General features: G+C 72.3%; 94 protein-coding genes, 2 pseudogenes and 2 riboswitches (2 of these 98 only partly in view). Of the genes and pseudogenes, 60 read left to right on the top strand and 36 right to left on the bottom strand.

What is annotated here, in order from left to right; all coding sequences use genetic code 11:
• Positions 1-1,054, bottom strand: partial view of a M20/M25/M40 family metallo-hydrolase gene (locus ACZ5TL_RS27900; protein ID WP_468593182.1) — the start only. It extends 1,370 nt beyond the left edge of the window; 1,054 of the gene's 2,424 nt are visible here — the first part of the coding sequence; it begins with the start codon at positions 1,052-1,054; its stop codon lies beyond the left edge, outside the window.
• 266 nt (positions 1,055-1,320) lie between these two features.
• Between ACZ5TL_RS27900 and ACZ5TL_RS27895 the strand changes: the two genes are divergently transcribed.
• From ACZ5TL_RS27895 to ACZ5TL_RS27845, 11 genes are all read left to right on the top strand, one after another.
• Positions 1,321-1,539: an MbtH family protein gene (locus ACZ5TL_RS27895; protein ID WP_468593181.1), complete on the top strand. Its 219-nt coding sequence runs from the start codon at positions 1,321-1,323 to the stop codon at positions 1,537-1,539.
• Between the two features lie 49 nt (positions 1,540-1,588).
• Positions 1,589-3,925, top strand: a complete 2,337-nt coding sequence (locus tag ACZ5TL_RS27890) for an AAA family ATPase (RefSeq protein ID WP_468593179.1) — start codon at positions 1,589-1,591, stop codon at positions 3,923-3,925.
• A gap of 91 nt (positions 3,926-4,016) precedes the next feature.
• On the top strand, positions 4,017-5,267 hold the full coding sequence (locus ACZ5TL_RS27885) for an MFS transporter (protein ID WP_468593178.1): 1,251 nt from the start codon (positions 4,017-4,019) through the stop codon (positions 5,265-5,267).
• Entirely contained in the window at positions 5,264-6,028 is a 765-nt protein-coding gene (locus ACZ5TL_RS27880; RefSeq protein WP_468593177.1) for a sulfotransferase-like domain-containing protein, read from the top strand. Before ACZ5TL_RS27885 ends, ACZ5TL_RS27880 begins: the two co-directional genes overlap by 4 nt.
• Positions 6,025-6,435, top strand: coding sequence for a VOC family protein (locus tag ACZ5TL_RS27875; protein ID WP_468593176.1), 411 nt, complete (start codon positions 6,025-6,027; stop codon positions 6,433-6,435). The genes ACZ5TL_RS27880 and ACZ5TL_RS27875 overlap by 4 nt, the downstream gene beginning before the upstream one ends.
• Positions 6,436-6,450: 15 nt before the next feature.
• Positions 6,451-7,287 carry a thioesterase II family protein gene (locus ACZ5TL_RS27870; protein ID WP_468593175.1) on the top strand — a complete coding sequence of 279 codons (837 nt, stop codon included), beginning with the start codon at positions 6,451-6,453 and terminating at the stop codon, positions 7,285-7,287.
• A 15-nt stretch (positions 7,288-7,302) separates the two neighbouring features.
• Positions 7,303-10,686, top strand: a complete 3,384-nt coding sequence (locus ACZ5TL_RS27865) for an amino acid adenylation domain-containing protein (protein WP_468593174.1) — start codon at positions 7,303-7,305, stop codon at positions 10,684-10,686.
• A gap of 38 nt (positions 10,687-10,724) precedes the next feature.
• Complete coding sequence (locus tag ACZ5TL_RS27860) at positions 10,725-15,311, top strand: non-ribosomal peptide synthetase (protein WP_468593173.1); 4,587 nt, start codon at positions 10,725-10,727, stop codon at positions 15,309-15,311.
• A gap of 43 nt (positions 15,312-15,354) precedes the next feature.
• Entirely contained in the window at positions 15,355-15,978 is a 624-nt protein-coding gene (gene cysC / locus ACZ5TL_RS27855; RefSeq protein WP_468593172.1) for an adenylyl-sulfate kinase, read from the top strand.
• Positions 15,978-16,931: a sulfate adenylyltransferase subunit CysD gene (gene cysD / locus ACZ5TL_RS27850; RefSeq protein ID WP_468593171.1), complete on the top strand. Its 954-nt coding sequence runs from the start codon at positions 15,978-15,980 to the stop codon at positions 16,929-16,931. Before cysC ends, cysD begins: the two co-directional genes overlap by 1 nt.
• Positions 16,931-18,319, top strand: a complete 1,389-nt coding sequence (locus ACZ5TL_RS27845; protein ID WP_468593170.1) for a sulfate adenylyltransferase subunit 1 — start codon at positions 16,931-16,933, stop codon at positions 18,317-18,319. Before cysD ends, ACZ5TL_RS27845 begins: the two co-directional genes overlap by 1 nt.
• Before the next feature lie 867 nt (positions 18,320-19,186).
• On the opposite strand, the gene ACZ5TL_RS27840 is transcribed toward ACZ5TL_RS27845, so the two are convergent.
• Positions 19,187-19,468, bottom strand: a complete 282-nt coding sequence (locus ACZ5TL_RS27840; protein WP_468593169.1) for a chorismate mutase — start codon at positions 19,466-19,468, stop codon at positions 19,187-19,189.
• 345 nt (positions 19,469-19,813) lie between these two features.
• On the opposite strand from ACZ5TL_RS27840, the gene guaA reads away from it, so the two are divergent.
• Complete coding sequence (gene guaA / locus ACZ5TL_RS27835) at positions 19,814-21,394, top strand: glutamine-hydrolyzing GMP synthase (protein WP_468593167.1); 1,581 nt, start codon at positions 19,814-19,816, stop codon at positions 21,392-21,394.
• Between the two features lie 3 nt (positions 21,395-21,397).
• Here the strand turns inward: guaA and ACZ5TL_RS27830 are convergent, their stop codons facing one another.
• Positions 21,398-21,871, bottom strand: coding sequence for a pyridoxamine 5'-phosphate oxidase family protein (locus ACZ5TL_RS27830; protein WP_468593165.1), 474 nt, complete (start codon positions 21,869-21,871; stop codon positions 21,398-21,400).
• Between the two features lie 187 nt (positions 21,872-22,058).
• Between ACZ5TL_RS27830 and ACZ5TL_RS27825 the strand changes: the two genes are divergently transcribed.
• The 3 genes from ACZ5TL_RS27825 (at position 22,059) to ACZ5TL_RS27815 (ending at position 25,215) form a co-directional block, all read left to right on the top strand.
• Positions 22,059-22,853, top strand: coding sequence for a class II aldolase/adducin family protein (locus ACZ5TL_RS27825; RefSeq protein WP_468593163.1), 795 nt, complete (start codon positions 22,059-22,061; stop codon positions 22,851-22,853).
• A 333-nt stretch (positions 22,854-23,186) separates the two neighbouring features.
• Entirely contained in the window at positions 23,187-24,527 is a 1,341-nt protein-coding gene (locus tag ACZ5TL_RS27820; protein ID WP_468593161.1) for a hypothetical protein, read from the top strand.
• A gap of 157 nt (positions 24,528-24,684) precedes the next feature.
• A complete protein-coding gene (locus ACZ5TL_RS27815) occupies positions 24,685-25,215 on the top strand; it encodes a DoxX family protein (protein ID WP_468593160.1) in 531 nt (176 codons plus the stop codon).
• Positions 25,216-25,229: 14 nt separating this feature from the next.
• On the opposite strand, the gene ACZ5TL_RS27810 is transcribed toward ACZ5TL_RS27815, so the two are convergent.
• Both ACZ5TL_RS27810 and ACZ5TL_RS27805 read right to left on the bottom strand, forming a co-directional pair.
• Positions 25,230-25,454, bottom strand: coding sequence for a hypothetical protein (locus tag ACZ5TL_RS27810; protein WP_468593158.1), 225 nt, complete (start codon positions 25,452-25,454; stop codon positions 25,230-25,232).
• On the bottom strand, positions 25,441-26,895 hold the full coding sequence (locus tag ACZ5TL_RS27805; protein WP_468593157.1) for a PspC domain-containing protein: 1,455 nt from the start codon (positions 26,893-26,895) through the stop codon (positions 25,441-25,443). Before ACZ5TL_RS27805 ends, ACZ5TL_RS27810 begins: the two co-directional genes overlap by 14 nt.
• A 177-nt stretch (positions 26,896-27,072) precedes the next feature.
• Here ACZ5TL_RS27805 and ACZ5TL_RS27800 point away from each other — a divergent pair, with 177 nt between their 5' ends.
• Positions 27,073-28,365 carry an ATP-binding protein gene (locus ACZ5TL_RS27800; protein WP_468593156.1) on the top strand — a complete coding sequence of 431 codons (1,293 nt, stop codon included), beginning with the start codon at positions 27,073-27,075 and terminating at the stop codon, positions 28,363-28,365.
• Positions 28,362-29,102, top strand: coding sequence for a LuxR C-terminal-related transcriptional regulator (locus ACZ5TL_RS27795; RefSeq protein ID WP_468593154.1), 741 nt, complete (start codon positions 28,362-28,364; stop codon positions 29,100-29,102). The genes ACZ5TL_RS27800 and ACZ5TL_RS27795 overlap by 4 nt, the downstream gene beginning before the upstream one ends.
• A 10-nt stretch (positions 29,103-29,112) precedes the next feature.
• Here the strand turns inward: ACZ5TL_RS27795 and ACZ5TL_RS27790 are convergent, their stop codons facing one another.
• Entirely contained in the window at positions 29,113-30,177 is a 1,065-nt protein-coding gene (locus ACZ5TL_RS27790; RefSeq protein ID WP_468593153.1) for a C40 family peptidase, read from the bottom strand.
• A 421-nt stretch (positions 30,178-30,598) separates the two neighbouring features.
• Here ACZ5TL_RS27790 and ACZ5TL_RS27785 point away from each other — a divergent pair, with 421 nt between their 5' ends.
• Positions 30,599-30,952 (top strand): hypothetical protein, encoded by a 354-nt coding sequence (locus tag ACZ5TL_RS27785; RefSeq protein ID WP_107455854.1) that lies wholly within the window; start codon positions 30,599-30,601, stop codon positions 30,950-30,952.
• 4 nt (positions 30,953-30,956) lie between these two features.
• Here the strand turns inward: ACZ5TL_RS27785 and ACZ5TL_RS27780 are convergent, their stop codons facing one another.
• Both ACZ5TL_RS27780 and ACZ5TL_RS27775 read right to left on the bottom strand, forming a co-directional pair.
• Entirely contained in the window at positions 30,957-31,874 is a 918-nt protein-coding gene (locus ACZ5TL_RS27780; protein ID WP_468593151.1) for an SLAC1 family transporter, read from the bottom strand.
• A gap of 69 nt (positions 31,875-31,943) precedes the next feature.
• Complete coding sequence (locus tag ACZ5TL_RS27775) at positions 31,944-33,125, bottom strand: C40 family peptidase (RefSeq protein WP_468593149.1); 1,182 nt, start codon at positions 33,123-33,125, stop codon at positions 31,944-31,946.
• A 7-nt stretch (positions 33,126-33,132) separates the two neighbouring features.
• Positions 33,133-33,291: riboswitch (cyclic di-AMP (ydaO/yuaA leader) on the bottom strand.
• A gap of 304 nt (positions 33,292-33,595) precedes the next feature.
• Here ACZ5TL_RS27775 and pcrA point away from each other — a divergent pair.
• The gene (pcrA, locus tag ACZ5TL_RS27770; RefSeq protein ID WP_468593148.1) at positions 33,596-36,127 is read left to right on the top strand and encodes a DNA helicase PcrA; all 2,532 of its coding nucleotides are present in this window, start codon (positions 33,596-33,598) and stop codon (positions 36,125-36,127) included.
• Positions 36,128-36,207: 80 nt separating this feature from the next.
• On the opposite strand, the gene ACZ5TL_RS27765 is transcribed toward pcrA, so the two are convergent.
• Both ACZ5TL_RS27765 and ACZ5TL_RS27760 read right to left on the bottom strand, forming a co-directional pair.
• Positions 36,208-37,746: a M23 family metallopeptidase gene (locus ACZ5TL_RS27765; RefSeq protein ID WP_468593147.1), complete on the bottom strand. Its 1,539-nt coding sequence runs from the start codon at positions 37,744-37,746 to the stop codon at positions 36,208-36,210.
• Positions 37,747-37,965: 219 nt separating this feature from the next.
• Positions 37,966-38,829, bottom strand: coding sequence for an esterase/lipase family protein (locus ACZ5TL_RS27760; RefSeq protein ID WP_468593145.1), 864 nt, complete (start codon positions 38,827-38,829; stop codon positions 37,966-37,968).
• 566 nt (positions 38,830-39,395) lie between these two features.
• Between ACZ5TL_RS27760 and ACZ5TL_RS27755 the strand changes: the two genes are divergently transcribed.
• Positions 39,396-39,812: a cobalamin B12-binding domain-containing protein gene (locus ACZ5TL_RS27755; RefSeq protein WP_468593191.1), complete on the top strand. Its 417-nt coding sequence runs from the start codon at positions 39,396-39,398 to the stop codon at positions 39,810-39,812.
• 368 nt (positions 39,813-40,180) lie between these two features.
• Here ACZ5TL_RS27755 and ACZ5TL_RS27750 read toward each other — a convergent pair whose 3' ends face one another.
• The gene (locus ACZ5TL_RS27750; protein ID WP_468593144.1) at positions 40,181-41,839 is read right to left on the bottom strand and encodes a DUF5691 domain-containing protein; all 1,659 of its coding nucleotides are present in this window, start codon (positions 41,837-41,839) and stop codon (positions 40,181-40,183) included.
• Between the two features lie 163 nt (positions 41,840-42,002).
• Positions 42,003-43,358: an SWIM zinc finger family protein gene (locus ACZ5TL_RS27745; RefSeq protein WP_468593143.1), complete on the bottom strand. Its 1,356-nt coding sequence runs from the start codon at positions 43,356-43,358 to the stop codon at positions 42,003-42,005.
• Positions 43,359-43,503: 145 nt separating this feature from the next.
• Between ACZ5TL_RS27745 and ACZ5TL_RS27740 the strand changes: the two genes are divergently transcribed.
• The 6 genes from ACZ5TL_RS27740 (at position 43,504) to sucD (ending at position 51,758) form a co-directional block, all read left to right on the top strand.
• Positions 43,504-44,682 carry an ATP-binding protein gene (locus tag ACZ5TL_RS27740; protein WP_468593141.1) on the top strand — a complete coding sequence of 393 codons (1,179 nt, stop codon included), beginning with the start codon at positions 43,504-43,506 and terminating at the stop codon, positions 44,680-44,682.
• A gap of 40 nt (positions 44,683-44,722) precedes the next feature.
• The gene (locus ACZ5TL_RS27735) at positions 44,723-47,239 is read left to right on the top strand and encodes a DUF5682 family protein (protein ID WP_468593140.1); all 2,517 of its coding nucleotides are present in this window, start codon (positions 44,723-44,725) and stop codon (positions 47,237-47,239) included.
• A gap of 139 nt (positions 47,240-47,378) precedes the next feature.
• A complete protein-coding gene (locus tag ACZ5TL_RS27730; protein WP_468593138.1) occupies positions 47,379-48,545 on the top strand; it encodes a VWA domain-containing protein in 1,167 nt (388 codons plus the stop codon).
• 205 nt (positions 48,546-48,750) lie between these two features.
• Positions 48,751-49,029: a hypothetical protein gene (locus tag ACZ5TL_RS27725; protein WP_468593136.1), complete on the top strand. Its 279-nt coding sequence runs from the start codon at positions 48,751-48,753 to the stop codon at positions 49,027-49,029.
• Between the two features lie 644 nt (positions 49,030-49,673).
• On the top strand, positions 49,674-50,852 hold the full coding sequence (gene sucC / locus ACZ5TL_RS27720) for an ADP-forming succinate--CoA ligase subunit beta (protein ID WP_468593135.1): 1,179 nt from the start codon (positions 49,674-49,676) through the stop codon (positions 50,850-50,852).
• A 21-nt stretch (positions 50,853-50,873) separates the two neighbouring features.
• Positions 50,874-51,758 (top strand): succinate--CoA ligase subunit alpha, encoded by an 885-nt coding sequence (gene sucD, locus ACZ5TL_RS27715; protein ID WP_062928672.1) that lies wholly within the window; start codon positions 50,874-50,876, stop codon positions 51,756-51,758.
• A 105-nt stretch (positions 51,759-51,863) separates the two neighbouring features.
• On the opposite strand, the gene ACZ5TL_RS27710 is transcribed toward sucD, so the two are convergent.
• Positions 51,864-53,246, bottom strand: coding sequence for a helix-turn-helix domain-containing protein (locus ACZ5TL_RS27710; RefSeq protein WP_468593190.1), 1,383 nt, complete (start codon positions 53,244-53,246; stop codon positions 51,864-51,866).
• A 66-nt stretch (positions 53,247-53,312) separates the two neighbouring features.
• A pseudogene (locus tag ACZ5TL_RS27705) lies at positions 53,313-53,594 on the bottom strand (helix-turn-helix domain-containing protein); the annotation flags it as partial.
• Here ACZ5TL_RS27705 and ACZ5TL_RS27700 point away from each other — a divergent pair.
• Positions 53,570-55,369, top strand: coding sequence for a cell division protein PerM (locus ACZ5TL_RS27700; RefSeq protein ID WP_468593189.1), 1,800 nt, complete (start codon positions 53,570-53,572; stop codon positions 55,367-55,369). The pseudogene ACZ5TL_RS27705 and the gene ACZ5TL_RS27700 sit on opposite strands and share 25 nt — an antisense overlap.
• Positions 55,370-55,385: 16 nt before the next feature.
• On the opposite strand, the gene ACZ5TL_RS27695 is transcribed toward ACZ5TL_RS27700, so the two are convergent.
• Complete coding sequence (locus ACZ5TL_RS27695) at positions 55,386-56,159, bottom strand: hypothetical protein (RefSeq protein WP_468593133.1); 774 nt, start codon at positions 56,157-56,159, stop codon at positions 55,386-55,388.
• 305 nt (positions 56,160-56,464) lie between these two features.
• On the opposite strand from ACZ5TL_RS27695, the gene purN reads away from it, so the two are divergent.
• Entirely contained in the window at positions 56,465-57,103 is a 639-nt protein-coding gene (gene purN, locus ACZ5TL_RS27690; protein ID WP_468593132.1) for a phosphoribosylglycinamide formyltransferase, read from the top strand.
• Positions 57,100-58,662: a bifunctional phosphoribosylaminoimidazolecarboxamide formyltransferase/IMP cyclohydrolase gene (purH, locus tag ACZ5TL_RS27685; RefSeq protein WP_468593130.1), complete on the top strand. Its 1,563-nt coding sequence runs from the start codon at positions 57,100-57,102 to the stop codon at positions 58,660-58,662. Before purN ends, purH begins: the two co-directional genes overlap by 4 nt.
• Positions 58,663-58,780: 118 nt before the next feature.
• On the opposite strand, the gene ACZ5TL_RS27680 is transcribed toward purH, so the two are convergent.
• Positions 58,781-59,362 carry a peptidoglycan-binding domain-containing protein gene (locus ACZ5TL_RS27680; protein WP_468593129.1) on the bottom strand — a complete coding sequence of 194 codons (582 nt, stop codon included), beginning with the start codon at positions 59,360-59,362 and terminating at the stop codon, positions 58,781-58,783.
• A gap of 176 nt (positions 59,363-59,538) precedes the next feature.
• Here ACZ5TL_RS27680 and ACZ5TL_RS27675 point away from each other — a divergent pair, with 176 nt between their 5' ends.
• Entirely contained in the window at positions 59,539-59,736 is a 198-nt protein-coding gene (locus ACZ5TL_RS27675; RefSeq protein WP_468593128.1) for a DUF397 domain-containing protein, read from the top strand.
• A gap of 70 nt (positions 59,737-59,806) precedes the next feature.
• On the opposite strand, the gene ACZ5TL_RS27670 is transcribed toward ACZ5TL_RS27675, so the two are convergent.
• The 4 genes from ACZ5TL_RS27670 to ACZ5TL_RS27655 form a co-directional block, all read right to left on the bottom strand.
• The gene (locus tag ACZ5TL_RS27670) at positions 59,807-61,294 is read right to left on the bottom strand and encodes a protein kinase domain-containing protein (protein WP_468593126.1); all 1,488 of its coding nucleotides are present in this window, start codon (positions 61,292-61,294) and stop codon (positions 59,807-59,809) included.
• A gap of 315 nt (positions 61,295-61,609) precedes the next feature.
• A complete protein-coding gene (locus ACZ5TL_RS27665; RefSeq protein ID WP_468593125.1) occupies positions 61,610-62,374 on the bottom strand; it encodes an ALF repeat-containing protein in 765 nt (254 codons plus the stop codon).
• Between the two features lie 277 nt (positions 62,375-62,651).
• Entirely contained in the window at positions 62,652-63,392 is a 741-nt protein-coding gene (locus ACZ5TL_RS27660) for an FHA domain-containing protein (protein WP_468593124.1), read from the bottom strand.
• 575 nt (positions 63,393-63,967) lie between these two features.
• The gene (locus tag ACZ5TL_RS27655; protein ID WP_468593122.1) at positions 63,968-64,546 is read right to left on the bottom strand and encodes a hypothetical protein; all 579 of its coding nucleotides are present in this window, start codon (positions 64,544-64,546) and stop codon (positions 63,968-63,970) included.
• 273 nt (positions 64,547-64,819) lie between these two features.
• On the opposite strand from ACZ5TL_RS27655, the gene ACZ5TL_RS27650 reads away from it, so the two are divergent.
• From ACZ5TL_RS27650 to ACZ5TL_RS27610, 9 genes are all read left to right on the top strand, one after another.
• Positions 64,820-65,674, top strand: coding sequence for a bifunctional methylenetetrahydrofolate dehydrogenase/methenyltetrahydrofolate cyclohydrolase (locus ACZ5TL_RS27650; RefSeq protein ID WP_468593121.1), 855 nt, complete (start codon positions 64,820-64,822; stop codon positions 65,672-65,674).
• Entirely contained in the window at positions 65,664-66,155 is a 492-nt protein-coding gene (locus ACZ5TL_RS27645) for a DUF3017 domain-containing protein (RefSeq protein WP_468593120.1), read from the top strand. Before ACZ5TL_RS27650 ends, ACZ5TL_RS27645 begins: the two co-directional genes overlap by 11 nt.
• A gap of 369 nt (positions 66,156-66,524) precedes the next feature.
• Positions 66,525-67,763 carry a helix-turn-helix domain-containing protein gene (locus tag ACZ5TL_RS27640; protein WP_468593118.1) on the top strand — a complete coding sequence of 413 codons (1,239 nt, stop codon included), beginning with the start codon at positions 66,525-66,527 and terminating at the stop codon, positions 67,761-67,763.
• Positions 67,764-68,092: 329 nt separating this feature from the next.
• Positions 68,093-69,082 (top strand): malate dehydrogenase, encoded by a 990-nt coding sequence (locus ACZ5TL_RS27635; RefSeq protein ID WP_468593116.1) that lies wholly within the window; start codon positions 68,093-68,095, stop codon positions 69,080-69,082.
• A 319-nt stretch (positions 69,083-69,401) separates the two neighbouring features.
• Complete coding sequence (locus ACZ5TL_RS27630) at positions 69,402-70,922, top strand: aldehyde dehydrogenase family protein (RefSeq protein ID WP_468593115.1); 1,521 nt, start codon at positions 69,402-69,404, stop codon at positions 70,920-70,922.
• Between the two features lie 113 nt (positions 70,923-71,035).
• Positions 71,036-72,568 carry a GMC family oxidoreductase gene (locus ACZ5TL_RS27625; protein ID WP_468593114.1) on the top strand — a complete coding sequence of 511 codons (1,533 nt, stop codon included), beginning with the start codon at positions 71,036-71,038 and terminating at the stop codon, positions 72,566-72,568.
• Positions 72,565-73,671 (top strand): quaternary amine ABC transporter ATP-binding protein, encoded by a 1,107-nt coding sequence (locus ACZ5TL_RS27620; RefSeq protein ID WP_468593112.1) that lies wholly within the window; start codon positions 72,565-72,567, stop codon positions 73,669-73,671. The genes ACZ5TL_RS27625 and ACZ5TL_RS27620 overlap by 4 nt, the downstream gene beginning before the upstream one ends.
• Complete coding sequence (locus ACZ5TL_RS27615) at positions 73,671-75,620, top strand: ABC transporter permease (RefSeq protein ID WP_468593111.1); 1,950 nt, start codon at positions 73,671-73,673, stop codon at positions 75,618-75,620. The genes ACZ5TL_RS27620 and ACZ5TL_RS27615 overlap by 1 nt, the downstream gene beginning before the upstream one ends.
• A gap of 1 nt (position 75,621) precedes the next feature.
• Positions 75,622-76,578 carry an ABC transporter substrate-binding protein gene (locus ACZ5TL_RS27610; RefSeq protein WP_468593110.1) on the top strand — a complete coding sequence of 319 codons (957 nt, stop codon included), beginning with the start codon at positions 75,622-75,624 and terminating at the stop codon, positions 76,576-76,578.
• A 6-nt stretch (positions 76,579-76,584) separates the two neighbouring features.
• Here ACZ5TL_RS27610 and ACZ5TL_RS27605 read toward each other — a convergent pair whose 3' ends face one another.
• Together ACZ5TL_RS27605 and ACZ5TL_RS27600 are read right to left on the bottom strand one after the other, a co-directional pair.
• The gene (locus ACZ5TL_RS27605) at positions 76,585-77,304 is read right to left on the bottom strand and encodes an isocitrate lyase/PEP mutase family protein (RefSeq protein ID WP_468593109.1); all 720 of its coding nucleotides are present in this window, start codon (positions 77,302-77,304) and stop codon (positions 76,585-76,587) included.
• A 59-nt stretch (positions 77,305-77,363) separates the two neighbouring features.
• A complete protein-coding gene (locus ACZ5TL_RS27600; RefSeq protein ID WP_468593107.1) occupies positions 77,364-77,891 on the bottom strand; it encodes a carboxymuconolactone decarboxylase family protein in 528 nt (175 codons plus the stop codon).
• A gap of 47 nt (positions 77,892-77,938) precedes the next feature.
• Between ACZ5TL_RS27600 and pdxR the strand changes: the two genes are divergently transcribed.
• Positions 77,939-79,327, top strand: a complete 1,389-nt coding sequence (pdxR, locus tag ACZ5TL_RS27595; RefSeq protein ID WP_468593105.1) for a MocR-like pyridoxine biosynthesis transcription factor PdxR — start codon at positions 77,939-77,941, stop codon at positions 79,325-79,327.
• Between the two features lie 551 nt (positions 79,328-79,878).
• Here the strand turns inward: pdxR and pabB are convergent.
• Complete coding sequence (pabB, locus tag ACZ5TL_RS27590; protein WP_468593104.1) at positions 79,879-82,158, bottom strand: aminodeoxychorismate synthase component I; 2,280 nt, start codon at positions 82,156-82,158, stop codon at positions 79,879-79,881.
• A 647-nt stretch (positions 82,159-82,805) separates the two neighbouring features.
• Between pabB and ACZ5TL_RS27585 the strand changes: the two genes are divergently transcribed.
• The 5 genes from ACZ5TL_RS27585 (at position 82,806) to ACZ5TL_RS27565 (ending at position 87,926) form a co-directional block, all read left to right on the top strand.
• Positions 82,806-83,159, top strand: a complete 354-nt coding sequence (locus ACZ5TL_RS27585) for a hypothetical protein (RefSeq protein WP_468593103.1) — start codon at positions 82,806-82,808, stop codon at positions 83,157-83,159.
• A gap of 13 nt (positions 83,160-83,172) precedes the next feature.
• Positions 83,173-84,348 (top strand): glutathionylspermidine synthase family protein, encoded by a 1,176-nt coding sequence (locus ACZ5TL_RS27580; protein WP_468593102.1) that lies wholly within the window; start codon positions 83,173-83,175, stop codon positions 84,346-84,348.
• Positions 84,349-84,468: 120 nt separating this feature from the next.
• A riboswitch (ZMP/ZTP riboswitch) is annotated at positions 84,469-84,554 on the top strand.
• A gap of 32 nt (positions 84,555-84,586) precedes the next feature.
• Positions 84,587-86,035: a glycine hydroxymethyltransferase gene (locus tag ACZ5TL_RS27575; RefSeq protein ID WP_468593101.1), complete on the top strand. Its 1,449-nt coding sequence runs from the start codon at positions 84,587-84,589 to the stop codon at positions 86,033-86,035.
• Positions 86,036-86,134: 99 nt separating this feature from the next.
• Positions 86,135-87,148, top strand: a complete 1,014-nt coding sequence (gene trpS / locus ACZ5TL_RS27570) for a tryptophan--tRNA ligase (protein WP_468593100.1) — start codon at positions 86,135-86,137, stop codon at positions 87,146-87,148.
• Positions 87,149-87,347: 199 nt separating this feature from the next.
• Positions 87,348-87,926: a 2'-5' RNA ligase family protein gene (locus tag ACZ5TL_RS27565; RefSeq protein WP_468593098.1), complete on the top strand. Its 579-nt coding sequence runs from the start codon at positions 87,348-87,350 to the stop codon at positions 87,924-87,926.
• Positions 87,927-87,939: 13 nt separating this feature from the next.
• Here the strand turns inward: ACZ5TL_RS27565 and ACZ5TL_RS27560 are convergent, their stop codons facing one another.
• Together ACZ5TL_RS27560 and ACZ5TL_RS27555 are read right to left on the bottom strand one after the other, a co-directional pair.
• Positions 87,940-88,695: a decaprenylphospho-beta-D-erythro-pentofuranosid-2-ulose 2-reductase gene (locus tag ACZ5TL_RS27560; RefSeq protein WP_468593097.1), complete on the bottom strand. Its 756-nt coding sequence runs from the start codon at positions 88,693-88,695 to the stop codon at positions 87,940-87,942.
• Positions 88,696-88,714: 19 nt separating this feature from the next.
• Positions 88,715-90,121, bottom strand: coding sequence for an FAD-binding oxidoreductase (locus tag ACZ5TL_RS27555; protein ID WP_468593096.1), 1,407 nt, complete (start codon positions 90,119-90,121; stop codon positions 88,715-88,717).
• Positions 90,122-90,254: 133 nt separating this feature from the next.
• Here ACZ5TL_RS27555 and ACZ5TL_RS27550 point away from each other — a divergent pair, with 133 nt between their 5' ends.
• The 4 genes from ACZ5TL_RS27550 to ACZ5TL_RS27535 are packed head-to-tail and all read left to right on the top strand — an operon-like array spanning position 90,255 to position 93,067.
• Entirely contained in the window at positions 90,255-90,776 is a 522-nt protein-coding gene (locus tag ACZ5TL_RS27550) for a phosphatase PAP2 family protein (RefSeq protein ID WP_468593095.1), read from the top strand.
• Positions 90,769-91,713 (top strand): decaprenyl-phosphate phosphoribosyltransferase, encoded by a 945-nt coding sequence (locus tag ACZ5TL_RS27545; protein WP_468593093.1) that lies wholly within the window; start codon positions 90,769-90,771, stop codon positions 91,711-91,713. Before ACZ5TL_RS27550 ends, ACZ5TL_RS27545 begins: the two co-directional genes overlap by 8 nt.
• The gene (locus ACZ5TL_RS27540; RefSeq protein WP_468593092.1) at positions 91,710-92,162 is read left to right on the top strand and encodes a GtrA family protein; all 453 of its coding nucleotides are present in this window, start codon (positions 91,710-91,712) and stop codon (positions 92,160-92,162) included. The genes ACZ5TL_RS27545 and ACZ5TL_RS27540 overlap by 4 nt, the downstream gene beginning before the upstream one ends.
• Complete coding sequence (locus ACZ5TL_RS27535; protein WP_468593091.1) at positions 92,150-93,067, top strand: YihY/virulence factor BrkB family protein; 918 nt, start codon at positions 92,150-92,152, stop codon at positions 93,065-93,067. Before ACZ5TL_RS27540 ends, ACZ5TL_RS27535 begins: the two co-directional genes overlap by 13 nt.
• Here ACZ5TL_RS27535 and ACZ5TL_RS27530 read toward each other — a convergent pair.
• Positions 93,015-94,322, bottom strand: coding sequence for a D-alanyl-D-alanine carboxypeptidase family protein (locus tag ACZ5TL_RS27530; protein WP_468593089.1), 1,308 nt, complete (start codon positions 94,320-94,322; stop codon positions 93,015-93,017). The two genes, ACZ5TL_RS27535 and ACZ5TL_RS27530, sit on opposite strands and share 53 nt — an antisense overlap.
• A 172-nt stretch (positions 94,323-94,494) precedes the next feature.
• Between ACZ5TL_RS27530 and ACZ5TL_RS27525 the strand changes: the two genes are divergently transcribed.
• Together ACZ5TL_RS27525 and ACZ5TL_RS27520 are read left to right on the top strand one after the other, a co-directional pair.
• A complete protein-coding gene (locus ACZ5TL_RS27525; protein ID WP_392111007.1) occupies positions 94,495-94,734 on the top strand; it encodes an SCO4848 family membrane protein in 240 nt (79 codons plus the stop codon).
• Between the two features lie 23 nt (positions 94,735-94,757).
• Positions 94,758-96,269 carry a metallophosphoesterase gene (locus ACZ5TL_RS27520; protein ID WP_468593087.1) on the top strand — a complete coding sequence of 504 codons (1,512 nt, stop codon included), beginning with the start codon at positions 94,758-94,760 and terminating at the stop codon, positions 96,267-96,269.
• A gap of 12 nt (positions 96,270-96,281) precedes the next feature.
• On the opposite strand, the gene ACZ5TL_RS27515 is transcribed toward ACZ5TL_RS27520, so the two are convergent.
• Genes ACZ5TL_RS27515 through ACZ5TL_RS27505 form a run of 3 tightly spaced genes read right to left on the bottom strand, consistent with a single transcriptional unit; the run spans position 96,282 to position 98,014 of the window.
• Positions 96,282-97,025 carry a TetR/AcrR family transcriptional regulator gene (locus tag ACZ5TL_RS27515; protein ID WP_468593086.1) on the bottom strand — a complete coding sequence of 248 codons (744 nt, stop codon included), beginning with the start codon at positions 97,023-97,025 and terminating at the stop codon, positions 96,282-96,284.
• A gap of 32 nt (positions 97,026-97,057) precedes the next feature.
• Complete coding sequence (locus ACZ5TL_RS27510; RefSeq protein WP_468593084.1) at positions 97,058-97,594, bottom strand: thiol-disulfide oxidoreductase DCC family protein; 537 nt, start codon at positions 97,592-97,594, stop codon at positions 97,058-97,060.
• A 12-nt stretch (positions 97,595-97,606) separates the two neighbouring features.
• On the bottom strand, positions 97,607-98,014 hold the full coding sequence (locus ACZ5TL_RS27505; protein ID WP_468593083.1) for a hypothetical protein: 408 nt from the start codon (positions 98,012-98,014) through the stop codon (positions 97,607-97,609).
• Positions 98,015-98,156: 142 nt separating this feature from the next.
• Here ACZ5TL_RS27505 and ACZ5TL_RS27500 point away from each other — a divergent pair, with 142 nt between their 5' ends.
• Together ACZ5TL_RS27500 and ACZ5TL_RS27495 are read left to right on the top strand one after the other, a co-directional pair.
• A complete protein-coding gene (locus tag ACZ5TL_RS27500; RefSeq protein WP_468593082.1) occupies positions 98,157-98,549 on the top strand; it encodes a hypothetical protein in 393 nt (130 codons plus the stop codon).
• Positions 98,549-101,023: a DUF4132 domain-containing protein gene (locus tag ACZ5TL_RS27495; RefSeq protein ID WP_468593081.1), complete on the top strand. Its 2,475-nt coding sequence runs from the start codon at positions 98,549-98,551 to the stop codon at positions 101,021-101,023. Before ACZ5TL_RS27500 ends, ACZ5TL_RS27495 begins: the two co-directional genes overlap by 1 nt.
• 3 nt (positions 101,024-101,026) lie before the next feature.
• Here ACZ5TL_RS27495 and ACZ5TL_RS27490 read toward each other — a convergent pair whose 3' ends face one another.
• From ACZ5TL_RS27490 to ACZ5TL_RS27465, 6 genes are all read right to left on the bottom strand, one after another.
• Positions 101,027-101,647 (bottom strand): Uma2 family endonuclease, encoded by a 621-nt coding sequence (locus tag ACZ5TL_RS27490; protein ID WP_468593080.1) that lies wholly within the window; start codon positions 101,645-101,647, stop codon positions 101,027-101,029.
• A gap of 151 nt (positions 101,648-101,798) precedes the next feature.
• Positions 101,799-102,578 carry a succinate dehydrogenase iron-sulfur subunit gene (locus ACZ5TL_RS27485; protein WP_468593078.1) on the bottom strand — a complete coding sequence of 260 codons (780 nt, stop codon included), beginning with the start codon at positions 102,576-102,578 and terminating at the stop codon, positions 101,799-101,801.
• On the bottom strand, positions 102,578-104,332 hold the full coding sequence (gene sdhA, locus ACZ5TL_RS27480; protein WP_468593077.1) for a succinate dehydrogenase flavoprotein subunit: 1,755 nt from the start codon (positions 104,330-104,332) through the stop codon (positions 102,578-102,580). Before sdhA ends, ACZ5TL_RS27485 begins: the two co-directional genes overlap by 1 nt.
• Before the next feature lie 19 nt (positions 104,333-104,351).
• A complete protein-coding gene (locus tag ACZ5TL_RS27475) occupies positions 104,352-104,834 on the bottom strand; it encodes a succinate dehydrogenase hydrophobic membrane anchor subunit (RefSeq protein WP_190049716.1) in 483 nt (160 codons plus the stop codon).
• Between the two features lie 5 nt (positions 104,835-104,839).
• Complete coding sequence (gene sdhC / locus ACZ5TL_RS27470) at positions 104,840-105,220, bottom strand: succinate dehydrogenase, cytochrome b556 subunit (protein WP_031107855.1); 381 nt, start codon at positions 105,218-105,220, stop codon at positions 104,840-104,842.
• 221 nt (positions 105,221-105,441) lie between these two features.
• Positions 105,442-105,915 (bottom strand): 2-oxo-4-hydroxy-4-carboxy-5-ureidoimidazoline decarboxylase, encoded by a 474-nt coding sequence (locus ACZ5TL_RS27465; RefSeq protein WP_468593076.1) that lies wholly within the window; start codon positions 105,913-105,915, stop codon positions 105,442-105,444.
• A gap of 299 nt (positions 105,916-106,214) precedes the next feature.
• On the opposite strand from ACZ5TL_RS27465, the gene ACZ5TL_RS27460 reads away from it, so the two are divergent.
• The 4 genes and pseudogenes from ACZ5TL_RS27460 (at position 106,215) to ACZ5TL_RS27445 (ending at position 109,674) form a co-directional block, all read left to right on the top strand.
• Complete coding sequence (locus ACZ5TL_RS27460) at positions 106,215-107,804, top strand: beta-N-acetylhexosaminidase (RefSeq protein WP_468593187.1); 1,590 nt, start codon at positions 106,215-106,217, stop codon at positions 107,802-107,804.
• A gap of 93 nt (positions 107,805-107,897) precedes the next feature.
• Positions 107,898-108,438 (top strand): annotated as a pseudogene (locus ACZ5TL_RS27455) (hypothetical protein).
• A 108-nt stretch (positions 108,439-108,546) separates the two neighbouring features.
• Positions 108,547-109,101 (top strand): hypothetical protein, encoded by a 555-nt coding sequence (locus tag ACZ5TL_RS27450; RefSeq protein WP_468593075.1) that lies wholly within the window; start codon positions 108,547-108,549, stop codon positions 109,099-109,101.
• Positions 109,102-109,278: 177 nt separating this feature from the next.
• A complete protein-coding gene (locus ACZ5TL_RS27445) occupies positions 109,279-109,674 on the top strand; it encodes a hypothetical protein (protein ID WP_468593073.1) in 396 nt (131 codons plus the stop codon).
• A 2-nt stretch (positions 109,675-109,676) separates the two neighbouring features.
• Here the strand turns inward: ACZ5TL_RS27445 and ACZ5TL_RS27440 are convergent, their stop codons facing one another.
• On the bottom strand, positions 109,677-110,846 hold the full coding sequence (locus tag ACZ5TL_RS27440; RefSeq protein ID WP_468593072.1) for an N-acetylmuramoyl-L-alanine amidase: 1,170 nt from the start codon (positions 110,844-110,846) through the stop codon (positions 109,677-109,679).
• A gap of 225 nt (positions 110,847-111,071) precedes the next feature.
• Between ACZ5TL_RS27440 and ACZ5TL_RS27435 the strand changes: the two genes are divergently transcribed.
• From ACZ5TL_RS27435 to ACZ5TL_RS27425, 3 genes are all read left to right on the top strand, one after another.
• Positions 111,072-111,689, top strand: a complete 618-nt coding sequence (locus ACZ5TL_RS27435; RefSeq protein ID WP_468593071.1) for an RNA polymerase sigma factor — start codon at positions 111,072-111,074, stop codon at positions 111,687-111,689.
• A 148-nt stretch (positions 111,690-111,837) separates the two neighbouring features.
• Positions 111,838-112,794 carry a hypothetical protein gene (locus tag ACZ5TL_RS27430; protein ID WP_468593070.1) on the top strand — a complete coding sequence of 319 codons (957 nt, stop codon included), beginning with the start codon at positions 111,838-111,840 and terminating at the stop codon, positions 112,792-112,794.
• A 609-nt stretch (positions 112,795-113,403) separates the two neighbouring features.
• Positions 113,404-113,686, top strand: the 5' end (the start) of a protein-coding gene (locus ACZ5TL_RS27425) for a glycoside hydrolase domain-containing protein (protein WP_468593069.1). Its footprint extends 1,955 nt past the window's final position; the window shows 283 of its 2,238 coding nt (coding positions 1-283); its start codon is at positions 113,404-113,406; its stop codon lies off the right edge, out of view.

Raw genomic sequence — 113,686 nt, 5'->3', positions numbered from 1 at the left:
CGAGGACCGTGAAGTACGTGTCGTCGCCGCCCTCGCGCAACGTCGAGAGGTCACGGCCGGCCAGGTCCCGGGCGGCGGCCAGGGTGTTGTCGCCCTGGCTCTGGATGCTCTCCGCGGAGAGGTTCGCGACCGAGTCGCCGGGCGTGTGGTACTGCGCGGACCCGTCCACGTAGGCGAAGTTGAGGCCGCCGAAGCCCTCCTTCTTGAACTCGGAGAAGTCGGTGTCGTTCGGCAGGTACGTGTAGACCTCGTCGGCGAGTGACGTGGCGATGGGGCGGTCGGCCGCGCTCAGCGCGGACAGCGCGCCGCTGTTGTCGCGGCCCGACTCGAACATGATCGAAGGACCGGAGACACCGCGCGCCTCCAGGTTCAGGACGACGGTGTCCGCCGGGTCGAGCGTGCCGCCCGCCACGAAGGCGTGCGCGCCGAGCAGTCCGGGCTCCTCGCCGTCGGTGAACAGCACGTCCACGGTGTTGCGGGCCGCCCCGCTGTCCGCCCGCAGGGCCCGCACCACTTCGAGTACGGTGGCCACGTTGGCGGCGTTGTCGGACGCGCCGGGCCCGGCGGGCACCGAGTCGTAGTGGGCCATCAGGAGCAGGTGGCCCGCGTCGTCGCCCGCCGTGCCGGGGAAGACGGCGTGGATGTTGGTCACCGCGGCCACCAGGGCGGTGCCCTCCTCGTCGCGGGCGACCGGCTGCGCCTTCGCGGTGACCTGGCCGCCGAGACCGGTGAGGCGCCGGATGAGGTAGTCGCGGGCCGAGGCCGCCGCGGGGCTGCCGAGCGGGCGTGGTTCCTTGCCGATCACCTTCGCGTCCCGCAGGGCGCGCGTCGCCGAGAACTCAGTCGGCGAGGCGTCGGCCGGCTTCGCCTCCGGCGTCTGGAGCGTCCAGACGGACGCACCGGTCAGCAATGCGAGCAGCGCGAGGAGCACGAGCGCGGCCCAGCGTGCTCTCGACGGCGCCTTCGCCGGTGCGTCCGTGCGGGCGCGGTCGTGTGCGGAAACACGCGCGGGATCGTGTGCGGGAACAGGGGAACTCGCCCCGGAATTGGGCATGGTGAAGCACCAGTCTCTCCGTGTCTCGGGATCTTCGGCAATTCGGGCGGTCGGCTCGGAACGCGTACTTCACCGGAATTATCGAGAGGGCAAAGCCGCCTTGTCGCGCCCATCTGACAAGGTGTTTGGCCGAGTTGACACAGTCCGGGCGTCTGCCCGGGGCGAATTGACATAGTCCGGCCGCCGTTCTGGCGGGCCCTCGTTCGGTGGCTAGCTTTGCATCGGTATTGAACTTCCTCGCCGAATGCAGAAGCCGGAGAAAAACAATGATCAATGCTGCTGTTGAGACCTACTGGGTCGTCGTCAACGACGAGGAGCAGTACTCGGTGTGGCCGACCGGCCGCGAGGTCCCGGAGGGCTGGCGGAGCGTCGGGGTGACCGGCCCGAAGGACGACTGCCTGGCCTGGATCGACTCGAACTGGACCGACATGCGGCCCCTGAGCCTGCGCCGTGCCATGGGTGACGCCCCGGCCGCCTCCGCCTGACCCGCGTCCGCGACTCGCCCAACCGACCAAGGAGGGGGAACGAGCTGTGATGGCCGATTGGCAGCAACTGCTCGATGAGCTAGTGGCCCGGGGCGGATCCGCCCGTGGGCTCGAGATCGCCGGGGACGCCTGGAGCGGCAAAACACGCCGCCTGGACGAACTCGCCCGCCGTGCCGCGAGCAGCGGATGGTCCGTCGTCCGTGGCCGTCCGGGCCGGCTCCAGGACTCGGCGCCGTTCGGGCTGTTCCTCGACGCCCTGGACGACCTGGTGACCGCGCGGGGCGAGGAGCTGCGCGCCCGGCTCGGCGACGAGGAGCAGGGGCGGCTCGCCGCCCTGTTCCCCTCGATGAGCCAGGGCGTGCCGCACGACCACCCCTCCTGCGACCTGTACCGCGAGTGCCGGGCCATCCGCAGCCTGCTGCGTGAACTCGCCGGTGAGCCGGGTGAGTCCGGGGCACCCGGCAGCCCCGGCGGACACGGCCTGCTGCTGATCCTCGACGATCTGCACCGGGCCGACGCGGACTCGCTCGACCTGCTCGGCTATCTGCTGGAGCGGCCGCCGGCCGGACCGGTGCTCATCGCGGTCGCGCACCGCCCACGCCAGCTCGACCACCGCACCCACACCCTGCTGGCCGACGCCGCGGCTCGCGGTTTCGCGCACCGCGTCGAACTCGTCCCGTACGCCCTTGACGACCCCGAGCTCACCTCGCTCGTACCGCCGGGCGTCGACGAGCGCACCCGGCTCACCCTGCTGCGGCGCAGCGGCGGCAACCCCGGTCTGCTGCTCGCGCTCGCCGCGACCGGCACCCAGGCGCCCTTCGCCGTCCCGCTCGAGCCGCCCGCCCGGGTGGCCGCGGCCATGCTCGACGACTTCCAGGGGCTCGGCCCCTCCGGACGGGCCATGGTCGGCGCGGCCGCCGTGCTCGGCGATGCCTTCGACTTCGCCATCGCGGCCGCCGTCGCCGGCCTCGACGAGAGCGCCGCGAGCGCCGGACTCGACGAGGCGCTCGCCGAGGACCTGGTGCGGCCCGTCGGTGAGGGGCCCGACTACTGCTTCCGGGACGCCGTCGTACGGGCCGTCGCCTACCACTCGGCGGGCCGCGGCTGGCGCTCCGGCGCCCACGCCCGGGCCGCCGCCGCTCTGCGCTGCCACCGTGGCCCGGCCGAACTCCGTGCCCAACAGCTCCTGTACGCGGTTGAGGTGGCCGACGACGAGGACGTACGCGCCCTGGTGGACGCCGCCGAGGACGCGGCTCCGCGCGACCCCGCGGCGGCCGTGCGCTGGGCCCGGCACGCGCTGCGGCCCGCCGTCACCGCGGACGCCGCGCTGCGGACCCGCGCCCAGAGCGTGCTCGGCCGTGCGCTGCTGCACAGCGGGGAGTTCGAGGAGGGTGCGGCCGTCCTGCAGCGCCTCCTCGCCCCCGGCGGGGACCTTCCCGCCGAGCGGCGCTCCGAGGCCGTCGCCGCGCAGGCCCTGGCCCACCGGCTCCTCGGCCGCCCGGAGGCCGCACGCCACCTGCTGGACGAAGAGCTCCCCGACCCCGCACCGTGCGCGGGCGACTGCGCCGCCGACAGCGAGGAGCCCCGGCCCGGCTGCTGCACGCTCCGCCTCGCCAGGACCGCACTCGTCCTGGAGGCCGGCGGCCCGTGGACCGGAGCCGACCGGGCCGCTCTCACCGCGCTCGCCGCCGCTGCCGCCCACGACCCGTCCCCGCCGGCCGCCCTCGCCGCCACCGAGGCGCAGTTCGGGCGTACGTCCATGGCCGCCGAGCACGCCGAGCGGGCCGCCGCCCTGGTCGACTCGCTCCCCGACGAGACGCTCGCCGCCCACCTGGAAGCCGTCCAGTGGCTGGCCGGGACCGAGCTGTTCCTCGGCCTGCCGCGCGCGGCCGAGACCCACCTGGAGCGGGCGGTCGAGCTGGCCCGCCGCTTCGGCCAGCAGCACCTGGTGCCCCGGCTGCTCGTCGGTCTCGGCCAGGCGCGGATGCGCCTGGGCTACTTCCCCGAGGCGCTCACCTGCGCCGACGAGGCCGACCGCATCGCGCGGGACACCGGCGCCACGCCCATGCTCGCGCTCACCGCGGGGCTGCGCGAGGAGCTGGACCTGCTGCACGGCGTGCCCGGCCCCGTCCCCTCGGAGCCCGCGGCGCTGCTGCCCGGACTGAGCGGTCGCGAGCGGGAGATATCCGTCCTGGTCAGCCAGGGCCACACCAATCAGCGCATCGCCCGCACCCTCGAACTGAGTCCGAAGACCGTGGAGACCTACCTCGCCCGCATCTTCAAGAAGCTGGGCGTGTGCTCACGGGCGGAGGTCGCCGCAATGGTCGGCCGCGCCGCACACCTGGACAGCCAGGAGCCGATGCCCACCGCAAGGCCCGCCGCATGAGCCGGCACCCGGCGCACCACCAGGGCAGGGGAGCCCAGGGCGTCCGCGGAGCCCGGCCGGCCCGAGCCGCCCGGCGCGAAAGGACGGCGCCGTGACCTCCGCGCCCGAGGCCGAGCTGACGGCCGGGGCGGCGACCGGCCCCGCCCGCCTCGGCGGACCCTTCTGGCGACTGTGGACCACCACCTTCGTCACCTCCTGGGGGGACGGACTGCGGCTCGCCGCACTGCCGTTGACCGCGGCCCTGTTCACCCGCGAGCCGATGCTGCTGTCCCTCGTGACCTTCGCGGGCCAGCTCCCCTGGGTCCTCGCCGGGCCCTTCGCCGGGGCCTTCGTGGACCGGCACGACCAGCAGCGCGTCATGTTCTGGTCCGACGTCTCGCGCGGCGGCATCGCCGCTCTGTTCACGCTCGCGCTCTTCACCGGGCACGGCCACATCGCGCTGCTCGTGGCGTTCGCCCTGGTGATGGGGGTGATGGAGACCCTGCGCGACAGCGCGGCGCTCGCCCTGCTGCCCCGCCTGGTCGCCGCACCCGTGCTCGACAAGGCCAACAGCCTGCTGCAGGGCGTCGCGATGCTCTGCGTGGAACTGGCCGGGCCGCCGCTCGCCGCGCTCCTCCTCGTCTCCGGCACGTCCTTCCCGTACGCCGTCGACACGGCCACCTTCGTGCTGTCCGCGCTCCTGATCGCGGGCCTCGCCGGGCGCGTGCCGCCCCTGCCCGCCCGCACCGCGACGGCCTCGCTGCTCGCCGACACCGGAGAGGGAATCCGCTGGCTGTGGCGCCACCGGCCGCTGCGGACGGTGTGCGCGCTCGTCGGCGCCTTCAACTTCGCGCTCAGCGCCGTCGTCTCGGTGGCCGTGCTGTACGCGTACGACGTGCTCGGCGTCGACAGCGTCGGCTACGGGCTGCTCATGGCCGTCATCGCGGTCGGCGGGGTGGTAGGCGTCGTCGTCACCCCGCTGCTGACCCGCCGCCTGGGCCGCGAGCGGACCGTGCTCATCGCCTGCGGGACCGCCCCGCTCTCCTTCGCCGTCGCCGGTGCCACCTCGCAGCCGTTGTTCGCGGCCGGGGTGCTGAGCACCGTCGGCATGGCGCTCGCCGTCATCACCATCGTCACCACCTCCCTGCGCCAGGTCCTCGTCCCCGCCCACCTGCTCGGCCGGGTCGGCAGCTCCTACCGGCTCGTCGCGGTCGGCATGTCCCCGCTCGGCGCCCTCGCGGGCGGTGCCACCGCCTCCCTGGCCGGTCTACGGGCCCCCTTCTACCTCGCCGCCGCCGTCCTCGCCGTGACCTGGGCGTTCAGCGTCCCCATGCTCTCCCGCACCCCGAAAGGAACCTCATGACCGCCCCCAAGGCCGCGCGCACCGGCCCGGCCGTGATCGCCATGTGGAGCCCCCCGCGCTGCCGCTCGACCGCCTTCGAGCGCATGATGATCGAGCGCGGCGACCTGACCGTGCTGCACGAGCCCTTCAACGTCCTCTTCAGCAAGGGAAGTTACGAGATCGAGGGCCGCGTCCTGCGCGGCCAGACCGCGTTGCTCGACGCGATCATCGAACTCGCGGAGACCGGCGGCCGTCCGGTCTACTTCAAGGACACCACCGACGTCCGGTACGCCGAACTGCTCGCCGACGCCCGGTTCACCACCGAGATCCAGCACACCTTCATCATCCGCGACCCCGCCGAGGCCATCGCCTCGCACTACGCCCGTAACCCCGAACTCACCGCGGAACAGGTGGGGTTCGGCCTCTGCCACGAGATCTTCGAGGCCGTCCGGGAGGCCACCGGAGCCGTTCCGCCCGTCGTCGACGCCGACGACCTGGTGACGGACCCGGCGGGTACGGCGGCCGCGTACAGCCGGTGCACCGGACTGCCGCACCGGCCCAACGCGCTCAGCTGGCAGCCCGGTGAGCGCAGCGAATGGCAGGTCTTCGAGGACTGGCACCGCGACGCGGCGGCCAGCACCGGCATCCACGCCCGCTCGGGCACCTACGCGGACACCGTGCACAACAACCCGCGCCTGGCCGCCCTGCACGCCGCCCAGCTTCCCTTCCACGAGCAACTGCGCGCCCACCGCATCGGCGCCCACCAAGGAGCCGCCGCGTGACCAGCCGCTTCGAACAACTCACCGTGGACTGCCTGGACCCGCGCCGGCTCGCCGCGTTCTGGTGCGCCGTCCTCGACTACACGGTGCACGAGGACCGCGACGGCGACCTCGTGGAGATCGGCCCCGCCGCACTCGCCCCGCTCGACGAACTGCGCCGTACCCCGGTCGCCCCGCAGATCGTCTTCACCTGCGACCACACCACCAAGATCCGCAAGAACCGGCTGCACCTGGACGTCTGCCCCATCGACCGCGACCAGGCGGCCGAGGTCGAGCGCATCGTCGCGCTCGGCGCCCGCCCCATCGACATCGGCACGGCCAAGGAAGCGAGCTGGACGGTGCTCGCCGACCCCGAGGGCAACGAGTTCTGCGTGCTGCGCAGCCTCGCCCCGGGTCACTTCGAGGAATAAAGGAGCGCAACGGGCATGAGCGGTTCACTCATCCCGCCGTCCGCGCGGCACGTCCCGCCGTCGGCGCAGGCCGGGCAGCGCCGTGCGGTGGCCGGCTCGCCCTGGCTGCGGACCTGGCACTCCGGCGGCCGGACCCGCCGGCGTCTGCTGTGCCTGCCGCCGGCCGGCGGCGCCGCGCACGTCTACAGCCGGTGGGCGCCGCGGCTGCCCGCGGGGACCGAGGTGGTGGCTGTCGAACCGCCCGGCCACGGCACGCGCGTCGGGGAGCGCCCGCTGACGCGGATGGCCGATGTCGTCAGCGGCATCGAGACGGCGCTGGACGGCCTCCCCGAACTGCCGCTGGTGATCTTCGGCCACAGCATGGGCGCGGTCGTCGGCTGGGAACTCGCCCGTTCGCTGCGGCACCGCCGCGGCCACCCGGTGCACGCGGTGATCACCGCCGCGTCGCCCGCCCCGTCGACGCCGCCGCCCGCCCGCTGGGCGCGGGGCGCGGCCACCTCGGACGAGGAACTGTTCGCGCTGCTCGACCACTCCCGCAGCCTGCCGGCCCAACTGCGCGAGAACACCGAGTTCCTCGACCTCTACCTGCCGGTGCTCCGCGCCGACCTGGAGATCCTCTCCGGCCACCGCGCCCGCCGCGAGGAACCCCTGCAGTGTGCGCTGCGCGTGTACGTGGGCGCCGACGACCCGCTGGTCGGCGAGGCGGAGGCCTGGCCGTGGTCGCCGCAGGACATCGCGGGCGACCGTCGGCTCCGGATCTTTCCCGGCGGCCACTTCTTCCTGCACGAGCATCCCGGGCCCGTCCTCGACGGCCTCGCCCGCGACCTCGCCCTCATCACACCCGGCGCCTGAGCCCAGGAGCAGCAGATGAACCCCCAAGCCTCCCTCGCCGACACCCTGGCCGGGCTCACCCCGCAGCAGCGGGCGCGCCTCACGCTCGAACTGGCCCGCCGCAAGGCCGCGAAGAACCCGGCGGTGCCCGTCCAGGCGCGCACCGCGGACGGCGAACAGACCTTCCCCGCCTCACCCGGCCAGGAGCGGCTCTGGTACCTGCACGCGCTGGAGCCCGACTCCACGGCGTACGTCCTGCCCATCGTGCTGCGCCTCGGCGGCACCGTCGACACCGCGGCCCTGCAAGGGGCGCTCAGCACCCTCGTGCGGCGCCACGAAGTGCTGCGCACCGTGTTCCGAGAGGACACGGACGGCCTGATCCAGCAGGTGGTGCGGCCCGCGGGCCAGGTGCCGCTGCCGGTCACCGACCTCGCGCCGGGGCTGACCGACGACGCGCTCTGGGAGCGGGTGCGCGGCGAGACCGCCCACCCCTTCGACCTCGCGTCCGGGCCCCTGGTGCGGGCCTCGCTGCTGCGTCGCACGGAGACCGAGTGGGTGCTCGTGCTGTGCGTGCACCACATCGTGGTGGACGGCTGGTCGCTCGGCGTCCTGGTCGGTGAACTCGCGGAGTCCTACGCCGCCTGCGTCGAGCGCCGCGCCCCACGGCTTCCCGAACTCACCGTGCAGTACGCGGACTTCGCCGTCTGGCAGCGCGAACGCCTGTCGGGCGAGCAGTCGGCGGAGCAGCTGACGTACTGGCGAGGCCACCTCGACGGCGCCCCCGTGCTCGACGTACCGGGCGACCGGCCGCGCGCCGCCGAGCAGTCCTTCGCCGGGGACTCGGTGCCGCTGGAGCTGTCCGCGGCCCTGGTCGGAGGGCTGACCCGGCTGGCGGAGGGCGAGTCGGCGACCCTGTTCATGGGCCTGCTCGCCGGGTTCTCGGCGGTCCTGGGCCGCTGGGCAGGACAGTCCGACGTCGTCGTGGGCACCCCGGTCGCGGGCCGTACCCGCACCGAACTCGAACCGCTGGTTGGCTTCTTCGTGAACACCCTGGCGTTGCGCGTCGACGTGGGGGGCGGTGTCTCGTTCCGTGAGGCGGTGCGCAGGGCCCGGCAGTCCGCGCTCGACGGCTTCGCCCACCAGGAGGTGCCGTTCGAGCGCGTCGTCCAGGAACTCGGCGTCGAACGCGGCAGCAGCCACCCCCCGGTCGCCCAGGTGATGCTCGCTCTGCGCAACGTCCCCATGCAGCCGCCCACTCTGGGCGGCCTGACCGTCGAGGTGGTCGAACTCGCGCGCTCCGTCGCTCAGTTGGACCTGAGCGTCGAATTGGTGCCCACCCCGGACGGCGGTCTGAGCGGCGCCCTGGAGTTCTCCTCCGAGCTGTACGACCGCGCGACCGCCCGGCGTCTGGCGGCGAGCGTCGTCGCGCTCCTGGAGGCCGCGGTCACCGTCCCGGACGCCCCGGTGGCCCACCTCGACGCGGTCGGCGCACAGGAGCGCGCGCTGCTGCACGCCTTCGGGGGCCGGGACATCGCGCCGTTCGCTCCGGCGTTGCTGCACGAGTTGGTGGAGTGCCGGGTGGACGTAGATCCGGCGGCGGTGGCGGTGTGTGGCGATGGTGTGGGTGATGCGGGCAACTGGTCTTACTCGTATGGCGAGTTGGATGTGCGGGCGAATCGGGTCGCGTGGTGGTTGCGGGAGCGTGGTGTGGGTGCCGAGTCGCTGGTGGGGGTGTGTCTGGAGCGTGGGCCGGATCTCGTCCCGGTGTTGTTGGGTGTGCTGAAGGCGGGGGCGGCGTATCTGCCGCTGGACCCGTCGTATCCGGCCGAGCGGATCGGTCATCTGGTCGAGGACGGCCGTCCGGTGCTGGTGCTGACGTCGGCGGGGGCGGACGCGGTCCTTGCGGGCACGTCGGTGGACGTGGACGTCGTCCGGGTCGAGGACCTCGCCGACGACCTCGCACGACGGCCCACCACCCGCCCCGCCGTCCCGCTGCACCCCCTGAACGCGCTCTGCATGCTCTACACCTCCGGCTCGACAGGACGCCCCAAGGGGGCGCTGCTGCACCACCACGCCCTCACCAACCGGCTGCGGGGCATGGTCGACCAGTACCGCTTCCACGCCGGCGACCGCGTCCTGCACAAGTCGCCCCTCGGCTTCGACCCGCACCTGTGGGAGTGCTTCGTCCCGCTGATGACGGGCGCCCGCGTGGTGATGGCGGCACCCGGCGGCCACCGCGACCCGGGGTATCTCCTCGACCTGTGCGAACGGGCCCGGATCAGCTGCTGCGACGTCGTGCCGTCCATGCTGCGTGCGCTGCTCGCCCACGGCGGATTCGACGAGCGCGCCGCCGGACTGCGCCTCATGCTGTGCGGCGGCGAGGAGCTGCCCCCGGACCTGGCCGAGGAGTTCCTGCGCAGGCTGTCCGGCGCCGAGCTGCACAACATGTACGGGCCGAGCGAGACCACCATCGACGCGACCACCCACCACCTCACCGCCCCGGTCCCCGCGGGCCGCGTGTCCATCGGGCGTCCGGTGCCGGGCTCCCGGGTGTACGTCCTGGACGCCGCCCTGCGCGAACAGCCGGTCGGCGTCCCCGGGGAACTGTGCGTCGGCGGCGTTCCGCTGGCGCGCGGCTACCACGGCCGCCCGGGGCTCACGGCCGACCGCTTCGTGCCCGACCCGTACGAGGCCGGCGGCCGGCTGTACCGCTCGGGCGACCTGGCACGCTGGCGGCACGACGGCACCGTGGAGTACCTCGGCCGCCTCGACCACCAGATCAAGATCCGCGGTCAGCGCATCGAACCCGCCGAGGTCGAGGCCGCACTGCTCGACCACCCCGCGGTCGGCCAGGCCCTCGTCACCACGGAACCCGACGCGGACGGCGCACCCCAGCTGGTCGCCCACCTCACCGGCCCCGGCCCGCTGGACGCGGCCGAACTGCGCGGCTTCCTCGCCGAACGGCTGCCCGCGGCCATGCTGCCCAGCTCCCTGGTACGCCTGGAGGCCTTCCCGCTCCTCGCCAACGGCAAGGTCGACCTCAAGGCCCTGGCCACCGCGCCGGGCGAACGCCTTGTCACCGTGCGCGCCTACGAGCCGCCCCGCGACGCGCTCGAAGAGGTCCTCGCCGGGATCTGGGCCGACGTCCTGAAGGCCGACCGGGTCGGCGCCCAGGACGACTTTTACGACCTCGGCGGACACTCCCTGCTCGCCACCCAGGTGGTCTCCCGCATCACCACGATGCTGCGCGTCGAGGTCCCGCTGCGGGCCTTCGTCGGGGTGTCCACCGTCCGCCGGCTCGCCGCCGTGGTCCGCGAGGCCGCCCGGGGCGAGGGGCTCGACGCCGACCGGATCGCCGGCCTCGTCGTCCAGATCAGCCGTCTCGCCGCGGACGAGATCACGCAGCAACTCAAGGACTGACCACCCCACGGCTCCACCACTTTGGAGGTACGACACCGATGGCCCTCGCGCCCTTCTCCGCCGAACAGCAGAAACTCCTCGACCAACTCCTCGACGGCCAGGGAGTGGCCCGCACGTCGAGCGCCATCGAGCGCCGCCCCGACCCGGCGGCCCCGGCCCCGCTCTCGTACGCGCAGGAGCGCCTGCACTTCTTCGACCGCATGACGCCCGGTTCGCCGCTCTACGCGATGACCGGCCTCGTCCGGCTGCGCGGCGCCGTGGACGTCACGGCCCTGGAGGGCGCGCTCGGTGACGTGGTGGCCCGGCACGAGGTGCTGCGCACCGTGTTCCGCCAGGCCGACGACGGCACGGTCCACCAGATCGTGCGACCCGCGACGCCCGTGACGCTGCCCGTCACCGAGGCCCGGGACGGCGGTGACGACGCCGTGCGCGAGGGGGTGCGGCAGGAGAACGAGCGCGGCTTTGACCTCGCCGCAGGCCCCCTGTTGCGGGGCTCGTTGATCCGGCTCGGTGACGCCGAGTTGGTGCTCGTGCTGTGCGTCCACCACATAGTGGTGGACGGCTGGTCGCTCGGCGTCCTCGTCGACGAACTCGCCGAGACCTACGCGGCCAAGGTCGCGGACCGGCCGCACGAACTGCCCGAACTGCCGGTCCAGTACGCTGACTTCGCCCTCTGGCAGCGCGAATGGCTGTCCGGCGACCGCCTGGAGCGTCAGCTCGCCTACTGGCGCGGACAGCTCGACGGGGCGACCGCCCCCGAGGTCCCCGGCGACCGGCCGCGCCCCGCGTTGGACTCCTTCGCGGGCGACTCCGTGCGCGTGGAGGTGCCGGCCCCCGTGGTCGCGGGCCTCACCCGGCTGGTCGAGGACGAGTCGGCGACCCTGTTCATGGGTCTGCTCGCCGGGTTCTCGGCGGTCGTCGGACGGTGGTCCGGCCGCGGTGACGTGGTGATCGGCACCGCGGTCGCGGGCCGTACCCGCACCGAACTCGAACCGCTGGTGGGCTTCTTCGTGAACACCCTGGCGTTGCGCGTCGACGTGGGGGGCGGTGTCTCGTTCCGTGAGGCGGTGCGCAGGGCCCGGCAGTCCGCGCTCGACGGCTTCGCCCACCAGGACCTGCCGTTCGAGCGGGTCGTGCAGGAGCTGAGCCCCGAACGGCACAGCTCCGGCCGCATCCCCTTCGTCAACCACATGCTGGTGCTGCACAACACGCCCTATCCTGAGGTCCGGCTGCCCGAGGTCACGTTCGAGGTGGTGCCGCAGCACACCGGCACCGCCAAGTTCGACCTGGAGCTGGAGCTCACGCCGGCCGCCGACGGCTCGCTCGCCGGCGCCCTGGAGTTCTCCTCGGAGCTGTACGACCGGTCCACCGCCGAACGCCTCGTCGAGGGCGTGATCGCCCTGCTGACCGCGGCCGTCGAGAACCCCGACGCGCCCGTGGACCTGCTGGACGTCATGGGCCACGAACAGGGCGACCGCATACGGGAATTCAGTGGACTCGGCGTCGACCCGTTCGCTCCGGCGTTGCTGCACGAGTTGGTGGAGTGCCGGGTGGACGTAGATCCGGCGGCGGTGGCGGTGTGTGGCGATGGTGTGGGTGATGCGGGCAACTGGTCTTACTCGTATGGCGAGTTGGATGTGCGGGCGAATCGGGTCGCGTGGTGGTTGCGGGAGCGTGGTGTGGGTGCCGAGTCGCTGGTGGGGGTGTGTCTGGAGCGTGGGCCGGATCTCGTCCCGGTGTTGTTGGGTGTGCTGAAGGCGGGGGCGGCGTATCTGCCGCTGGACCCGTCGTATCCGGCCGAGCGGATCGGTCATCTGGTCGAGGACGGCCGTCCGGTGCTGGTGTTGACGTCGGCGGGGGCGGACGCGGTCCTTGCGGGCACGTCGGTGGACGTGGACGTCGTCCGGGTCGAGGACCTCGCCGACGACCTCGCACGACGGCCCACCACCCGCCCCGCCGTCGTCGTCGACCCCCGCAACCCTGCGTACGTCCTGTTCACCTCCGGCTCCACCGGCCGCCCCAAGGGTGCCGCCAACTCCCACCACGCCCTCACCAACCGACTGCTGTGGATGCAGGACCGCTACCGGCTCGACGACACCGACCGGGTGCTGCACAAGACGCCGATCGGCTTCGACGTATCGGTGTGGGAGCTGACCTGGGCACTGCTGACCGGCGCCCGGATCGTGCTCGCCGACCCGGGCGGCCAGCGCGACCCCGACTACCTCGCGCGGGCCACCGCGGCCGCCGGCATCACCACCGCACACTTCGTGCCCTCCATGCTCAAGGTGTTCCTCGACACCGCCGAGACCCTGGGCACCGCACTGCCGGACCTGCGTCGTGTGGTGTGCAGCGGCGAGGAGCTGACACCGGAGGTCGCCGCCCGCTTCCACGCGTTGTTCCCGCAGGCCGAACTGCACAACCTGTACGGGCCGACCGAGGCGTCCATCGACGTCACGGCCCACCCCGTCACCGCCCCGGTCACCGGCCGGGTCCCGATCGGCACGCCCATCACCGGGGCCCGCATCCACGTCCTCGACGCGGCCCTGCGCATGCAGCCGATCGGCGTCGCGGGCGAACTGTACATCGGCGGCGTACCGTTGGCGCGTGGCTACCACGGCCGCCCGGGGCTCACGGCCGACCGCTTCGTGCCCGACCCCTTCGAGGCGGGGGAGCGGCTCTACCGAACCGGTGACCTGGTGCGCCGCAGGGCGGAAGGCGCGGTGGAGTACCTCGGCCGTCTCGACCACCAGATCAAGATCCGCGGTCAGCGCATCGAACCCGCCGAGGTCGAGGCCGCACTGCTCGACCACCCCGCGGTCGGCCAGGCCCTCGTCACCACAGCGCCCGACGCGGACGGCGCACCCCAGCTGGTCGCCTACCTGACCAAGCCCGCGAAGCCCGTCGCCGCCGGGCACGACGCACAGGTGGATCGGTGGAGCGAGGTCTTCGACCAGATCTACCAGGCGGGCGAGCAGCAGACCGCCGACCCGACCTTCGACATCTCCGGCTGGATCAGCTCGTACACCGGGCAGCCGCTCGGCGCGGACGAGATGCACGGCTGGGTCGACTCGATCGTGGACCGCGTGCTCGCGCTGCCGCACCGCCGGGTCCTGGAGATCGGCTGCGGCACCGGCCTGCTGCTTTTCCCCATCGCCCCGCACACCGAGCACTACCGCGCCGTCGACGTCTCCGAGGTCGCCGTGCGGGACCTGGCGGACAAGCTGCACCTGCTGCCGCCGGGCTCGGGCGAGGTGGAGCTGGTGCACGGCTCGGCCGAGCAGTTCGACGGGGTGGCCGACGACAGCTTCGACGTCGTGCTCATCAACTCGGTCGCCCAGTACTTCCCCAACGCCGACTACCTCGCCGACGTGCTCACGCGTGCCCTGCGCGTGGTACGCCCCGGCGGCGCAGTGATCGTGGGCGACGTCCGCAACCACGCGCTGCTCGACACCTTCCACGCCTCGCTCCAGCGGACCGAGTCCGAGGGCGACGAGGAGGGCGAGGAGTTCCGGCGGGCCGTCGCCGAGCGGGTCGCCCAGGACGCCGAACTCGTCATCGATCCGCACTTCTTCACCGCACTGGCGGGTGACCGCCCCGAGATCGAGGGCGTGTCCCTGCTCGCCAAGCGCGGCCACCACCGCAACGAGCTGGTCAAGTACCGCTACGACGCCGTCCTGCACCTCGCGGGCGAGCACACGGCCGCCCGCCGCGCCGACGAGCACGGGGCAGACCGCCCCGACCACGCCGCAGGCCGCCCCGCCGACACACCGGTCACCTGGTCCTGCGCACCCGTGGCCGAGCTGGCGGCGCGCCTCGACGCCGAACGGCCCGAGAGCGTGCTGATCCCGGCCGTCGCGGACCAGCGGCTCGCCGCCGACCTGGAGGCCGCCCGGGGCGACACCGCGCTCGACCCGTCCGCGCTGGCCGCCGCGGTGTCCGCTGCCGGGTACGAGGTGGTGCCGGCACTGCACCCGGAGCGGCCCGGCTTCCTCGACGTACTGCTCACGCGCTCGGCGGGGCGCGCCCTGCGTCCCGTGCGCGACCTGCCGCTGCGGGCACCCGACCGGGGTTGGGCCGTGTTCTCCAACAACCCGATGGAGGCCGCCTGGCGCAGTTCTCTCGTGCCAGAACTGCGCGCCCACCTCCAGGACAGGCTCCCCGAGTCGATGGTCCCGCGGCACTTCCTGGTCCTCGACGCCTGGCCGCTGAGCGCCAACGGCAAACTCGACCGCAAGGCGCTGCCCGCGCCCAGCGCCGGACGCGACGCCGCCACCGCCGTCTACGTCGCTCCGCGCACCCCCACCGAACGGGCCGTCGTCACGGTCTGGTCGGACGTCCTGGGGGTGGCCCGGGTCGGCGCCCTGGACAACTTCTTCGAACTGGGCGGCCATTCGCTGCTCGCCACCCGGGTCACCGCCCGGCTCGCCGACGCGTGCGGCACCGGGGTGCGCCTCGGCGCCTTCTTCCAGCACCCGACGGTCGCGGCACTCGCCGCCCACATCGACGAGGAGGCGACCCGCCAGACCGCCGTCCGCGCCCCCGTCCGCCGTGCCGACCGCAGCCGCTACCGCGGTACCCGGCCGGCCCCCGCCGCCACCCCCGACCGCACCGAGGCGACGGCCTGAGAACCGGGCCGGACCCACCAGGAGAGTGAGCACCACTGTGACCATGACGACCACGGCACGGGCCGACACCGCCCCCTCACCCCTGCCTCCGCCCCGGACGGCCGCCCCCACGGCGGCGACCCCCTGCCACTGCACGTGTGGCGCCACCGTCTGGCTGACCGGCCTGCCCAGCGCGGGCAAGAGCACCGTCGCGGGGCTCCTCGCCGAACGGCTCCGCGCCGCGGGCCGCCGCGTCGAGGTCCTCGACGGCGACGAGGTCCGCCGCTTCCTCTCGGCGGACCTCGGCTTCTCGCGCGCCGACCGGGACACCAACGTACGAAGGATCGGCCTGGTGGCGGAGGTGCTCGCCGCCAACGGCGTGATCACACTCGTTCCGGCGATCGCGCCGTACGCCGACAGCCGCGCCGCCGTCCGGGCCCGTCACACCGCCCGCGGTGCCGCCTACCTGGAGGTGCACGTGGCCACGCCGGTCGAGGTGTGCGGCGCCCGTGACGGCAAGGGCCTGTACGCCCGGCAGGCGGCGGGCGAACTGACCGGCCTGACCGGCGTCGACGACCCGTACGAGACGCCCGAGAGCCCCGAGCTGCGCCTCGACACCCACCGACGAAGTGAACGGGAGTCCGTGGACGCGGTCTGGGCGTTGCTGGCGGACAGGGGGCTGGTGTGATGACCGTGACGACCACGCTGACCACCGCCCCGGCGGCCAGGCCGGCGGCGACCGCGCCCGCACCGCTGACCCACCTCGACGACCTGGAGTCCGAGGCGGTGCACATCTTCCGCGAGGTGGCGGGGGAGTTCGAGCGGCCGGTGATCCTCTTCTCCGGCGGCAAGGACTCCATCGTCATGCTGCACCTGGCGCGTAAGGCGTTCGCCCCGGCCGCGGTGCCGTTCTGCCTGCTGCACGTGGACACCGGGCACAACTTCCCCGAGGTGCTCGATTTCCGCGACCGCGCGGTCCTCCGCTCCGGGATGCGGCTGCACGTCGCGTCGGTGCAGGAGTACATCGACGCGGGCAAGCTGCGCGAACGCCTCGACGGGACGCGGAATCCGCTCCAGACGGTGCCGCTCACCGAGAGGATCCAGAGCGAGAGGTTCGACGCGGTCTTCGGCGGCGGACGCCGGGACGAGGAGAAGGCCCGCGCCAAGGAGCGGGTGTTCTCGCTGCGGGACGAGTTCTCGCAGTGGGACCCGCGCCGCCAGCGTCCCGAGCTGTGGCAGCTGTACAACGGCCGCCACGCCCCCGGGGAGCACGTCCGGGTCTTTCCGCTGTCCAACTGGACCGAGCTGGACGTGTGGCAGTACGTCGCCCGCGAGGGCATCGACCTTCCGCAGATCTACTTCGCGCACGAGCGGGACGTGTTCCGGCGCTCGGGCATGTGGCTGACCGCCGGCGACTGGGGCGGGCCGGCGGAGGACGAGCCGGTCGAGCGTCGCCTGGTCCGCTACCGCACCGTCGGTGACATGTCCTGCACCGGTGCCGTCGATTCCGGCGCCGCCACGCTGGACGCCGTCATCGCCGAGATCGCCGCGTCGCGGCTGACCGAGCGCGGCGCGACGAGGGCCGACGACAAGATGTCCGAGGCCGCCATGGAAGACCGCAAGCGCGAGGGGTACTTCTGATGACCACGATCGACCTGATGACCGCCACCGACGCCGTGCCCGCGCCGCAGACCGCGTCCGCCGTGCCCGCGCCGCAGACCGCGTCCGCCGTGCCCGCGCCGCAGACCGCGTCCGCCGTTTGCGCCGTGGACACTCTGCGCCTCGCCACGGCCGGTTCCGTCGACGACGGCAAGTCCACCCTCGTGGGCCGCCTCCTGCACGACTCCAAGTCGGTCCTCACCGACCAACTGGAGGCCGTGGAGCGCGTCTCGCTCGGCCGCGGCCAGGAGACGCCCGACCTGGCGCTGCTCACCGACGGCCTGCGGGCCGAGCGCGAGCAGGGCATCACCATCGACGTCGCCTACCGCTACTTCGCCACCGCCCGGCGCCGGTTCATCCTCGCCGACACCCCGGGGCACGTGCAGTACACCCGGAACATGGTCACCGGAGCGTCCACCGCCGAACTGGCGGTCATCCTGGTGGACGCGCGCAACGGCATCGTCGAGCAGACCCGCAGGCACGCCGCCGTCGCCGCGCTGCTGCGCGTGCCGCAGGTGGTGCTCGCCGTCAACAAGATGGACCTGGTCGGCTTCGAGGAGAAGGTGTTCGCGTCCATCGCCGACCAGTTCACCGCGTACGCTGCGTCGCTCGGCATCCACGACGTGACCGCGATTCCGGTCTCCGCGCTGCTCGGCGACAACGTGGTGGACCCCTCCGCGCACATGGGCTGGTACGCGGGCACCACCGTCCTTGAGCACCTGGAGACGGTCGCCGTGGGCAGTCGTGTCACCGAGGCTCCCGCCCGCTTCCCGGTCCAGTACGTGGTGCGCCCGCAGAGCGCCGAACACCGCGACTACCGCGGCTACGCGGGGCAGATCGTGTCGGGGGTGCTGCGGGTCGGCGAACAGGTCACGGTGCTGCCCGCCGGGCGGACCAGCACCATCACCGGCGTCGACGTGCTCGGCGAGCCGGCCGCGAGCGCGCGCGCCCCGCAGTCGGTGACCCTGCTGCTCGCCGACGACATCGACATCTCGCGCGGCGACCTGATCGCGCCGACCGCCTGCGCGCCCGCGGTCACCCAGGACGTCGAGGCGACCGTCTGCCACCTCGCGGACCGGCCGCTCACGGTGGGGCAGCGGGTGCTCCTGAAACACACCACCCGCACCGTGAAGGCGATCGTCAAGGACATCCCGTCCTCGCTGACCCTGGCCGACCTCAGCCGCAGCCCCCGGCCGGAATCACTGTCGGCGAACGACATCGGCCGGGTGGTGCTGCGCACCGCGGACCCGGTCGCGCTCGACGCGTACGCCGCCTCGCGCCGCACCGGCTCGTTCCTCCTGATCGATCCGGCGGACGGCAGCACGCTGGCCGCCGGGATGGCGGGGGAGGAGGGCCCCTTCACCGGCTGAGATCCCGCGCCCTGCCCGCGCCCTGCCCGGGGCACGGACAGGGCCACAGCCGTCCGCCCCCCTTCGTCGGAATGCGCCGAGCCCCGAGGCACGGAACAGTGAGGAACATCGTCCATCGGGGGGCCGGAACCGAGGGAGCGTGCAGGTCGTGGCAAGAGTCGAGAAGCTCGGCAAGGGTCACCAGGTCTCCTGGAGCAGCCATGGGCACACCCGTCCCCGGCAAGCGGCCCGGCGGTGGATCCGTACGACCGGTGCAGGGACATCGACGACGGCGACCGTGAGGGCTGGGGGACAGTGACGCGCACCTGACGCCCCGCCTGACGCCCTGTCTGTCGCTCCGCCGGACGACCGCCGATGCAGAGCGAAGGGCCCCGCGGGGTGGAGCCGCGGGGCCCTTCTTCTCGTCAGCACCGACGTCAGGGCAGCGCCGGTGCCTGGAAGCGGCGCCGGGGGGTGGCGCCGCTGGTCTCGATCCTGGGCGGTCAGGCAACGCGGGTGTCCGCGGGAGGACTTGGGCTGTGTAGGCATCGTGCTGGATGAACGCGGTGCCCGCAACCGTTTGACCCAGGATTGTGCATTTATGCAAGGTCCGCCGGCCGACCCCGGGCGTCCCCGGAGCCGGCCGTTCTGTTGGGTGACCGGGCTGCTGTCCCCTGCCGTCCGGTCACTTCCCTGGAGCGAGGTCCCACGACGCACGGCACGATCCGTACGTCTCATCGCCCCAGTGAGCCACGCGTGGTTCCTTCGGGCCCGCCCCTGGCTGGCACGGACACCGGGACCAACGAGGATGCGCGGGGGCGGTCACGCTCCGTACGGGTGAGGGGGACGCGTACGTCTGTCCCGCGAACGCGGATTCCTCGGGCGGGGTCAGATCCTGCCGCGGCACAGCTCCAGCAAGGTCATGGCGAGCGCGGTGCCCGGCTTGCCCAGCGCGTCCCTGTAGTGGGCGAGGACCTCCATCTCGCGGGAGAGGTTCACCCGCCGGCCGCCGGAAGAGATCCGCGCCTCCTGGATGACGGCGGAGACGGCCACCCGTTCCTGGATCAGGCCGATGATCCGGTCGTCGAGCGCGTCGATGCGCTCGCGGGCGCCGGTGATCACGCCGGCGGCCTCGGGGGTACGGGCGCCGGTCACGTCGATGGCGGTCATGGAGGGGCTCCTCGTCGTCAGGGGTGGAGCCCCGGGGCGGCACGGCCCGGACGACGGCAGGCGCCCCGGGCCTTGTCGGCCCGGGGCGCCTGGGAAGTCGCTTGTCAGTTGCTCAAGCAGCACGACCATGGCAGCCGGCGGGCCGGACGCCATAGGTAAAGCGGAAGGTCGGGTGCGTGAGCATGGGGCTCAGTATGCCCCGGGGGGATGCGGCGTCCAAACGGGTTCGGATGGTGAGACGGGGGGGCGCCGAGCCCGGACGGTCGGTGGGCGGGACGCTCCCCCCGGGCACCTCGGTAGAATCGGGTGGCACAAGACCCCCGCCCCACCGCCGGAAGGCACCCCGTGTCATCAGCGACTCCCGCTGCCAACGCCGCCGACACCGTTCTGGTCGTCGACTTCGGCGCGCAGTACGCCCAGCTCATCGCCCGTCGCGTCCGCGAGGCGCGGGTCTACAGCGAGATCGTGCCGAGCACCATGCCGGTCCAGGAGATCCTCGCCAAGAACCCCGCGGCGATCATCCTCTCCGGCGGCCCCTCGTCGGTCTACGAGGAAGGCGCCCCGCGCCTGGACCGCGCGCTCTTCGAGGCCGGCGTCCCCGTCTTCGGCATGTGCTACGGCTTCCAGCTGATGGCCCAGGCCCTCGGCGGCACCGTCGACAACACCGGCGCCCGCGAGTACGGCCGCACCGACCTGCACGTCTCCAAGGTGTCCTCCACCCTCTTCGAGGGCACCCCCGCCGAGCAGGCCGTCTGGATGTCGCACGGCGACGCCTGCTCCGCCGCCCCCGAGGGCTTCTCCGTCACGGCCTCCACGGACGTCGTGCCGGTCGCCGCCTTCGAGAACGACGAGAAGAAGCTCTACGGCGTCCAGTACCACCCCGAGGTGATGCACTCCACGCACGGGCAGCAGGTGCTGGAGCACTTCCTGTACCGGGGCGCGGGCCTGACCCCGTCCTGGACCACGGGCAGCGTGATCGAGGAGCAGGTCGCCGCCATCCGCGAGCAGGTCGGTGACCGGCGCGCCGTCTGCGGCCTGTCCGGCGGCGTGGACTCCGCCGTGGCCGCCGCCCTCGTCCAGAAGGCCATCGGCTCCCAGCTGACCTGCGTGTACGTCGACCACGGCCTGATGCGCAAGGGTGAGACCGAGCAGGTCGAGAAGGACTTCGTGGCCGCGACCGGCGTGCAGCTGAAGGTCGTGGACGCTCAGGAGCGGTTCCTCAAGGCGCTGGCCGGGGTCTCCGACCCCGAGGAGAAGCGGAAGATCATCGGCCGCGAGTTCATCCGGGTCTTCGAGCAGGCCCAGGCCGAGATCATCGCCGACCAGGGCCCGGCCGTGGAGTTCCTCGTCCAGGGCACGCTCTACCCGGACGTCGTCGAGTCCGGCGGCGGCACCGGCACCGCCAACATCAAGTCCCACCACAACGTGGGCGGCCTGCCCGAGGACCTCGAGTTCCAGCTGATCGAGCCGCTGCGCAAGCTCTTCAAGGACGAGGTCCGCATGGTCGGCCAGGAGCTCGGCCTGCCGGAGGAGATCGTCCAGCGCCAGCCCTTCCCCGGCCCCGGCCTCGGCATCCGGATCGTCGGCGAGGTCACCAAGGAGCGCCTGGACCTGCTGCGGGAGGCCGACGCCATCGCCCGCGAGGAGCTGACGGCGGCCGGCCTCGACCGTGACATCTGGCAGTGCCCGGTGGTCCTGCTCGCGGACGTCCGCAGCGTCGGCGTCCAGGGCGACGGCCGTACCTACGGCCACCCGATCGTCCTGCGTCCCGTCTCCTCCGAGGACGCGATGACGGCCGACTGGTCGCGCCTGCCCTACGAAATCCTCGCCCGGATCTCCACGCGTATCACCAACGAGGTCAAGGACGTCAACCGTGTCGTCCTCGACGTGACCTCGAAGCCGCCGGGGACGATCGAGTGGGAGTAGGCACTAGGTGCGCCTGACCGTGCGCAGGGGCTCACCGGGCTGCCAGATCTGGACGACGAGGTACTTGTCGTCCTCCACGTAGGTCCTCACGACCTCGGTCAGCTCGGCACGGAAGAGGTGGAACGGCTCCGGCGGTTCCACCTCTTCGACGTACCCGGCCTTGGTCGGTGCGTCGTCGACCTCGATCGCCCGGCCGCTGATCCGGATGTCGCCGCCGCCCATGCCCGTGCCCTGGCCGGGGTTCGCCTGGAGCGCGAAGCGCGGGTCGCGCCGCAGGTCGAGCGCCTTGAGCGAGCCCTGCATTATGCCGAGCCACAGTTCGCCGTTCAGGAACCGCACTTCCAGCCCGCTGGTACGGGGCGAACCGTCCTTGCGGAGAGTGGCGAGGACGTGGTGCGTGTAGGCGCCGAAGCGCTTCTCGACGGTGTCGGCCAGATCCGGTTCGGCGGTGGCGAAAGCCGCCCAGTTCGCTGTCATACGGAGAGTCTGGCGCCAAAACCCGACACCTTCTGTCGGCTATTCGAGGGGTCGGGGAGACCGGGAGCGAAAGGGTGCGCACGGGGTACTCACAGGGGCGCGCGTTTCATCACGGAACGGTTCTGTTCTTCCGGGCCTCACCGACGGTAACTTCCGCTCCGTACGCAGAACCAGCGCTGGAGGACCTATGCACGGGCCCACACCGCCCCTGCCGCTGCCCACCGACCGGCTGCGGTTCGCGATGCCGCCGATGCACGAGTCGGTCGAGGACGAGCGCCGGCACCGCAAGGAACGGCTCGCGGGCGCCCTGAGGATCTTCGGGCGGCTCGGCCTCGAGGACGGGGTGTCCGGGCACATCACCGCCCGCGACCCGGAGTACACCGACTGCTTCTGGGTCAACCCGTTCGGGCTGCCCTTCCGGCACGTCACCGTGAGCGACCTGGTGCTCGCCAACCAGGACGGCCAGGTCGTCGAGGGCCGCTACCACGTCAACCAGGCGGCGTTCACCGTGCACGCCCAGGTCCACGCCGCCCGCCCCGACGTGGTCGCCGTCGCCCACTGCCACTCGGTGCACGGCCGGGCGCTCGCGGCCCTCGGCGAACTGCTGGAGCCGATCACCCAGGAGAGCTGCGCCTTCTACGAGGACCACGCCCTCTACGACACGTACACGGGCGTCGCCGTCGACGCCGAGGAGGGGCGGCGCATCGCGGCCGTGCTCGGCTCCCGCAAGGCGCTCGTGCTGCGCAACCACGGGCTGCTGACCGTCGGCGACTCGGTGGACGCGGCGGCCTGGTGGTTCGTGTCGATGGAGCGCTCCTGCCAGGTGCAGCTGACGGCACAGGCGGCCGGGCGGCCGGTCCGGATCGACCACCGGATGGCGGTGGCGACACGGGAGCAACTGGGCGGCGACCTGGTGGCGTGGATCAACTACCAGCCGATGTGGCAGGACATCATCCGGAGCGAGCCGGAACTGCTGGACTAAGGCCAATACCGATGACTTTGGGCGGTATTGGGGCTAAGGCAGGGCCAAGGCGGTCGCGGAAGTGGCGTCGTCGCCCGAAGGGCGGCCGCGCGGCGTCCGGTGCGTCCTCTCGGCGTACCGCCCCGGCGCCCTCGTGCTGGGCGTACTCACGGAATCCTCGCAGCCAGGTCAACTCGGCACGCCGAACTTCACCCGTACTGACCAGACAGGGCAGACGGGGGCCCGGTCATCTAGGGCACAATTCGCTGTCGTCGCACGGGAGTTGTCCAGCGGTGTTTCCGGGGTCCGGAAGACCGGCGGTGGTTGGGTCGCGGGAAGGCGGGCGTCGGAGGCGTGGCGGTGCGGGAGGCGAGGCAGGACGGCGCGGACGCGGATGTGTACGCGGGCGGTTGTGCCGGTCCCTACGGGGGCGGGCGGCCGGGCGGTTTTGGGGGCACCCACGAGGGCGGGTGCGCCTGCGGGGACTGCCCGCACGGGGCACGGGAAGGGCATCGGCGGGCCGTCGCCGCGTTCCTGCGCAAACGGGACGGGTTCGCGGCCGGGCAGGGGCTGCCGGCCGCGGTGGCCCACTCCGCTTCGGCCTCCCGCCAGTGGGTCTCGGAGGAACTCGCCCAGTCCGCGGAGCTCGTCGCCGAGCGGGGACGGGCCGAGGGCCGGGCCTGGCTGACGGGACTGTGGCGCCGCACGGCGGCCGTGGTGTGGGCGGCCGTGGTGGTGCTGCTGCTCGGGCAGGCCCTCACGGCGGTCGGTGCGGGCTGGACGGCGGCGCGCACGGCCGGGCTGGCCGCGGCGCTGGTGGTGGCCGCCGCCCTGACGGCGGCGTCGTGGTTCCACCGCGCCAAGGGCGGTGCGCTGGCGCCCGTGATCGGTGAGGACAACCGGCTGTCGACGTCCCGCACGGTCGCCGCCGCGTGGGTGCTCTTCGTGGCCTACTCGGTGCTCGTGCTCGCCGGGCGGCTCACGGCCGCCTCCCGGCACCCGGAGCGGGACGCGCTGATCTCCGGGCTGGAACTCGTCCGGGCCGCCGGGGTCGTGTCCGTGCTCGCGGTGGTGTGCGGGATCGCCGTCCTCGTGCGGCGGGTGGTCGGGCTGCGGGTGCTGGGGCAGCGACTGCAGAAGGTGCACGCCGACCGGCCGCGCGCCGCCGACCTGCTGACCGACGACGCGGGGCGGGGCGCGTTCGCCGACATCCAGTACGTCGTGATCAGCGGGGTCGCCCTGGCCTTCGCGGCGGTACGGCTGGCCAGGAGGCCGGACCAGCTGCCGGATCTGCCGTGGGGGCTGGCGGTCGTGGTCCTGGTGTCGGCGGCCACGTATCTGGCGGGCAAGTACGCCGAGGGCGGCCGGCCCGTGATCCTCTCCGTGGTCCGGGCCCGGGAGGCAGGCGACCTGGACGCACCGATCCGCACCGGGGACGACATCGAGATCCGGGGCGCGGGCTTCGTGCCGCCGGGTGCGCAGGGGGCCGACCGGCTGGCCCGGATGGTCGTCCGGGTGGGTGCCGTACATGTGCACGTCCCGCTGGTGCCGGTGCCGGGCGGTTTCCGCAACCCGACGGACACGCTGCTGACCGTGCCGGTGCCGGCGGATGTGGAGCCGGGGCGGGTGGACGTGCAGGTGGTCACGGCGGCCGGGGTGGAGACGAACCGGTACGCGGTGGACGTGACGGAGTGACGGGTGGCCGGGGGCGCGGCTCAGCCGCGGGCAGTCGGCCGCCTCCCGAACCTGGGCCAAGCCGCAAAGAACCGTCCGCACAGGATTGAGCGCGGCCCGTTTGTCGTACCTATGGTGAGGGGGTCTCGGCACCGGCGGCGAGAGGCGGCTAGCAGCGATGGCTCACAGTAGGAGAACGGACTCGCACACCTCCCACTTCGGCAGCGGCGGAGACTGGCGGGACATCGCCGCCCGCTACGCCCTCCTGCCCCTGCGCATCTTCCTCGGCGTCACCTTCATCTACGCCGGCCTGGACAAGATCACCGACAGCGCCTTCATGAAGGACTCCGGTGCCGGGTCGATCGGCGACATGATGCGCGCCGTGCGCGATTCCTCCGCCATCCCCGCCCTGGTCGACCTCTCCCTGAAGAGCCCCGTCGGTTTCGGCTACGCCATCGCCTTCGGTGAACTCGCCGTCGGCATCGGCACCCTGCTCGGCCTGTTCGCCCGTCTGGCCGCACTCGGCGGCGCGCTGATCTCCCTCAGCCTGTGGCTCACCGTCAGCTGGGCCTCCGACCCGTACTACTACGGAAATGACCTCGCCTACCTCATGGCCTGGATCCCCCTCGTCCTGGCGGGCGCGCCCCTGCTGTCCGTGGATGCCGTCCTACGGGCGAGGCGACGGCAGCGCGGCGGTGGCTACCGGTAACGGGCCTTTCGCCGTCACGCCGTGTCCGTGCCGGTCCGGCCGGCCTGCCGGCGTCGGCGGACCCGGCTCGTCAGGAACGCCACCACGCCCGCCAGGCACAGCCCGCCCGTGACGAGCGGGATCGCCGCGAACCACGGGATCTCCCAGGCGCCGCCCGCGTCACCGGCGTAGAGGGCGCCTGCCACGGTGAGGACGGTGCCGGCGACCAGCTTCCCCGGCTGGAGTTCATGACGCAGCACGGCTCACCTCCGCTTGTCCCATGCCGACCTGGAGGTCCAGGTCGATGGTGCCGGACTTCTCGACGCCCTTGGCGGGGGCGAGGGTCAGCTCCTGGCGCCGGCCCGGTTGCACATCCACGTCCTTCGGGTCGTCGCCCGGCAGCTGGAGGTCGCCGATCCCCACGTCGGCGCTCAGCCGCACGGTCACGCCCGCGGGCACGAGCACCTTCACCCGGCCCACGCCGACGTCGGCGCGTGTGGTCACGGTCTGCTTCTCGGTGAGGTCCAGCCTGGTCAGGTCCAGGGTGCCGACGCCGGTGCCCAGTTCGTACCGACGCTGTACGTCCGCCGCCGTGGCGGGTTGCCAGGTGGTGCGCGCCCAGTGGGTGTCGATCTTCTCGGGCAGGGCCGCCGAGCGGGCGAGCAGGCCCGCCGTGACGATCGCCAGGAGGATCGAGCCCGCCCCGGTGCGGCCCAGGAAGGCGCTGACCGCTATGCCCAGGCCCAGGACGCCGAGGGCACAGGCCAGGCCCGTCTGGAGGCTGGTGCCGAGCGGGTGCCCGTCCCAGGTCAGGCTCGTGCCGAGGGCACCGGCGAGCAGGGCCAGCAGGAAGACCCAGCCTCCGATCCAGCGGGGGCCGCGCGGTTTCGGCGGTTGGGGGCGCGGGGTGGGTATGTCCTCGCGGGCGCCGGGGGGCGGCGTGCCGAGGCTGATGCTGACGGCCGCCGCGATGTCCAGGTCGCGGGTGTCGCGCGGGCCCCACAGATAGCCCGTGCCGCCGATGTGGGTGCCGTCCTTGACGATCGGGTCGCGCCACCAGGAGGGGTAGGTGATGAGCACCGGCGGCGCCTGCGGCTCCGGCGGGGCGTCGGCGGCGGCCTGGGCGGCGATGGGGACTCCCCTGCTCGAGCGCAGGCGAGAGCTCGGGGAAGGGTCGGGGATGGGGGTGCCGCGCTGGCGCGACCAGTAGCCGGCGCCCGCGAGGAGGAGGGAGAGGACGACGGCGAAGGTCAGCACCCCGCCGTTGTTCAGCAGGGTCAGGAACACTCCGCAGCCGACCAGCGCGAACAGCACGGCGGTCAGGGCCTGGCCGTCGACGCGGCCGGTGAGCAGTTTGCGCACCTCGTTCTCGTCCTCGTCGTCGTACGGGACGAAGAGCCAGGCGAAGCCGTAGAAGAGGAGGCCGATGCCGCCGGTGGCGGAGAGCACCGCGAGGGTGATGCGGAAGATCACCGGGTCCATGTCGCACTGCCGCCCGAGTCCGGCGCAGACACCCGCCAGGGTCTTGTGGCGGCGGTCGCGCCGGAACGTGTGGGGTGGTCCGGCGGGGGCGCCTTCCTCGGGGGCGTCGGCCGGTGCGGTGCCCGCGGCGGGCGCCGCACCCTGCGGCCCGGCGCCCGGGGCGGGACGCGGGCCGGAGCCGGGTCCCGGACCCGTCGCGGCGTGCTCGTGATCGGTCATGGGTCCATGGTGACGGGCTCGGCGCCGCCGCGGCAGTCGGAACGACCCTGGCCGGACCCTGATATCTGCCCTGAGAAGCGGCTCGGGAAGCGTTCGACGGGCGGCCCGCGGAGATCAGGGGAGTATCCGGGGCCGACCCTGATGCTCCGACTCCTCGCCCATGTGACCATCAATGGCATGTCGGAAGCCGCAGCAGCGCCACTCGCCGAGCCGCGGCCGCCGCGCAAGCTCTACCGCAGCAGCGACGGACGCTGGCTCGGAGGCGTGGCGCGGGGGCTCGCCGGCCATCTCGGGCTGCCCGTGATCTGGGTACGGCTCGTCTTCGTCGGCCTGTTCATGGCCGATGGCCTCGGTGCGCTGCTGTACGCCGCGTTCTGGTTCTTCGTCCCGCTCGGTGTCGGCGGCGTCGAGGCACAGAGGCCGCCGTCGCTGGTCGCCTCGGAGACCTCGCCCGACGGCCGCCGCAGACTCGTCACGCGCAGGCCCGACAAGGGCCAGATCGTGGCCCTGCTGCTCATGGTCGTCGTGGCCATGGTCTTCGTGGGCAACGTGAACCTCAGCGGGGGAGCCAGGGCCTACCTGTGGCCGGCCGTGCTCGTCGGCGCGGGCGTCGCCCTCGTCTGGCGGCAGGCGGACAACGCCCGCCGGGCCCGCTGGGTCGAGGTCGGCCGCCGCAGGCGCACGGTCACGCTGCTGCGCTCGGTGGGCGGTGTCCTGCTGGTGACGGCGGGCGTCACCGGCATCTTCGTCCTGCAGGGCTCCGCCGCCCACCTCGGCTCCGTGCTGCAGGCGGCCCTCGCGGTCCTCGTCGGGATAACGCTCCTCGCCGGCCCGTATCTGGTGCGCATGACGCAGGACCTGTCCGAGGAGCGACTGATGCGCATCCGTGCCCAGGAGCGTGCGGAGGTCGCCGCACATGTGCACGACTCGGTGCTGCACACCCTCACGCTGATCCAGCGCAACGCGGAGAACGCGAACGAGGTGCGCCGTCTCGCCCGCGCCCAGGAGCGCGACCTGCGCACCTGGCTCTACAAGCCGGAGGGCACCGGCAAGGACGAGGCCGACGAACCCACCACCCTCGCCGACGCCGTGCGGCGCGACGCGGCCGAGGTGGAGGACAAGCACGGTGTGCCCATCGAGGTCGTGGTCGTGGGTGACTGCCCGCTCGACGAGAGGATCGGCGCACAGACGCAGGCCGCGCGCGAAGCAATGGTGAACGCCGCCAAGTACGGTGGCGAGGGCGGAGCCGTGCAGGTCTTCGCCGAGGTCGAGGGAAAGACGGTCTTCGTGTCCGTCCGGGACCGCGGCCCCGGCTTCGACCTCGACTCGATACCCGCCGACCGGATGGGTGTCAGGGAATCGATCATCGGCCGCATGGAGCGCAACGGCGGGACGGCGCGGCTGCGCGCGGTGCCGGACGGCGGCACGGAGGTCGAGCTGGAGATGGAGAGGGCGGAGAAGACGTCATGAGCGACCCGACCGAGGCGAACGGTACGGCGGGATCGGCGGAGGCGCCCGTGTCCGCGGAGTCGGGCGGCGGTCCCGGGCGTCGCGTGCGCGTGGTCCTCGTGGACGACCACCGCATGTTCCGTACGGGGGTCCAGGCCGAGATCGGGCAGACCGAGCAGACCGGTGTGGAGGTCGTCGGCGAGGCCGCGGACGTCGACCAGGCGGTCACGGTCATCACCGCCACCCGGCCCGAGGTGGTCCTCCTCGACGTGCACCTGCCGGGCGGTGGCGGTGTGGAAGTGCTGCGCCGCTGTGCCCCGTTGATGGGCGACCCCGAGCAGCCGGTCCGCTTCCTGGCGCTGTCCGTGTCGGACGCGGCGGAGGACGTGATCGGGGTGATCCGCGGCGGGGCCCGCGGGTACGTGACCAAGACGATCACCGGCACGGACCTCGTGGACTCCGTCTTCCGCGTCCAGGAGGGCGACGCGGTCTTCTCCCCGCGGCTGGCCGGGTTCGTCCTGGACGCCTTCGCCTCCACGGACGCCCCGCCGGTCGACGAGGACATGGACCGCCTCACCCAGCGCGAGCGCGAGGTGCTGCGGCTCATCGCCCGGGGGTACGCGTACAAGGAGATCGCCAAGCAGCTGTACATCTCCGTGAAGACGGTCGAGTCCCACGTATCGGCGGTCCTGCGCAAGCTCCAGCTGTCCAACCGGCACGAGCTGACGCGGTGGGCGACGGCTCGCCGGCTGGTGTGAGACGGCCCGCTCACACCACCCGCGTCGCCCCCGCGTACGGCATCTCGTCGAGCGGGGCGACCCGGACCGGGGCCGAGGAGTTCGGGGCGTGGATCATGCGGCCGTTGCCGACGTAGATGCCGACGTGGCTGATGCCGGCGTAGAAGAAGACCAGGTCGCCGGGGAGGAGCTCGGAGCGGGAGACGCGGCGGCCGACGGCGATCTGGGAGTACGTCGTGCGGGGCAGGGCGACGCCCGCGGAGCGGTACGCGGCCTGGACGAGGCCCGAGCAGTCGAAGGCGTCGGGGCCGGTCGCGCCCCAGACGTAGGGGCTGCCGAGCTTCTGGTAGCCGTAGGAGACGGCAGCGGCCGCGCGGGCGTTGGGTGCCTGGGCCGCGGCGGACCCCGGGGCGGCCGGGGCGTCGCGCGGGCCCGTCGAGGCGCGTGAGGCGCGGTCCGTGGCCGGTGCTTCGCCGAGCCTGGAACGTTCCTGCGCGCTGAGCCGGGACAGCAGTTGCCGCGCGGATCCCAGCTTGCCGGTGACGGTCTTCTTGTGCCGCTTGAGTTCCGTCTGCTGGGACTTCAGGGACGTCAGCTCGATGTGGGCCGCCCCGCGCAGTTGCTCGATCTCCCGCAGTTGCCGGCGTACGCGGGTGACGGCGGCGTTCTGCCGGTTGCCGGCCCGTTCGACGAACTCGGCGTTCTCCAGGTACCGGTCGGGGTCGTCGGACAGGGCGAGCCGCACCGCGGGGTCGAGACCGCCGGCGCGGTACTGCGCGGCAGCGACCGAACCGAGCGCCTCACGGGCCGAGTTGAGCCGGCTCTCCTTGCGTGCCGCCTGGTCCTGCAGGTCCTTCAGCCTCCGCCCGGCCGCGTCGGCCTTCTCCTTCGCGCCGTTGTACTTCTCGGTGGCGACCTCCGCCTCCTGGTACAGCTTGTCCACCTCGGCCTTGATCTGGCCGGGGGTGAGCTGCGGTTCGGCGTGTCCGGTTCCGTCGAAGCCCGTCGCTGTCGCCGCGCCCGCGAGGGCGATCGTGGCGGCCGTGCGGGCCTTGCCACCCGTCGAGCGCTGTCGGGGCTTGCGGTGCGCTGCCACCTGGAGGCCACGTCCTTTCCTCGACCGCCGGTGAGTGCGTACGGCCGCGGGGGGAGCGGACAGCGGCCTGCGCGCGTCCGGCGACGGCCCGCACAGGGGAAGCGGACCGCCGCCGGACCTTTCGGCGGTGGTGCCCGACTGCCGCCCCTGGCCCGGGCGGCGGTGGGGAGCCGGTCACCTGGTGGAGGACGCTAAACCCCGCTGTGGCGGGCCGGTGGCGGGTGCGCGGAACTGTCCCGAGAGGACCGGTGGTGACCGTATGCGATCGCGATCCGGCCTCCACGCCGTTCACTTCACTCAGCGTGATGACCGATGCGTCGATTCATGAGTGAGTGGCAGTGATCGGGTGCTATGGGGCGGATATGTGCACCGGTGGCCCGGTGACGGGCGGCACCGGAGCCCCTGATTAGGCTCCGGCTTCATGGACGTACTCATCCACCTCTTCGTCGGCCTCCACATCATCGGCATCGCCTCGCTCCTGGGCGGCTTCCTCACCCAGATGAAGGCGATGGGCGAGGGCACCGCCCGATACACCCCCGCGATGCTGCACGGCGCGCTGACGATGCTGGTCACCGGTGTGATCCTGGTCGGCCTCAACCAGGCCGACGACCAGTCCGTGAACAACATCAAGATCGGCGTGAAGCTGGCCCTGCTGATCGTGATCCTGGGCCTGGTCTACGTGAAGAGGGACGACGAGAAGGTGGACAAGGGCCTGTTCGGCCTGGTCGGGCTGCTGACCACGGCGAACGTCTTCATCGCCGTGCTCTGGACCTGACCCGTCAGGGCCGGGCGCCAACTCTGAGGGTGACGGCCGCCCAGGCGGCGCAACCGAGGTACGCGGCCACAGCGATCCACAGCAGTGCCTCCCCGAGGCCATCGAGCCATGGGGTGTCGAAGGCGGCGGCGACCGCCAGGGCGGCCACCGCCGTGACGACGGCGGAGAACACCGTCGCCCAGCGCGACGCGGCGTAGCGGCGCCGGGGCCAGAAGAGTTCGGCGGTGAACAGGGCGACGCAGCAGACCGCGGTGAGCACGAGCAGCGCGACGGTGACCCTGGTGAGGACGGCGTGGTCGTCGGTGTTCCACAGGTACAGGCGGTCGCTGTCGGCGCTGAGGAGTTTCGCCCCGGCCAGCGCCGAGACGGCGAGCGCGCCGGCCGCGAGCCAGTGGTCCCCGGGCCCGTCGGTGATCTGCCGCGGCTCGAAGCGGAACAGGGCTAAGCCGTAGAACGGGAGCCCCAGCCAGAACAGCACCAGGGCCGCGTGCGCGAGCCAGGCGGCGGACTCCGCCGCGGCGAGCGTGGCACCGAGCACGGCGAGCCCCTGGGTGGCCACGCAGCGCAGGAACACGGTGCCGCGCCGGTCCGGGGATCCCGAGGCGAGGAACACCGTCCAGACCAGCGCGGCGAACGCCAGCAGCGCCGCGGCCGGCCCGCGCTGCCCCGCCGCGGAGAAGCCGGTGCCCACCATGGCGGTCGCGGCCACGAAGGTGAGCGCGGCCGCTGTCTCCGTCCGCCGCCCCGGCCGCGGCAGGCGGGGCACGGCGGACGCGACCGCCCCCAGCCAGGCCGCACAGGCCAGGACGAGGACGATGCGGGAGGGGACCGCGTACCCCGCGGAGTCGAGACCGACCGACACGGTGCCGGTCGCCAGCGCGTACATCGCCCACCAGGGGGTGAGCGGGGAGGGACCGGACATGGCGCCGATGCTAGAGAGCGCCGCGCGCGTGAGGAGAGGGGCACGCGCGCGTGCCCCTCAAAAGGGTCCTCAGGCCGGCCGCACCACGCTGTGGATCGCCGACTCGCCGTCGTAGTAGACCGACTCCTCGCGCACGTAGGTGCCGGGCTTCGGGGCGTGGATCATCATGCCGTTGCCGATGTAGATGCCGACGTGGGTGAGGTCGTTGTAGAAGAAGACCAGGTCACCGGGCTGGGCCTGGGAGAGGGGGACCGTGGTGCCGGCGTCGACCTGGTCGTAGGTCGTGCGCGGCAGGGTGACGCCCGCGGCCTTCCACGCGGCCTGGGTGAGGCCGGAGCAGTCGTAGGAGCCGGGGCCGACGGCGCCCCAGACGTACGGCTTGCCGATCTGGGCGCGGGCGAAGGCGAGGGCCTTGTCGGCCTTGGTGGTGTACGAGGAGTCGGCCGGGGCCGTCGAGGAGGTCGGGCCGGAGCCCGCCGACGAGGATCCGCTCTCCTGCTGCTGGGCGGCCTCCTCCTGCGCCTGCTGCTGCGCGGCCCGCTGTGCGGCCTGCTGCCGGGCCAGCTCGGCGGCCTTGCGGGCGGCCTCCTCCTGCTTCTCCCGCTCGATCGCCGCGAGCCGCGCCTTCTCCTCGGCGGTCAGCCTCGACATCAGCTCGCGCGCGTCGGCGAGCTTCTTCTGGACGGTCGCCTTGGCCGTCTTCAGGTCGCTCTGCGTCTCGGTGAGCGTCTCGAGGCTCTCGGTGGCCTCCTGGCGCTTCTTCATCGTCTCGGACTGCTGCGTGACGTAGTCGTCGACCGCGACCTTCTGGCGGCCGGTCATCCGGTCCATCAGATGGGTCTGGTCGAAGTAGTCCTGCGGGGTGTCCGACAGCAGGAACGTCGCCGTCTCCGGGGCGGCGGCGCCGGTGCGGTACTGGGCGGAGGCGAAGGAACCCAGCTCCTCCCGCGCCTCGTTGAGCTTCTGGGTGCGCTGCGCGACGTCGTCGAGGAGGGTGTCGACGCGCTTGCGCTGCTTCGCGGTCTTCTCCTTGGCCGCGTTGTACTTGCCGGTCGCCGACTCGGCCTGGCGGTACAGGGCGTCGACCTTCTTCTCGACTTCCTCCAGGCTCGGCTTGTCGTCGGCCTCGGGGGCGGCGTTGGCCGACTGGGACAGCAGGGCCACGGAGGTGAGGGCCGCCGTTGCGAGGGCGGGGGTCCGTATGCCTGCTACGCGCGTACCCGTAGGACGCGACTTGCGGTGCGACGCCAAGGGAGGCGACTCCTTCCATCGTCCGCCTACCGGGTTAGCTGTCGGGTTCGGGCGGGTGGTTCGGAAGGGTTGCCCTACGGCCTTCTCCTCGAAAGGAGTCGGGCCGATTCACCCCAAGGTTTCGGTTGGGTCCCCGGCTCCGGCTGCTTTGCGGCACACCGGACTCGACGGAGGCCGCGCGGCCCGGCGACGTTCGCCGGTGGGGGTCGTGCGGCCTGGTCGCACCGTAGCCAACTCGTGTGGCCCCTGTGAAGGTTGATGGGCGATATGCCCGATACATTTTCGTGACCTTACCTGAGTGCGTCGCTGAGAGTCATCGACGGGGCAGGGTTCGTCATGAGTTCGTCATAATTGTGACGGCCGTAGCGGGCTGTGATCGTGCAGGGATACAGGGTGACGAGGGGATCCTTTCGGTGATGTTCTCAGGGCGGCGGCGGGCTGTCAGTGGGGCGCCCTAGACTCGGAGAGCGATGAGCAGCCTCTTTGACGACAGCTTCCTGGCGGACCTCCAGGCCCAGCGGGGCCCCGCGGACGAGCCCCCGCCGCCACCCGAGGACGATCACGCTCCGGAGCCGGTTCCGGACGATCTGTTCGGCGGGAAGTTCGACGTGCCGCCGGACCGGGACTCCTACTACCGGGACGGCGCCCCGCGCCCAGTGGTGGACACCGCCACGCTCCTGGAGGGGCTGAACGACAACCAGCGCGCCGCCGTCGTCCACTCCGGCTCCCCGCTGCTCATCGTGGCCGGCGCCGGCTCCGGCAAGACCCGTGTGCTCACGCACCGCATCGCCCACCTGCTCGCCGAGCGGGACGTGCACCCGGGCCAGATCCTCGCGATCACCTTCACCAACAAGGCCGCCGGCGAGATGAAGGAGCGCGTCGAGCAGCTCGTCGGCCCGCGCGCGAACGCCATGTGGGTCATGACCTTCCACAGCGCGTGCGTGCGCATCCTGAGGCGGGAGAGCAAGAAGCTCGGCTTCACCTCCTCCTTCTCGATCTACGACGCCGCCGACTCCAAGCGCCTGATGGCCCTGGTCTGCCGCGACCTGGACCTCGACCCCAAGCGCTTCCCGCCGAAGTCCTTCAGCGCCAAGATCAGCAACCTGAAGAACGAGCTGATCGACGAGGAGGACTTCGCAGCCCAGGCCACTGGGGGCACCTCCCGGACGGAGTCTGGGGGAGGCTTCGAGAAGACCCTCGCCCAGGCCTACGCGATGTACCAGTCGCGGCTGCGCGAGGCGAACGCCCTCGACTTCGACGACCTGATCATGACGACGGTCAACCTGCTGCGCGCCTTCCCGGACGTCGCCGAGCACTACCGCCGCCGCTTCCGCCACGTGCTGGTGGACGAGTACCAGGACACCAATCACGCCCAGTACGCTCTCGTCCGCGAACTCGTCGGCACCGCCGAGCACCCCACCGACGTCCCGCCCGGCCCGGACGACGTCCCGCCCGCCGAGCTGTGCGTCGTGGGTGACGCCGACCAGTCGATCTACGCCTTCCGCGGCGCGACGATCCGCAACATCCTCCAGTTCGAGGAGGACTACCCGGACGCGACGACGATCCTGCTGGAGCAGAACTACCGCTCCACGCAGACGATCCTCAGCGCGGCCAACGCGGTCATCGAGCGCAACGAGTCCCGCCGCCCCAAGAACCTGTGGACCAACGCCGGCACGGGTGCGCACATCACCGGCTACGTCGCCGACACCGAGCACGACGAGGCGCAGTTCGTCGCCGACGAGATAGACCGCCTCACCGACGCGGGCGACGCGAAGGCCGGCGACGTCGCCGTCTTCTACCGCACCAACGCCCAGTCCCGTGTCTTCGAAGAGGTCTTCATCCGCGTCGGCCTGCCCTACAAGGTCGTCGGCGGCGTCCGCTTCTACGAGCGCAAGGAGGTCCGGGACGTCCTGGCCTACCTGCGCGTGCTGGCCAACCCCGAGGACTCGGTGCCGCTGCGCAGGATCCTCAACGTGCCCAAGCGGGGCATCGGCGACCGCGCCGAGGCGATGATCGACGCCCTCGCCCAGCGCGAGAAGATCAGCTTTTCGCAGGCGCTCAAGCGCGTCGACGAGGCGTACGGCATGGCGGCGCGCTCCACCAACGCCGTCAAGCGGTTCAACACGCTGATGGAGGACCTCCGTACGATCGTCGAGTCCGGCGCCGGACCGGCCACCGTGCTGGAGGCGATCCTGGAGCGCACCGGCTACCTCGCCGAGCTGCAGGCTTCCACCGACCCGCAGGACGAGACCCGGATCGAGAACCTCCAGGAACTCGCCGCCGTCGCGATGGAGTTCGAGCAGGAGCGCGGCGAGGGCGCGGTAACAGCGGAGGCTGCCGCTCCGGGGGGCACGCTGTCCGACTTCCTCGAACAGGTCGCACTGGTTGCCGACTCCGACCAGATTCCGGACGAGGAGGGCGGCGACGGTGTCATCACGCTGATGACCCTCCACACCGCCAAGGGCCTGGAGTTCCCGGTCGTCTTCCTGACCGGCATGGAGGACGGCGTCTTCCCGCACATGCGCGCCCTCGGCCAGACCAAGGAACTGGAGGAGGAGCGGCGCCTGGCCTACGTCGGCATCACGCGCGCCCGCGAGCGGCTGTACCTGACGAGGTCCACGCTGCGCAGCGCCTGGGGCCAACCGTCGTACAACCCGCCGTCCCGGTTCCTGGAGGAGATCCCGCCGACTCACGTGGAGTGGAAGCGCACGGGTGCCACCGCGCCCGCGTCGTCCGGGCCGGTCTCGGCGGTGGCGGCCTCGCTGTCCTCGTCCCGCTCGCGTTCGTCGGCGTCGGGCGCGTCCGGTTTCGCCACGCGCCGCACCTCCGAGAAGCCGGTGGTCTCACTGGCCGTCGGAGACCGGGTCACGCACGACCAGTTCGGGCTCGGCACCGTCGTCGGGGTCAAGGGCACGGGCTCGAACGCCGAGGCGACGATCGACTTCGGGGACACCAAGCCGAAGCGGCTGCTGCTGCGGTATGCGCCGGTGGAGAAGCTGTAGGAAGGTGAGTCCGCCCCCGTCGGCTCGTCCGGCGGGGGCTGCCGGGACGTTTCTCCCGGTTGCCGGAGAGGACCGGGACGTTACGCCGGGTCGATGCCGTGGCTGCGGAGCCAGGGGAGCGGGTCGATCGCCGAGCCGCCGGCCGGGCGCACCTCGAAGTGCAGGTGGGGGCCGGTGGAGTTACCGGAGTTGCCCGAGCGCGCGATCGGATCGCCGGCCTTCACGGTCGTGCCCGAGGGGACCGTGTAGGTGGAGAGGTGGCAGTACCACGTCTCCGTGCCGTCCTTCGCGGTCACGATCATCATGTTGCCGTACGCGCTGTTCCACTGGGTGCGCACGGTGCCGTCGGTCGCGGCCATCACGGTCGTGCCGTACGAGACGGGGAAGTCGATGCCGGTGTGCAGGGACATCCAGTTGATGCCGGACTGGCCGTAGTAGGCGCTCAGTCCGTGCTGCGCGACCGGCAGGGCGAACTTCGGGCGGAGCCGCTCCTTGCGGGCCGCTTCCTCCGTCGCCCGCTTCTTCTCGGCCGCCTGCTGGGCCTTGAGGTCGATGCGCTCCTGCGTACGGCTGGCCCGGTCGGCGAAGTCGTCGGCACCGGCGGCGAGGCTCTGCAGCTGGGTGTCCAGCTTGTTGTTGGCGGCGGCCGGTTTCACCGGCTGCGCGTCCGCCGCGGTGGTCTGCGCCTCGGCGGCGCTGTCCTCGGTGAGGCTGCCGACGGAAGCGGCCGCGATGCCGGCGACGCCCATCACGCACGCCGAGGGCACCGCGATGGTCATCAGCGCCGAGCGCCTGGGGGGCGTGCGGCGGCGGGAACGGGAGCCGGCGCGGGAGGCTGCCCGCGAAGCCGGGCGCACGACATCTTCCTGGCCGTCCAGGAGCGGGGTGACGGTGGGCAGTTCGCCGGTGGCGGCCGGCTCATCGCCGTCCGCGGCGGGCTCGTCGTGGTAGCCGGCCTCGGTGGATTCGTCGTAGGCGACCTGCTCGAACGTCGCGGTCTCGTGCTGGTCGATGGTTTCGGCGTGCTGCTCGTATCCGTCGGGGGCCGGTGCGGCCGCGCCGTCGGAGTTCCACTGGGTCGCGTCGTAGGCGCCCGTGTCGAAGGCCTGTGTGCCCCATTCCCACTGCTGGGTCCCGTCGGCCGGGCTGCCGGTCTGGTCGGGCTGGAGCCAGGCGCCGGTCTCCCACTGCCCGGTGGCGTCGGGGGAGGCGGCCTGGGGCGGGATGACCGGCAGCGGCTGCTGCTCGGCCGTCCAGGACGTCGTGTCGTAGACGCCGGTGTCGTAGGAGGCGTGGTGCTGGGCCGCGTACGCGTCGTAGTGCGGGTTCTCGTGCGCACCCGTGGGCCAGTGGCCGGTGTCGTACGTGCCCGTGTCGTGGCCGCTGCCCGGCATGTCGCCGAAGAGGGGGTCGGTGGCGAAGCTCGTGGTGGCGTGGCCGGACGCCTCAAAACCGGCGCCGTCGGTACCACCGGCGTCAAAACCTGTGGCGGCGTAGTCGCCGTACGCGGTGAAGTCGCCGTACTGGGCTTCCTGGGTGCCGTACGACGCGTAGTGCGCCGAGTCGGCGTCGGAAGCCGGGGCCGGGGTCATGGTCCCCGACGGGTGACGGTCGTTCACCAACTTCTCTTTCGCCTCGACAACAGGGGCTGCCAGAGCAGTGCGGCGACTGTACCCGGCGGTACGCGGGCACGACAATCTTCTGCAGGTTTCGCGCGCGCATGAAACGGGCATTCGGCCGTGTTTTGGCGGACTGCGGACGAGGGTTTGGCCCTGTGTTCGAAGTTTGTTCGAGGCTGATCGGGGCTGCGTGGCCGTGTGCCGGCTGTATGACGAGTCTCAGGCCACCGTCACACCATCGGTCCGGTCGGCGGACGGTTCTCCCGGGAGGGCCGTGTCGAGAACCTCCCGTATTCCGTTGGCGACGGCGGGGTGCACGGGCAGGGCGAGATGACCGATGCCGGTCACCCGCACGTTCTGCGCCGTCAGATCGGGATGGTCGATGCAGGCCGTCTCCAGCGGGACCATCACATGGTCCAGATCGCTCCAGAAGCTGACGAAGCGCGTTCGGCAGTCAGGGGCGGGCAGAGTGAGCTCCTCGAGCACCGGTGAGCCGGGGCGCATCTGGCGCACGATGGGGTGCGCGTCGGCCAAGGGCGCCACCTGGGTGCCCGAGTGCGGCGTGCCGAGCGTGACGAGGGTCCGAACCCGCGTGTCGCCGCCGAGCCGCTGCACGTAGTAACGCGCTATCAGGCCGCCGAGACTGTGTCCCACGACGTCGACCCGACTGGCGCCGGTGCGCTCGCAGACCTCCTCGATGTGCCGGCCGAGCCGTTCGGCCGCGGCGCGTATGTCGCAGGTCAGCGGCGAGTAGTTGAGGGACTCGATCCGCTGCCTGCCGTGCTGGGCGAGGCTGCGGCGCAGCAGGACGAAGACCGAGCGGTTGTCGATGAAGCCGTGCAGCAGGACGACCGGGGGCTTGGCCTCCGCCGGCAGCCGGGCGGCGCCGTCCGCGGGCAGGGCCGGGGCGGGGACGCGTCGCTCCTGGGTGATGCCGGAGGGGTAGACGAGGAGATGCCCGGCCAGGATGGCGATCTCCAGGGCGGTGGCCTTCAGGAGCGCCATCGAGAGTCCCGCCACTCTGCCCGGCAGCAGGCGCTGGCAGAGCGGAAGAAAGGGCAGAGCAGCCCTGGTGACCTTCATGGCCGACCTCCTGTCGGCACGCGGGAGGACGGCTCCGCCCCCCGTGTGCACTCGTGGAAAGCCGCGGCGAAGACGGCCGGCGACGACCGCACGAGCGGCGCGAGCCGCGTGAGCTGCGGGGGTTGAGCGCGGCGTGTGGCGTGTGTGACGCCGGTGGTGCGACGGGGTCCCCGATCGGTGGGGTGACGAGGCTTCCCGTTGATGTGCCGTGTCTGCCCTGCGTGCTGTGCGTGCGGTGCCGGCCTTGCGTGCTTTCGCCGAAGTGCCGTACCGCCGCTGTGAGTGGTGGGTGGTGCGGCGGTACGGCGACTTCGATGCGGCTCCCCTTGCGCTTGTCCCATCGTGTGATTTCCCCCTCGGTATGCATCGCGAAACTGCCGGTGGCGGGATCCTGGAGATAACGTTCGTTCACTTGCTCGGACGATCCGGGGCGGGGTGTCCGAGCCGTGGCGCCGCAGTCGGTGCGCTGGGCGGTGGCCCGCGCGGTGTGTTCGGCGTGTACTGCGCGAGCGATCTGTGCGGTACTTGTCGGAACGGATGGATGTAATCGCTTCATGGAGGCAGTGATGGGTGTGGCAGCCGGTCCGATCCGCGTGGTGGTGGCCAAGCCGGGGCTCGACGGCCACGATCGCGGGGCCAAGGTGATCGCGCGGGCCCTGCGCGACGCCGGTATGGAGGTCATCTACACCGGGCTCCACCAGACTCCCGAGCAGATCGTCGACACGGCGATCCAGGAGGACGCCGACGCGATCGGGCTGTCCATCCTCTCCGGCGCGCACAACACGCTCTTCGCCGCGGTGATCGACCTGCTCCGGGAGCGGGACGCGGCGGACATCCTGCTCTTCGGCGGCGGAATCATCCCCGAGGCGGACATTCCCCTGCTGAAGGAGAAGGGCGTCGCGGAGATCTTCACACCCGGTGCGACGACACAGTCGATCGTCGACTGGGTCCGGGCGAACGCCCGCCAGCCGGCCGGGGCGTAGGTCTCCGGCGGTTGGGCCGGGGCTCCCGGTATTGGGGCCGGGGCTTTCGGTATTGGGGCCGGGGTGTGGATCCGGGGTGTGGGTCTGGGGCGGTTGGGCTGAGGGGTTCGCCTTCGGCGGCCGGGCCGGGGCCGGGGACTGTTTTGCTCGGGCCGAGAGGATGGCCCGCAGTGGTCGGGTCGGGGCCTCGGCCTCCGGCCGTTGGGCCGGGACGTTGGCCGCCGGCGGTGGGGCCGGGGGTGCGATTCCGGTAGTTGGGCCGGGGTTAGGACGCGTGGTGGTCCGGCCCGGGTGGTGTCGGTCGGCTGTGTGCGCGGGTGGGGGCGGTGGCTCGGGGCGGACGGGGCTCGTGGTGAGCTCGACAGGTGTCAGCCCGCTCGTAGTTCCTCGGCCATCGCCGCGCGCAAGCGCAGGGTCGTGACCAGGCGCTGGAATGCCTCCGCCCAGTAGCCGCCCGCTCCGGGCGACGCGTTGTCCGGGTCGTCCGGCACGGCCAGCAGGGCGTCGAGGCGGCCGGCCTGGGACGGGTCGAGGCAGCGCTCGGCCAGGCCCATGACTCCGCTGAAACTCCATGGATAACTCCCCGCGTCCCGAGCGATGTTGAGGGCGTCCACCACCGCTCGGCCGAGCGGCGGAGCCCACGGCACCGCGCACACCCCGAGCAGCTGGAAGGCCTCGGACAGGCCGTGCGCGGCTATGAACCCGGCCACCCACTCGGCCCGTTCGGCGGCGTCCAGCGTGCCGAGCAGCTTGGCGCGCTCGGCCAGGGACACCGCGCCCGGACCACCCGCTTCCGGCGCCGAGGGCTCACCGAGCAGCGCGCGTGACCACTCGGCGTCCCGCTGGCGCACCGCCGCGCGGCACCACGCCGCGTGCAACTCGCCCTGCCAGTCGTCCGCCACGGGCAGGGCCACGATCTCCCGGGCCGTCCGTCCGCCCAGCCGCCGCGACCAGGTCCCGAGCGGTGCCGCCTCCACCAACTGACCGAACCACCACGACCGTTCCCCCCGACCTGCGGGTGCCTTCGCCACGACGCCGTCGCGCTCCATGGCCGGATCGCACTCGTGCGGCGCCTCGACGGCGATCGTCGGAGTCGTCGCCGTCATCCCCGTCGTCCCCGTGAGTTGCGGGGTCTGTGTGTGGTCGATGGCCACACACGCCTCCGCCCTGACGGCCATCCGTGCGGCGAGTGCCGAGCCGGGCAGGGCCGACAGCAGCTCCGCCGCCGTAGCCCGGACGTTGCGGCTGCGGTCGGTCAGGACCTGCTCCAGGAACGGCTCGTCGTCCGGGCCCAGGCCCGCGCGCAGGGAGTCGAGGAACATCAGCCGGTCCTCGGCCCGCTCCGTCGCCCAGGTCGTCGCGAGCAGGTCACGCGCGGCGGCCGGTTCGCGGGAGCGCAGCGCGGACAGGAGGGCGACTCGTTCGGCGAACAGGCCCTCCTGCCACAGCCGCTGGACCCCGTCATGGTCCTCCAGCCGCGGCAGGGCCGCTCCGCCGCCCGGTGTCGAGCGCAGAGCGAACCGCCAGTCCGGGTTCAGCCGCGCCAGCCACAGGGCCCGCTGCCCCGCGAACTCCAGCGCTGACGGGCGTAGATCGGTGCGCCCCCGAGCCGCGTCCAGCAGTGCCGGAAGCAACTGCGCAGGCGCTGCGAAACCATGGGCGTTCGCTGCCACGAGCCACTGGGGCAGCAGCTCCATCAGGTCGGGTGCGGTGCCCCGGCGGCCGCCGCCGGACGGCCCGGGGCGGTCGGCCAGCAGCACCGCGAGCCTGCGGGCGGCCGCCGGTGGCAGCGGCGGACGCGAGTCCTCCGGGGCCGGTTGCGGACGCTCCGCCGCCCGGGCCGGACGCAGCCCGGCCCGCCGTCGTACGGTCTCCACGGCCGCCGCGTCCAGCAGGGCCACGGGCGCGTCCGCGCCCGGGCCCGTGCCCGGCGGGGTGCGCCGGTCCGTGCCGAGCAGCGCGGCGCTGACGAGCTCCTCCCAGGCACCCGTGACGGGCGCGTCCACAGGAGTGGAGGTCCTGGTCATCAGCTTCCCTTCTGCGGGGCGCCCGGGGGTGGTTGAAGGGTCACCCTTACCGGTTGTCCCGTGATGCCTGAAAGATTCGTGGATCTCTGGGATGGGCGGGCCGGGGACGGGCGGGATCGGCGGGCCGGGCCGAAGGTCTGGGGGCGGGGCCGTCGCCGTCGGCTCAGCACAGCGCGATCGCGTCGCCCGGGCCCTCGGGCCAGGCCGTGAGCGGGGTGAATCCTTGGTGGCCGCATTCGCCGAAGACCCGGACCGGGGCGCCGCCCGACAGAGCGACGAGCCGCCACAGGCCCGGCCGGGAACGCGCGGTGGGAGTGAGCGGCAGCGCGGCGTCCTCCTCGACGTCCGCGAGCTGCCAGGAGTCGCCGTCCGGGACCGGGACGACCCGGTCCAGCGTCACCGGTACGGACTCCAGCCACGGATCGTCGCGCAGGGCGTCGCCGTAACGGGCCGCCGCCTGGGACGTCGTCACCCCCGGCGGGCGTATCGCGGTCGGCTCGGGCTGTGCGAACCGTTCGCCCAGGGCCACCCGCGGCTGCCCGGCGCCCGGATACGCCGACACCTCGGCCTCCAGGGCCAGCCCCACCGGCAGCGCCAGCTCCGGGGCGCGGCCGGCGGCGCCGTAGGAGAGGAGCAGTACGGTGCGGAGGGAGCCGGCGCCGTGGAGCCAGATCCGGCGGGTCGTCAGGCGCGGGTCCGTGGTGTCGTACTGGGCGAGGACCAGCCAGTCGTCCCGCAGTGGCGGGCCGTCCGCGGAGGCGGGCAGGCCGATGCGGGAGCGGACCGTGGCGGCGAGGCCGTCCGGGAGCCGATCGCGGCGCAGCCAGCCCTGGCCGAGGAGATGCAGCAGCGCGCACTCCTCCAGCAGACGCACCGGCCAGCCCGGACCGGTGGACGGTATGGCCCCCAACTCCCGGACGCGCGAGGCGAGCCCCTGTGCCTGTGCGTCGACCATGCGGGCCGCCGTCTCCTCCCACAGGCCGTAGCCGGACCGCTCCGCCGAGGCCAAGCCCCCGCGCAACAGGTCCGTCAGGCGCTGCTCCAGCTCCGCGGCGCCCGCCGTGACCCGCTCGGCCCGGCGCTCCGCCCGGCGGCGCGCCGCTTCCGGGTCAGCTGCCCCGGAGGGCGAACCGGAGCCGCCGCCGGTCTTCTTCTCCTCCGCGCGCTTGCGCCGGCCCGCTGTCCACTGCCCGGCCCACTCCGGTGCCTCCCCCGTCGGCACCGCCCCGTCGCCGCCCGCCCAGAGCAGCAGCAGCCCGAGCGCGTGCTTGCACGGGAACTTGCGGCTCGGGCAACTGCACTTGTACGCGGGCCCGGAGGCGTCCGCGATGTCCACGACCGTCTGATACGGCTTGCTTCCGCTGCCCTTGCACAGCCCCCACACCGTCCCCTCGTCGGAACTCCCCGCCTCGGACCACGGCCCCGCCGCGCCGAGTTTGCTTCCCGCTTTGCGTGACGCGACGTCAGGCGCCAGTGCCAGCACCTGGTCCGCGGTCCAGCGCACCCCCTGCTGAGTCATGCCACCGAAGGTAGATCCCACCACTGACAATCGGGTCCGCCAGTGGCGGCAGTGCGGCATTTTCGCAGGTCAGAACGCGTTGTCAGTGGGGTGGTGCAACGTGGATGCCAGATCCGAACCGGCCGAGCTGGAGGGGGACTCAGCCATGCCTGTGCCCGTAGAACCGACGTCCGTCGACCCGCGCCAGAACGGGACCGCGCCCGCGAACGCGAGTGCGGGCACACCCGCGCCGGCAGACGGGTCGGCAGAGGCCCTGCGGCCGCACGCCGAGGACGCGTTCGCCGGTGAACTCGCCGCACTGGCCGCGCAGGACGACCGTCCGCGTCCGGCCCGCTGGAGGCTGTCGCCGTGGGCCGTCGCGACCTACCTGCTCGGCGGCACCCTGCCGGACGGCACGGTGATCACGCCGAAGTACGTCGGCCCGCGCCGCATCGTCGAGGTGGCCGTCACCACGCTCGCCACCGACCGCGCCCTGCTCCTGCTCGGCGTGCCTGGCACGGCGAAGACGTGGGTCTCCGAGCACCTGGCCGCAGCGGTCAGCGGCGACTCCACACTGCTGGTACAGGGCACCGCCGGCACCCCGGAGGAGGCCATCCGGTACGGCTGGAACTACGCGCAGCTGCTCGCCCACGGCCCGAGCCGCGACGCCCTCGTGCCGAGCCCGGTCATGCGTGCCATGGCCGAAGGCATGACGGCCCGTGTCGAGGAGCTGACGCGCATACCGGCGGACGTCCAGGACACGCTCATCACGATCCTGTCGGAGAAGACCCTGCCGATACCGGAACTCGGCCAGGAGGTGCAGGCGGTCCGCGGCTTCAACCTGATCGCCACGGCCAACGACCGCGACCGCGGGGTCAACGACCTGTCCAGCGCCCTGCGCCGCCGTTTCAACACCGTGGTGCTACCGCTGCCGGAGAGCCCCGAGGCCGAGGTCGACATCGTCTCGCGCCGCGTCGACCAGATCGGCCGCTCCCTCGACCTGCCGGCCGCGCCCGAGGGCCTGGACGAGATCCGCCGGGTCGTCACGGTCTTCCGTGAGCTGCGCGCCGGGGTCACGTCCGACGGCCGGACGAAACTGAAGTCGCCCAGCGGCACGCTGTCCACGGCCGAGGCGATCTCCGTCGTCACCAGCGGGCTGGCGCTCGCCGCCCACTTCGGCGACGGCGTGCTGCGGCCGGGCGATGTCGCCGCGGGCATCCTCGGCGCGGTGGTCCGCGACCCGGCGGCGGACCGGGTGATCTGGCAGGAGTACCTGGAGACGGTCGTGCGCGAGCGCGACGGCTGGAAGGACTTCTACCGGGCCTGCCGGGAGGTGAGCGTGTGAGCGACGCGGGGCGGGGATCGGTCGCGGGGTCGGACAGGGGATGGGAGGGGAGCGAGTGACGGGCGTGGAAGAGGCTGCGGGCCCAAGGGCCGGGGGAGGGCCGGTGCTGCTCGGGGTGCGGCATCACGGGCCGGGCTCGGCGCGGGCGGTGCGGGCGGCGCTGGAGCAGGTCCGGCCGGGGGTCGTGCTGATCGAGGGGCCGCCCGAGGCCGACGCGCTGATACCGCTCGCCGCCGACGAGGAGATGCGGCCGCCGGTCGCCCTGCTCGCCCATGCCGTGGACGAGCCCGGCCGCTCGGCGTTCTGGCCGCTGGCCGAGTTCTCCCCGGAGTGGGTCGCCATCCGCTGGGCCCTGGAGCACGGTGTCCCGGCCCGCTTCATCGACCTGCCGGCCACGCACACGCTGGCCTGGGGGAGACAGAAGGACGAGGCCGAGGGGGAGTCTCCTCTGGACGCCGGGGCGGCGGACCGCGAGGGTGACTCCGGCCCCGGCCCCGCCGACGTGCGGATCGATCCGCTCGGAGTGCTCGCCGAGACCGCCGGTTACGACGACCCGGAGCGGTGGTGGGAGGACGTCGTCGAGCACCGGGGAGCGGGGAAGGGGGACACACTCGCGCCGTTCACCGCGCTCGAGGAGGCCATGGGGGCGCTGCGGGAGACCTTCGGCAGCGGCGGACACGACCGGGACCTGGTCCGGGAGGCGTACATGCGGCTCCAGGTGCGGGCCGCGCAGCGGGAGTTCACGGACGGCGTGGCCGTCGTCTGCGGCGCCTGGCACGTGCCCGCCCTGCGGCAGCGGACCACCGTCGCCGCCGACAAGGCGCTGCTCAAGGGACTGCCCAAGACCAAGACGGACATGACCTGGGTGCCCTGGACCCACCGCAGGCTGTCCCGGATCAGCGGGTACGGCGCCGGCATCGACTCGCCGGGCTGGTACGGGCACCTCTTCGGCGCCCCGGACCGGCCGGTCGAGCGGTGGATGACGAAGGTGGCGGGGCTGCTGCGCGCCGAGGACCGGATCGTCTCCTCCGCGCATGTCATCGAGGCGGTGCGGCTGGCGGAGACGCTCGCCGCGATGCGCGGCCGCCCGCTGCCCGGCCTGGGCGAGACGACCGACGCGGTGCGGGCGGTGATGTGCGAGGGCTCGGACGTGCCCCTGGCGCTGGTGCGGGACCGGCTGGTCGTGGGAGACGTGCTGGGGGAGGTGCCGTCGACGGCACCGGCGGTTCCGTTGCAGCGGGACCTCGCCCGGCTGCAGCGCCGGCTGCGGCTGAAGCCGGAGGCGCTGGAGCGGGAGGTGGGGCTCGACCTGCGCAAGGAGACCGACGCCGCGCGCAGCAGGCTGCTGCACCGGCTGCGGCTGCTCGGCATCGCGTGGGGCGAGCCGGCCGCCTCGCGCGGCAGCACGGGCACGTTCCGGGAGACGTGGCGGTTGCGCTGGGAGCCCGAGCTGTCCGTGCGGATCGCCGAGGCCGGGGTGTGGGGGACGACCGTCCTGTCCGCCGCGACCGCCAAGGCCGAGGCGGACGCCGTCGCCGCGGACGGCCTCGCCGATGTGACCGCGATCGCCGAGCGCTGCCTGCTGGCCGAACTGCCGGACGCGCTGCCCACGGTGATGCGGATCCTCGCCGACCGGGCGGCCCTCGACTCGGACGTCGGCCATCTCGCCCAGGCGCTCCCGGCCCTGGTCCGCTCCCTGCGCTACGGCGATGTGCGCGGCACGGACACCGGGGCCCTGGGAGAGGTCGCCGCGGGCCTGGCCGAGCGGGTCTTCGTCGGCCTGCCCCCGGCCTGCGCCGCGCTCGACACGGACGCCGCCGAGGAGATGCGGCGCCATGTGGACGCGGTGCACGCGGCGGTGGGGCTCCTCGGTGACGCCCCCGCGGCGGGTACCGGACGGCTGAGAGGCCGCTGGCAGTCGGTGCTGCGGGTGCTGTCCGGGCGGGACACCGTGCCCGGGGTGATCCGGGGGCGGGCCGTGCGGCTCCTGCTCGACGACGGGGAGCTGGCACAGGACGAGGCGGCCCGGCTCATGGGACTCGTCCTGTCACCCGGCACGCCGCCCGCGGAAGCGGCCGCGTGGATCGAGGGCTTCGTCGGAGGAGGCTCCGGCGGCGGAATGCTCCTGGTGCACGACGAGCGGCTGCTCGGGCTGGTCGACGCGTGGCTGACCGGAGTGCCGGATGAGGCGTTCACGGACGTGCTGCCCCTGCTGCGGCGGACGTTCTCCGCGTACGAGCCCGGGGTGCGCCGGACGCTCGGCGAACTGGTCCGGCGCGGACCGGGAGCGGCGGGCGGCGCGGCAGCCGCCGGCTCCGGCGTACCCGGCTTCGCGGCCGAACTCGACACGGCGCGTGCGGACGCCGTGCTGCCGGTCGTGCGGCTGCTGCTGGGGCTGGACGAAGTGCACAACCGAGATGAAATGGGGTGCCACTCGGACAATCAACAGGACAAGCAACAGGGCAACGAGCAGTGCAACGAGCAGGCCACCGCACAGGACGACACACGGGACGACGAACAGGACACCGAACAGGGCCTGGTGGGGGTGACGGGATGACGACGACCGACGGACTGTGGGAGCCGACGGCAGAGGCGGCGGGAGACGCCGCCGGCCATGGGCCCCGGGCGGAGAGCCGGCAGACGACGACCGTGCCGGTGATTCCGCTGTGGGAACGGCTGCCCACGGGAGGACACGGATGACGGCCGAGGCGACGGACCCGGCGCAGGAGCGTCTGCGGCGATGGCGGCTCGTGCTCGGGGGTGACGCGGCGGACGGCACCGGGTGCGCGCTGTCCGGGCAGGACGCCGCGATGGACGGGGCGCTCACCGCGCTCTACGGCAGGAAGGACGGCACCTCGCAGGGCGGCCGGGACCGTTCGGCGGGGCTCGGGGCGTCGGCGCCGTCCGTGGCGCGCTGGCTCGGCGACATCCGGACGTACTTCCCGTCCTCCGTCGTGCAGGTCATGCAGCGCGACGCCATCGACCGGCTCGGCCTCGCCACGCTGCTGCTGGAGCCGGAGATGCTGGAGGCGGTGGAGGCCGACGTGCATCTCGTCGGCACGCTGCTGTCACTCAACAAGGCGATGCCGGAGACGACGAAGGACACGGCACGGGCCGTCGTCCGCAAGGTCGTCGAGGACCTGGAGAAGCGGCTCGCCACCCGCACCCGGGCCACCCTCACCGGCGCGCTCGACCGCAGCGCCCGTATCAACCGGCCGCGTCACCACGACATCGACTGGAACCGCACGATCGCGGCCAACCTCAAGCACTACCTGCCCGAGTACCGGACGATCGTGCCGGAGCGGCTCATCGGATACGGGCGGGCGACCCAGTCCACGAAGAAGGAGGTCATCCTCTGTATCGACCAGTCGGGATCCATGGCGGCCTCGGTCGTGCACGCATCGGTGTTCGGAGCGGTGCTCGCCTCGATGCGGACGATCTCCACGCGACTCGTCGTCTTCGACACGGCGGTCGTGGACCTCACCGACCAACTGGACGACCCGGTCGACGTGCTGTTCGGCACGCAGTTGGGCGGGGGGACGGACATCAACCGGGCCCTCGCGTACTGCCAGTCGCAGATCACCCGCCCCGCGGAGACGGTGGTCGTTCTGATCAGCGACCTCTACGAGGGAGGCATACGGAACGAGATGCTCAAGCGGGTCTCGGCGATGAAGGCGTCCGGGGTGCAGTTCGTGACGCTGCTGGCGCTCTCGGACGAGGGAGCACCGGCGTACGACCGGGAGCACGCTGCCGCGCTTGCCGCGCTGGGGGCGCCGGCGTTCGCGTGCACGCCGGATCTCTTCCCGGAGGTGATGGCGGCGGCGATCGAGAAGCGGCCGCTTCCGATGCCGGACGCGGCGTGAGACTGAGGGACCGGGCAGCGAACGGGACATGACCGCCCATCAGGGGAAGGGGCTTGCGCAACCTCCGCACTCCCGTGCGAGGATCGGCGCCTGCCTGGCGGTGCGTCGCGCTGAGCCGGGCGGTACTGCGTTTGTGCCGACTCGATGCGCGTAACGCGTAATGCGTTCCGCACTTGTTCCGTCACACAGGAGGAAGTTCCCCCTCTTGAGCTGGTCAGCAGCCCTGCCTGGTGCCGCCGTGCGCATACCGCGCACGGCGGCTGGGCGGCGTGCGTTCCGAGTAGCGCTGCTGGTGGGCGGGGTGCTGGTCCTGGGTCTGCTGTGCCGGTCCGCCGCAGACAACGGCACCTCGCGTCATGGCGACGCGCACGCCGTCACCCAGAGTCTCCGGGCTCCGTTGCGGCTCGCACCCGGCGTCGCGGCCCGCACTCCGATGGTCGGCACCCGGGACAGTCACCAGGACATTCCCCTCTTCCCCGGTTAGGCCCGGTCTCCCCGGCTAGGCCTGTCTCCCCCGGTCGGGTCCGGCCTCCCTCCCTGGTTCAGTACGGCAGGCAGACCGGCAGTCAGACCGCCCCATCCGCGCCGTACACGCACAGCGCGGCAAGAGGGCAGGGGTTCCTGGGGTGCGGCGGTACTCGCCAAGCACCCGCACCCTGCCCCTCCCCCAGTACTCCACACTCCACCCCCAGTACTCCACGAGGCTTCACCGCGGACGGTCGAAATCCGTCGGGTGTCCGGGGCCGAAGGCTCGTGGTTGGGGTCGGGTGGTCCGCGTAGGGGGGAGACCACCCGACCCGCACCCCGGAGAGAAGGTTCCTGAACAGGGCCTTCGCACTGCTCCAGAGGTGTTCGGCGGGCCTCACCGGGTCAACCCCAGCCCGGTGAGGCCCCTCACCCCAGGCACGCCGTGCCAGAGAGCGCGGCATCATGTGACAGGTATCACCGCTCAGGTGTGACCCTCGATTTAGAGGCCCCCCGCAAGCAGCGATAACCTGCGAGACGGACATGCCGCGCGCTCGGACACCGTGTGCGCCTCCCTTGTGACAGACAGCGGACGTCACGTTGCCCTCGCGGCACGCCCACGCAGACAACGAACCGCGAGATCACTGATAGGGACGGAAGCGCGTGGACCTGTTCGAGTACCAGGCGAGGGACCTCTTCGCCAAGCACGATGTACCGGTGCTGGCCGGTGAAGTCATCGACACGCCTGAGGCGGCCCGCGCAGCCACCGAGCGCCTCGGTGGCAAGTCCGTCGTCAAGGCCCAGGTGAAGGTCGGCGGCCGTGGCAAGGCCGGCGGCGTGAAGCTCGCCGCCACCGCCGACGAGGCGGTCGAGCACGCGACCAACATCCTCGGCATGGACATCAAGGGCCACACGGTCCACAAGGTGATGATCGCCGAGACGGCCCCGGAGATCCTGGAGGAGTACTACGTCTCCTTCCTCCTGGACCGTGCCAACCGCACCTTCCTCTCCATCGCCTCCGTCGAGGGCGGCGTGGAGATCGAGGAGGTGGCGGCCACCCGCCCCGAGGCCGTCGCCAAGACGCCGATCGACGCCAACGAGGGTGTCACCGAGGAGAAGGCCCGCGAGATCGTCGCGGCCGCGAAGTTCCCGGCCGAGGTCGCCGACAAGGTCGTGAACGTCCTCGTCAAGCTGTGGGACACCTTCATCAAGGAGGACGCCCTCCTGGTCGAGGTCAACCCGCTGGCGAAGGTCGCCTCCGGTGACGTCATCGCCCTGGACGGCAAGGTCTCCCTGGACGAGAACGCCGAGTTCCGTCAGCCGGAGCACGAGGCCCTCCAGGACAAGGCCGCGGCCAACCCGCTCGAGGCCGCCGCCAAGGAGAAGAACCTCAACTACGTCAAGCTCGACGGTGAGGTCGGCATCATCGGCAACGGCGCGGGTCTCGTCATGAGCACCCTGGACGTCGTCGCGTACGCCGGTGAGGCGCACGGCGGCGTGAAGCCGGCCAACTTCCTCGACATCGGTGGTGGCGCCTCCGCCGCCGTCATGGCGAACGGCCTGGAGATCATCCTCGGCGACCCGGACGTCAAGTCCGTCTTCGTCAACGTCTTCGGTGGCATCACCGCCTGCGACGAGGTCGCCAACGGCATCGTGCAGGCGCTGCAGCTGCTCAAGGACAAGGGCGAGGACGTCACCAAGCCCCTCGTCGTCCGTCTGGACGGCAACAACGCCGAGCTGGGTCGCAAGATCCTCTCCGACGCCAACCACCCGCTGGTGCAGCGCGTGGACACCATGGACGGAGCGGCCGACAAGGCCGCCGAGCTCGCGGCTGCGAAGTAAGGGACGAGGGACTAAACAGCCATGGCTATCTTCCTCAACAAGGACAGCAAGGTCATCGTCCAGGGCATGACCGGTGCCACGGGCATGAAGCACACCAAGCTCATGCTGGCGGACGGGACGAACATCGTCGGTGGCGTGAACCCCCGCAAGGCGGGCACGTCCGTCGACATCGACGGGAACGACATCCCGGTCTTCGGCACGGTCGCCGAGGCGATCGAGAAGACGGGCGCGAACGTATCCGTCCTCTTCGTCCCGCCGGCCTTCGCCAAGGCCGCCGTCGTCGAGGCCATCGACGCCGAGATCCCCCTCGCGGTCGTCATCACCGAGGGGATCGCGGTCCACGACTCGGCCGCGTTCTACGCCTACGCCGTCTCCAAGGGCAACAAGACCCGGATCATCGGCCCGAACTGCCCCGGTCTCATCACGCCGGGCCAGTCCAACGCCGGCATCATCCCGGGCGACATCACCAAGCCGGGCCGCATCGGCCTGGTGTCGAAGTCCGGCACGCTGACGTACCAGATGATGTACGAGCTGCGGGACATCGGCTTCTCCTCCGCCGTCGGCATCGGTGGCGACCCGGTCATCGGGACGACCCACATCGACGCCCTCGCCGCGTTCGAGGCCGACCCCGACACCGACCTGATCGTCATGATCGGTGAGATCGGCGGCGACGCCGAGGAGCGGGCCGCGGCCTTCATCAAGGAGAACGTGAAGAAGCCGGTCGTCGGCTACGTCGCGGGCTTCACCGCGCCCGAGGGCAAGACCATGGGCCACGCCGGCGCCATCGTCTCCGGCTCCTCCGGCACGGCCGCCGCGAAGAAAGAGGCCCTCGAGGCCGCCGGCGTCAAGGTCGGCAAGACGCCGACCGAGACGGCCAAGCTGGCGCGAGCGATCCTCGCCGGCTGAACAACGCCATAGCGCGCACCGGTGGGCCCGTTCCCCGTACGGGGGCGGGCCCACTCCTTTGTCACCGGGCTGCGACCGTCACCGAGGCTGCGTGTGCTGCGGCTGTCACCGGGGCTGCGGCATCAACCGCTCCGGCCCCTTCTGGCCTTCCTTGCGCAACTTCACCCGCAGCTCCCGCTCCGACTCCGACAGCGGCCCGGGAGCGACCGGGGGCGGCACGCCCTGCACCGTCTGTCCCGGCGGCACGGGCGGCTCGTAGCGTGTGGGGGCCGTGCGGACGGTGAGGGCCGTGGAGCTGATCAGGGCGACGGTGAAGGCGATGGCGGCCCGCGTCCAGAAGCGGGCCCGGCGTTCCCCGCCCTGGCGCACGACCGGCGGTTTGGCGGCCCGCAGCCGCTCGCTGGAGGCCAGTTCGACCAGCCGCCAGTGCAGCACCTCCGGGTCCGCCAGCTCCGGCAGCCGTTCGGCGACCGCCTCGCGCGCGTGCGCCAGCCGGTTCACGGCCGCACGGGTGCTCGCCTCCGTCTCCGCCGCCGTCTCCGGCAATCCGAGTCCGATGCCGTCGTACAGCACCAGCGTGCGGCGGTACGACGGCGGCAGGTTCAGCAGGGTGTCCATCAGCGCGCGGTCGAACGGGTCGGAGGGTGGCGGCTCGGGGTGCCGGTGGCGGAGCCGGAGCCGGTGCCACGGGGAGAGCGCGTACTCGTACGCCGCCGCGCGCACCCAGCCGGCCGGGTCGCGGTCTTGGGCCACCTCGGGCCAGCGCTGCCAGGCGATCTGGAACGCTCGCTCCACCGCCTCCCGGGCCAGCTCACGGCGTCCGGTCAGCAGGTAGGTCTGCCGGACGAGGGCGGGGGCGCAGAAGGCGTAGAGCGCGTCGAAGGCCTGGTCGGGGGTCAGGGCGGCGGTCGCGTCGTCCGGCCGCCGCGGGTGAGCCGCGCGGGCGGACGCGCGGCTCAGGTCGAGGACCGGGAGGCCGCTTCGCGCGGCCACCGGGGCACTGCCTCGGTCGGGCACGGAGGGGTGGCCTCGGTCAAGGGCCGGGGTGCTGCCTCGGTCGGGCACGGACGAGTGGCCTCGGTCAAGGGCCGGGTCGCGGCCTCGATCAGGTACGGAAGGGTGGCCCCGGTCGGGTACGGAGGGGCGGCCTCGCTCGGGTACGGAAGGATGGCCCCGTTCCGGGGCGGGGGTGTGGGGCCGCTCGGGGACAGGGCCGTGGGACCGGTCGGGGGCCGAGCCGCGGCCGCCCCGCGCCTGGTCGGCGGCGCCGGCGCGACGTCGGCCCGTGAGGGAGGTGCGGCCGCGCTCGGTCGCCGAGGCGCGCTTCCGCTCCGTGGTGGACGTGTGCTCGGGGTCCGCGGTGGCGGCCCGGCCGCGCTCGGGTGCGGCGCCGGTGGCGGCCCTGCGCCTGGCGCGCCGGGACGGGGACCTCACCTCACCGGCTGCCGGTTCGCCGGAAGCGCCGACGCCCTCCTGAGGAGGCGTCACTTCCGCCTCCGCGCCCAGTGAGTTCAGCAGCTTCGCGTACTTCTCCCCTTTCCTGCCGCGCGGCGTGGCGCGGCCGGACTCCCACCCGCGCACCGTCTCGCTGGTGACGCCCACCCGGGACGCCAGCTGAGCCCGCGTCAGCGAGGCGGCCTCACGCAGGCGTCGGCGCTCCTTGGGTGGTGGGAGGGGAATGGCAGGCCTCTGGGTCACAGGGCGCCCCTCCGTCCGGAAAAGAACATAAACGTATATTGAGCGACACAGCGGGGGTTCGCCTGTTACGACGGGAAAGCGCGTGTCATTGGGAGCATGGCGGCGTGATCGAGATGACCGCTCGCCGACGTCCGTCATCGCCCCTGCTCGCCCGGATGCGTGACCGTTCCCCCGGGTTGGGCTGCGGCCTCATGGGTGGTGCGGTCGCGGCGGGCCTGGGGCTCGCGGCGTTCGCCGTGCTCGTGATGCTGCTGTGGATCAGCTCGCCGTACCCCGACAGCGGGCCCGGAGGAGCGCTGCACGTCGCGGCGGCCCTGTGGCTGCTCGCGCACGGAGCCGAACTGGTCCGCACCGACACGCTCTCCGGCGTCCCCGCCCCGCTGGGCGTCCCGCCGCTGCTGCTGCTCACGCTGCCGGTGTGGCTGCTGCACCGGGCGGGTCGGGACGCCGCGTACGGCGGAGCGGCGTACGGGAACGACGGCCTCGGCGGGGACGTCCAGGACACCGGCCCGGACGCGGGACCGCCGCTCGTCCCCGCCCGTACGGCGTGGCCCGGCGTCGTCCTCGGCTACCTCGCCGTCGCCGTCCCCGCCGCCCTGTACGCCGCCGGTGGTCCACTGCGGCCGTCGTGGGTGTGGGCGGGGGTGTGCGTGCCACTGGTCGCCGTCGTGGCGGCCGGGGCCGGCGTGTGGTCGGCGTACGGCCGCCCTGGCGGGCCCCCGCGGTGGCTGCTGGGCGTGCTGCCGCGGGGCGTACGGCCGCTGGTACTCGGCCCGGACGGGCGCCCGGGTGTCGCCGCGCGGGCCGCGGCGGCCGGCCTGGCGGTGCTGCTCGGGGGCGGTGCGCTGCTGCTGGCGGTGTCGCTGGTGGGCCACGGCACGGCGGCCCAGGCGTCGCTGCTCCGGCTGACCGAGGGGTGGTCGGGCCGGTTCGCGGTCCTGCTGCTCTGCGCGGCCCTGCTGCCGAACGCGACGGTGTGGGGTGCCGCCTACGCCCTCGGCCCCGGATTCGCCCTCGGCGCCGGCCATGTCGTCAGCCCGCTGGCGTCCGCGCCGGCTCCGTTCCTGCCGCCGTTCCCGCTGCTGGCGGCGGTACCCGAGGCGGGGGAGGGGGCACTGGTGCACTGGGCGGCCGTGGCGGTGCCGGGGGTCGCCGGAGTGGTCGTGGGCTGGACGGTGGCGAACGGCGCGACCCCCTCGGAGTGCGACGGCGCGAGGCCGGGCGACGGCGCGAGGCCAGGCGGCGGCACGGGGCCAGGCGGCGGCACCATGCCGGGCGGCGGACGGGCCGCGACGTGGTCGGCCGGGCGCACCGTCAGGGCCGCCGTGCTCGCGGCGGCCCTGTGCGCGGTGGTGCTGGCGGTGCTCGCCGGGCTCGCGAGCGGCCCGCTCGGTGCGGCCGCACTGGCCCATGTCGGACCGGTGTGGTGGCAGGTGGGCGCCGCGACCCTGGCGTGGCTGGGCCTGCTGGCCGTCCCGACGGCGGTGGCGGTACGGGCCTGGCGGAGCCGGACGTCCGGGGCGGAGCGGCCGGGCATCGGCAGGCAACGGGAGGAGCCCGGGGCGGGGCGGCCGCGGAAGAGGCCGCGCCTCGGCGGCTGGTTCACCCGCACCGGCGTCGCGGGGATGGCCGGGGTCGCCGGAGCCGGCGGAGGCACCGGGCACGACGCCCCACCGGCGGCCCGCACTCCGGACGCCGCCCCGACGCCCCACACTCCCGAGCCCGGCCCGGACGCGCCCTGCACCCCTTATGCGCCTTACGTGCCCTTCGCCCACGAAGCCCTGTACGGCCTCGAGGACCGGGACGGCGACGCGGCCGACGAGCCCTACGACTTCCTGTCGCCCGACCCCGTCCTCGAGCCGTACGACGCCTCACCCCCGTCCGGCCGGTCCACCCGGCCGGACCACCCCTGACGGGGTGGCGGGAACGTCAGTCGTTCGTCCCCAGCAGCCCCCGCAGCTCCTCCGGCAGGAGCTCGCTGCAGGACTGCCTCGCCTCGTTCGTCAGGGCGTCGCTCGTGCACGTGTAGTAGTCGCGGTACACCAGCTGGGCCGTGAAGGTCGCCGCGACCAGGGCGATCGCCAGGGACGCGGTGACCAGGCCGCTCACCGCCGCCGTCGTCTGGGGGCGGCCCTGCTGCTCGGGGGCCGGGGCGTCCGGGTCGGTGCCGCGGGGCCCCGAGCGCAAGGAGCTGATGGCCCAGTAGAGGGCGAGCGCGCCCAGCAGCAGCGCCACGTACGGCCAGCTGAAGAGGGCGAAGAAGAAGGCCCACATGCCCGACAGCAGGGCGTACCGCGCGCGGCGCTGGGCCGGGTCCTTCGGGTCCCAGCGCATGTTCGGGCCGCCCTGGGGGCCGCCGCCCTGCCCCCCGGGGCCGCCCCGGGGCCGCTCGCCGAATCCGCCGGGGGAGCGGCCGGGCTGCTGGTCGCTCCACTGGCTGCCCCAACGCGCGCTGTCACGCTCGCCGTCGTCCCGGGCGTCGTCACCCGAGGGGCGGCGCGGCTGCCAGGGCCGGTCCGGCGTGCCCTCGGGCGGCGGGGCGAAGGGGTTGTCCTCCTGGGAGCCGCGCCCCCGCCCGTCCCCGCCGCCCGACGGCGCGTCGGGGGGTGAGCCGGGGCGCTCCCGCAGCAGCACGGCGCCGCGCTCCCCTCTCTGTTGCGACAGCTGGGGGAACGTGAGGAGTCGCAGGCTGCGGTCCGGCATCAAGTGAGCGTCTTCCCGTAAGTGAGGAGGAATGAGTGGACGGAACTGGACGGTGTCGGGCCCGGGCCCGACACCTGATGAACGCACCACGTCCGGACGGCGTTCCCGAACCGGCTCCGCCCAGACGCTACCTCCCGGCCCCGCCCCCGTCCCGTGGGGGCCGTCCAGTGTGCCGGTATCGTTGCTGACGGTCGGCCGGTTCGTAGGCTTCCCCGTATCCGAGGGCGCGAAGCATTCGTATGAATGTACAAGATGCCGAGGGATCGGCCGCCTGGACAGACGCTTCCCCGAGAAAGGCCCCCACCGTGGCCGCCAAGCCCGTGGCCCCGCGCGCCAAGCGCCTCGTCGTGCTGGTCTCCGGATCCGGCACCAACCTCCAGGCGCTGCTCGACGAGATCGCGGCCACCGGCGTGCGGGAGTACGGGGCCGAGATCGTCGCCGTCGGCGCCGACCGCGAGGGCATCGAGGGGCTGGCGCGTGCCGAGCGCGCCGGGCTGCCGACCTTCGTGCGCAAGGTCAAGGACTACGGCAGCCGCGAGGAGTGGGACGCCGCCCTCGCCGAGGCCGTCTCCGCCTTCGAGCCCGACCTCGTCGTCTCGGCCGGGTTCATGAAGATCGTCGGCAAGGAGTTCCTGGACCGGTTCGGCGGGCGGTTCGTCAACACGCACCCCGCCCTGCTGCCCAGTTTCCCGGGAACCCACGGCGTGCGGGACGCGCTCGCGTACGGCGCCAAGGTCACCGGCTGCACCGTCCACTTCGTCGACGACGGCGTCGACACCGGGCCGATCATCGCGCAGGGCGTGGTGGAGGTCCGGGACGAGGACGACGAAGGCGCTCTGCACGAGCGCATCAAGGAAGTCGAGCGAAGGCTGCTCGTCGAGGTCGTGGGGCGCCTCGCCCGCAACGGCTATCGCATTGAGGGACGAAAGGTAGTTATCCAGTGACCGCCGAGAGCAACAAGCGGCCCCTTCGCCGGGCGCTCGTCAGCGTCTACGACAAGACCGGGCTCGAGGACCTCGCGCGCGGGCTCCAGGAGGCCGGGGTCGAGCTCGTCTCCACCGGCTCCACCGCCGCGAAGATCGCCGCTGCCGGCGTCCCCGTCACCAAGGTCGAGGAGCTCACCGGCTTCCCCGAGTGCCTGGACGGCCGCGTGAAGACCCTGCACCCGCGCGTGCACGCGGGCATCCTCGCCGACCTGCGCCTGGAGGACCACCAGCGGCAGCTCGCCGAGCTGGGTGTCGAGCCGTTCGACCTCGTCGTCGTCAACCTCTACCCGTTCCGCGAGACCGTCGCCTCCGGCGCGACGCCCGACGAGTGCGTGGAGCAGATCGACATCGGCGGGCCGTCGATGGTCCGGGCCGCCGCCAAGAACCACCCGTCGGTCGCGGTCGTCACCAGCCCGGCCCGGTACGCCGATGTGCTCAAGGCCGTCCAGAGCGGTGGCTTCGACCTCGGCACCCGCAAGCGGCTGGCCGCCGAGGCCTTCCAGCACACGGCCGCGTACGACGTCGCCGTCGCCTCCTGGTTCGCCTCCTCCTACGCGCCCGTCGACGACTCCCAGTTCCCCGACTTCCTGGGCGCCACCTGGGAGCGCGAGCACACCCTGCGCTACGGCGAGAACCCGCACCAGCCCGCCGCCCTGTACGTCTCCGGCACCGGCGGCCTCGCCCAGGCCGAGCAACTGCACGGCAAGGAGATGTCGTACAACAACTACACGGACACGGACGCCGCCCGCCGTGCCGCGTACGACCACGCCGAGCCCTGCGTCGCGATCATCAAGCACGCCAACCCCTGCGGCATCGCGATCGGCGCGGACGTCGCCGAGGCGCACCGCAAGGCGCACGCCTGCGACCCGCTGTCGGCGTTCGGCGGCGTGATCGCGGTCAACCGCCCGGTCAGCAGGGCGATGGCCGAGCAGGTCGCGGAGATCTTCACCGAGGTCATCGTCGCGCCCGGCTACGAGGACGGCGCCCTGGAGGCCCTCACCAAGAAGAAGAACATCCGCGTCCTGCGCTGCGCCGACGGCCCCTTGGACCCCGTCGAGGTCAAGCCGATCGACGGCGGCGCGCTGCTCCAGGTCACCGACCGCCTCCAGGCCGACGGCGACGACCCGGCGAACTGGACCCTGGCGACCGGTGAGGCCCTCAGCGCGTCCGAACTCGCCGACCTGGCCTTCGCCTGGAAGGCCTGCCGCGCGGTGAAGTCCAACGCGATCCTGCTCGCGAGGGACGGCGCCTCGGTGGGCGTCGGCATGGGGCAGGTCAACCGGGTGGACTCCGCGAAACTCGCGGTCGAGCGGGCGGGCGCCGAGCGCGCCGAGGGCTCCTACGCTGCCTCCGACGCGTTCTTCCCCTTCCCGGACGGCCTGGAGATCCTCACTCGGGCCGGAGTGAAGGCCGTGGTCCAGCCCGGCGGTTCCGTCCGTGACGAACTGGTCGTCGAGGCCGCGCAGAAGGCGGGCATCACGATGTACTTCACGGGGACGCGGCACTTCTTCCACTGAGGCGTCCCTCGCACCGTACGAGGATCTGTTCCACGCAAGACGGCGGGTCTCGCGGGCTTCCGGTGGGAGGCTGACCTCCGTCTCGGGGGCGGGGGAGTGGCCCCGCCCCCCTGGGTTCTCAGTTGCAGGTGCGGTAGTTGTAGCCGGCGATCCGCCACTTGTCGTCGCCGTCCCGGAAGGAGTACTTGCCTTCCGCGTTGCGGACCACCGAGAACTTGTGCTCCTTGCCCTTGTAGGTCAGTTCGAGCTTCTTCCCCCTGGCGGTGCTGCCGCCCGTCTTCGTCAGGTTCGAGTCCGCCTTGCCGAGTGTCTTCTTGCCGGCGGCGCCGTCGGCGCCCAGGCCCCATCGCTTCTGGAGGTCCTGCGTCGCGTAATAGGTGTCCCAGCCGAAGAGGCCGTCGACATCCGACTGCTTGAACTTCGGCATTTCCGGGATTCGGTGGATCTTGCGCGCGCCCTCCGCCCAGAGGATCTTCTGCCACAAGCAGACGGCGTTGGAGTCGTCGGACACCCGGCCGCCGACGTCGTAGTAGCCGAGCTCCCCTTCGTCGTCCCAGTCGTCGCTGAACTTGTCGTATCCCCGGAAGTACCCGTCCGAGAACTTCGCGGAGGCGGGCGAGGCGCTCACGGCCAGTGCGCCGACGGTGAACGCGGCGACGGCCCCCGCCGCCAGACGTGCCCGAGCTGTGCGGCTGTTCATGGTGTTTCTCCCCGTTGGTCGATGGTGCCTGCCGTTACTGCCGTGATCAGGCTGGCCTGGAACGGGGCGCGGGGGTACCTGCAATGTTTCAGGGTCGGGCTTCGTCACTCCCTGTGGCCGACCTCGTACTGCCCGGCCTCCAGGAAGTACCGCTGCTCCCCGATGGTGCGATCTGAATGAATCCCCATAACAGGATCGACCTGAGCTCCGTTCACTGGCGCAAGAGCAGTTACAGCAGTGGAACCGGCGGTGAGTGTGTAGAGATCGCCGACAACCTCCCCGGCGTCACCCCCGTCCGTGACTCCAAGAGCCCGCACGGCCCCGCCCTGAGGTTCCCCGCCCCCGTATGGGACGCCTTCATCAGGTCCCTCTGACCACGACTCGATCGACGGGGACCCCGGAACGGGCACACGAACCGCGTTCAAGAAGTTCTCGGAACGGCTTTCAGCCGAAGAGCGAAAGGATCGTCCACAGCGTCGACTTGGTCGAGCAGCTGTCCACCAGCCGGTGCGACCGCGGGGCGGCCCTGCCCGTCACGTTGCCCATGGAGTTCACGGTTGAGCAGCCGCTGCGCTGGGCCATACGGCGGCGGTCGGCACCGGCGGGCTCGAAGTCCGCCCCGCGGAAGTAGGTCACGTCGTGGTTCTTCCGCTCGTCCGCCACGTTGTTGAAGATCGAGCGGACCGGAGCACTGGCCGCCCACGCGCAGGTCTCGTCGCCCGAGTGCCAGTCGGCGTCGTCGCCGCGCCAACTGCACAGCTCGCCGTTGCCGTTGTACTCGCTGAAGAAGCAGACGCTGTCCTCGGGGCACCGGTGGTAGCCGTAGACCAGCTGGCCGTCAGGTCCTCTTGACGCCGACTCCGTGGGCAGGGCCGCGTACACCGGCACTCCGTCGTCCTGGTTCACGTACAGGTACGCCGCCCCCAGTGTCCCGGTCGTTGCCAGCAGCACGGTGGCCAGGGCCGACGTCAGTACGGGGTGCCGCTGCCAGAATCGGGGGCGCAGGCGGGGCAGGCGGGCCGAGCGGGCAACGCCCGCAGCCTCCTCCACGCGGCGCAGGAGCGCGGCCGTGTCGTGCGTGGCGCGTTCCCGGTGCTTCGGGGCCAGACAGTCCCGCACTATCTGCCGCCACGCGTCGGGCAGATCGGGAGACAGCCGCAGTTCCTCCGCGCCCCGCGCGTACCGCATCGCCGCGTCGGTACGAGCCTCCGTGCTGCTGCCCGGCAAGGGGTGGGAGCCCGTGAGGACCACGTGTGCGAGGACGCCGAAGGACCAGACGTCGGCGGAAGGACGGATCCGCGTGCCCCGCTCGTCGATCTCGGCCCAGAACAGTTCCGGTGGGGTGTAGTCGGGGGTGGCGAAGACCGGCGCGTACGCGTGGGTGCCTTCCAGTTCGGCGGCCAGGCTGAAGTCGGCCAGCCGTACCGAACCGTCTTTCATCAGCAGGACGTTGGCGGGCTTCAGATCGCCGTGCACCCAGCCCGCGTGGTGCAGCTGGTGCAGGCCCTCGCAGATCTGGGCCAGCAGCGCGGGGCCCGACTCGGGCGTCGGGTCGTGTTCCAGCAGGGTGTCGAGGGAGCCTTCGGCGCGCTCCAGGACGAGGACGGTGGCGCCGTCGAGTTCGGGGTGCTCCGGGTCGTCCACGGTCAGTGTCTCGTACATCCGGATCAGGCGCGGCGCCCGGAGCCGCTCCAGCAACTCCACTTCCCGCTTGGCGAGTTCGCGCAGATGGCGCAGTTGGCGCGGGGTGCGGGTGCCCGTCGGCAGGAACTTCAGGGCGGCCCGGCGGGGCAGGGCCGGGTCCGCCTCGCCGGTCGCCCTGCCCGCGTACACGGTCGCGAAGGCACCCGACGCCAGAGGCTCCCGTACCTCCCATTGCCCCACGCGGTAGCCCTGCGGTACGGGGACGGTGTGCGACTGCTCTCCGGTCATCCGGCCACCCTGCGGGCCGGACCGACCTCAGGTGTTCCACCAACTGCTCGACCGCCCGCGGCGGGGAGCGGGGTGCCCGGCCCGACGCAAGCCGGTGCCACGACGATGACGCTGTGCACGGACCTGCCCCCTCCCCCGATCCATGAGGGCAACCCTCACGCAACCCTCACCCGCCGGCGAAGCGCAGAGTAAGGCTCGTTCCAGACAGACGACGAAGCTTTGCCCGCGGACGGCGCGTCCGGCCGTGTGGTCCCACCTGAAGCGATCCGTCACTTCCGGGTTCCCGCCGCTGTCCAGGAGGTGGCCGGTGCGACTCTAGCCGTCCACCTCGTACCGCCCGACCTCCAGGAAGTACCGCAACTCCTCCGGAGTGCCGTCGATGGCGTCCGACGCCGCCGCCCGCAGCGCGTCGCTGATGGCCGGGTCGGCGAGGATGCGGGCGACGGCGACGCGGTCGTCCTCGGCCTGGGCGAGGCGGTGGCCGGTCTCCAGGAAGGCGCGCAGGGCTTCCGGGGTGCCGGCGTCGAGGGCCTTGTTGGCCTCCCTGATGACCGCCTTGTCGCCGTTCTGCGTGGCGATGTGGAGGATGCGGAAGGTGGCGACGCGGTCGTCCTCGAACTGCGCGATCCAGCGGCCGGTCTCCAGGAAGGCGCGCAGGGCTTCCGGGGTGCCGGCGTCGAGGGCCTTGTTGGCCTCCCTGATGACCGCCTTGTCGCCGTTCTGCGTGGCGATGTGGAGGATGCGGAAGGTGGCGACGCGGTCGTCCTCGAACTGCGCGATCCAGCGGCCCGTCTCCAGGAAGTACCGCTGGTCCTCGATGGTGCCGTCCAGGGCGGCCTGCGCGGCGGCGTGGACCGCCTTGCCGGTGTCGGGGTCGCCGATGATCCGCGCGATCGCGACCCGGACGTCGTCGTCGGACATCTCGCCGACCGGCGTGGTGGAGCCGTCCGTGCCCGACGTCGCCGTGACGGGCGTGGACGAGGCGGCGGCCGTGTCGGAGGCGAGGGCCGGAGTGGTGAGCAGGAGGGCCGGCGTCAGAGCGGTGGCGGCGATGGTCAGGGCGGCGCGGGTCAGTCTCACGGGTGGACCTTCCTTGCGAACGTCGGGAACAGGGACTCCCATACACGGAACCGGCGGATGAGGCACAGGCGCTGGGTCGTTGCCGCTTCGTCGAAAACAGCGGCACACGGCCCTCCCCCGAACCTGTGCCTCATCTGCCGGTGCGGACATCTTCGCTCTGCTCGCGCCGGAATCCATTGCCGGAAGTAGGCAGTCTTAGGGGCTTGTTGCTGCCGTTCCGCTTCTCGCCCTTCGGGGCGGCACGGGACCGGGACGAAAACGGCGTACGGCCGGCCGGTCATCGGACCACCTCGCCGGTCTCGCCGGACAGCACCACCAGGTCGTCCTCGCGGACCAGGTCGAAGCGGAGCGCGAGCGAGACCAGCGACTCCTTCTTGCCGTTGACGCGCAGGCCGGGCTCGGCGGTGTCGGGGCCGGGGCGCAGCCGGAGTTTGAGGGCCAGGTAGTCGATGTTCCAGTAGACGGACGAGCGGCTGACCGCCGGCCAGACCGGACGCAATCGCTCCACCAGTTGCTCGGCCGCCGGAAGCGGCGCGTGCGGTTCCCCGCGCAGCCTGGGCTCGCAGAGCGCGGCCAGCACCGCGAAGTACCGGCTGGTGCGGTCCAGAGCGAACGCCGGTGCCGTGGCGGTGCCGGGGAGCCCCCGGCGGTCGGCGCTGCGGAAGGCGTGGCGTGGCGCCCACACGTCGAAGGTGAGCAGGTCTCCCGCGGCGGGCAGGACCACCCGCGAGAACTCGAACGGCACCGGGGCTTCCATCCGGCCAGGCGCGATCTTGAGGTGTTCTCCCGCACCCTCCGGGTTCTCCACCACGTAGGTCTGGTCCTCGCTGAGGTTGCTCAGCAGCCAGAAGGACCGGTGTGCCGTGATTTCCCCGGCGACCCGGGGCACCCCTGCGTGGTCGATGGTCATTCCGCCGTCCGTGCCGGCCCTGCCGAACGTCAGCCGTTCGCCCGCGGCGATCCTGACCTGCTCTTCCGCGCTGCCGCACATCGGTGGTACGACGATGACGCTGTACATGGAGTCGTCCCCCTCCTCCTGTGACGCCAGGGGGTGCGCAGCCCCCGTCCGACGAGGGGCAGAGTAGGGGACGGTTTTGAACGAGTACGAAGCATCGAGCCTGATACAGCGCGTCTGTGAAGGGTTTGTGAGAGAAGGCGGCACCTCTCGGGGTCGCTTCTTCCCGGGCGGCGCGTACTCCTCGAGGTAGCGGGCGACGCGGGCGGCGTGCCGCGTACGTCCGGCGGGATGCCGCCCGTCGTGTCCACCGTCCGGTACGACCTCCGGTAGGCGGCGGCGATCAGCACCCGCCGGTCGCCGCCAGGTCCCCGTGCAGGCGCGGCGCGATCCAGCACAGGTAGCGGCCGCGGGAGGTGAGGCGTTCGCCGGGCGCGTGTCTGTTCCGGCTGCGGTTTCGCTCGTCCTCCGTGGTCGGCGGAGGTACCACGATGACGCTGTACGAGGTGCTCTCCTCGTGCCTGAACAGCTACCACCGTCAGACCAGGGCGACGCACCAGGGCCGTGCCTCCCTCGTACGGGTGAGACACGGCCCTTGGGTGTGATGGGCGTGAACTGGTTCGCCCGCCGGGGTTCGTTCAGTGGCGGGGGCGGTTGAACCAGGCCTTGCCGGCCGCGTTGCCGACGAACACCGCGATCAGGACGGCCAGGACGGTGTGCACCAGGCCGACGATGAAGAACGGGTAGATGCCGAGCACCGCCGTGATGATGGCGAAGACCAGGATGGTGATCCGGGCGCCGTTGCCGCCGTTCTTGAACTTCGTCGCCAGGACGGCCGCGAACACGAGCCAGGCCAGGCCGAACACCACGTAGCCCCAGATCAGGCCGGTCGAGTCGCCGACCAGATCCTGGAAGGCGGTGTTGTCCTGGAGGGACTCGTCGTCCTTCGCGGCGTCGAGGGCCGCGGCGCCGAGGGCGAGGAGCACCACGGCGACGACCTGCAGACCGACGATCACCCACATCATCACGCGGGCCGCGCTCACCGAGCCCGGCATCGTGGTCGGCGCGGCGGGACCGCCGTAGGGGGACACCGGAGGGGCCTGCGGGTAGCCGTACCCGGGCGCCTGCCCCTGCTGCTGCGGGTGGCCGTAGCCCGGCTGCTGCGGCTGCTGACCCTGGGGCGCACCGTAGGGGTTGTTCGGATCGCCGTAGCTCATAAGGGACTTTCCTCCGTTGGTCGGAATGCGGGGACGCGCGCGGCACCGCACGGAGGAGAGTTCTTCAGATTGCGACCGTCCCCCCGTTGAGCTGCCCGCGACACTCGTCAGATCATCGTTCTGCACCCTTGAGCGGCTTGTCCAGCCGCATTTCCGATGTGTTGTGCAAGTGCAACATCACCGATCTTGGACGGATACGGGAGGGCGGAGCCGCCGGTGCCCGGATCGCGGCCGGATTGGAACCCTGGCGGGGTCATCCGCGAGGATGGGGTCATGACCGCCCAGATTCTCGATGGCAAGGCCACCGCAGCCGCGATCAAGTCCGATCTGACCGCCCGCGTGGCGGCGCTGAAGGAGAAGGGCGTCACGCCCGGCCTCGGCACGATCCTGGTCGGGGACGACCCCGGCAGTCAGAAGTATGTCGCCGGCAAGCACCGCGACTGCGCGCAGGTCGGCATCGCCTCCATCCAGCGGGAGCTGCCCGGCACCGCCACGCAGGAGGAGATCGAGGCGGCCGTGCGCGAGCTGAACGAGGACCCGGCCTGCACCGGGTACATCGTGCAACTGCCGCTGCCCCGGGGCATCGACGAGAACCGCATCCTCGAACTGATGGACCCGGACAAGGACGCGGACGGGCTGCATCCGATGAACCTCGGCCGCCTCGTCCTGAACGAGCCCGCGCCGCTGCCCTGCACCCCGAACGGCGTGCTCACCCTCCTGCGCCAGTTCGGCGTGGAGATCAAGGGCGCCGAGGTCGTGGTCGTCGGCCGCGGTGTGACCATCGGCCGGCCGATGCCGCTGCTGCTCACGCGCCGCAGCGAGAACGCGACCGTGACCCAGTGCCACACCGGCACGCGTGACCTGTCGGCGCACCTGCGGCGCGCGGACATCATCGTCGCCGCGGCCGGTTCCGCCCATCTGATCCGCGCCGAGGACGTCAAGCCGGGCGCGGCCGTCCTCGACGTCGGTGTCTCCCGCAGCGCCGAGGGCAAGATCGTGGGCGACGTCCACCCGGACGTGGCCGAGGTCGCCGGCTGGATCTCCCCGAACCCCGGCGGAGTCGGCCCGATGACCCGTGCCCAGCTGCTCGTCAACGTGGTCGAGGCGGCGGAGCGCGGTGTCGGCTGAGCACCAGGCCCCGAGCGGGCAGGACAATCCCGAGGAACTCACCGTCCGGGACCCCGTCAGCGCGCCCGACGCCGAGGGGCGGCCGCGGCGGGTCACCCGGCGGTTCCCGCTGTTCACCAAGGACACCGCGCGGCCCGAGGGCGGTGGCCGGGCGGCGCCCGGGGACGCGCCCGCGCCGGCGCGGCAGTGGCCCGTGCTCTGCGTGCTGGGCCTGGCCGGGGTCGGACTGCTCGTGACCGCGTTCGACCGGTTCCGGCTCGGGACGCTGCTCATCGGGATCGCCCTGCTGGGCGGTGGTGTGCTGCGCCGGCTGCTGCCCGACGTCGGCATGCTCGCCGTCCGCTCCCGCTTCACGGACATGGTCACGTACGGCGTGCTGGGCACCATGATCGTCCTGCTGGCCCTGATGGCACAGCCGGACCCGTGGCTGGAGATCCCGTTCCTGCAGGACACCCTGCACTTCACGGTCACCAGCGAGTGACGAGACGGCGGCCCGTCCTCTCCCCCGAGGAAGGACGGACCGCCGTCCGCGACCCACCCTCGTGCACGGCGAACGGCCTGTTCAACGCCTGTCAGTGCGCTGTGGCACGGAAGTGACAGTTCCGGTACGTCCTGCTTCCGATACCGCTCGAAGTGGTGCGACAGCGGGGATGGCGTGGACAATCAGGACGGGCCGGGGTGTATCGCGCGCGGTCGCCACGCTCCTGTGCGCCCCCGGTCGGGGAACTGAGATCCTGAGCGGGCGCATCCCAGTGGGTAGCCACCACGGGGACTCGGTCAAGGCCGCCACGCGCGGGGCGAACCGCGCGAGAGAAATATCAGCACGTAGCGGGGGAAGAGGGGGGAAACAATGCCTCGTTGGAAGGCCTTGCCGGATGAGCTCGATCCGCAGATCCGGGAGTTCACCAGTCAGCTGCGCAGGCTGGTGGACCGCAGTGGTCTGAGCATCGCGTCGGTGGCGGACCGCACGGGTTACAGCAAGACGTCGTGGGAGCGTTACCTGAACGGCAGACTGCTCGCGCCGAAGGGCGCGATCGTGGCGCTGGCCGAGGTCACCGGCACCAATCCGATGCACCTCACCACCATGTGGGAGCTCGCCGAGCGCGCCTGGAGCCGCTCGGAGATGCGGCACGACATGACGATGGAGGCCATACGGATCTCCCAGGCGCGCGCCGCGCTCGGGGAGTTCGGCGGGCAGGACTTCGGCGGCCCCTCCGGTGGTTCCGAGGGGAGCGGCACGGCGGCGTCCCCGGGCGGCGGCAAGCCGCCCCGCCGCGGCGGCAGCGCCACCGTCACGCCGGGCATCGCGGGCCCGGCCGGGGTCGCACCGAGCGTGCCGCCGCAGCCCACGGCCCCCGAGGTCCAGGACTCCACCGGCAGCGGTGCACGCGAGGCCGGGGTCAATTCGTGGGGTATGGCCGGGTACAAGGGCCCGTCGTCGACGGGGGCGCGCCCCGCCGGCACCGGATCGCGGCCCGGCTCCGAAACCCCCGGCGGCCCCGCCCGGGCACCCGCGGCGGGCTCGTACGGCGAACCCCCGTGGGACACGCCCCCCGCCCACTCCCGCCGGGCCGGCGGCTCCCGCCCCTCCGGCCCCGCCGCCGGCAAGCGGCGGACCGCCACGTTCGCCGCCGGTGTCGTGGGCGTGCTCGTGGTGATCGCCGGCGCGTTCTACCTCACCGGCGGCGGCGACAAGAACAAGGACAGCGCGACGTCGCCCTCGCCGACCGCCAGCACCAACCCGAAGCTGCCGCCCGGCGTGAAGTGCAGCGGCGACGCGTGCACCGGCAAGGACGCGGAGATCATGGGGTGCAGTGGCGACCTGGTGACCACGGCGCGGACCGCGACCGTCGGCAGCACCGTCGTCGAGGTCCGCTACAGCGAGACCTGCAAGGCCGCCTGGGGGCGTATCACCCAGGCGGCACAGGGCGACGAGGTCCAGATCAGCGCGGGCAAGGCGAAGCAGAACGGCGGCATCACCGTCGCTGGGGACACCATCGCGTACACCCCGATGGTGGCCGTGCGGAGCGCCGCCGACGCCAAGGCCTGCGCCACGCTGGCGGCCGGGCAGCAGGGCTGCACCGAGTAGACCGCCGCCGGGCCCGTCCGCGGGCCGGGCGAAAAACTCCGGCGAGGGGGAATGCCCGCCGGAATCAGGGGCAGGCGGACCGTACCCCCACGGGAGCCCGGCATGGTCGGTATCCCCCAGGCGGCCGCCTTCGTCCTCCTCTCCCGGACGGGCGGCCGCCTCCTGTGCGCCGGGGGACGGGTTGTGGGCCGGGCCACACCGACCCGGACGTCCGGGATCCCGGATGCGCGGTAGCCTGACGGCTGGTTGGATCTCTTGACGCCAAGAGATCGATCAAACGTCCGGGGCAGGGACCCCGCCCCACCGCCAGCTGTCATACGGAGAACGCCATGACCCGCACTCCCGTGAACGTCACCGTCACCGGCGCGGCCGGCCAGATCGGTTACGCCCTGCTCTTCCGCATCGCCTCCGGTCAGCTGCTCGGCGCGGACGTGCCGGTGAAGCTGCGCCTCCTGGAGATCACGCCCGCCCTGAAGGCGGCCGAGGGCACGGCCATGGAGCTGGACGACTGCGCCTTCCCGCTGCTGCAGGGCATCGACATCACGGACGACCCGAACGTCGCCTTCGACGGAACGAACGTCGGCCTGCTTGTCGGCGCCCGCCCCCGCACCAAGGGCATGGAGCGCGGCGACCTGCTGGAGGCCAACGGCGGCATCTTCAAGCCGCAGGGCCAGGCCATCAACGCCCACGCCGCGGACGACGTCAAGATCCTGGTCGTCGGCAACCCGGCCAACACCAACGCCCTGATCGCCCAGGCCGCCGCGCCGGACGTCCCCGCCGAGCGGTTCACGGCCATGACCCGCCTGGACCACAACCGCGCCCTGACCCAGCTGTCGAAGAAGACCGGCACCCCGGTCTCGGAGATCAAGAAGCTGACGATCTGGGGCAACCACTCCGCCACGCAGTACCCGGACATCTTCCACGCCACGGTGGCCGGCAAGAACGCCGCCGAGGTCGTGAACGACGAGAAGTGGCTGGCCGACGACTTCATCCCTACCGTCGCCAAGCGCGGCGCCGCCATCATCGAGGCCCGTGGCGCCTCGTCGGCCGCGTCCGCCGCCAACGCCGCCATCGACCACGTCTACAGCTGGGTCAACGGCACCGCCGACGGCGACTGGGTCTCCATGGGCATCCCGTCGGACGGCTCCTACGGTGTCCCGGAGGGCCTGATCTCCTCCTTCCCCGTCACCTGCGAGGACGGCACGTACGAGATCGTCCAGGGCCTGGAGATCAACGACTTCTCCCGCGCCCGGATCGACGCCTCCGTCAAGGAGCTCGAGGAGGAGCGCGAGGCGGTCCGCGGCCTCGGCCTCATCTGACCTGAGCCCCCTCCACGCTCGTACGCGGGCCCCGCACCGGTTCCTTCCGGTTCGGGGCCCGCGGTCTTTCCGGAGCCGTCTTTGCCCTCGGCGGGTGACGGGAGGGCCCCCGGAGGGCTTCCGGCCTGGCACGACATGTCGTCGCCGCCTCTGATTGGTGGGTCGTTTGCGGGTATTTGCCCGCATCTCCCGTGACACAGCGCACTTTCGGCCATGGATCACGCATGCATCCAGGGGGCCAGGGCAGGCGCTCTCGGTCCCTTAGTGACACGCGTGTGACACAAGGGCGCTGATCAGGAACGGAAGGCGAAGAGCGATCATGGCGGCAAGTACCGAACTTCAGGCGAGCCAAACCATCCACGCGGGAGGAAAGTGGCGCCCGGCCGTCTCCGGGGCCACGCGCGAGATCCTCGACCCCGCGGACGCCCTGCCCTTCGCCGTCGTCGCGGAGGGCGACGAGAAGGACACCGACCTCGCGGTCGCAGCGGCGCGGCACGCGTTCGACGAGGGGGAGTGGCCGCGCACCCCCGTTACCGAGCGGGCCGCGCTGCTGCGTCGCGTCGCCGACCTGCTCGTGCGGGACCGGGAGAAGCTGGGCCTGCTGGAGGCCCGGGACGCGGGCAAGACCGTCGAGGAGGGCCGCGTCGACATCGACTGTGTCGCCGACGCCTTCCGCTACTTCGCCGACCTGGTCGCCGGCGAGGCCCCCGGCCGGGTCGTGGACGCGGGCTCACCCGACATCCACAGCGTCGTCGTGCACGAGCCGGTCGGCGTGTGCGCGATGATCACGCCCTGGAACTACCCGCTGCTCCAGGCCAGCTGGAAGATCGCCCCCGCCCTGGCCGCCGGTAACACCTTCGTCGTCAAGCCGAGCGAGATCACCCCGATGACGACCATCGCGCTGATCGGCCTGCTCGCCGAGGCCGGGCTGCCCGCCGGTGTCGCCAACATCGTCACCGGGCCGGGCCACTCGGTCGGCGCCCGGCTCTCCGCGCACCCCGACGTCGACCTGGTCTCCTTCACCGGCGGCCTGGTCAGCGGCACCAAGGTCGCCGAGGCCGCCGCGCCCACCGTCAAGAAGGTCGCCCTCGAACTCGGCGGCAAGAACCCCAACGTCGTCTTCGCCGACGCCTGCGCCACCGAGGAGGGCTTCGACACCGCCGTCGACCAGGCCCTCAACGCCGCCTTCATCCACAGCGGCCAGGTCTGCTCGGCCGGTGCCCGCCTCATCGTCGAGGAGTCGGTCCGGGACCGTTTCGTCACCGAACTCGCCCGGCGCGCCGAGAAGATCCGCCTCGGCCGCGGCACCGAGGAAGGCGTCGAGTGCGGCCCGCTGGTCTCCGAGCAGCAGCGCGCCAAGGTCGAGATGTACGTCGACTCGGCCCTCAAGGAGGGCGCCGTGCTGCGCTCCGGCGGCAAGCGCCCCGAGCCGTCCCCGCAGCGCCCGGAGAACGGCTACTTCTACGAGCCGACCGTCCTCGACCACTGCCACCGCGAGATGCGCGTCGTACGGGAGGAGGTCTTCGGGCCGGTCCTCACCGTCGAGACCTTCCGTACCGAGGACGAGGCCGTCGCGCTCGCCAACGACACCGAGTACGGACTCGCGGGCGGCGTCTGGACCGCCGACGCGGGCCGCGCCCGCCGCGTGGCCGGCCGGCTGCGCCACGGCACGATCTGGATCAACGACTTCCACCCCTATCTGCCGCAGGCGGAGTGGGGCGGCTTCGGCAAGAGCGGAGTGGGCCGCGAACTCGGCCCCGCCGGACTCGCCGAGTACCGAGAGACCAAGCACGTCTACCAGAACCTCGCCCCGAAGCCGGTGCGCTGGTTCGCGGGCTGACCCCGCATTCCGTATCGGGCTGCCGACCGGCCCGGGTCGACCCCCGCACCCCCGGGCCGGCGTCCCCGTCCCCCGACGCCCGTCCACTTGACCCCCACTGGAGCAAGCACGTCATGTCCCACACCAGTCATGAGTACGACTATGTCGTGATAGGCGGCGGAACAGCAGGTTCCGTCATCGCCTCGCGTCTCACCGAGAACCCCGATGTCACCGTCGCCGTCATCGAGGGCGGTCCCAGCGACATGGACCGCGACGACGTGCTGACCCTGCGCCGCTGGATGGGCCTGCTCGGCGGCGAGCTCGACTACGACTACCCCACCACCGAACAGCCCCGCGGGAACTCCCACATCCGGCACAGCCGGGCCCGCGTCCTGGGCGGCTGCTCCTCGCACAACACCCTGATCGCCTTCAAGCCGCTGCCCGCCGACTGGGACGAGTGGGAGGCCGCCGGCGCCAAGGGCTGGGGCGCGGTGCAGATGGAGGCGTACTTCGCACGCCTGCTCAACAACATCGTCCCGGTCGACGAGAAGGACCGGAACGCCATCGCCCGCGACTTCGTCGACGCCGCACAGGAGACGCTCGGCGTCCCGCGCGTCGAGGGCTTCAACAAGAAGCCGTTCACCGAGGGCGTCGGCTTCTTCGACCTCGCCTACCACCCCGAGAACAACAAGCGGTCCTCGGCGTCGGTGGCGTATCTGCACCCGGTGATGGACGAGCGCCCCAACCTGACGATCCTGCTGGAGACCTGGGCGTACAAGCTGGAGCTCGACGGCAACCGGGCCGAGGGCGTGCACGTGCGCACCAAGGACGGCGAGGAGATCCTCGTCAAGGCCCGGGGCGAGGTCCTGCTGTGCGCCGGCGCCGTCGACTCGCCCCGGCTGCTGATGCACTCCGGCATCGGCCCCAAGGCCGACCTGGAGAAGCTCGGCATCCCCGTCACGCACGACCTGCCGGGCGTCGGCGAGAACCTGCTCGACCACCCCGAGTCGGTCATCGTCTGGGAGACGAACGGCCCCATCCCGGAGAACTCCGCGATGGACTCCGACGCGGGCCTGTTCGTGCGCCGCGACCCCGAACTGCCGCACCCCGACCTGATGTTCCACTTCTACCAGGTGCCCTTCACGGACAACCCGGAGCGACTGGGCTACCAGCGGCCCGAGTTCGGAGTCTCGATGACCCCGAACATCCCCAAGCCGAAGAGCCGCGGCCGGCTGTACCTGACCAGCGCCGACCCCGAGGTCAAGCCCGCCCTGGACTTCCGCTACTTCACCGACGAGGACGACTACGACGGCCGCACCCTCGTCGACGGCATCAGGATCGCCCGCGAGATCGCCAGGACCGAGCCCCTGGCCGGCTGGCTCAAGCGCGAGGTCTGCCCCGGTCCGGACGTCACCGGTGACGAGGAGCTCAGCGAGTACGCCCGCAAGGTCGCGCACACCGTCTACCACCCGGCCGGCACCTGCAAGATGGGCGACGCCGACGACCAGAACGCCGTCGTCGACCCCGAGCTGCGCGTCCGCGGCCTGGAGGGCATCCGCATCGCCGACGCCTCCGTGTTCCCCACCATGACCACCGTGAACCCGATGATCGGCGTGCTCATGGTCGGGGAGAAGGCCGCCGAGCTGGTCGGTGGTGGTTCCCGATGACCGCGACCCTCGAACCCCCCACGGAGCAGACCATGGACACCACACCCGTCTTCTCGGTGGAGGGCCTGTGGAAGGTGTTCGGCCCCAAAGCCGAGCGCGTCCCCGCCGACCCCGAGCTCACCGCCCTCGACCCCGCCGAGCTGCGCGCCCGCACCGGCTGCACGGCCGCAGTCCGGGACGTCAGCTTCGACGTGCGCAAGGGCGAGGTCTTCGTCGTCATGGGCCTGTCCGGCTCCGGCAAGTCCACGCTGGTGCGCTGTCTGACCCGGCTGATCGAGCCGACCGCCGGCACCATAGCCATCGACGGCGAGGACGTCCGCGCCATGGACCGCTCCCGGCTGCGCGAACTGCGCCGCCACCGCGCCGCGATGGTCTTCCAGCACTTCGGCCTGCTGCCGCACCGCACGGTCCTCGACAACGTCGCCTACGGCCTGGAGATCCAGGGCATGGGCAAGGCCGAGCGGCGTGAGCGGGCCGCCGAGGTCGTCGCCAAGGTCGGCCTGGAAGGCATGGAGCACCGCCGCCCCGGCCAGCTCTCCGGCGGCCAGCGGCAGCGCGTCGGCCTGGCCCGCGCCCTCGCCGTCGACCCCGAAGTCCTGCTGTTCGACGAGCCGTTCAGCGCGCTCGACCCGCTCATCCGGCGCGAGATGCAGGAGGAGGTGGTCCGCCTGCACCACGAGGAGGGCCGCACGATGGTCTTCATCACCCACGACCTCCAGGAAGCCCTCAAGCTGGGCGACCGCATCGCCCTGATGCGCGACGGCCGGGTCGTGCAGCTCGGCACGCCCGAGGAGATCGTGGGCGCGCCCGCCGACGACTACGTCCGCGAGTTCGTCCGGGACGTCCCGCGCGAGCAGGTCATGACCGTCCGTACGGCCATGCGCAGCCCCTCGGCGGACCAGGACGGCAGCGGACCGGCGGTCCGGCCCGACGCGACGGTCTCCGAGGCGATCGAGGCGGTCGCCCGCGCCGGCGCACCGGCCCGGGTCATGGACGACGGCCGCTGCGTGGGCGTGGTCGACTCCGACACCCTGCTCGGCGTCGTCGCCGGCACGGAGCGGCCCGCCCCGCCGGGGAACGAGCAGCCCAAGGAGGCGGTCTGATGGCGACGATCACCGCATCCCCGCCGCGCCCGGGCCTGCCCGGCCTCCTCAAGACCCCGGCCGTCCGCAAGCTGCTGCTGCTCGCCCTGGCCGCCGCGATCCTCGTGCCGCTGCTCAACGCCCGCTGGGCGAGCGGCACCTGGCCGAGCGCGCTGACCGTCGACTTCTCCGAGCCGCTCGCCGAGGCCAGCGACTGGATCATCGACAACCGTGACAGCCACCCGCTGTTCCTGTACTTCTTCGGCCACGTCAGCAACGTCGTCGTCATCGCCGTACGGGCCGTCTACCTCACCCTCCTGGCCATCGGCTGGGCGGGCGTCACGGCCCTGGGCGCGCTGGTCGCCTGGCGTGTGGCGGGCGTGAGGCTGGCGCTCGGCACGGCCGCCGCGTTCCTCGCCTGCGGGCTGCTCGGCATGTGGGTGCCGACCATGCAGACGCTCGCCCTCATGGTCGTCGCGGTCCTCGCGTCGGTCGTGGTGGGCGTGGTGCTCGGGCTCGCCGCCGGGCTGTCCGACCGGATGAACCGCGCCCTGCGCCCGGTCCTGGACACCATGCAGGTGCTGCCCGCCTTCGCCTACCTGCTGCCGGTCGTGCTGGTCTTCGGCATCGGCGTCCCGGCGGCCGTCCTGGCCACCGTCATCTACGCCGCCCCGCCCATGGCCCGGCTGACCTCGCTCGGCCTGCGCGGCGCCGACACGGAAGTGCTGGAGGCCGTCGAGTCGCTCGGCTCCACGGCACGCCAGCGCCTGCTCACCGCCCGGATCCCGCTGGCCCGCAAGGAACTCCTCCTCGGCGTCAACCAGACGATCATGATGGCGCTGTCCATGGCCGTCATCGCGGCCGTCATCGGCGCGGGCGGTCTCGGTGACCGCGTCTACCAGGCACTCGCCTCGGTCGACGTCGGTGCCGCGCTCGCCGCCGGCATCCCGATCGTGCTGCTGGCCGTCGTCCTGGACCGCGTCACGGCAGCGGCGGGAGAACGGCTCGGCGCCGATCCCGAACCCCGCAGCGGCCGCGGCTGGCTGTACGCCCTCATCGCGGTGGTCGCCGTGGCGGTCGCCGGGCGGCTCGCGGGCCGGCTCGACTGGCCCGAGGCCTGGGTCGTCGGCATCGCCGAGCCCGTCAACCGCGCCGTCGACTGGATGACCGCGCACCTGTACTCGGGCGTGCCCGTCATCGGCGGCACCGCCGACTGGGCGGGCCACTTCACCACCTGGGTCCTCGACCCGGTGCGCGACGGCCTGCAGGGGCTGCCCTGGTGGTCGGTCCTGCTGATCGTCGCCGCCCTGGCCTGGGTGATCGGCACCTGGCGCACCGCGCTCACCGCCGTCCTCGCCATGGCCGCGATCGGCGTCCTCGGCGTCTGGAAGCCGTCCCTGGACACCCTCTCCCAGGTCCTCGCCGCCGTCGCCGTCACCCTCGTCGTCGGCTTCGCCACCGGGATCGCCGCGGCCCGCAGCGACCGCCTGGAGCGGGCGCTGCGCCCCGTCCTGGACGTGTTCCAGACGATGCCGCAGTTCGTGTACCTGATCCCGGTCGTCGCCCTGTTCGGCGTCGGCCGCGCCCCGGCCGTCGCGGCCGCGATCGTCTACGCGCTGCCCGCCGTCGTCCGGATCACCACCCAGGGCCTGCGCCAGGTCGACCCGGCCGCGCTGGAGTCGTCCAGCTCGCTCGGCGCGACCAGCTGGCAGCAGCTGAGGCAGGTCCAGCTCCCGCTGGCCCGCCGGGCCCTGCTGCTCGCCGTCAACCAGGGCCTCGTCCTGGTCCTCGCCGTCGTCGTCATCGGCGGCCTGGTCGGCGGTGGCGCGCTCGGCTACGACGTCGTCTTCGGCCTCGCCCAGGGCGACCTGGCGACCGGTCTGGTGGCCGGCGCGGCGATCGTCTGCCTCGGCCTGATGCTCGACCGGGTGACCCAGCCCACCGAACGCCGCGCGACGAAGGGAGCGTGACATGCGAGTCCGTAAGACGGCCCTGGTCGCCGCTCTGAGCTCTCTGGCGCTGCTCACCGGCTGCGGTGCCGCCGACATGACCAAGCAGGCCTCGCCCTTCGCCAACGCGCAGGGGGCCAAGACCGTGACCCTGTCCGTGCAGTCCTGGGTGGGCGCCCAGGCCAACGTGGCCGTCGCCCAGTACATCCTGGAGCACGAACTGGGCTACCGCGTCGACACCGTCCAGGTCGACGAGGTGCCCGCCTGGGACGCCCTCAGCCAGGGCCGCGTCGACGCGCTCCTGGAGGACTGGGGCCACCCCGAGCAGGAGCAGCGGTACGTCAAGGACAAGAAGACGATCACCCCGGGCGGCGAACTCGGCGTCACCGGCCACATCGGCTGGTTCGTCCCGACGTACCTCGCCAAGCAGCACCCGGACATCACGAACTGGAAGAACCTCAACAAGTACTCCCACCTGTTCCGCACCCCGGAGAGCGGCAGCAAGGGCCAGCTGATGGACGGTTCGCCGTCCTACGTCACCAACGACAAGGCGCTGGTGAAGAACCTGAAGCTGGACTACCAGGTGGTGTTCGCGGGCTCCGAGGCGGCCCAGATCACGCAGATCAGGCAGTTCGCCAAGGAGAAGAAGCCCTTCCTCACCTACTGGTACACGCCCCAGTGGCTCTTCAAGAAGGTCCCCATGACCGAGGTGAAGCTGCCGCCGTACAAGGAGGGCTGCGACGCCGACCCGGAGAAGGTCGCCTGCGCCTATCCGCACACGCCGCTGCAGAAGTACCTGAACTCGGACTTCGCGAAGAACGGCGGCAAGGCCGCGGCCTTCCTGAAGAAGTTCAAGTGGACGACCGAGGACCAGAACGAGGTCTCCCTGCTGATCGCCGACAAGAAGATGACGCCGGAGGACGCCGCGAAGAAGTGGGTGGACGGCCACGAGTCCACGTGGAAGAAGTGGCTGTCCTGAGCGCCCCTACGGTCGCAGGCCGGCGGCGATCTCCCGCAGTGCGCGGGCGGCCCGCCGCTGGAGCCCCGGCCCGAAGGTGATCCGGGTGGCCCCTCGCGCGCCGAGTTCGGCGGGCGAGGGGCCACCGTCTGCGGGGGCGCCCACGTTGATCGGCCCCTGGATCCCGGCCCGCAGCAGCGGCAGCACGTCCGGCGGGGCGCCGATCGGGTAGACGCAGTCGGCGCCCGCGGCGACGTACAGCGCGGCTCGCTCTATGGCCCGGCCGGGGTCGGCGACCCCGCGGGCGAAGGTGTCCACACGGGCGTTGACGAAGAGCCGGTCACCGGCCTCGTGCCGCACCTCGGCCAGCCAGTCGGCGTGCGCGTGCGGGTCCCTGAGCACCTGGTTCCCGGAGTCCTCCAGGTTGCAGCCCACCGCCCCCACCTCCAGCAGCCGCTCCACGAGTTCCTTCGGCGCGAGACCGTACCCGCCCTCCACGTCCGCCGACACCGGCACGTCGACGGCCCGGACGATCCGGGCGACCGCCGCGAACATCTCGTCGGCCGGGACCTGCCCGTCCTCGTAGCCGAGGGAGGCGGCGACCCCGGCACTGGGCGTGGCGAGCGCCGGGAACCCGGCCTCGGCGAACACCTGGGCGCTCGCCGCGTCCCACGGCCCGGGCAGCACGAGGGGATCACCGGGTGCCCGGTGGTGGTGGAGGGCGCGGAACACGTCGGCCTTGCTCACGGCGTGTGACTCACTGGCCGGGTCCGGCCAGGCACCCCCCTGCTCCAGCTGGGGACGGTTCATTTGTACTGCCCCGGCTGGTAGTGCCCCGGCGCCATACGGCAGGTCACCCCGAACCGGTTCCAGGCGTTGATCACCGTGATCGCGGCGATCAGCTGGGCCAGCTCGGCCTCCTCGAAGTGCCTCGCGGCGTTCTCGTACACCTCGTCCGGCACGAAACCGTCCGTCAGCACCGTCACGGCCTCCGTCAGTTCCAGGGCCGCGAGCTCCTTCGCGGTGTAGAAGTGCCGCGACTCGTCCCAGGCGCCGAGCTGCACGATCCGTTCGACGCTCTCGCCCGACGCGAGGGCGTCCTTGGTGTGCATGTCGATGCAGAAGGCGCAGTGGTTGATCTGGGAGGCACGGATCTTCACCAGCTCGTACAGCTTGTGGTCCAGGCCCCGCCGGGCGGCGGTGTCCAGCCGGACCATCGCCTGGTAGACCTCGGGCGCGTGCTTGGCCCACTCCAGGCGGGCGGGCTGCTCGGGGGCGTACTCCGCGGTCGTCCTGGTCGTCCTGGTCGTGGTGTCGTCGGGATGCGTCGTCATGCCCTCGACCCTAGGGAGGAAGCAGCCCAGGAGTATGGTCCATTTCCATGGCGGAACCTCGGGCCACTTTGGGCATCGACCTGCACGTGGAGCCGACCGGTCCGGGTTTGCGGCGGGGGCTGACCGACGCCCTGCGTGAGGCGGTGCGCTCCGGCCGGCTGACCCCCGGCACCCGGCTGCCCTCCTCCCGTGCCCTCGCCGCCGACCTGGGCATCGCCCGCAACACGGTCGCCGACGCCTACGCCGACCTGGTCGCCGAGGGCTGGCTGACCGCCCGGCAGGGCTCGGGGACCCGGGTCGCCGACCGGAGGGTGGTCCCGCCGGCCGGCACGGCACCCCACTCCCGCGAGCGCACCCGCCCCGCCTACGACCTGCGCCCCGGCCGCCCCGACCTGGCGTCCTTCCCGCGCGCCCAGTGGCTCAAGGCGGCCCGCCGCGCCCTCGACGGCGCCCCCCACCACGCGCTGGACTACGGCGATGCCCGCGGCCGCCCCGAGCTGCGGGCCGCCCTCGCCGGCTACCTGTCCCGGGCCCGGGGCGTGCGCGCCGACCCCGAACGGATCGTGGTGTGCGCCGGGTTCGCGCACGGGCTGAAGCTGCTGGGCACGGTCCTGCGGGCCCGCGGAGCCCGGACGGTCGCGGTCGAGTCGTACGGCCTCGACGCGCACCGGGGACTCCTGACCGCGTCCGGCCTGCACACCACCCCGCTGCCCTTCGACCGGCGGGGCACGGATCCGGGCGGGTCTGCGGGTGCCGACGCGGTGCTGCTCACCCCTGCCCACCAGTTCCCGATGGGCGTGCCCCTGCACCGCGACCGCCGGGCGGCCGTCGTGGACTGGGCGCGGCGCACCGACGGACTGGTGCTGGAGGACGACTACGACGGCGAGTTCCGCTACGACCGGCAGCCCGTCGGCGCCCTCCAGGGCCTGGACCCCGACCGGGTCGTCTACCTGGGCACCGCCAGCAAGTCCCTCGCGCCCGGGCTGCGGCTGGCCTGGATGGTGCTGCCGCCGGATCTCGCCGGGGAGGTCGCGGCGGCGAAGGGCGGTGCCGACACCTGCGGGGCGCTGGACCAGCTGACCCTGGCCGAGTTCCTCACCTCCGGTGCCTACGACCGTCATGTGCGCGCGACCCGGCTGCGCTACCGGCGCCGCAGGGACGCCCTGGTCGCCGCCGTCGCGGCCCGGGCCCCCGAGGCCCGGGTCACCGGGATCGCGGCCGGTCTGCACGTCCTGCTGCGCCTGCTGCCCGGCACCGAGGAGGCGGTGGTCCAGGCGGCGAACTGGCGGGGTCTCGCGCTCCACGGACTCACCCGCTACAGCGACCCCGCCGCGCGGGCCGAGCCGGTCGACGCCCTGGTCGTCGGCTACGGCACACCGCCGGACCACGCGTGGTCGGGGGCGCTGGACGCGCTGTGCGCGGTACTGCCCGGATGAGCATGCGAAGGGACCACCAGGCGCGCACGCCCTGCCCCGCGAGCACGGCGGCCGCGCGGGCCGCGAGGTACCGCACCCGACCGTGGCTCCAGGACCGGTGCCCCTGGGGGAGGTGCGGCCCGCCCGGCTCACTCGCGCCACTCGGAGAGCTCCGCCGACCGCACCGCGAGCTTCCAGGCCGCCACAGCCGCGGCTCCGGGGCCGGCTCCCGACTCCGGCTTCGGCTCCCGGCCTCGGCTTCGGCTCCCGGCCCCGGCTTCGGCTCCCGACTCCGGCTTCGGCTCCCGGCCTCGGCTTCGGCTCCCGGCCCCGGCTTCCGCCCCGGCTTCGGCTCCCGGCCTCGGCTTCGGCTCCCGGCCTCGGCTTCCGCCCCGGCTCCCGGCTCCCGGCCCCGGCTTCGGATCCCGGCTCCGACTCCGGCTCCCGGCCCCGGCCCCGGCTTCGGCTCCGGTTCCGGCCCCGACTTGAGCTCTGGCCCCGGCCCTGACTTCGGCCCCGGCCCCGGCCAGGCGTCCCGGCCCCCGCCGGGCTCAGCGTGACGCGCGGGCCGGTCATCGCCGGGACTCCCCTGCCGTCGCGGCCGTCCGCCCCGGCGGGTCCTGCCGCACCATCCGGTCGGCCGTGTGCCGGTGCAGGGCCCGCATCGGGGCCGCCGTCTTCAGCAGCATCTCCTCGTACTCCGCCTCCGGATCGGAGCCGAGCACGATCGCGCCGCCCGCCCCCAGGTGCATCAGACCGCCGGCGAACACGGCCGTGCGGATCACGATGCCGAGATCCGCTCCGCCGCCGCACCCGAAGTAGCCGAGGGCGCCGGAGTACACGCCGCGGGCCTCGGTCTCCAGCGAGTCGATGATCTCCAGCGTGCGCAGCTTCGGCGCGCCGGTCATGGAACCGCCCGGGAAACAGGCCCGCACGCAGTCCACCGCGTCCGTGCCCTCCCGCAGCCTGCCCGACACGGTGGACACCAACTGGTGCACGGTTGCGTACGTCTCGGTCTCCATGAGCCGGGAGACCCGCACCGAGCCGGTCCGGCAGACCTGGCCCAGGTCATTGCGGAGCAGGTCGACGATCATCAGGTTCTCGGCCCGCGTCTTGGCGTCCGACGCGAGCGCGTCCCGCAGCCGGGCGTCCGCCTCAGGCCCGTCCCCTCGGGGCGCTGTGCCCTTGACGGGCCTGGCCTCGGCACTGCCGTCCCGGCCGATCCGCAGGAACCGCTCGGGCGAGGAACCGGCCACCTCCAGCTCCCCGAACCTCAGGAACGCCGCGTAGGGGGCCGGGTCGTCGCGGCGCAGCGTCCGGTAGAACTCGTAGGCGTCGGGCGGGGCGGGCAGCCGGGCGGCGTTCGTCAGGCAGACCTCGTAACTCGTACCGGCCCGCAACTCCCGGCGGCACGCCTCGATGTCCGCGAGGTACGTCGCCCGGTCGCGCACCAGCCACGGCTCGGTGGCGCCGGGGTCCGCCGGGGCGGGCGGCACGGGCAGGGGCGGCCGCTCGGTCGCCACGCACGTGAGGTCCGCCAGGACGCTCTCCAGCCAGTCGGCGGCCTCCCGCGCGGCCTGCGGGGTGTCCTCGGCCAGGCAGACGGCGTAGGTGAAGCCCTTGTGGTGGTCCACCGCGATCACCCGGTCGGCGAACAGCCAGGCGGCGTCCGGGGTGGGGGAGCGGTGCCGGCCCGGCGACCCGCAGTCCGCCTTCATCTCGTAGCCGAAGTAGCCGACGTAGCCCCCGGTGAAGTCGAAGGGCAGCCCGGTGGCGTCCACGCGACGGGTCGTCAGCTGCCGCTTCAGGTAGTCGAAGACACTCGCCGCGACCCGGCGCACCGGCCGTCCCGCCCGCTCGATCTCGCAGCGGCCCGTCGTGACGTCGTAGCGCACGAACTCGGACAGCGGCCCGCTGTCGTCCCCGAGGAACGAGAACCGGGAGCGGCCCGGCTCGACCAGCGAGCTGTCCAGCCAGAACGCCCGGGCGGACCCCGCGTACCGCCGGCTGAAGACCGCCTCGGTGTCGACGGCACCGGGGATACGGCGGGTGTGCAGGCGGTAGCCGGCCCGGCCGGGACGCCGGGGGCGGGGGATGACGGCAGCGGGTGCGCCGGCCGAGGGAGCGGCATCGGGACCGGCCGAGGGAGCGGTGGAGGACCGGCGGTCCCGCGCCGTTCCCGGCACCCCCGCGTCGCACACCGGCACCGCGGGCCGGCGCCGGACCCCCTCGTGCGACGGCACCGCCGTGTTCTTCGCGCGTAGCTTGCCGGCCCGTTCGGCCGTCAGGTTGCGGAAGTTCACGAGTATGCGGTGCCCGTACTCCGTGAGGACCGACTCGGGATGGAACTGCACGCCCCACAGCGGCCGGCTGCGGTGCCGGAGTCCCATCAGGACACCGTCCTCCGCCCACGCCGTGGCCTCCAGCGACTCGGGCAACGGCTCGCGCACGGCCAGGGAGTGGTACCGGACGGCGGTGAAGTGCTGCGGCAGGCCCCGGAACAGGTCCCGTTCGTCGTGCCGGACCGTGGACAGATGCCCGTGCCGCGGCTGCGGAGCGGGCCCCACCGGAGCGGACTCCCCGAGCGCGATGCCCTGATGCCCCAGGCACACGCCGAGCACGGGGACGGGGGAGGTCGCCAGCAGCCGCGCCCCGACGCCGAAGCCACGCGGGTCGGCCGGATGGCCGGGGCCGGGAGACACCACGAGGTTGTCGAACGCCCGGGGATCTGGAAGACCGTCGACGGGCACGTCGTTGCGGACGACGACCGGCTCCTCGCCGTTGACCTCGGCGATCAGCTGGAACAGGTTGTACGTGTACGAGTCGTCATTGTCGATGAGCAGGGTCTTCACCCGCCGACCTCCCTCTGTTCATTCGCGGGCCCAGGCATAACAGCGGCGTGCGAAACAGTGCGTTGAGGTCACCGCGACAGGGAAGCACCGTCGGATTGAACGGCAGCCCGGCCGGATAAACCGCGCTCATATTCACGGACCACGGTTTCCCTTTCGACGGCGGAGCCGGCGGTGCCTGGGCCAGGGGCCGCGGGTCGAACCAGGCCCGGGCGCCCGGTGCCACGCGACAGGCCACGGTGACCGTGACGGAATTACTGGTCACGCCGTCCTGTACGGAAAGCGCTCCCTGCGCGTTCACGATTCAACAAACAATGTTCCGGCGGTCCGGAAGGCCGCAGACTTTCGGCGGCGGGAAAACCTTTCGGTCACTTCCGCGCGACCGCCCTCTCCTGCCTCCACCGGTGCCTCCCCGAAACCGCGATCAACGCCGGCGCCCGGTCGCAGCCGTCAACAGCGCGGTGATCGCCCGCAGCACCGTCGCCGTACCGCATCAGACCACCGCACCAAGGGCGCACACCCTTTCAAAGATCACAAATCCGCGGCAGGGGAGGGGCTGTGGGCGGGGGGCCGTGTACGGCAGCTCACACCGCTCTCTAGGCTGGCCGTCTGTCAGCGCACGACAGGCGGAACACGGGGGAGACACGGACATGGCGGAAACACGACGACGGCTGCGCTCGAGCACGGTGGTGCTGGGCGGCATGGGTGTCCTCGCGGCGGCCCTGTCCGCGTGCGGATCCGACCCCGACCGCCGCTGCGTGGACCGGGACAGCTACGACTACATCAACGGCTACAAGATCGTCGCCGACAGGAAGTGCGCGTCCGGCACCTCCTCCTCGGGCAGGAACCGCACGTCGACCGGCACGACCGCGGTCACGGACGCCGACTGGTACTACGACGCCGACGTCAGCGGCGGCTACGCCGAAGACGGCACCTTCAGCCGCAGCGAGGCCGTCGACCGGGGCGGCTTCGGCTGCTCGGGATCCGGCAGCGGCGGCGGCTGACGGGCCGTACGAGATGGAACGCCGCACCATCGAGCCACGCCCCGGCTGGCAGCAGACCGTCGAGGAACAGGGCCTGATCTACCCCCTCACCCGCTACCCCGACGGCTCCCTGCGCCCCTACTGGGACGAGAGCGCGTACTACGTCTTCACCCTCCCGGAGATCGAGGCCCTGGAGGAGGTGGTCGAGGACCTCCACCGCATGTGCCTGGCGGCGGCCGAGCACATCGTCGCCGAGGACCGTTTCGCGGACCTGGGCATCACCGACCCCCGCCTGGCCCGCACGGTCGCCGAGTCCTGGCACCGCCGAGCCGAACTCCCCTCGGTCTACGGCCGTTTCGACCTCCGCTACGACGGCACCGGTCCGGCCAGGCTCCTGGAGTACAACGCCGACACCCCCACCTCGCTGGTCGAGGCGGCGTCCCCCCAGTGGTTCTGGATGGAGGAGCGCTTCCCCGGCGCGGACCAGTGGAACTCCCTCCACGAGCGTCTGATCGACGCCTGGCGGAAACAGGCCGCCCTGCTTCCCCCCGGCAGCCCCCTGTACTTCGCGTACTCCTCCGCCGACGAACTCGGCGAGGACCTGATGACGGTCGCCTACCTCAAGGAGACCGCCGAGCAGGCCGGGCTGACCACCGACTGGATCTCCATGGAGGAGATCGGCTGGGACCGCCTCTCCGGCCGCTTCGTCGACCAGCGCCTGCGCTTCATCCGCAGCATCTTCAAGCTCTACCCGTGGGAGTGGCTCACCACCGACCGCTTCGCCGAGCACGTCCTGCGGACCCTGGACAACGGCGGCGGCACCGGCTCCACCCTCTGGATCGAGCCGGCCTGGAAGATGCTCCTCAGCAACAAGGCCCTGCTCGCGATCCTCTGGGAGCTGTACCCGGGCCACCCGAACCTCCTCCCGGCCTACCTGGACGGCCCCCGAGACCTGCCGGGCTGGGTCGCCAAGCCCCTCCTGGGCCGGGAGGGCGCGGGCGTCACGATCCACGAGCCCGGATCCCCTCCCCACCTCCGCGACGAACCGTGCGTCTACCAGCAGTTGGCCCCCCTGCCCGACTTCGACGGCAACCGAGTGGTGCTCGGCGCGTGGGTGGTGGAGAACGAGTCGGCGGGCCTGGGCATCCGCGAGTCGTCGGGCCTGATCACGGACGAGTACGCCCGCTTCCTGCCGCACGTGATCCTCTGAGCGGGGCGCGGGGCCTCGCCCTCCAGGAGCGCGGGGGCCTGCGCGATCAACCACGGCGCACTCGCACCCGGCGACGCGGAGCAACCCGGCAGACGCTCCCTCGGCCCAGCCGGTAGGCTGACCACGGGCCGTGACTGGCGCGCTGGGATGGACGAACCATCGGGGAGCGGCCCAGCCGAACAGGGTCGTGCGCCTGGGCCGTACCGTGAACGCTGAACGCAACGTCCGGAGGTCCCCCATGCCAGCCGAGCCCCTCTCCACCGCTTCCACCGCCTACCGCGCCGCCCTCGACGTCATCCGAGCCGTCGAGCCGCGCGTCGCCGACGCCATCGGCCAGGAAGTCGCCGACCAGCGCGAGATGCTCAAGCTGATCGCCTCCGAGAACTACGCCTCTCCGGCCACGCTGCTGGCGATGGGCAACTGGTTCAGCGACAAGTACGCCGAGGGCACCATCGGCCGCCGCTTCTACGCGGGCTGCCGCAACGTCGACACCGTCGAGTCCCTCGCCGCCGAGCACGCCAAGGAGCTCTTCGGCGCCCGCCACGCCTACGTCCAGCCGCACTCCGGCATCGACGCCAACCTCGTCGCCTTCTGGTCGGTCCTCGCCGACCGCGTCGAGGTGCCCTTCCTGGAGAAGGCCGGCGCCCGCCAGGTCAACGACCTGTCCGAGGCCGACTGGGCCGAACTCCGCCAGGCCTTCGGCAACCAGCGCATGCTCGGCATGTCCCTGGACGCCGGCGGCCACCTCACCCATGGCTTCCGCCCGAACATCTCCGGCAAGATGTTCGACCAGCGCTCCTACGGCACCGACCCCGCCACCGGCCTCATCGACTACGAGGCACTGCGCACCTCGGCCCGCGAGTTCAAGCCGCTGATCATCGTCGCGGGCTACTCGGCCTACCCGCGTCTGGTGAACTTCCGGATCATGCGCGAGATCGCCGACGAGGTCGGCGCGACGCTCATGGTCGACATGGCGCACTTCGCCGGCCTGGTCGCGGGCAAGGTCCTCACCGGCGACTTCGACCCGGTCCCGCACGCCCAGATCGTGACGACGACCACCCACAAGTCGCTGCGCGGCCCCCGCGGCGGCATGGTCCTGTGCGACGACTCGCTCAAGGACCAGGTCGACCGCGGCTGCCCGATGGTCCTCGGCGGCCCGCTCCCGCACGTCATGGCCGCCAAGGCCGTCGCCTTCGCGGAGGCCCGCCAGGAGTCCTTCCGCGACTACGCCCAGCGCATCGTCGACAACTCCCGCGCCTTGGCCGAGGGCCTGATGCGCCGCGGCGCGACCCTGGTGACGGGCGGTACGGACAACCACCTGAACCTGATCGACGTCGCCTCCTCCTACGGCCTCACCGGCCGCCAGGCCGAGGCCGCCCTGCTCGAGTCGGGCATCGTCACCAACCGCAACGCGATCCCCGCCGACCCGAACGGCGCCTGGTACACCTCCGGCATCCGCATCGGCACCCCCGCCCTGACCACCCGCGGTCTCGGCACGGCGGAGATGGACGAGGTGGCCGGCCTGATCGACCGCGTCCTCACCACCACGGAGCCGGGCACCACCAAGTCGGGCGCCCCCTCCAAGGCGGCCCACGTCCTCGACGCGAAGATCGCCGACGAGATCGGCCACCGGGCCACGGACCTCGTGGCGGGCTTCCCGCTGTACCCGGACATCGACCTCGGCTGAAGCGCCCCAGGGGCGTGGGGAGCTGTGCGACCAGCCACGACGGGTCCGCGGTTCCCCACCCGCCGAAACCACTCACGGCCCTCTGAGACAATAGTGAACATGGCCTCTGACCGACCCCGCGTGCTCTCCGGCATCCAGCCCACCGCCGGCTCGTTCCACCTCGGCAACTACCTCGGCGCCGTCCGTCAGTGGGTGGCCCTCCAGGAGACCCACGACGCGTTCTACATGGTCGTCGACCTGCACGCGATCACCGTCCCGCAGGACCCGAAGGACCTGCGTGCCAACACCCGTCTGGCCGTCGCCCAGCTGCTGGCCGCGGGTCTTGACCCGGACCGCTGCACGCTCTTCGTCCAGAGCCACGTCCCCGAGCACGCCCAGCTTGCCTGGGTCATGAACTGCCTCACCGGCTTCGGCGAGGCCGGCCGGATGACCCAGTTCAAGGACAAGTCCGCCAAGCAGGGCGCCGAGCGCGCGTCGGTCGGCCTGTTCACGTACCCGATCCTGCAGGTCGCGGACATCCTGCTCTACCAGGCGAACGAGGTCCCGGTCGGCGAGGACCAGCGCCAGCACATCGAGCTCACCCGCGACCTCGCCGAGCGCTTCAACGGCCGCTTCGGCCCGACCTTCACCGTCCCGAAGCCGTACATCCTCAAGGAGACGGCGAAGATCTACGACCTGCAGGACCCGTCGATCAAGATGAGCAAGTCGGCCTCCGCCCCGAAGGGCCTCATCAACCTCCTCGACGAGCCGAAGACCACCGGCAAGAAGGTCAAGAGCGCCGTCACCGACACGGACACGGTGATCCGCTACGACGTGGCGGAGAAGCCCGGGATCAGCAACCTCCTCACCATCTACTCCACCCTCACCGGGACCGGCATCGCCGAGCTGGAGGAGAAGTACGAGGGCAAGGGCTACGGCGCGCTCAAGACCGACCTCGCCGAGGTCATGATCGACTTCGTTACGCCGTTCCGGGAGCGCACCCAGCAGTACCTGGACGACCCCGAGACGCTCGACTCGATCCTGGCCAAGGGCGCCGAGAAGGCCCGCGCGGTCGCCGCGGAGACCCTCGCGCAGGCCTACGACAAGGTCGGCTTCCTGCCCGCCAAGCACTGAGCCGAGCACTGAATCCGCTCCCGCGCACAGCCGTACCCCCGAACAGCGCTGTACATCACTCCGGTTGCGCCTGCCCGTAACCCCGCTGTGGCCGTACAGTCGATAACCGGGTGGTCGTATCAGCGGCCACTCCCGCTCGATCCGGCAGGGACTCGCTCCGGCAGGACGGGTCTCACCAACTGAAACGACAGGAGACGACGTGGGGACCGTAACGATCGGTGTCTCGATCGCGGTCCCGGAGCCTCACGGCAGCCGGCTTCAGCAGCTGCGCGCGGGCTTCGGCGACGCCGCCGCTCACGGCATCCCGACGCACGTCACCCTGCTGCCGCCCACGGAGATCGACGAGGCGTCCCTGCCGGCCGTCGAGGCGCATCTGGCCGAGGTCGCCGCGGCCGGCCGCCCGTTCCCCATGCGGCTCTGCGGCACCGGCACCTTCCGGCCCCTGTCGCCGGTGGTGTTCGTCCGTGTCGTGGCGGGCGCCGAGTCCTGTACGCGACTCCAGGAGCAGGTCCGCGACCCCGCCGGGCCGGCCGCACGCGAACTGCAGTTCCCGTACCACCCGCACGTCACCGTGGCCCACGGCATCGACGAGGCGGCGATGGACCGCGCCTTCGAGGAACTCGCCGACTACGCGGCCGAGTGGCCCTGCACCGGCTTCGCCCTCTACGAGCAGGGCACCGACGGCGTCTGGCGCCAGCTCCGCGAGTTCCCCTTCGGCGGCTCGGTGGTCCCTCCGCAGACCGGCCGCGTGGAACGCGGCTCGGTCCCCATGCGCTGATCCGCCGTCCGGATCAGACCGGCAGCCGCCGGAACACCCCGCGCGGCAGGTGCCGCAGCGCCGCCATCACCACGCGCAGCGTGCCCGGCACCCACACCGTCTCCGAGCGGCGCCGCAGCCCCAGCTCCACGGCCGTCGCAACCGCCTCGGGCGTGGTCGCCAGCGGCGCCTCGGGCAGTCCGGCGGTCATCCGCGTCCGGACGAAGCCGGGGCGTACGACCATGACGTGCACGCCCGTGCCGTGCAGCGCGTCGCCCAGGCCCTGCGCGAAGGCGTCCAGGCCGGCCTTGCTGGAGCCGTAGATGAAGTTCGCCCGGCGGGCCCGCTCGCCCGCGACGGAGGACATCACGACCAGCGATCCGTGCCCCTGGGACTGGAGCGAGCGGGCGCACACCAGGCCCGCCGAGACCGCGCCGGTGTAGTTGGTCTGCGCGACCCGCACCGCCGCCTCCGGCTCCCGCTCGTCGCGGGCCTGGTCGCCCAGGAGCCCGAAGGCGAGCAGCACCATGTCGATGTCGCCCTCGGTGAAGATCTTCCCGAGCACGGCCTCGTGCGAGGCCGGGTCGAGCGCGTCGAAGGCGACGGTGTGCACCTCGGCCCCGAGCCCGCGCAGCTGCGAGGCGGCCTCCTCCAGGGCCGTAGAGGGGCGGCCCGCCAGCCAGACCGTACGGGTGCGGCGGGCGATCAGCCGGCGGGCGGTGGCCAGCGCGATCTCGGACGTACCGCCGAGGACGAGCAGGGACTGGGGGAGGCCGAAGGCGTCCTTCATGACAGCTCCTAGGGATCGCTCAGAGATGGAGGCGGCGGGCCAGGTCGGACACGAACACCCCGTGCGGGTCCAGTTCGGCGCGCAGGGCGCGGAAGTCGTCGAGGTGCGGGTACATGGCCGCGAGCAGCTCCGGGCGCAGCCGGGCGTCCTTGGCGAGGTAGACGCGGCCGCCGGCGGCGGCGACCTCCTCGTCGAGTTCGTCGAGGAAGGCGCCCAGGCCGGGCAGGCCGGCCGGGATGTCCAGCGCCAGCGTCCAGCCCGGCACCGGGAAGGACAGCCAGCCCGGGTCGGACTCCCCGAAGCGCTTGAGGACGGCGAGGAAGGACGGGCAGCGGCGTTCGGAGATGCGGCGCACGACGCGTCGCAGGGCGTCCTCCCGGCCGTAGCCGACGACGAACTGGTACTGCACGAAGCCGCCCCGGCCGTAGACGCGGTTCCAGTGGGGCACCCCGTCCAGGGGGTGGAAGAACGGGGAGATCCGCTGGAGCCGGCCGGTCCGCGCGCGGGGGGCCTTGCGGTACCAGAGCTCGTTGAACAGGCCCACGGTGGTCCGGCTGAGCAGGCCCTCGGGGAGGACGGCGGGGGCGGACGGGAGGCGGGAGGTGCGGAACGCCAGCGGGGCCCGGCGCAGGCGGGCGGGGAGAGCGTCCAGGGGGGCGTGGTCGCCGCGGGTGAGGACCGCGCGGCCGGTGGCGGCGCCGCGGGCCAGCAGGTCGATCCAGGCCACCGAGTAGCGGTAGCGGTGGTCGGTGGCGGCCAGCCGGGCCATCAGGTCGTCGAGGTCCGTCGCGCGTTCGGTGTCGACCGACATCAGCGAGGTCTCGACCGGCTGGAGCCGGATCGTCGCGGTGAGGATCACCCCGGTCAGGCCCATCCCGCCCGCGGTGGCGTCGAACAGCGGCGTGCCGGGGATCACCGTGCGGATCTCGCCGTCCGCGGTGAGCAGTTCGAAGGCGAGCACGTGCCGCGCGAAGGACCCCGAGACGTGGTGGTTCTTGCCGTGGATGTCGGCGCCGATCGCCCCGCCGACGGTGACGTAGCGCGTGCCGGGGGTGACCGGCACGAACCAGCCGAGCGGCAGCAGCACCTCCATCAGCCGGTGCAGGGAGACGCCCGCGTCGCACAGCACGGTGCCGCCGTCGGCGTCGATGGCGTGGACGCGGTCCAGGCCCGTCATGTCGAGCACGGCGCCGCCCGCGTTCTGCGCCGCGTCCCCGTACGCCCGTCCCAGCCCCCGGGGGATCCCGCCGCGCGCCCCGCACTCCCGGACGGCTGCCGCGGCCTCCTCGTACGTCCGCGGGCGGATCAGGCGGGCGGCCGTGGGGGCGGTGCGGCCCCAGCCGGTGACGGTGGTGTGGTCCAGGCCCATGTCGTCCGGGGCGGAATCCGGGGCGGAATCGGGGACGGAATCGGTGTCGGCAGACATGTCGGTGACCGTATCGCCCTAGTGTGAGCGATCAGTTCGGGAACATGGCATCCCTCCCCGAAATGGGTGATTAATGGGATGTCGCTCAATATTGCCGGAGTTCAGGCGAGTCGGGCGTGAACAGTGAGTCCACATGGACGACCTCGACGACCTGCACGACATGGACCACCGGATCGTTTCGGCGCTCAGGGCGTGCGGCACCGACCCGCGCGTGGCCGGCGCCGCGCGTGCCCTGTCCTGGGCGGGCGAGCACGCGGCGCTGTGGCTGGCGGCTGGGCTCGTCGGAGCCGCCGTCGACGGCAGGCGGCGCGGCGCCTGGCTGCGCGGCACCGCCCTCACCGCCGGGGCGCACCTCGTCAGCATGGGGGTGAAACGGGTCGTGCGCCGCCCGCGCCCCGCGCACATCGAACCCCTGGTGCGCACCGCCGGCCGGCACTCCTTCCCCAGCTCGCACGCCGCCTCCGCCGCGGCCGCCGCCGTCGCCTTCGGCGCCCTCGGGGCCCGCGCGGTGCCGCCGCTCGCCGCCGCCGTGTGCGTCTCGCGCCTCGTGGCCGGCGTCCACTACCCCTCCGACGTCGCCGCCGGCGCGGCCCTCGGAGCCCTCACGGCCCGGCTCGGCGCCCGCTGGATGCGGGGAGGCGCCCACCATGACTGAGACGGCCGTCCTGCGGCAGCGCACCCCTCAGGAGCGGCCTGCACCGCCCCGCAAGGGCGGTCTCCTGGCCGGTCTCCTCAGGACCGCCCGCCCCCGGCAGTGGGTCAAGAACGTCCTCGTGGTCGCAGCCCCCGCCGCGGCGGGCGAGCTCTTCTCCCGGCACGCCCTGATCCAACTCGCCCTGGTCTTCGCCCTCTTCACCGCCTGCGCCGCCGCCGTCTACCTCGTCAACGACGCCCGCGACGCCGACGCCGACCGCGCCCACCCCGTCAAACGGCACCGCCCGGTCGCCGCCGGGCAGGTCCCGGTGCCCGTCGCCTACGCAGTCGGCGGCTGCCTCGGCCTGCTCGCGCCCGTCGCCGCGGCCTGGCTGTGCGGCCCGGCCGTCGCCGCCCTGCTGACCGCGTACCTCGGCATGCAACTGGCCTACTGCATCAGCCTCAAGCACGTCCTGGTCGTCGATCTCGCCGTCGTCACCACCGGGTTCCTGATGCGGGCCATGATCGGCGGACTCGCCCTCAACATCCCGCTGTCGCGCTGGTTCCTGATCACGACCGGGTTCGGCGCGCTGTTCATGGTCTCGGCCAAGCGCTACTCCGAAGCCGTCCAGATGGCCGGTAAGGCGGGCGCCACACGCGCGTTGCTCACCGAGTACACCACCGGCTACCTCCGCTTCGTCTGGCAGCTCGCGGCCGGAGTCGCCGTCCTCGGCTACTGCCTGTGGGCCATGGAGGAGGGCGGCGTCCCGCACACCAGCGTGCTGCCCTGGCGGCAACTGTCCATGGTCGCCTTCATCCTGGCGATCCTGAGGTACGCCGTCTTCGCCGACCGCGGCACCGCCGGCGAACCCGAGGACGTCGTCCTGCGCGACCGGGCCCTCGCCCTCATCGGCGTGGCCTGGGTGGCGATGTACGGCCTGGCGGTGGCCAACTGGTGACCACGCGCGCGTGGCCGGGCCTCACCGCCCCGGGCCGCCGGGAGCTCCTGGGTTTCGCCACCGTAGGTCTCCTCGCCTACGCCGTCGACCTCGCCCTCTTCACGTACCTGCGCGGCCCCGCCGGACTCGGCCCGCTCGGCGCCAAGGCCCTGTCCTTCGTGGCCGCCTGCTCGGTCGCCTACGCGGGCAACGCCCTCGGCACCTACCGGACCACCCGGGTCCGGGGCCTGCGCCCGTACGCCGCCTTCTTCGCGGTGAACCTCGCCGGTGCCGCCGTCCAGCTGCTCTGCCTCGCCGTCAGCCACTACGGCCTCGGACTCACCTCGCAGCGCGCGGACACCGTATCCGGCGCGGTCATCGGCATGGTGCTGGCCACAGCCTTGCGGTTCTGGGGTACCCGTACATGGGTGTTCCGGGCGGAGGGCAGAGTCGGATCATGGACTGGCTGAAAAAGCTCCCGGTGGTCGGGCCGTGGACGGAGCGGCTGATGATCACGCACGCGTGGCGGTCGTACGAGCGGCTGGACCGCGTGAAGTGGACGCGGCTGGCCGCCGCGATGACCTTCACGAGCTTCGTCGCGCTGTTCCCGCTGCTGACGGTGTCCGCCACCATCGCCGCCGCCACGCTCAGCACGGAGCAGCAGGACCAGCTGCAGGACAAGCTCGCCGAGCAGGTGCCCGGCATCTCCGACCAGCTGGACATCGCCGGCCTGGTGGACAACGCCGGCACGATCGGCCTCATCGCGGGCGCCCTGCTGCTGTTCACCGGCATCAACTGGGCCGGCTCGATGCGCGAGTGCCTGCGCGCGGTGTGGGAACTGCCCGACGACGAGGAGAACCCGGCCCTGCGCTACGCCAAGGACGCGGGTGTCCTGATCGGCCTCGGCGGCGCGCTCCTCGTCACCATCGCCGCCTCCGCCGTCGCCTCCGCGATGATCGGCTGGATCACCCGGCAGCTGGGCATCGACGAGGGCGGCTGGAGCGGCGCCCTGCTGCACGCCGCCGCGTTCCTGATCGCCGTACTCACCGACTTCCTGCTCCTGCTCTACGTCCTGACCCTGCTGCCCGGCGTCGAGCCCACGCGCCACCGCCTGTTCGTGGCGGCGCTGACCGGCGCGGTCGGCTTCGAACTGCTGAAGTTGCTGCTCAGCGGCTATCTGCAGGGCGTGGCCGCGAAGAGCATGTACGGCGCGTTCGGAGTGCCCGTCGCGCTGCTGCTGTGGATCAACTTCACCTCGAAGCTGGTGCTGTTCTGCGCCTCCTGGACGGCGACGCAGAGCAAGGAGGACGAAGTCCCGGAGCTCACGGGCGAGTCCGGCGGTGCATCAGATCCGGCAGCGGCCAACGGCGGTTGACCAGGAACGCGCCGCCCGCGAGCAGCACCAGCACCCCGCCCGTGATGCCGAGCGCGGTACCGATGCCGCTGGAACCGTCCGCGGCCGGGGCGCTGGCCACCGGCTTCGAACCGGTCCCTGCCGTGCCGCTGCCGCCGTCCCCGGAGCCGCCGGCCTCGCCGGAGGGGTTCGCGCCGGGCTGGGCACCGGCCCGCGCGGCGCCCTTCGGCGGCACCAGCTCGCCCACCGGCTGCACCTTCCCGGCCGCCTGGAAGCCCCAGTCGAACAGCCGGGCCGTCTCCTTGTAGACCTCGTTGTGCGCGTCCTTCTCCGGGTTCATCACCGTGACGAGCAGTACCTTGCCGTTCCGCTCGGCGACACCGGTGAAGGTGGCTCCCGCGTTGGTGGTGTTGCCGTTCTTGACACCGGCGATGCCCTGGTAGACGGGCACGTCCAAGTCGCCGGCCAGCAGCCGGTTGGTGTTCTGGATCTCGAAGGGCTTACGGACCGTCTTGCCCTTCTTGTTCTTCTTCGTCTCGCCGGGGAACTTCGCGGTGACCGTCGAGCAGTACTCCCGGAAGTCCTTCTTCTGCAGCCCCGAGCGGGCGATCAGTGTCAGGTCGTACGCGGAGGAGACCTGCCCCTCGGCGTCGTAGCCGTCCGGGCTGACCACGTGCGTGTCGAGGGCCTGGAGCTCCTCGGCGTGCTCGTTCATCTCCGCCACGGTGTTCTCGACGCCCTTGTTCATGGCGGACAGCACGCGCACGGCGTCGTTGCCGGAGCGCAGGAAGACGCCCAGCCACAGGTCGTGGACCGTGTACGTCTCCTCCTCCTTTATCCCGACCATGCTGGAGCCCGGGCCGATGCCCGCCAGGTCGGAGGGGACGACCTTGTGCTTGGTGTCCCTCGGGAACTTCGGCAGCAGCGTGTCCGCGAACAGCATCTTCAGCGTGCTCGCCGGGGCGAGGCGCCAGTGCGCGTTGTGCGCGGCCAGCACATCACCGGACTCGGCGTCGGCGATGATCCAGGAGCGGGCGCTCACGTCCTTCGGCAGCACCGGCACGCCGCTCGCCAGGTTCACCTGCGTCCCCGGCTGCCCGAGCCGGGCACCGCCCACGCTCGACATCGAGGCCGGGGGAGTGGCCGAGGGGCTCGCCGACGGGCTGCCCGAGGGGCTCGGGGCGGCGAGGGCGGCGGGCGCGGCCAGGGCGAGGGACGACAGGACGGCGGAGGTGACCAGCAGGGATCGCCTGGCGGTCTTCTTCGGAGCGGGCACGGTCGGAAACGTACATGCCCTACGAGGGGAAGTCCCGCCCGCGCACCCACCCCGGGAACAGAACCGGACAGGCTCTGGCGATACTGGTCTCATGCCGTGCTCATCCGGGGGACACCCCCGGGACCCCCGGCCGGCCCCGGGAGCCCGGCATTGCGATGAAAGGTCTGATTCTGTGAAGCTCAGCCGCCCCGTCTCCTGGTTCCTGCTCGCCTTCGGGGTGTGGAGCTGGGTCATCTGGATCACTTTCGTCAAGAACCTGGTCAAGGACAGCAGCGGGCTCGCGTTCGACGACGGTCGTCCCACGGCGTACTTCTGGGTGCACCTGGTGCTCGCCGTCGTCTCCTTCGTATTGGGGACGGCCGTCGGGGCCATCGGGTTGCGTGGTCTGCGCGCACTGCGCCGGACGTCATAACGGCAATCGGGAGACACGACACCGTGGCCATCGTCTTCGTGCTCGTCGCACTGCTGGTTCTGGCCGTCATCGTGACGGCCAACTGGTACGTGTGGCGCCGCCTGTTCCGCGACACGACCCGCGGTCCGGGCCTGACCCGCCGTGCGGGCGCGGTCCTGATCGCCGGCGGCTGGATCCTCGCGATCACGGCCCTGGTCGCCGAGCGCGCGGGCGCCCCCTTCTGGCTCCAGCAGGTCCTCGCCTGGCCGGGCTTCCTGTGGCTGGCCCTGTCGATGTACCTGTTCCTGGCGGTACTGGCGGGGGAGGTCGTACGGCCCCTGCTGCGGTGGTTCCTGGAGCGGCGGGCGAGGAAGACGACGGGCCCGCGGCCCGACGCCCCCGGCGCGACAGCCGACCCGCACGAGAACGGCGGTGACGGCGGTACGGGCGCGCCCGCCCCCCTCGCGACGGCCTCCTCTCCGTCCGCCCCTCACCCGCAGGCCGACCTCGAAAGCTCGTCCCAGCCGCTGCCCACCGACGCTTCCGGGGGCTCTCCCCAGTCGCTGTCCGGTGCCGTTTCCGGGGGCTCACCCCAGTCGCTGTCCGGTGCCGCTTCCGGGGGCTCACCCCAGTCGCTGTCCGGTGCCGCTCCCGAGGGCTCGTCCCAGCCGCTGCCCACCGACGCTTCCGAGGGCTCACCCCAGTCGCTCGACGCTCCCGCCCCCTCCGGGCCCTCCCGGCGCCTCTTCGTCTCCCGCGTCGTCGCCGGGGCCGCCGCGGCCGCTGCCGCCGGGACCGTCGGGTACGGGACGTACGGCGTGCTGCGGGGACCCCAGGTGAAGCGGGTCACCGTGCCGCTGACCAAGCTGCCGCGCGCCGCGCACGGGTACCGGATCGCCGTGGTCAGCGATGTGCACCTCGGCCCGGTCCTCGGCCGCGGCTTCGCGCAGAAGGTCGTCGACACGATCAACGCGACCCAGCCCGACCTGATCGCGGTCGTCGGCGACCTGGTCGACGGCAGCGTGAAGGACCTCGGCCCCGCGGCCGCCCCGCTCGCCCAGCTGAGGGCCCGTCACGGGTCCTACTTCGTGACCGGCAACCACGAGTACTTCTCCGGCGCCGAGCAGTGGATCGAGGAGGTCCGGCGCCTCGGCCTCACCCCCCTGGAGAACGCCCGCAGGGAGCTGCCGCACTTCGACCTGGCCGGAGTCAACGACGTCTCCGGCGAGAACGAGGGCCAGGGCCCCGACTATGCCCGGGCCCTCGGCGACCGGGACGCCGCCCGGGCCTGCGTGCTGCTCGCCCACCAGCCGGTCCAGATCCACGACGCCGTCGAGCACGGCGTCGACCTGCAGTTGTCCGGCCACACCCACGGCGGCCAGCTCTGGCCCGGCCACCTCGTCGCCGCCGGCGCCAACCCCACCCTCGCCGGCCTGGAGCGCTACGGCGACACCCAGCTCTACGTCTCGCGCGGCGCCGGCGCCTGGGGCCCGCCCACCCGCGTGGGCGCGCCGTCGGACATCACCCTGATCGAGCTGGCGTCGAAGCAGGCCTGAGCGTTCGGTGTCCTAGGAGTCGGTGCGGCGCGCGGCCGGGTCGGGGATCGCCCGCGTCATTCCCGGCAGGAAGTCCGTGAACAACTCGTGCACCTCGCGCACCAGCGGCCGCAGCACCCGGAAGCGGGCCAGGGCGACGCCCCGCGCGGTGATCCGGGCGCCGCGCTCGGCCAGCCGGTAGCTGCGCTCCCGTCCCTCGGTCCGGTCGAAGATCCAGTACAGGACGAGCCCCATCTGGGACAGCCACATCAACTCGGGCAGGATGTCCCGCAGTTCCTCGGGCACCTTGCTCTTCGTCGCCCCGGCCAGCACCTCCCGGTGGACGCTGATGGCCTCCAGACGCGCGTGCTCCGACTCCGGTGAGAAGGGGCTGAGCGGGCTGTCCGGGTCGGCGGCGTTCTTGAAGAACTGCACCGCGAACTCGTGGTAGGGCGCGGCGATGTCCAGCCATGCCCGCAGCACGCCCGCGAGCCGGGCCTCCAGATCGCTCTCCCGGTCCAGGATCTCCCGGACCGCCACCTGGTGCTCGGCGGCGATCCGGTCGTAGAAGCCCTGGATCAGGTGCTCCTTGCCCGCGAAGTAGTAGTACGCGTTCCCGACGGAGACACCGGCCTCCGTGGCGATGGCCCGCATCGTCGTCTTGTCGTAGCCGCGCTCCTGGAACAGCCGCATGGCCGTCTCCAGGATCAGGGCGCGGGTCTGCTCGGACTTGCTGAGGTGGGCGCCCTCGTCGGGGCCGTCGTTCTTCGCGGGCACGGTAGGAGAGCCTAACGCCAGGGCCGGGGCCGTTACCGGGGGCCGCTGCCGGGGGCGCAGGTGCCGTCGGCGCAGCCCGGCGCGGTGTAGGTCCAGCCGCCGACCGGGTCGTACGACCACCCGTCCGCCCGCCGGTAGACCCGTCCGCCCCGCCTTCCCCCACCCTGCTGCTGCCCCCGGTGCCACTGCGCCCCGCGCCACTTGGCCGCGGCGAGCACCGCGCCCTTGGCGAGCCGGGCGCCGGAGGGGGTGCTCAGCCGGTGGGCGAGCGGCCGGTGCTCGCGCAGCGCCCACAGGGCGACGACCCAGGCGGCCGCGCCCCGGTAGACCTGCCCGGCGTCGCCGACGACGGTGATCTCGTCGAGCGTGGCGCCGTGGTCGAGGCCCGGAAAGCGCCGCCGGGCCTCCTCGGAGCCGGCCGGGACCGGCTCCAGCGGCACCAGCTGGAGCTGCCGCAGGAGCCAGTCGCGCAGGAACGCGCACAGGGAGCACTCGGCGTCGTACAGGACGGTGAGCCTTCGGACCGGTGGTGCGGTGGCGGGTCGGGGGCCCGGTGCGGTGGCGTTCATGCCGGTCTCCGCTCAGCCCTGGGCCTGTGGGGCGACCCAGCCCTGCGGCGGCACCGGCGGCAGCTGCTCCCGCTCCATGGCGCCGCGGCGCCGGATCCGGTTCAGCACGTAGACGTTGGCCAGGTGCATCACGCCGAGCACCAGCAGCACCACGCCGAGCTTGGTCGACAGGGCCTCGAAGACCCCGCGGGCGTCGGTGATGGTCTCGTCGCCGCTCAGGTACAGCGCGACGAACCCGAGGTTGACGAGGTAGAAGCCGACCACCAGGAGGTGGTTGACGGCGTCGGCGAGCTTCTCGTTGCCGTGCAGCACGTCGGCGAGGAAGACCCGCCCGTTGCGGCTCAGCGTGCGGGCCACCCAGATGGTCAGACCGATGCTGACCAGCAGGTAGATGACGTAGGCGATGACCGTGAGGTCCATTGCCCCACCCTTCTTGAACGCGTTCAAAATGCTGTCGGGAGAGACTCTAGACCTCTTTTTGAACATGTTCAACGCAGGGGTGCGGGGCCTGCGTCACGTCGCCCGGCGGTGATTGTCAGTGGTGGCTCGTACTGTCGTCGGCATGGGAATCGTGACGTTCGTCGACGAGACGACAGCGGGGGAGCGGCGGGCGGCCTGGGGGCTGGAGATCGCCGAGGAGCGGTTGACCGTGCGGGAGTTGATCCGCCGTCGGGTGTTCCAGGAGGTCACCGAGTTCAACGCCCGTACGCCTCAGGTGTTCCAGGGGCTCGTGCAGCCCGAGGACACCGAGCGCGTGCTGAACGGGTACGCGGTGCGCACGCCCCGCCGGATCGACCCGGAGGCGCAGACGGCCCTGGCGCTGCGGGCGTTCGCGGGCAACGGCTTCCTGGTGCTGGTGAGGGACCGTCAGGTCACCGACCCGGACGAGGAGATCGAGCTGGCGCTCGGCACCGAGGTCACGTTCCTGAAACTCGTCCCGCTGGTGGGTGGCTGATGAGCGCCTTCCGTACGCCCCGCTCGCACACGGACCGGCTGCGCGACCGGATCGCCGATGGCGACATGGGCCGGGTCGCCGACGAGGCGCTGCGGATCGTGGAGTCCAGCCGCCACGGCTGGTACGGCGGTTGGACGCCGCTGCTGGACCAGCTCCGCGCCCTGCCTGCCGGGCACCGCGGCGCGTTGCTGCACGCCCTGGCCGAGCGCTTCGACCGGGCCGGTGAGGACACGGAGGTCCGCTGCGGTTTCCTCGCCCTGTGCGGCCTGGTCTCCGAGGGCCTCGACGACGACCCGCTGGCGGCCGAGCGCCGCAGGGCCCTGGATGACCTGGCCCGGCGGCAGTCCTTCTGGTACGCGGCCCGCTTCGACGTCCTGGCCCGGGCCGAACTGGCCGCGGGCCGCACGCTCCCGGCGCCGGTCGTGGCCGTCCTGCGCCGCGCGGCCCTGGACGCCTACCGCGCGGACGACGACCTCGTCGCCCTGGCCCGGCAGTTCACCGACCCCGTCCTCAACGTCGGGGAGGCATGGGCGGAGCAGGCCCTGCGCGACGCCACGACCCCCGACTGGCAGGCCCTCCTCGCACACGCCCTGACGGCCACGGCCTCCAAGCCCACGGCCAAATGGGACAAGCAGGCCCGCGCCCTGCTGGACACCCTCGGCCCCGACCGCGTGCGCGACACGGTCCTGACCTGGCTCGCCCTCGTCGGCCGCCCCCGCACGCTCCCGCTGGAACGCCAGGAGTGGGGACCGGACGTCAACAACGCCTACGACCCCTACAACGCCACGGCCTTGCGAGGCCTGGCCTGGCTCGTCTCCCTCCTGCCGCCCCACCCGGGCACGGCCCGGGCGCTCGGCGCCCTGGTCGAGACCTCTCTGAAGAAGGTCGCCGGCCTCGGCCCCCGCAACCCCAAGGTCGCCAACGCGGGCGTCGTCGCACTGGCCCGCATCGACAGCGAGGCGGCCCTGGCCGAACTCGCCCGACTGGCCACGCGGGTGACGTACAAGAACACCGCCAAGATCCTGGACATGGCCCTGGAGGCCCGCGCCACCGCGCTCGGCCTCGGCCGCGAGGAGATCGAGGAACTGGCGGTACCGGCCTACGGGCTGACCGAGGTCGGCCGGGCGACGTACCGCCTCGGCGACGCGACGGCCCTGCTGGAGATCCGCGGCCCGAAGGCCGTCCTCGGCTGGCACAACGCCGCCGGCAAGCCCGTCAGAGGCGTCCCGGCCGCGGTGAGGCGCGATCACGCGGACGAACTGAGGGAACTGAAGACGGCCGTCAAGGACATCGACAAGATGCTCTCGGCACAGAGCGAGCGCCTGGACCGCCAGTTCCTCGCCCGCCGCACCTGGTCCTACGCCGTCTGGCGCGAGCGCTACCTCGACCACCCGCTGGTCGGCACCCTGGCCCGCCGCCTGCTGTGGACGATCGACGGCAGAACCGTTGGATACGCGGACGGAGCACTACGGACGCTGGCCGGTGAACCGCTCACGGACGGCACCCGGGTCGAACTGTGGCACCCGGTCGGCCACGAGCCCGCCGAGATCGTCGCCTGGCGCGACTGGCTGGAACGGCACGGCGTCACCCAGCCGTTCAAGCAGGCCCACCGCGAGGTCTACCTGATCACGGACGCGGAGCGCGCCACGCGCACGTACTCCAACCGCTTCGCGGCCCACATCCTGCGCCAGCACCAGTTCAACTCCCTGGCGGCGATCCGCGGCTGGCGCAACAAGCTCCGCCTGTGCGTCGACGACTCGGCCCCTCCGGCCACCCGCGAGCTGCCCCGGTGGGGCCTGCGTGCCGAGTACTGGATCGAGGGCGACGGCGAGGACTACGGCGTCGACACCACCGAATCCGGCAGCTATCTGCGCCTGCGCACCGACCAGGTGCGCTTCTACCCGATCGACGCCCCGGAGAACAGGGCCCACTGCTCCGGCGGCGAGTACACCATGTGGCTCCACGACGGCCAGGACCCCGTCGACCTGCTCCCCCTGGAGGACATCCCGCCCCTGGTCCTCTCCGAAGTCCTGCGCGACGTCGACCTGTTCGTGGGCGTCGCCAGCATCGGCAACGACCCCACCTGGCAGGACGGCGGCCCCGACGGCCGCTTCCGCGACTACTGGACGTCGTACGGCTTCGGTGAGCTGAACCAGAGCGCCGAGACCCGCAGGCTCCTGCTCGAACGCCTGGTCCCGCGCCTGGCGATAGCCGACCGCTGCACCCTGGAGGGCCGCTTCCTCCACGTCAAGGGCGACCGCCACACGTACAAGATCCACCTCGGCTCGGGCAACATCCTCAGGACCCCGAACGACCAGTACGTCTGCATCGTTGCGAAGTCCGACCCGAAGGCCCAGGGAACGGGCTACCTGCCCTTCGAGGGCGACCGCATGCTGTCGGTGATCCTGAGCAAGGCGATGCTGCTGGCGGAGGACACGAGGATCACCGACCCTTCGATCCTGAGCCAGTTGTGAGACTCAGTCGCTCCCTCTCGCCTGGCCGGCCTTGAGGATCTCGGCCGCGTCGAGGGTCACCTTGGCGCCGATGGAGTCGGGGAGGGTGACGAGCTCGCCGGGGGCATGCGGGCGGTGCTTCTCGTAGCCGCTTCCCACTGGGTCGGTCAGGACATGGAGGCGCTGGTGCCTGCGGTCGACGACGACGTAGACGGGCACCTTGGCCTCGGCGTAGGCGGTGACCTTGGTCTTGAGGTCGTCCTTCCAGTTCCCGGAGGTGACCTCCAGGACGAGACGGAAGCAGGCCGGGTCGTAGGCGTTGTTCTCGACGAGGTGGTCGTCGATGTCGGCGTCCACCACGACGAGGTCGGGGATGGCGTAGTCCTCGGCGCCGGTGGGCAGCCAGAGCCCGACGTTCTGGAGGGTCTCGGTTTCACCGCCGTGCAGGCCGGCTGCGATGAACGGGATCATGAGGCCGGTCAGGGCCCGAGCATGGGGAGCATCCGGGGACGGGGTCACGAGGAGATGGCCTCCGATGATCTCGACGCGGTAGCCCGGATGGCGCTCCATGATCTCGTCGGCGATGGTCGTCAGGGTGACCGGCTCTTCGTCGTGGAAGGGCTGCTCGACGGAAGCTGCGGACATCAGGTGCCTCCTGGGGGCTGGTGTCGAGAACATCATGGTAGGTCGCAGGACGCCCGCGCGGCCGTCGCAGCCTCTTTCACCCGATGGTGTGGCATATGCCAGAAGGCCCCGTCTCCAGCGGAAACAGGGCCCTCTCGGTCAAGCGGTCGGCTCAGTAGCGGCGCGTGATCAGCGCCCGCTTCACCTCGGCGATCGCCTTCGTGACCTCGATGCCGCGCGGGCAGGCGTCCGTGCAGTTGAAGGTCGTGCGGCAGCGCCAGACGCCGTCGCGGTCGTTAAGGATCTCCAAACGCTGTTCGCCGGCCTCGTCGCGCGAGTCGAAGATGAAGCGGTGCGCGTTGACGATGGCGGCCGGGCCGAAGTACTGGCCGTCGTTCCAGAAGACCGGGCAGGAGGACGTGCAGGCCGCGCAGAGGATGCACTTCGTCGTGTCGTCGAAGCGCTCGCGGTCCTCGGCCGTCTGGAAACGCTCGCGCGTGGGCTCGTTGGTGTCCTTCGTGATGAGGAAGGGCATGACGTCCCGGTACGCCTGGAAGAACGGCTCCATGTCGACCACGAGGTCCTTCAGGACCGTCAGGCCCTTTATGGCCTCGACCGTGATCGGCTTCTGCGGGTTGATGTCCTTGATCAGCGTCTTGCAGGCCAGGCGGTTCTTGCCGTTGATCCGCATGGCGTCCGAGCCGCAGATGCCGTGCGCGCAGGACCGGCGGAACGTCAGCGTCCCGTCCAGCTCCCACTTGATCTTGTGGAGGGCGTCGAGAACGCGCTCCTTCGGGTCGATCTCGACCTGGAAGTCCTCCCAGGTGGCTTCCGCCGCGACCTCCGGGTTGAAGCGGCGGATCCGGAAGGTGACCGTGATGTAGGGGGAGTCGGCGAAACCGGGCTCGGGCTTGCCGGCCGCGTCTTCCTTGTCCAGAACAGGGGTAGCCATCAGTACTTACGCTCCATCGGCTGGTAGCGGGTCTGGACGACCGGCTTGTAGTCGAGACGGACGGTTTCGGAGCCGTCGGCGCCGACCTCGCGGTACGCCATGGTGTGCCGCATGAAGTTGACGTCGTCGCGGTTCGGGTAGTCCTCGCGGTAGTGACCGCCGCGGGACTCCTTGCGGGCGAGTGCGGAGACCGCCATGACCTCGGCGAGGTCCAGCAGGTTGCCCAGCTCGACGGCCTCCAGCAGGTCCGTGTTGAACCGCTTGCCCTTGTCCTGGATCGCCACGTTCTTGTAGCGCTCGCGCAGCTCCGCGATCTTCTCGACGGCGGTCTTGATCGTCTGCTCGGTGCGGAACACCATGACGTTGGCGTCCATGGTGTCCTGCAGCTCACGGCGCAGGACCGACACCCGCTCGGCGCCGGTGGAGTTGCGCAGCCGCTCCACCTGCTCGAGCACGAGCTCCGCCGGGTCCTCCGGCAGCTCGACGAAGTCCGCCTTCTGCGCGTACTCCGCGGCGGCGATGCCCGCGCGCTTGCCGAAGACGTTGATGTCCAGCAGCGAGTTGGTGCCGAGGCGGTTGGCGCCGTGCACGGACACGCAGGCGACCTCGCCGGCCGCGTACAGGCCCGGGACGACCGTGGTGTTGTCCGCCAGGACCTCACCCTCGACGTTCGTCGGGATGCCGCCCATCGCGTAGTGCGCGGTGGGCTGGATCGGGATCGGGTCCGTGTACGGCTCGATGCCGAGGTACGTACGGGCGAACTCCGTGATGTCGGGCAGCTTGGCGTCCAGCTGCTCCGGCGGGAGGTGCGTGAGGTCCAGGTAGACGTGGTCGCCCTCGGGACCGCAGCCGCGGCCCTCGCGGATCTCCGTGTAGATGGAGCGGGAGACGACGTCACGGGACGCGAGGTCCTTCATGACCGGCGCGTACTTCTCCATGAAGCGCTCGCCGTCCTTGTTGCGGAGGATGCCGCCCTCACCGCGGGCGCCCTCCGTCAGCAGGATGCCCATGCGCCAGATGCCGGTCGGGTGGAACTGGAAGAACTCCATGTCCTCCAGCGGCAGGCCGCGGCGGTAGACCGCCGCCTGGCCGTCACCGGTCAGCGTGTGCGCGTTGGACGTCACCTTGAAGAACTTGCCGCAGCCGCCGGACGCGTAGACCACGGACTTCGCCTGGAAGACGTGGATCTCACCGGTCGCCAGCTCGTACGCCACGACACCGGCCGACTTCTTGACACCATCGACCTCGGTGATCAGCTGGTCCAGGACGTAGAACTCGTTGTAGAACTCCACGCCCTCCTTGACGCAGTTCTGGTACAGCGTCTGGAGGATCATGTGGCCGGTGCGGTCGGCCGCGTAGCAGGAGCGGCGGACCGGGGCCTCGCCGTGGTTGCGCGAGTGACCGCCGAAGCGGCGCTGGTCGATGGTGCCGTTCGGGGTCCGGTTGAACGGCAGGCCCATCTTCTCCAGGTCGAGGACGGAGTCGATGGCCTCCTTCGCCAGGATCTCGGCGGCGTCCTGGTCGACCAGGTAGTCACCGCCCTTGACCGTGTCGAAGGTGTGCCACTCCCAGTTGTCCTCCTCCACGTTCGCGAGCGCGGCGGCCATGCCGCCCTGCGCGGCGCCCGTGTGGGAGCGGGTGGGGTAGAGCTTGGTGAGCACGGCGGTGCGGCTGCGCTTCGTCGACTCGATGGCGGCGCGCATACCGGCGCCACCGGCGCCGACGATGACGGTGTCGTACTTGTGGATCTTCATGATTCTCGCAGCCCCGTGCCTAGCGGATGTTCGGGTCGAAGGTGAAGATCACCAGCGTGCCCAGCAGGATGGTGAACACCGTGGCGGTGTAGAGCAGGCCCTTGAGCCACAGCCGGGTGTTCGCGCGCTCCGCGTAGTCGTTGATGACCGTGCGCAGGCCGTTGGCGCCGTGCAGCATCGCGAGCCACAGCATCAGCAGGTCCCAGACCTGCCAGAACGGGGACGCCCAGCGGCCCGCCACGAAGGCGAAGCCGATCTTGGAGACGCCGCCGTCCAGCACGAGCTGGATCAGCAGGTGGCCGAGGACCAGCACGACCAGCACGACGCCCGACAGGCGCATGAAGAGCCAGGCGGCCAGCTCGAAGTTGCCCCGGGTGGTCTTCGGGGTCTTCTTGGTCCGCTTGCGCGGGGCCTCGATGAGGGGCGCCGGGTTGTCGACGGTGTAGACGGCGCCGCCCTCGACGGGGCCCACGCCGGCTGCGGTCTTCTCAGTCGTGGACATTGGCGTCAGCTCCCGAACAGTTCACGAGCGGCGTGGCCGAGGACGGGGTAGATCGCCCCGAGCATCAGCACGACCCACAGGGCGACGACGGTCCAGAGCATCTGCTTCTGGTACCGCGCGCCCTTGATCCAGAAGTCGACGGCGATGACACGCAGGCCGTTGAGCGCGTGGAAGAGGATGGCGGCGACGAGGCCGTACTCCAGCAGCGCGACGATCGGCGTCTTGTACGTGGCCACGACCGTGTCGTAGGCCTCCGGGGACACACGGACGAGGGCGGTGTCCAGCACGTGAACGAACAGGAAGAAGAAGATGAGGACGCCGGTGACTCGGTGAGCCACCCAGGACCACATTCCTTCCCGGCCGCGGTACAGCGTTCCAGCCGGCACGGAAGTTTCCTCCGGGAGCGGTGATTGGGGCCGCGCCGGCTTTCCTTGTCGGTCGGGCCCGGCCGGGTACGGTCCACCGGCCCCCAGCATCGTAGCGATGTGCTGCCGCCGGGCTGAGCCGGGGTCCCGGGGTGTGATCAAACTGGCATGCAAAGAGGTACTGGTGGGCTAGCGCGGACGGGGAGTACGGGGGGTTTCCGGGGCCGCCGGGGTGCGGGCCGTCAGTGGTTGACCGGGCAGTTCCCCGCGCCCCTGAGGGCATGCAGCAGACGCCCCCTCGCGAGCCGCCGGAGTTCGTCCGCCGTCACCGCCCGCTCCTCCTCGGGATCGTTGGTCAATCGTGACCGGATGGCTTCGAGGAGGCGGTCCAGGGTCTCCGACGGCGAGACACCGTCCAGGCAGATCACGAACACGTGCCCGAAGCGGGCCTCGTAGGCGGCGTGGGCCGCGTTCAGGGCGGTGTGGGCCGCCGCGTAGGTGTCCGCGGGGAGGGGCGGCAGGGACTCGGCCGCCAGGGCCTCGGCCAGGTCGGCCCAGGTCAGGTCGTAGGCCGCCTCGTCCGCGGCGGCCAGCAGGGAGTCCAGGTCCGGGTAGGGGCGGTGAGCCGCGACACGCCGGGACCAGCGGAGGCTGCGCAGGCACGTGAGGAGGGTCTGTTCCAGGGCCTCGGCGGAGGCTGCGTTGAAGTGCTCCACCGGTATGGCGAGCCGGCCGGGGAGATCTGGGGGACGGTGCGCAGGCAGCGTGGGTCCTCGTGGGCGTCACGTGTGTCGGCAGGGCGTGCTGTGAGAGATGTGACGTCACGCTATCGAGTGCGACCGAGACGTGTCCGACGGATGCCCGAATTTCACCCCGGAGAGAGAGTTTCGGAACGCGTGGTGGACGCGCGTGACGCCTGGTGGGGTCTTAGGTTGGCCGTGTGAGTCAGCACAGGCGCCGGCGTCCGGCGAAGCAGGGAAATCAGCGGCAGCAGCGGCAGGTGCTGGTCGTGGCCATGGCCGTCGCCCTGGTCGTGGTCGCGGCCGGGGTGAGTCTCGCCCTCTGGGCGGCCTCGGGCGGCGACGGCGGGTCCACCGGGCCGGAGGCCAGATCCTCCCGGGGCGGGGCCGCCGCCGCGCCCACCACGACCTCGCCGGAGGCGAGCCCGAGCCGCTCCTACGCCCTGTCCGAGGCGCCCCGCACGATCCCCGCCGTGCGCGACCACACCGCCGCGCGGGGCCCGGGCTGGCGTCCCGAGAAAGGCAACCGCGTGGTCGTGGACGACCCGGCGCTGGCCGACGAGGGGCGGCTGGTCGCCGGCGAGCTGGGACTGACGTACCAGGGCGAGAAGAGCGACGAGCGGGCCGGGGACCTGCGACTGACGCTGAACGACGACAAGGGCGCGAACCCGGAGTCGTACGTCATGACCGTGCGCGACGGGCGCGTGGAGATCAGCGGGCCCGCCGACGCGGGCGTCTTCTACGGCACCCGCACGCTCAAGCAGGAGACGCGCGGTGGCGGCACCGCCCCCGAGGGCGTGGTGCGCGACGAGCCGGCCAAGGCACAGCGCGGGTTCATGCTGGACATCGCGCGCAAGCACTTCACGGCCGGCTGGATCGAGGACCGGATCCGGGAGCTGGGCGACCTGAAGTTCAACCAGCTGGGGCTGCACTTCTCCGACGACCAGGGGTTCCGGATCGAGTCCGACTCGCATCCGGAGATCGTGTCCGAGCAGCACCTGACCAAGGCGCAGGTGCGGAAGATCATCGACCTGGCGGAGAGCCGGCACATCACGGTCGTGCCCGAGATCGACTCGCCCGGGCACCTCGGCGCGGTCATCGACGCCCATCCCGACCTCCAGCTGCGCACCGCGCAGGGCTCGGCGGTGCGGGGCGCCATCGACATCTCCAAGGCCGCGAGCGCCGACATCGTCGACGATCTGCTGAACGAGTACGCGGATCTCTTCCCCGGCAAGCCCTGGCACCTGGGCGGCGACGAGTACCAGGCGCTGGTCCGCTCCGACCCGGAGGCGTCCTTCCCGCAGCTGGCCGCCGCCGCGCGGGAGAAGTACGGCTCCGGCGCGACGGTCGCCGACCTCGCCACCGGCTGGCTGAACGACCGGGCGGCCACCGTCCGCAAGCACCAGCGCGTCCCGCGCGCGTGGAACGACGGCTTCTTCCGGGACACCTCCGTCGAGGCGGACAAGGACATCCAGGTCGCCTACTGGACGGGCAAGGAGATCGGCGCCCGGCAGCCCGCGGAGTACCTGAGCGCCGGCCGCAAGGTGATCAACTACAACGACGAGTTCCTGTACTACGTGCTCGGCGAGCCGCAGACCTTCGTCTACCCGACGGGGCAGCGGATCTACGAGCAGTGGACCCCGCGGGTGCTGCGCGGCACCGAGGCCGTGCCCGAGCGCTACGACGGCCAGATCCTCGGCGGGTCCTTCGCCGTCTGGTGCGACCTCGCGAACTCCCAGACGGAGGACCAGGTGGCGGCCGGAGTCCGGATGCCGCTGCGGGCGACCGTGCAGAAGCTGTGGGACCCGGACAAGCCCGAGCTGTCCTGGGCGCAGTTCCGGGCACTGGCCGACAGGCTCGGCTGACCTGGAACGAATGGGCCCATACGGCTGCGAACTCCCATACGGCTGTGGTGTTCTGGCGCGAGCCGAACCGAACATGCCGGGGGGAACCGGAACATGGGGCACTGGGGATACTTCGTCGTGGGCCGGGGGGAGCGGCCGCTCGCGGAGCCGGCCGCGCTGTCGGGAGCCGGGGACGGCCTGACATCGCATGATCCGGCGCCGGGCGGGTGGCAGGTCTGGGAGTGCCCGAGCGGCGACGGCGACATCGGGAACATGAACGCCCTCGCCCGGGAGGCCGGGGCGCCCGCGCTGTTCGGCTACGTCATGGACAGCGCGTGCGTGGTGCTGGAGGCCGCGGCGCCGGAGAGCGGGGCGTGGACGACCTGCCTCGCCCGGGACGCGATGGCCGGGTGTCCGGGGGCCGGCCGAGAGGGCCTCTCGCTGGAGGACTACTTCCTCGAACCCCGCGACGCGGCCGGGCGCGCCGTCCGCCGGGCCGCCGGGGCCGGGCTCGAAGTGAACGCCGACGCACTGGTGGACGTACTGACCTCAGACCCTGATCCTCCCCCACTCTCGGCTTCGCCCGAGCGGGGGCCCCCAGGCTGAAAACCTCTTCTTCCGTTTCCTCGACCGCCTGGGCGTGGTGCCCCTGTGACACTCCGGGCCCGTTGCACGCAGTAAGGGGAAGTGCGGGTTCCGTGAGGGGTGAGGCTGCGAGCGGCCTGGCAGGGCCCTGGAGAAGGGCCCGCGGAGGGAGGCGTGGATGAGCCTGGTGGAGTTGATCGCACAGGCCGACGAACGCGGGCTGGCCGCGAGCGGGCTGGCTTGTTTTGATCGGTGCGTGCCGCTGCTGGGCGGCGACGACGAGACCCTGCGGCCGGTGTGGGCGACCCTCGCCGACGACGCCGGTGCCGGCGCGTGGGGCGAGCGGCTGGAGCAGGCGCGCGGGAAGCTGGAGGCGGCGGGCGCCGAGGACGAGGCGGCCCTGCTCGCCCAGCGGATGCTCGAGAGCGCCCCCGCGGAACCGTCCGCCGACGGGGTCCGGGTGTGGGCCGACGCCTGCTCCGTCGCCTCCCTGCAGATCCACCGTCTCCTCGACACCGCCGAGGACGAGGCCTCGTCGGTGGACGTACGCCGCGAGGGCCGCACGGACGGGATGTCGCCGCTCGTCGCCGCCGAACTGCGCCGCCAGATCACCGTCCTGGAGGTCCTGGCCGGACACGGCCCGGCCGGCCTGCGCCGGGTACTGGAACTGTCGACGGAGGGCCGGCGGGTGCTGCGCGCGGTGGTGTCGCGCCGGCGCCGGCAACAGCGCTGACACACGGGCCGCAGAGGCCCGGCCGCCCTCGGGGGTCCTTTCGCCGTGGGCCCTTAAACCCCGTTCCTGTCAGGGTCCTGTGACCGTCCGTCGGGTGAGGTGGGGCGGTTCTGCGTCACTTCGGGGAAGTCCCCGGATCCCGGTGACGAAACGCTTCGCCGCAGCGCTTTCCCGGGTGTGACGACTCAAGCGGAGACCAGGCCCTCGGCGGCGGCGAAGCCGCAGCGGTGGGCGGCGGACACGGTGGCGACGATGCGCGAGGGAGCACGGCTGCGCCTCGACTACTCGGCACAGAGTCTGTGGAGCATCGACCGGATGATCGAGGGGATACGGCAGGAAGGGGCCCCCTACGCCGCCGTCGAGGGAGTGCTGCGCGGCTTCGGTGCCTACGCCGGTGAGGTGATGGCACGTCAGGCGGGCGCCGAGTGGTGGGCGACCGGCGGCGACCACTGGATCCGCACCCCCGACGGGCGCCTGTGGGACCCCATGGAGGAGGCCCGCCGCTGCTATGCCGGGCACGGGTCGCTGCGGCTGCTGTGCCGGGACGCGGTGAGCAGCGCGGCCCGGCGGTAGCGTCAGCGGCCGAGGACGATCTCGGTCCCGCGTTCGGTCGGCTCCGGGGCGGACTCCTTCGGCTTGGCGGCGTTCGCGGCCAGGGTGCGGATCTCGGGCAGGTCGTCGTAGAGGTTCTGGCCGGGGCACTCGGTCGGGTTGCCGTCGCGGTGGCCGGAGACGCGGTGCAGCGTGACCTTCTCGCCCAGCTTGTACTTTCCGTTGTCCGCCCCGGAGGTCAGCACCACCGTCCCCGTCGGGTCGACGCCGTACAGGCCGAGCTTCCAGGCCGCGACCTGGGCGACCGACTCGCGCACCGCGGCGTTCGTGGTCGTCGCGGAGTAGTCGCCGAGCACCGAGACGCTGCTGGTGGCGGTGTTGAAACCGTAGGCGTGCGCGCCGAGGACGGGCTTGTCGACGCCGCCCGCGCGGCCCTCGAAGACGGTGCCGCACTTGTCGACGAGGAAGTGGTAGCCGATGTCGTTCCAGCCGTAGCTTTTCACGTGGTAGAGGAACACGCCGCGCACGATCGACGCCGATTCGGAGCAGGCGTAGTCGTTCGTGCCCGCCGTGTGGTGGACGAACATCGCCTCTGTGCCGGAGGTATAGGTGGGCGGGCTCTTCACCAGGGACTCGTCGGCGCCCCACTGCGAGCGCGGCGTCATGGCGGGACGCTCCGCCGGGGCGGCTCCGGCGGCCGGCCCGACCGCGTCCGGTTCGGCGACCGCGGTGTGCACGGCGTCCGACCCGCCCTCGGGATCGACCAGTTCGACGCGCAGTCCCTCCGGCAGCCGCCCGCCCGAGACCCGCACCTGGACGCCGTCCGAGGCCCCGGTCCACAGTGGCTGGGTGGCGCCGCGCACGCCGGGCCGGTGATGGTCGGGGCCGGTCTCGGGCGTCCGGACGTCGGAGTCCAGGGCGTGCCAGGCGCTCCACCGGCCGCTCTCCCGGGAGCGAGTGCGCACCTGCGCGATGCCGTCCAGGGCCGCGTGCGGGTCGTCCCAGGTGACGCCGATCATGCTGAACGGCTCGGTGGTGCGCGGGGCGAGGGACCGCTCGTGCGGATCACCGTCCGGCACCCGGACGGTGTGCACGCCGTCCGAGGAGCCGGCCGCCCGGGCGGGCTGGGTCAGGCCGAGGCAGCCGAGGGCCAGGGCGGTGGCGACGGCGGTGCGCAGGAGGCGGGGTGTCATACGGTGCTCGCCTTTCGTGGGCGGTGGCATCGCGTGCAGCACTCCCCGGTACGTCACTTGGGCCAAACCCGTCCGGGCCCGCACTCCCGAGGACGGCGGGTCGGGATGACCCGAACGGTGGCCAACACTGACCGGCGGCCGGACGCCTGACGCGCTGTGACACTTCCGGACCGACCGGCGCTGATCAGCGTGAGGGCACGCACTCGGCACGGACGAGGACGGTACGTGGGTCAGGGAGCGGAACCCCGGCGCGTGCAGGCGTACGACGGGGAACTCGGCGCGGCCGTCGCACGGGCCCAGCAGGGTGACGAGGCGGCCTTCGCGGTGGCCTACCGGATCGTGCAGCCGGGGCTGCTCGGGTACCTGCGCGGTCTGGCCGGGGACGACGCGGAGGACGTGGCGTCCGACGCCTGGCTGGAGATCGCCCGGGACCTCGGGCGGTTCCGGGGCGACGGGGCCGGCTTCCGCGGCTGGACGGCGGCCATCGCCCGGCACCGGGCGCTGGACCACCTGCGCCGGCAGCGGACACGCCCCCGGTCGTCCGCGCTCGAGCAGGACGTCCTGGACCTGCCCGGGCCGTGGAGCACGCACGACCAGGCGCTGGAGGCCATGTCCACCGAGCACGCCCTGGAACTGGTCCGGGGGCTGCCGCGCGACCAGGCCGAGGCCGTGCTGCTGCGGGTGGTGGTCGGCCTCGACGGCCCGGCCGCCGCGCGTGTCCTGGGCAAGCGGCCGGGGGCGGTGCGCACGGCCGCGTACCGGGGCCTGAAACGCCTCGCCGGGCAACTGGGCGCGGAGAGAGTGACGGATGAGGAGCCCCGGACGCTGGGTGAGTCGACGTAACCGGAGTCGGCGGCTTCGCCTGGCGGCCGGTCCAGGCCGGGCGGGCTCGGCGGCCTGAACAGGGCCGGCCGGCGGGACGTACTGGTGGGACCCGGCGGGCCGGGTGGGGCGAGTGGAGCGAGTGGATCGAGCAGGGACGGGAACGGACATGGGTGAACGGCGGAGCGACGGCGGGCTTCCCGGCCGTCGGCGTGTGCACCCTGGCGATCCGGTGTACGGCCACGGGGCCGTACCGGACGCCGACGGACGGCTGCCCGGCCACCACCGGCCGCCCGGCGTCGGCAGCCCGGGCCTCGGGTCACGTCGCGACCTCGACGCCGCCGAAGTGGAGACACTCCTTGCCGCCGCCCTGCTCGGGGACCGTATCGACGCCGAGGCCGAGCAACGGGCCGTGACCGCGTTCCGGGCCGCCCGGGCCGAGGGCGCGCACCGGGCCCGCACCCGCCGCCGCGACGACTGGCGTCCCACGGAACGGCGGCACACAACGCGTTCGCTGAAGGCCACGTTCTCCGTGCTGCTCGCCAGTCTCACCCTGGGCGGAGTCGCGGTCGCGGCGATCGGCTCGGTGGGGCCCACGGACGGTGCCGACGAACGCGACCGCTTGCCCTCCTCCTCCCGGGACCCCGGCGCCTCGACGGGCGGGCCCACCGACGCGGCGACCGGCTCCGCCCCGGCGGGCCGGGACCGTCCCGGCCTCTCCCGGGACATCGAGGCACACTGCCGTGCCTACGAGCAGGTCTCGGGCCGGGGCAAGGCCATGGACGCGACGGCCTGGCAGCGCCTCGTCGAGGAGGCGGACGGGGAGAGGAACGTCACGGCGTACTGCGCACGACAGTTGGCCGGGACAGGGACAGGGGCAGGGGCAGGGACAGGGCCAGGGCCAGGGACGGGGACAGGGACAGGGACAGGGGCGAAGCCCGGCAGCACCGCCGACCAGGCCAGGCCCCCGGGAGCCCCCGGTACCACCGGCTCCGGCAACGCGGGCACCGGCTCGGCCGGGGGCAGCGCTTCGGGCGCCGCGCACGGCGGCGGAAGCGGCACCGGCGGCGGAGGGTCCCGCACCGAGGGGCGGCCCGATCGCCCCAACGAGAGCCGCCGCCCCTGAGGCGATGGGGGAAGACGCAAGGCATCCCGTCGTCCGTTCAGACCTTTGCCGCTCACCGCGAAGGGCGCTTGCGGGGCGATGCGCACCCCGGGGCGGCTGTGGTCAGCTGTCGTTCAGGCTTCTTCGGTTTCCCCGTGAAGTGACCATCTAAACGTTGCTCTTACGGCAGTTGAGACGCGTGAGCGGGCGAAAGGTTGTGCGCACGTTTGGTGCCGTCTTGAGTACGGGTGCATCACAAAAGGCCGCTCGCTGTGCCTGATCTAGGTGCTATTGCTGGGATCGATCCAAGATCGTCTGCTGTTCGGGTCGTGCAATGGTCGAGTGAGAGCTCCCTCGGGTGCTGATCTCGTCCGCGCAATTCCCTTATGAGGTACCGCATTTGGCCTCCCCTTGGTGCGGACGCTCCGGCCGTCGGCGCTGACCGGACGGCCGAGTGTCCGCCTGAGCGATCGCGACAGGAGGGGCCCGTCCCCTCCGGACATGAGCATCGGGCTACCGCGGGCGCCTCCGTGTCCGAACTGCAGGACCCGCCCGCCCCCGTGCCGCTTCACCCGTCCAGTGCCGCCCGAACCCAGGTGCGGCCCCGCATCCCTGCTGAGAGGGCACTTCATGGCCGACGAGATGGTGCGTCAAGCCCAGGTCTTCATCAACCGTACGTACGGCAGCCGCATCGGCATGACCGTGGAGGAGAACGGGCAGACCGGCTGGCCCACCATGTACGCCCTGACCCGCGCGCTCCAGTACGAGTTGGGCATCACCAACCTGTCGAACAGCTTCGGCCCGGCCACCCTGGCGGCCCTCGGGGAGAAGTTCGGCAAGATCGACGCGAACAACGTGCCGTCCGCGGACTTCTGCCGGATCCTCCAGTCCGCTCTGTACTGCAAGGGCTACG

It is taken from the genome of Streptomyces sp. NPDC033136, from assembly GCF_055578235.1.
The sequence above is the reverse complement of the archived record's forward strand: the minus strand, read 5'-3'. Positions and strand labels throughout refer to the sequence as shown.

What these genes read in the sequence shown, in the direction of transcription:
- ACZ5TL_RS27895 (WP_468593181.1), top strand. Translation starts at nt 1,321, where the DNA reads ATGATCAATGCTGCTGTTGAGACCTACTGGGTCGTCGTCAACGACGAG.
- ACZ5TL_RS27890 (WP_468593179.1), top strand. Translation starts at nt 1,589, where the DNA reads ATGGCCGATTGGCAGCAACTGCTCGATGAGCTAGTGGCCCGGGGCGGA.
- ACZ5TL_RS27880 (WP_468593177.1), top strand. Translation starts at nt 5,264, where the DNA reads ATGACCGCCCCCAAGGCCGCGCGCACCGGCCCGGCCGTGATCGCCATG.
- ACZ5TL_RS27870 (WP_468593175.1), top strand. Translation starts at nt 6,451, where the DNA reads ATGAGCGGTTCACTCATCCCGCCGTCCGCGCGGCACGTCCCGCCGTCG.
- ACZ5TL_RS27865 (WP_468593174.1), top strand. Translation starts at nt 7,303, where the DNA reads ATGAACCCCCAAGCCTCCCTCGCCGACACCCTGGCCGGGCTCACCCCG.
- ACZ5TL_RS27860 (WP_468593173.1), top strand. Translation starts at nt 10,725, where the DNA reads ATGGCCCTCGCGCCCTTCTCCGCCGAACAGCAGAAACTCCTCGACCAA.
- cysC (WP_468593172.1), top strand. Translation starts at nt 15,355, where the DNA reads ATGACGACCACGGCACGGGCCGACACCGCCCCCTCACCCCTGCCTCCG.
- cysD (WP_468593171.1), top strand. Translation starts at nt 15,978, where the DNA reads ATGACCGTGACGACCACGCTGACCACCGCCCCGGCGGCCAGGCCGGCG.
- ACZ5TL_RS27845 (WP_468593170.1), top strand. Translation starts at nt 16,931, where the DNA reads ATGACCACGATCGACCTGATGACCGCCACCGACGCCGTGCCCGCGCCG.
- ACZ5TL_RS27840 (WP_468593169.1), bottom strand. Translation starts at nt 19,468, where the DNA reads ATGACCGCCATCGACGTGACCGGCGCCCGTACCCCCGAGGCCGCCGGC.
- ACZ5TL_RS27830 (WP_468593165.1), bottom strand. Translation starts at nt 21,871, where the DNA reads ATGACAGCGAACTGGGCGGCTTTCGCCACCGCCGAACCGGATCTGGCC.
- ACZ5TL_RS27825 (WP_468593163.1), top strand. Translation starts at nt 22,059, where the DNA reads ATGCACGGGCCCACACCGCCCCTGCCGCTGCCCACCGACCGGCTGCGG.
- ACZ5TL_RS27815 (WP_468593160.1), top strand. Translation starts at nt 24,685, where the DNA reads ATGGCTCACAGTAGGAGAACGGACTCGCACACCTCCCACTTCGGCAGC.
- ACZ5TL_RS27805 (WP_468593157.1), bottom strand. Translation starts at nt 26,895, where the DNA reads ATGACCGATCACGAGCACGCCGCGACGGGTCCGGGACCCGGCTCCGGC.
- ACZ5TL_RS27800 (WP_468593156.1), top strand. Translation starts at nt 27,073, where the DNA reads ATGTCGGAAGCCGCAGCAGCGCCACTCGCCGAGCCGCGGCCGCCGCGC.
- ACZ5TL_RS27795 (WP_468593154.1), top strand. Translation starts at nt 28,362, where the DNA reads ATGAGCGACCCGACCGAGGCGAACGGTACGGCGGGATCGGCGGAGGCG.
- ACZ5TL_RS27785 (WP_107455854.1), top strand. Translation starts at nt 30,599, where the DNA reads ATGGACGTACTCATCCACCTCTTCGTCGGCCTCCACATCATCGGCATC.
- ACZ5TL_RS27780 (WP_468593151.1), bottom strand. Translation starts at nt 31,874, where the DNA reads ATGTCCGGTCCCTCCCCGCTCACCCCCTGGTGGGCGATGTACGCGCTG.
- pcrA (WP_468593148.1), top strand. Translation starts at nt 33,596, where the DNA reads ATGAGCAGCCTCTTTGACGACAGCTTCCTGGCGGACCTCCAGGCCCAG.
- ACZ5TL_RS27760 (WP_468593145.1), bottom strand. Translation starts at nt 38,829, where the DNA reads ATGAAGGTCACCAGGGCTGCTCTGCCCTTTCTTCCGCTCTGCCAGCGC.
- ACZ5TL_RS27755 (WP_468593191.1), top strand. Translation starts at nt 39,396, where the DNA reads ATGGGTGTGGCAGCCGGTCCGATCCGCGTGGTGGTGGCCAAGCCGGGG.
- ACZ5TL_RS27750 (WP_468593144.1), bottom strand. Translation starts at nt 41,839, where the DNA reads ATGACCAGGACCTCCACTCCTGTGGACGCGCCCGTCACGGGTGCCTGG.
- ACZ5TL_RS27745 (WP_468593143.1), bottom strand. Translation starts at nt 43,358, where the DNA reads ATGACTCAGCAGGGGGTGCGCTGGACCGCGGACCAGGTGCTGGCACTG.
- ACZ5TL_RS27740 (WP_468593141.1), top strand. Translation starts at nt 43,504, where the DNA reads ATGCCTGTGCCCGTAGAACCGACGTCCGTCGACCCGCGCCAGAACGGG.
- ACZ5TL_RS27735 (WP_468593140.1), top strand. Translation starts at nt 44,723, where the DNA reads ATGGGAGGGGAGCGAGTGACGGGCGTGGAAGAGGCTGCGGGCCCAAGG.
- ACZ5TL_RS27730 (WP_468593138.1), top strand. Translation starts at nt 47,379, where the DNA reads ATGACGGCCGAGGCGACGGACCCGGCGCAGGAGCGTCTGCGGCGATGG.
- sucD (WP_062928672.1), top strand. Translation starts at nt 50,874, where the DNA reads ATGGCTATCTTCCTCAACAAGGACAGCAAGGTCATCGTCCAGGGCATG.
- ACZ5TL_RS27700 (WP_468593189.1), top strand. Translation starts at nt 53,570, where the DNA reads ATGACCGCTCGCCGACGTCCGTCATCGCCCCTGCTCGCCCGGATGCGT.
- ACZ5TL_RS27695 (WP_468593133.1), bottom strand. Translation starts at nt 56,159, where the DNA reads ATGCCGGACCGCAGCCTGCGACTCCTCACGTTCCCCCAGCTGTCGCAA.
- ACZ5TL_RS27680 (WP_468593129.1), bottom strand. Translation starts at nt 59,362, where the DNA reads ATGAACAGCCGCACAGCTCGGGCACGTCTGGCGGCGGGGGCCGTCGCC.
- ACZ5TL_RS27675 (WP_468593128.1), top strand. Translation starts at nt 59,539, where the DNA reads ATGAATCCCCATAACAGGATCGACCTGAGCTCCGTTCACTGGCGCAAG.
- ACZ5TL_RS27670 (WP_468593126.1), bottom strand. Translation starts at nt 61,294, where the DNA reads ATGACCGGAGAGCAGTCGCACACCGTCCCCGTACCGCAGGGCTACCGC.
- ACZ5TL_RS27660 (WP_468593124.1), bottom strand. Translation starts at nt 63,392, where the DNA reads ATGTACAGCGTCATCGTCGTACCACCGATGTGCGGCAGCGCGGAAGAG.
- ACZ5TL_RS27655 (WP_468593122.1), bottom strand. Translation starts at nt 64,546, where the DNA reads ATGAGCTACGGCGATCCGAACAACCCCTACGGTGCGCCCCAGGGTCAG.
- ACZ5TL_RS27650 (WP_468593121.1), top strand. Translation starts at nt 64,820, where the DNA reads ATGACCGCCCAGATTCTCGATGGCAAGGCCACCGCAGCCGCGATCAAG.
- ACZ5TL_RS27640 (WP_468593118.1), top strand. Translation starts at nt 66,525, where the DNA reads ATGCCTCGTTGGAAGGCCTTGCCGGATGAGCTCGATCCGCAGATCCGG.
- ACZ5TL_RS27635 (WP_468593116.1), top strand. Translation starts at nt 68,093, where the DNA reads ATGACCCGCACTCCCGTGAACGTCACCGTCACCGGCGCGGCCGGCCAG.
- ACZ5TL_RS27630 (WP_468593115.1), top strand. Translation starts at nt 69,402, where the DNA reads ATGGCGGCAAGTACCGAACTTCAGGCGAGCCAAACCATCCACGCGGGA.
- ACZ5TL_RS27625 (WP_468593114.1), top strand. Translation starts at nt 71,036, where the DNA reads ATGTCCCACACCAGTCATGAGTACGACTATGTCGTGATAGGCGGCGGA.
- ACZ5TL_RS27620 (WP_468593112.1), top strand. Translation starts at nt 72,565, where the DNA reads ATGACCGCGACCCTCGAACCCCCCACGGAGCAGACCATGGACACCACA.
- ACZ5TL_RS27615 (WP_468593111.1), top strand. Translation starts at nt 73,671, where the DNA reads ATGGCGACGATCACCGCATCCCCGCCGCGCCCGGGCCTGCCCGGCCTC.
- ACZ5TL_RS27610 (WP_468593110.1), top strand. Translation starts at nt 75,622, where the DNA reads ATGCGAGTCCGTAAGACGGCCCTGGTCGCCGCTCTGAGCTCTCTGGCG.
- ACZ5TL_RS27600 (WP_468593107.1), bottom strand. Translation starts at nt 77,891, where the DNA reads ATGACGACGCATCCCGACGACACCACGACCAGGACGACCAGGACGACC.
- pdxR (WP_468593105.1), top strand. Translation starts at nt 77,939, where the DNA reads ATGGCGGAACCTCGGGCCACTTTGGGCATCGACCTGCACGTGGAGCCG.
- ACZ5TL_RS27585 (WP_468593103.1), top strand. Translation starts at nt 82,806, where the DNA reads ATGGCGGAAACACGACGACGGCTGCGCTCGAGCACGGTGGTGCTGGGC.
- ACZ5TL_RS27580 (WP_468593102.1), top strand. Translation starts at nt 83,173, where the DNA reads ATGGAACGCCGCACCATCGAGCCACGCCCCGGCTGGCAGCAGACCGTC.
- ACZ5TL_RS27575 (WP_468593101.1), top strand. Translation starts at nt 84,587, where the DNA reads ATGCCAGCCGAGCCCCTCTCCACCGCTTCCACCGCCTACCGCGCCGCC.
- trpS (WP_468593100.1), top strand. Translation starts at nt 86,135, where the DNA reads ATGGCCTCTGACCGACCCCGCGTGCTCTCCGGCATCCAGCCCACCGCC.
- ACZ5TL_RS27560 (WP_468593097.1), bottom strand. Translation starts at nt 88,695, where the DNA reads ATGAAGGACGCCTTCGGCCTCCCCCAGTCCCTGCTCGTCCTCGGCGGT.
- ACZ5TL_RS27555 (WP_468593096.1), bottom strand. Translation starts at nt 90,121, where the DNA reads ATGTCTGCCGACACCGATTCCGTCCCCGATTCCGCCCCGGATTCCGCC.
- ACZ5TL_RS27550 (WP_468593095.1), top strand. Translation starts at nt 90,255, where the DNA reads ATGGACGACCTCGACGACCTGCACGACATGGACCACCGGATCGTTTCG.
- ACZ5TL_RS27545 (WP_468593093.1), top strand. Translation starts at nt 90,769, where the DNA reads ATGACTGAGACGGCCGTCCTGCGGCAGCGCACCCCTCAGGAGCGGCCT.
- ACZ5TL_RS27535 (WP_468593091.1), top strand. Translation starts at nt 92,150, where the DNA reads ATGGACTGGCTGAAAAAGCTCCCGGTGGTCGGGCCGTGGACGGAGCGG.
- ACZ5TL_RS27510 (WP_468593084.1), bottom strand. Translation starts at nt 97,594, where the DNA reads ATGAACGCCACCGCACCGGGCCCCCGACCCGCCACCGCACCACCGGTC.
- ACZ5TL_RS27505 (WP_468593083.1), bottom strand. Translation starts at nt 98,014, where the DNA reads ATGGACCTCACGGTCATCGCCTACGTCATCTACCTGCTGGTCAGCATC.
- ACZ5TL_RS27500 (WP_468593082.1), top strand. Translation starts at nt 98,157, where the DNA reads ATGGGAATCGTGACGTTCGTCGACGAGACGACAGCGGGGGAGCGGCGG.
- ACZ5TL_RS27495 (WP_468593081.1), top strand. Translation starts at nt 98,549, where the DNA reads ATGAGCGCCTTCCGTACGCCCCGCTCGCACACGGACCGGCTGCGCGAC.
- ACZ5TL_RS27490 (WP_468593080.1), bottom strand. Translation starts at nt 101,647, where the DNA reads ATGTCCGCAGCTTCCGTCGAGCAGCCCTTCCACGACGAAGAGCCGGTC.
- ACZ5TL_RS27485 (WP_468593078.1), bottom strand. Translation starts at nt 102,578, where the DNA reads ATGGCTACCCCTGTTCTGGACAAGGAAGACGCGGCCGGCAAGCCCGAG.
- sdhA (WP_468593077.1), bottom strand. Translation starts at nt 104,332, where the DNA reads ATGAAGATCCACAAGTACGACACCGTCATCGTCGGCGCCGGTGGCGCC.
- ACZ5TL_RS27475 (WP_190049716.1), bottom strand. Translation starts at nt 104,834, where the DNA reads ATGTCCACGACTGAGAAGACCGCAGCCGGCGTGGGCCCCGTCGAGGGC.
- ACZ5TL_RS27460 (WP_468593187.1), top strand. Translation starts at nt 106,215, where the DNA reads ATGGCCGTCGCCCTGGTCGTGGTCGCGGCCGGGGTGAGTCTCGCCCTC.
- ACZ5TL_RS27450 (WP_468593075.1), top strand. Translation starts at nt 108,547, where the DNA reads ATGAGCCTGGTGGAGTTGATCGCACAGGCCGACGAACGCGGGCTGGCC.
- ACZ5TL_RS27440 (WP_468593072.1), bottom strand. Translation starts at nt 110,846, where the DNA reads ATGACACCCCGCCTCCTGCGCACCGCCGTCGCCACCGCCCTGGCCCTC.
- ACZ5TL_RS27430 (WP_468593070.1), top strand. Translation starts at nt 111,838, where the DNA reads ATGGGTGAACGGCGGAGCGACGGCGGGCTTCCCGGCCGTCGGCGTGTG.